The following is a 115,343-nucleotide window of genomic DNA, read 5'->3' as shown; positions in this document are numbered from 1 at the left end:
GTACCGCCGATTTCACCAATCATAATTACAGCATGTGTTTCTTCATCTTCATTAAATGCTTTTAACGCATCAATAAAGTCTGTACCGTTAACAGGGTCTCCGCCGATACCTACAGCAGTAGATTGGCCAATACCTTCTTGTGTTAACTGATGTACAGCTTCATAAGTTAATGTACCAGAGCGAGATACGATACCAACATGACCTTTTTTATGAATATATCCTGGCATAATACCAATCTTACATTCATCTGGTGTGATTACACCTGGGCAGTTTGGTCCAAGTAAACGTGTATGTTTACCCGCCATATATCTCTTTACGTTTACCATATCTAATACAGGAATCCCTTCAGTAATACATACTACTAAATCAATTTCTGCATCAACAGCTTCCATAATTGCATCTGCCGCAAAAGCGGGTGGAACGTATACAACTGAAGCGTTTGCGCCTGTTGCTTTCACTGCATCTTCTACTGTATCAAATACTGGTACACCTTCAATATCAGTGCCGCCCTTACCTGGTGTTACACCACCGACAATTTTCGTACCGTATTCAATCATTTGTTTTGTATGGAATAAACCTTGAGAACCTGTAATACCTTGAACAATAACTTTTGTATCTTTATTAACTAATACGCTCATTTTTCTCCCCCGCTTTCTATTAGCCCACTAGTGAAACAATTTTTTGTGCACCGTCTGCCATAGATTCTGCTGCAACAATATTTAAGCCAGACTCATTTAAAATTTTCTTACCTAGTTCTACGTTTGTGCCTTCAAGACGTACAACTAAAGGTAACTCAAGACCTACTTGTTTCGTTGCTTCAATAACACCTTCTGCAATAACATCACACTTCATAATGCCACCAAAAATGTTAACGAAGATACCTTTTACATTTTTGTCAGAAAGGATAATTTTGAATGCTTCTGTAACTTTTTCTGCAGTTGCACCGCCACCAACATCTAAGAAGTTAGCTGGGTCACCGTGGTAATGTTTAATGATATCCATTGTAGCCATCGCTAAACCTGCACCATTAACCATACAACCGATATTTCCATCTAAAGGAATGTAGTTTAAGTCGTATTTTGAAGCTTCAATTTCTTTTGAATCCTCTTCATCAAGATCACGAAGCTCTAAAATGTCTTTATGGCGATATAACGCATTAGAATCAAAGTTTAATTTTGCATCTAATGCCATAACTTTACCTTCGCCTGTTGTAACAAGTGGGTTAATCTCAGCGATAGAGCAATCTTTTTCGATAAACGCACGATATAAGCCCATCATAAACTTCACAGCTTGTCCTACAAGCTCTTTTGGAATATTGATGTTAAATGCAATTCGGCGCGCTTGGAAACCTTGCAAGCCTACTGCTGGATCAATATATTCTTTAAAGATTTTTTCAGGTGTTTTTTCTGCTACTTCTTCAATTTCTGTTCCGCCTTCTTCAGACGCCATTAAAACAACTTGAGAAGTTGCACGATCTAAAACTAGACCTACATAATATTCTTTTTTAATATCGCAACCTTCTTCGATAAGTAAGCGTTTTACTTCCTTACCTTCAGGACCTGTTTGATGTGTCACAAGTGTAGTTCCTAAAATGCTTTCTGCATATGTACGAACTTCATCTAAATTTTTTGCAACTTTTACTCCGCCAGCTTTGCCGCGTCCACCAGCGTGAATTTGTGCTTTCACTACACATACATCTGTTCCTAATTCTTTCGCTGCTTCTACAGCTTCTTCTACTGTAAATGCAACCTTCCCGTTCGGAACGCTAACCCCATAGCTTCTAAGGACTGCCTTACCTTGGTACTCATGGATATTCATGGTCCCATCCTCCCCTGTTTTCCTGTTTTACTCGAAAAGTTTTTTAATGTTTAAAAAACATTACATTGCCATTGTATAAGATGATTGGCACGCTGTCTACAATAAAGTGTCAGAAAACTGAAATCGCTTTATTCTTTTTCGAAAATAGTAATGTTTATATGCCAAAATAAAAAAATAAGCTGTATATTTACAGCTTATTTTTGAATCATATCTTTAATTGGTGCGAATGACTTGCGGTGTTCATCTAGTACTCCATGCACTTCAATTGCCTCTAAATGTTGCTTTGTGCCATATCCCATATGTTGCTCAAATCCATATTCAGGATACTTCTCTCCCAGTTCTTTCATCATACGATCTCTCGTTACTTTTGCTATAATGGATGCTGCTGAAATCGAAACACTTTTCGCATCACCTTTAATAATTGATGTTTGCGGAATTGGTGTAGGAAGCTTCATCGCATCAATTAATAAATGTTGGGGTGTACAAGATAAATTTGCAACTGCATCTAACATCGCTTGTTTCGTTGCTTGGTAAATATTAATATCATCAATAACTTGCGGTGATACAATTCCTACTCCAATTGCAATTGCTTGTACTTTTATTTCATCATAAAAACGCTCACGTTTCGCTTCACTCAACTTTTTCGAGTCATTTAACCCTGGAATATAAAAATCCTCAGGAAGAACGACAGCTGCCGTCACAACAGGCCCAGCCAATGGCCCACGCCCTACTTCATCAATACCCGCGATATATGTGACCCCTTTTTCACGCAAAGCATTTTCATACTTGGACATTTCAAAAAACTTCTCTTTTTCTTTCTGTTCTAACTCTTTTTGTTTATACCACTTCAAAACGAGCTTTTGAACACCTTTTCGATCATCTTTCATTAACAGTTGAAAGCGATCATCTTCTTCATTCATAATTTCTTTCAATACATTTTCCGCTTCTTTTATCGTCATAGTTTGCATTTATACAAGCTCCTTTTTAAACATATCCAAAAAGAAAAGACGCACAAACGCACGTCTTATACTTCTTCTATTTTTTCCACATCTTCCACTTGCTCTCCAAACTCTTCCGGTGTTTCAAACGTCATTTTTCCAAGTTTGCCACCACGAAGCTCACGAAGCACAAGCTCAGATGTCTTATCATAATCAATCATTCCGCCGCCCATTAAGCAGCCTCTATTTTTTCCAATTGCATCGAATAATTCCACAATATCTTCTGGAATCTCATTTAAATTATAGCGTTCTTTCAAGCGTTCTGGATAATGTTTCTCCATAAAACGTAATGCGTAAACAGCTACATCTTGTAAATTTAAAATTGAATCTTTAATTGCACCCGTTGTCGCTAAACGAAGACCCACTAATTGATCTTCAAATTTAGGCCACAGAATACCTGGTGTATCTAACAATTCCATTTCCTTCCCAACTTTAATCCATTGTTGAGCTGTTGTCACACCTGGACGATCTCCTGTTTTAGCAATATTTTTCTTTGCCAATTTATTAATCAATGTAGATTTACCAACATTTGGTATACCTACAATTAATGCACGAATCGCTCTCGGTCTAATACCTTTTGCAACCATTTTATCAAATTTTTCTTTAACAAGCACTTTACAAGCTGCTGCAATTTCCTTCATACCTTGTCCAGCTTGCGCGTTAATCGAAATTGCCATATGGCCTTTTTCTTTAAAATATGCGATCCATTGTTTTGTTAAACGATCATCCGCCATATCCGCTTTATTTAAAACAACAAGCCTTGGCTTATGTGTAATGATTTCATCAATCATTGGGTTTCGAGATGATAATGGTAATCGAGCATCTACAAGTTCAATTACAACATCAATTAATTTTAATTTCTCCGTTACTTGGCGTCTAGCCTTCGCCATATGCCCTGGAAACCATTGAATTACCATGTTGCCACCTTCTTTTTCATTTATTTCACAATACGTGCGTCTTCTAACGGCCAATATAACATATTAGCTTTACCAATTACTTGATCCATTGAAATCGTACCGATTGAACGGCTATCTTTACTAAAACGACGATTATCACCTAAAACAAATAATTGATCTTTTGGAACGGTTTTCTTGCCTGTCATTTCTTCAAGATTAAAATCATATGTAAGCGGTCCATCAGCAATTTGCTTTTTCTGCTTGTCTAAATACGGCTCCTCATAAGCCTTTCCGTTAACATACAGTTTATCATTACGATACTCTATTTCATCGCCTGGCAGGCCTATAATGCGCTTAATGTAATCTTTATCTTCTGTTGCTCGAAATACGATAATATCAAAGCGTTTTGGATCTCCAATGTGATAACCAATTTTATTCACAATCATTCGATCACGATCATGTAAAGTAGGTGCCATCGATACCCCATCTACGAGAATTGGCGCAAAGAAAAACTGTCTAATAACACCAGCTAATACAACAGCAATCAAAATTGCTTTAATCCATTCCCAAAGTGAACTCTTCTCTTTTTTCATGCATTTCCCCTCCACGGTTATGTAAACTGCTCGTATTATACCAAAATTTCATATAGATTGGAAAAAGGGAGCTTGTGCATTTACAAGCTCCCATACATGTCTTATCGAATTTCTTTAATACGTGCTTTTTTACCGCGAAGGTTACGTAAGTAGTATAACTTAGCACGACGTACTTTACCACGGCGAAGTACTTCGATTTTCGCGATTCTTGGCGTGTGAACTGGGAATGTACGCTCAACACCTACACCGTAAGAAATCTTACGAACTGTGAATGTTTCACTGATTCCGCCACCACGACGTTTAATTACAACACCTTCGAAAAGCTGAATTCTTTCACGAGTTCCCTCAACAACTTTTACGTGTACACGTAAAGTGTCACCAGGACGGAATGAAGGAAGGTCAGTTTTTAATTGGCCTTTTGTAATTTCTGCGATTAATTGTTGCATATTAAATTCTCTCCTTTAAACAGATGCTCTTATAAAGTCTTAATAAATTACAGCGGAACATCGTTAATACGGCTACTGATTTCAGTAGCACAAATGTTATAATAGCATATTACTAGGCCTGTTGCAATAGCAAATATATGAAGTTATTACTGCTCTCGCTTTATTTCCTCAAGCCATTTTTTCTCTTGTTTAGATAACTCTCTCTCATCTAACAAATCAGGTCTACGCGTATACGTTCGACGCAAAGATTCCTTATGTCGCCATTCATCAATGTTTTTATGATTCCCTGACATTAATACATCCGGTACCTTCATACCACGAAAATCAGCTGGACGTGTATAATGAGGATGCTCTAATAAACCTGTACTAAACGAATCCTCTACTTGTGAAGCATGATTTCCTAGCACACCTGGCAAGAGACGTACAACACTATCAGTAATAACCATAGAGGCTAATTCTCCGCCCGTTAATACATAGTCACCAATAGAAATCTCATCCGTTACGAGATGCTCACGAATTCGTTCGTCATACCCTTCATAATGCCCACATACGAAGATCAAATGTTCTTCCCCTGCAAGCTCTTCCGCTTTCTTCTGCGTAAATCTTTCGCCCTGCGGACACATTAAGACAACTCTAGGCTTACGCTCTGTCTCTTTCGTCAAATCTTCTACAGCATCAAAAATAGGCTGAGGAGTAAGGACCATACCAGCTCCTCCGCCGTAAGGATAATCGTCTACGCTATTATGCTTACTTGTTGTATAATCACGAAAGTTAACAACACGAAGGTTTACCGCTTCTTTTTCTTGCGCCTTCTTTAATATAGAAGATCCAAATACACCGGTAAACATGTCTGGGAACAACGTTAAAATATCAATTTTCATTATAGCAGCCCTTCCATTACATGAATGGTTACTAATTTATTTTCAATATTAACTTGAAGTACAACGTCATCGATATAAGGAATTAAGAGATCTTGACCCTTCGGGCGTTTAATTACCCAAACATCATTTGCACCAGGAGATAGAATCTCTTTGATTGTCCCTAGCGCTTCTCCTTCTTCCGTTACAACACTGCAACCAATAATTTCATGATAGTAGTATTCACCTTCAGCAAGTTCACCTAACTGCTCTTCTGGTACTTTTATTAAAGAACCTTTAAACTTCTCTACTTCATCTACATTGTTATATCCTTCAAATGTTAATAAATCGAATGTCTTATGTTGGCGATGAGAAGTTACCTTCACCGGAAGGTAGTCTGTGCCTTTCTCATTCGATATGTATAACGTGTTTCCTACTTTATATCGCTCTTCTGGAAAATCAGTACGAGAAATAACACGGATTTCCCCTCTTACGCCATGAGTATTTACAATCTTCCCTACGTTAAACCATTTTGTCATAAATAGTATGTCACCCCTGGTTTCTATATAAATTAAGCATCTCCATTTCACAGATGGAACATGCACTCTCTATTTAAATGTTAAAAAAGGGAGAGGAATAACTCCTCGCCCTTTTTTACGTTTATTGAATTTCCAGTGTTACTTTTTCATCATTATGATGTCCCACTGAATACAAGAGCATTCGAATCGCTTTCGCAACTCTCCCTTGCTTTCCAATGACTTTTCCAACATCCTCAGGATGTACAGTTAATCGATACTTTATCTCTCCGTTGCAAAGTTCCTGTGTAACTTTTACATCTTCAGGATAATCGACAAGAGGCTTGACAATCGTCTCGACTAACTTCTTCATAGTCATTGCCTCAATTACTTACCTTGTTTAGATAAGTGGAATTTCTCCATGATACCTTGGTTAGAGAATAAGTTACGAACTGTATCAGATGGTTTAGCACCATTTCCTAACCATTTTAATGCTGCTTCTTCGTTGATCTTAACTTCAGCTGGTTGAGCAACTGGATTGTAAGTTCCGATTTCCTCAATGAAACGTCCGTCACGAGGAGAACGAGAATCTGCAACAACTACACGATAGAAAGGAGTTTTTTTAGCTCCCATACGTTTTAAACGAATTTTAACTGCCATTTATAAAGCACCTCCGAATTTATTTCACACAGATAATTATATTAGCAAAAAGACTATTGCTTTGTAAAGTATTTTTTCTTAACAGAGCCATCTTTTTTTCCTTACATGAATGGAAACTTCAATCCACCTAGTCCTTTTTTCTTACCTTTTTGCATTCCCGTCATCGTCTTCATCATTTTTTTCATGTCATCGAATTGTTTAATTAGACGATTGATTTCTTGTACAGTTGTACCGCTACCTTTGGCAATGCGCTTTTTGCGACTAGCATTGATTATTTCCGGTTGTTCTCGTTCTAATTTAGTCATAGAACGAATAATTGCCTCAATATGCCCAATTTGTTTTTCATCAACTTGTGCATTTTTCAGCCCTTTAATTTTATTTGCACCAGGAAGCATTCCTAACAATTCATCAAGCGGCCCAAGTTGACGCACTTGTCCAAGTTGTTCTAGGAAATCGTCAAGCGTAAACGAAAGCGTACGCATTTTTTGCTCAAGTTCTTTCGCTTTCTCTTCATCAACTGTAGCTTGCGCTTTTTCAATCAATGTTAAGACATCGCCCATCCCTAAAATACGGGATGCCATACGCTCTGGATGGAACGCTTCAATTGCATCTAGTTTTTCACCCATACCAGCAAATTTAATCGGCGTGTTTGTTACAGCCTTAATAGATAATGCAGCACCACCGCGCGTATCACCATCTAACTTCGTTAATACAACACCTGTTAAACCTAACTGTTCATGGAAACTTTGTGCAACATTTACCGCGTCTTGTCCCGTCATCGCATCGACAACAAGGAAAATTTCATCCGGTTTCGCAACTTCTTTAACTTTCGCTAATTCATCCATTAGTTCTTCATCAATATGCAGGCGACCCGCTGTATCGATTAAAACATAATCGTGATGATCTTCTTTTGCTTTTGCAATCGCTTGTTTCGCAATTTCAACAGGACTTACTTGATCTCCTAAAGAGAATACAGGCATGTCCAATTGCTTCCCTAATGTTTCAAGCTGTTTAATCGCTGCTGGACGGTAAATATCCGCTGCAACAAGCATCGGTTTACGGTTATGCTTTTTACGAAGCAAATTCGCAAGCTTACCTGTCGTCGTTGTTTTACCCGCACCTTGCAGACCAACCATCATAATAACAGTCGGTGGCTTATTAGCAACAGCAATTTTGCTTTGCTCTCCGCCCATAAGTTCTGTAAGTTCTTCCTGTACAACTTTAATTACTTGTTGTCCAGGTGTCAAACTTTTCGTTACATCTTGTCCGACAGCACGTTCAGACACACGCTTCACAAAATCTTTTACTACTTTAAAGTTAACATCTGCTTCTAAAAGAGCTAGACGAACTTCTCTCATCATTTCTTTCACATCGGCTTCAGAAACTTTTCCTTTGCCGCGGATTTTTTGCATTGTCTGTTGAAGTCGGTCGGCTAATCCTTCAAATGCCATATTGCCGCCCTCCTAATCTAATTTTTCGATAGCTTCAACAACTTGTTTCATTTCTTCATTCACATGCTCTTCTTCGCTGATTAGCTGTTTTAGCTTTGCAACAAGTCGCTGTCGCTCTTGAAACTTTTGAAGTAATACTAATTTTTCTTCATATTCTTCAAGCATCGCTTCAGTCCGTTTAATGTTATCATACACGGCTTGGCGACTTACATCAAATTCTTCCGCAATTTCACCAAGAGATAAATCATCTAGATAATAAAGCGACATATAACTTCTTTGTTTTTGCGTTAACAACGATTGATAAAAATCAAATAAATAGTTCATTCTCGTTGTTTTTTCGAGCATGTTGGATCATCCTTTGTTAAGTGATTTCCCTTTACATGAATTAGTTTACATGTAGTCCAAAAGAGTGTCAAGTTTTTTTCTTAACATCATATATTTTTTATAGAAAAAGAAGCGGAAATACCGCTCCTTTCACTTATACTTCTTCTGTTTCTACTAAGTTCGCAAATAAACCATACACATATTGTTCTGGATCAAACTGTTGCAAGTCATCCATTTGCTCTCCTAATCCAACAAACTTCACTGGTACATCCATTTCGTTACGAATCGCTAATACAATACCACCTTTAGCAGTTCCATCTAACTTCGTTAAAACAATACCAGTTACATTCGTTGCTTCACGGAATGTTTTCGCTTGGCTTAAACCGTTTTGTCCTGTTGTTGCATCAATAACAAGTAATACTTCATGAGGAGCACCTGGTACTTCACGCTCAATTACACGCTTCACCTTCTCTAATTCTTTCATTAAATTTACTTTATTTTGCAAGCGTCCTGCTGTGTCACATAGTAATACATCTACCTTACGTGCTTTCGCAGCTTGTACAGCGTCATACATAACCGCCGCTGGATCAGATCCAGATCCTTGTTTAATCACTTCTACACCAACGCGATCGCCCCATACTTCTAATTGTTCAATCGCTCCAGCACGGAATGTGTCTCCTGCCGCTAATAGGACTGACTTACCTTCTGATTTAAACTTATGCGCCAGTTTACCAATTGTCGTCGTTTTTCCTACACCATTAACACCAACAAATAAAACAACCGTTAATTGGTCCTCTTGCATATTAATTTCGTTACTAAAATCGCTGTCGCCTTTGTAAATTCCTACTAGTTTTTCTGAAATAACAGCTTGTACTTCTTTTGGATCTTGAATGTTACGACGTTGTACTTCTTCTTTCAATTGGTCAATTAATTCCATTACCGTCGCAACGCCAACGTCTGCACCGATTAAGATTTCTTCTAACTCTTCGAAAAAATCTTCGTCCACTTTACGGTAACGATACACTAAATCATTCACTTTATCCGCAAATGAATTTCTCGTTTTTTCTAATCCTTGTTTAAATTTCTCTGTAACTGTATCCGTTTGTTTTGAAATTTTTTCTTTTAGTTTTTTAAAAAAACTCATACTTTCCCATCCTTCCTATTCACTTGCAACAAGTTCTTCTCCGGCGTCTAAACGAACCGAAACGAGTTTAGATACCCCTGATTCTTGCATTGTTACACCGTACAACACATCAGACTCTTCCATTGTACCTTTTCTATGTGTAATTACAATAAACTGCGTCTCATTACTGAATTTCTTTAAATACTGTGCAAAACGAGCTACATTCGCCTCATCAAGGGCTGCCTCTACCTCATCTAGTACACAGAATGGTACTGGGCGTACTTTTAAAATACCAAATAAAAGCGCAATTGCTGTTAAAGCACGCTCTCCACCTGAAAGTAAACCTAAGTTCTGCAGTTTCTTCCCTGGCGGTTGTGCTACAATATCAATACCCGTATTTAGTAAATCCTCTGGATTAGTCATTACTAAATCCGCTCTACCGCCTCCAAATAATTCAGAGAATACCGATTGAAACTCCATTCTAATGCCTTCAAACGTAGTAGAAAAGCGTTTTTTCATTTCTTCATCCATTTCGGTAATAAGCTGGTGCAATGTCGCTTTCGCTTCTTCTAGGTCGTCTCTCTGCTCTAGTAAGAATGTATGACGCTCCGCTACACGTTCATATTCATCAATTGCCCCTAGGTTCACTGTACCTAACTCTTCTATAGATAATTTGATTAATTTTACTTTCTTACGCGCATCTTCTGCAGGCATTGTCATTGTATATTTTAGTTTTGCCGCTTCAAATGAAATCGTATATGTTTCACGTAAATGTTGTAATCTATTTTCCAACTCTACATCAAGTCGATTTATTCTCACTTCTTGATCTTTCAACATTTCAAGAATATATTTATGTTTACCTGTCGTTTCTTTCAAATTGCGCTCTAAATGTTCTACCCTCTCTTGCAACGATACACGTTGTTCACGACGAGAGCGAATTAATTCTGAAGTTTGATTACGATCATATGCTTTCTTCTCAATCATATTCGTAATTTGCTCTTCACCACTTGAATTAGATGTCATTTCTTGTTTTAAGAACGCTAAATCCTCTTTCGTTTTTACAAGTGTCGCATCCGTTTCTTCTTTTTCCTTCGTCAATCGTTCAACTTTTTCTTTTTGATTAAATAAGCGTTGTTGCTTTTCAGCTACCAGAACTTTTAACTCCGTCATTTCTTTTTGAACTTTTTCTTTCGAAGAATGTTGCTCACTTTTTTGTTTTGTTAAAGCTACAATTTTACTATCTAACTTAGTGATATCAGCTTGAAGATTCGTTAAAATCCCTTCTAACTCCTCTTTACGCCCTTGCATTTTTACTCGATCTTGTAAAAACCCTTCAATCTCTAAATCATAAATAGACAATCGATCATTAATACGATGTTCTTCTAATTCTAGACGATTAATCTCTTCTCTTAATTTCTGCTCATCTACACGATCTACTTCTACAGTTTGCCTTAGTTCGCGTATTTTCACTTCTTTTTCTTGAATCTCTTGTTTTACTGCTTTAACAAAGTTTTCTAACTTCATTGTTTTTTCTTCCATATCAGTTAACTTGCGAGTCCACTCTTCCAGTTCACGTTGGCGTCCTAATAAAGAAGATTTCGCTTGCTTTACCGCCCCACCAGTCATAGAACCGCCAGGATTCACTACATCACCTTCGATTGTTACAATGCGATAACGGTATTGCAGTTGTTTCGCCAACTCATTTGCTCCGCGTAAATCTTTCGCAACAATAACCGTACCTAATAAATTTGAAACTACATTTTCATATTTATTGTTGTACTGCACAAGTTCTGCCGCCACACCTACAAACGATGGGTGTTGATTTGCAATGCGTAATTGCTCAAATGATAAAGACCTGCTTTTAATAACAGCTTGCGGTAAAAACGTTGCACGTCCATGTTTATTTTGCTTTAAAAATGCTATCGCATTACGAGCATGCTCCTCTGTTTGTACAACAATGTGCTGCATCGCTGCACCTAGAGCAATTTCCATTGCAACTTCGTATTCTTTCGGTACCGTTAACAGTTCCGCAACAGCACCCTCGATACCTTGCAACCTATTTTCTCTAGCTTTCAATACTTCACGTACACCTTGATAGAATCCAGAATAATCTTCTTGCATCTCTTCAAGCATTTCTTTTCGAGAACGTGCCTGTTGCACAAATTGATATGCTTGATACAGTTTTGTTTCATTTTCACTATACTGCGTCTTACATTTCCCAAGCGCCGCCTCTGTCTTCTGTATGTTTGAGAGAATGCCAGCTACTTTTTCTTTCGCTTGTTCGTAACTTTCTACAAGTTTCGTCTTTTTCGCTGTAATTTCCATACGCATTTCTACATATTTCGCATTCTCTTCATCTAGACGCTCGTTTTTAGACGTTTGCTGTTTAGATTGTTCTTCAATCATAGATAATTCATTACGATGACTAGCTTGTTGATTTAAAAGCTCAATATAGTCACCTTTTAAATTCTCAATCTGTTCCTCTAAATTGTCAGCAAAAGTAGCAAGCAGTTGCTCATTATCATGCAATTTTTGCTCCAACTCTTTTACTTCATTCACAAATTGCATTAAAGCTTCTGTACTTGACTCAATCTCACCATCGTAACTTTTAGCTTTCTCTGTTAATTCAACAATTAACTGCTCAAGTTGCGCACAATGCGTCGTAGCATTTTGCTTTCTCTCTTTTAACAACTCACGCTGCCCTTCAAGTTTTTCTAGCTCTTTACTAGAAAGAAGAAGTACTTCTTGCAACGAGTCTACAGACTCATCTACCGCTTGTAATTGTCCTCGTAATTCCTCAAGCTCTTCTTCACTTTTTTGTAAATTCGTTGACATTTTAGCTTCTTCGTTTTTATTATGCCCAAACTGATTTCGAAGCGCTTCCCATTTCTCGTGCAATTCTTCAATTTCATGGACAATAAGCGCGGCTTCTACTTTCTCTAATTCTTCTTTATTCTCAAGATAATCTTTCGCAATAGAAGCTTGTCTTTCTAAAGGTTCTACTTGACTACTTAATTCATGAATTATATCTTGTACACGATTTAAGTTTTCTTGTGTTTCTGCTAATTTCCCTTCAGCTTTCTTTTTGCGAAGTTTGTATTTTAGTACGCCTGCCGCTTCTTCAAATACACCTCGACGCTCTTCTGACTTACTACTTAAAATCTCTTCCACTTTCCCCTGGCTAATAATTGAAAAAGCTTCTCTTCCCATACCAGAGTCCATAAATAAATCGATAATATCTTTCAATCTACATGATTGTTTATTAATATAAAAATCACTATCACCTGAACGAGATACACGACGTGTTACACACACCTCATTGTATTCAATTGGTAAACGTTGATCTTCATTATTTAAAGTTATTGTTACTTCAGCAACATTAACCGCTCTCCTCGTATCACTGCCTGCAAAAATAATATCCTCCATCTTTGCACCACGTAATGATTTTGCAGATTGTTCACCAAGTACCCAGCGAATTGCATCAGTAATATTACTTTTCCCGCTTCCATTAGGTCCTACTACAGAAGTTACACCTGGGACAAAATCAACAGATACACGCTCAGCAAAAGACTTAAACCCTGCTATTTCTAATCTTTTTAAAAACACGAAAGGCCTTCCTCCTATTCTCCGTCGTTATAAATGTTCTCTATACAAAAACAAGTATTATACGGATTTACCTTCTTTTTCATTATAAACAAAAAGAAAGTTTCATTCTATGCACAAGGAATCCCCCTCATTCAAAGGGGGATTCCTTATAGTTGTTCTTTTAATTTTTTCAATGCTTCTGCAGCAGCTTGTTGCTCTGCTTCTTTTTTCGACTTACCACTACCAAGACCTAAAGCTACGTTATTTAACGTAACACGTGACACAAATTCTCGATTGTGAGCTGGTCCTTTTTCTTGCAAAATTTGATACTCAACATTGCCACTGCCATCACGCTGAATCAATTCTTGCAACTGACTCTTATAATCCATCACATGAGAAAAAGCACCCTCATTAATTTTCGGATATACAATTTCTTTTAAGAATTCCCAAACTGTTTCTAGCCCTTGATCAAGATAAAGGGCACCAATAAACGCTTCAAAGACATCCGCTAATAAAGCTGGTCGTTCACGTCCACCTGTCATTTCTTCACCTTTTCCTAATAAAACAAGGCTACCAAATGACAATTCGTTCGCAAAACGAACAAGAGATGGCTCACATACAATAGCTGCACGTAGTTTTGTTAACTCTCCTTCGCTCATTGTCGGATATTTTTGAAACAGATACTGCGATACAGTCAGTTCCAATACTGCATCTCCAAGAAATTCAAGACGCTCATTATCTTCATGCGGTTTTTTTCGATGCTCATTCACATACGATGAATGCGTAAATGCTTGAATCAATAATTTTTCATCTGTAAACGTAATACCTATCTTTTCTTGAAACACTTTAAATGCTTCACGATATTTTGTTTCGTATTTTTTTTCTCTATATTTTCGGTACGGCATAGGTCCCTCCAGATATAAGCCAGAAAGCCCCGCTAAAAAACGGGACTTCACTTAAGCATTATAGATGACTCTCTATGTAAGTCACAGCATCGCCAACAGTAGCAATCTTTTCAGCATCTTCATCAGAAATTTCCATTTCGAATTCATCTTCTAATTGCATTACAAGTTCTACTACATCTAGGGAGTCTGCTCCTAAATCTTCCTTGAAGCTTGCAGCTGGTACTACCTCAGTCTCTTCTACTCCTAAACGATCAACGATGATTTTTGTTACGCGCTCTAAAACATCTGCCATTCCATTCACCTCCCCTCAAATATTATATTAAATATTGACCAAAAAAACTAGGTGAAATCGATTCTTTTATTACATTACCATACCGCCATCAACATTTAACGTTTGACCTGTAACATATTTGCTTTGATCAGAAGCAAAAAACGTTACAGCATTCGCGATATCTTTCGCTTCACCAAATTGAGCAGCTGGAATAACTTTTAACATTTCGGCTTTAATATTCTCATCTAGTACATCCGTCATATCAGTCGCAATAAAGCCCGGCGCAATTGCATTCACTGTAATATTTCGACTTGCTAACTCTTTTGCAGATGTTTTTGTTAATCCAATAACACCCGCTTTAGCAGCAACATAGTTAGCTTGTCCTGGGTTTCCTATAACACCAACAACCGAAGCGATGTTTATAATTCTACCGTGACGTTGACGCATCATATAACGAGATACTGCTTTTGTACATAAGAATACACCTTTTAAGTTTGTATTAATAACTGTATCCCATTCTTCTTCTTTCATACGCATTAATAAATTATCTTTCGTTACACCAGCATTATTTACAAGAATATCAACTTGTCCAAATGTATCTACTGTTTGTTTCACCATATTTGTAACATCATCAGCATTTGCAACATCTGCTCTTACCGCAATTGCATCAGAACCTAATTTTTTAATTTCATCTACTACTTCATTTGCTTTTTGTTCATTACCAGCATAATTTACTACTACATTTGCCCCTTGTTTCGCTAAATCAATCGCAATCGCGCGACCAATTCCACGTGAAGCGCCAGTTACTAATGCTACCTTCCCTTTTAACATCAGTTTTCTCCTCTCAAATTTGAAATGGTATCTTTTAATGTCTCTTCATCGTATATCGCATATGCTTTTACTGATGAATCAATTGACTTCATAAGTCCAGCAAGTACTTTTCCAGGTCCAATTTCAATAAATGTATCTACTCCCTGGTTCACCATATATTCAATAGACGGGTACCATAATACAGGCGAATAAAGCTGTTCGATTAACTTTTCTTGAATGTCTGCACCACGTGTAATAACTTCCGCCGTAACATTTGCAATAACAGGAATATTCGTGTCATGAATTGTAATTTCATTTAAAACACTTTGGAACTTCTCAGCTGCCGGCTTCATAAGTGAAGAATGGAATGGCCCACTTACTTTTAGTGGAATCGCTCTCTTTGCACCATTTTCTTTCGCTCTTTGAGAAGCAACCTCTACGCCTTGCTTCGTTCCAGAAATCACAATTTGCTTGGTACTATTCATATTAGCGATTTGCACTGCATATCCTTCACTTGTTACTTCTTCTGTAACTTGTTTCAGCATATGTGGGTCAGCACCTAATATAGCTGCCATTGCGCCTTCCCCGCCCGGAACAGCTTCTTCCATATATTCGCCACGTTTCCTTACAGCATATACAGCATCTTCAAAAGTTAATGCACCAGCTGCTACAAGAGCACTATATTCACCTAAACTATGACCAGCGACAAAGTCAGGTGTAATGTCATACTCTTTCAAAGCTGTCAAAATAGCAAAACTCGTTGTTAATAATGCAGGCTGCGCATTTGTTGTTAATGTAAGCTTTTCCTGCGGTCCTTCAAAAATCACTTCTGAAAGTGAATCTTCCAACACCTCATCTGCTTTTGCAAACACTTTTGCAACCTCTTTATTATTCTCTGCTAATTGTTTACCCATTCCAACTGCCTGTGAACCTTGGCCCGGAAAAAGAAATGCTATTTTTCCCATTTCAAATCCTCCTCTTATTAGAGTGACTCTTTCTCCATTACGCTTGAAATCGTAGGAATTACTTCTTTCGCTACCATTTCTCTCGTTTGACGAATCGCACTAAATATCGACTGGTCATTAGAAGAACCATGAGCCTTAATGACAGGTGCTTTCAATCCAAATAATGCAGCTCCTCCATACTCCGAATAATCCATTTTATCTTTTAATACCATAAGTTTTGGCTTTAATACCGCCGCTGCTAATTTGCTCGTAAATGAACTCATTAACTGTTCTTTCAACATAGAGAATAGCGCAAGTGCTGTTCCCTCTAATGATTTCAACGCTACATTCCCTGTAAAACCATCACATACAACAACATCTGCTACACCTTGCAATAAATCTCTTGATTCAACGTTCCCAACGAAATTAATTGGCGCATCTTTAAGCATTGCAAATACTTGCTTTGAAAGCTCGTTTCCTTTTCCATCCTCTGTTCCAACGTTTAATAGTCCAACGCGAGGATTTTCAATTCCTCTTACCTTCTCAGCATAAACAGATCCCATTACTGCATATTGATATAAATGAATTGGTTTTGCATCAACATTTGCTCCAACATCTAACATAACAAAACCTTTTCCATCTACAGTTGGCATTGTAGGCGATAAAGCTGGTCGCTCAATTCCTTCCATACGACCGACTACAAATAATCCAGCTGCCATTAAAGCTCCCGTACTACCTGCGGATATACAAGCGTCTGCTTCTCCATCCTTTACTTGTTGTGCCGCAAGCACCATTGAAGCTTGTTTTTTTCGACGAACCGCTCTTACTGGTTCCTCCGTTGATTCTATTTTTTCGTCTGTATGAAGAATAGTAATTCGTTCATCACTCGTTAAGTATTGACGAATTTCCTCTTCTTTCCCTACTAACGTAATATGTAAATCAGAATATTCCTTAATAGCTTTCATTGCCCCTAATACTACAGCCTTTGGAGCGTGATCTCCGCCCATTGCATCTATTGCGATTTTCATAAGTTGTTACCTTCCTCACTATAATTACTAGATCGATACATTTCAAAAGTGCCTGTAAAAACAAGTTCTTCTCCAACGAAGCTACGCACTTTGACAACCGTCCGTCCTTTATCATTCTCTACATCTTCAACGCGCGCTTTTGCAACAACACGCTCTCCTAATTTTACAGGGCGAATGTATCGAATGGTAGACTTTGCAGTTAAAGCTAATTCTTCATCAATAACCGCAACAGCTAGTGAGTTTGCTTGCGCAAACAGATGATGCCCACGAGCAATTTGATTTCTTTTAAATACATGTTCTATCTTTACTTCAAAGATAGAGATTGCATGTCTATCTAATTCAATATCAATAATTTCTCCAACAACCTCTTCTAACGGTAAAGATTTCACATCTTCTTCATGTTGCTTTGTAGCTACATGTTTAATTCTCTCTCTTAATTCAGGAATAGACAATTCCATACGATCAAGTCGTACTGTTTGTATACTCACTTGAAATTTTTCCGCTAAATCTTCATCCGTAATAAAAGGATTTGATTCGATTGTTTGTTGTAATAACTCTTGTCTTTCTTTTTTACTTCTTCTTTTTTTCATACCGCACCATCCATTTTATGACTAGGTACTAACAGTAGTATATAATCATTAAAAGTAGAATGCAACAAAAACTTTTGTTGACTCCCTTTAATCGAGCTTCTCTCCTTGGAACACACCTGTCCCATCAAGATACGTACGCAAGGCAGCATACTGATCATTATGCCAAAACGCTTCTGAATCTACTAGTATCGCCGCATCTTGCCTTGCTGTTTCTAACGCTCGATAATCATGTACCATGTCAGCAACCTTAAATTCTGGTAAGCCACTTTGCTTACTCCCAAAGAAATCTCCAGGACCTCGTAATTCTAAATCTTTTTCTGACAATACAAATCCATCATTTGTTTCAGTCATTATGCGCATTCTTTCTTTCCCTGTTTCTGATTTAGGGTCTGCTATTAATAAACAATATGATTGTTCACTACCACGGCCGACACGCCCTCTAAGCTGATGAAGCTGCGATAAACCGAAACGTTCTGCATCATAAATAACCATTACAGTCGCATTCGGTACGTTCACACCTACTTCAACAACTGTTGTCGATACAAGAATTTGTACTTTATTTTCACTAAACTGTCCCATTATCTCTTCTTTTTCCTGAGACGATAATCTCCCATGCATCAATCCAACTTGGCATTTCCCTTGGTAATGATGCGTCAGCATACTATGTAAGTCGATAGCATTTTGCACATCAAGTTTCTCAGATTCTTCAATTAAAGGACAAATAACGTATGCCTGTCTTCCTTTTTTTATCTCCTTTTCAACGAAACCGAGAACGCGATCTAACATATCATGTTTTGCCCAGTATGTTTCAATCACCTTTCTACCTGCTGGCATCTCATCGATTATCGAAACATCCATCTCTCCAAATGCAGTAATTGCAAGCGTACGCGGAATTGGTGTCGCTGTCATAAATAATACATCTGGACTTTCACCTTTCTCCCGTAAAACTCGGCGCTGCGCTACACCAAATCGATGCTGTTCATCTGTAATAACGAGACCCAACCTATGAAATATAACTTCATCTTGAATTAAGGCATGCGTTCCAACAAGAATATCTATTTCTCCTTGTTCTAACTTCGCTAAAATTTCTCGACGTCTCGCCCCTTTAACAGAACTTGTTAACAGTTCCACCTTCATACCAAAATGCGAAAACGTTTCAGCAAGCGACTGATAATGTTGCTCAGCTAAAATTTCTGTAGGAACCATTAAAGCACCTTGATAATGGGCTAATTTCGATGCATAAAGGCCAATCGCAGCAACAACTGTTTTCCCAGAACCAACGTCACCTTGCAATAGTCGGTTCATCCGATAAGGAGATGTCATATCTTTCAAAATTTCATCTACAACTCGGCGCTGCGCACCCGTTAATGGAAACGGCAGTGCATCGATAAATTCTTGTAATTCTACTGACGGAATCTCTTTCTTCGTCCCTTTTGAATTTTCCCTCTCCATTTTCCGGAGCGTTTGCATTTTCAGCTGAAATAAGAAAAATTCTTCATATACAAAACGGCGACGCGCTTGCTTCAAATCTTCCTGTCCTACCGGAAAATGCAATGCCCTAAGCGCTTCATATCTTGGTAATAATTTATATCGCCCTAACAAACCATCCGGTAACACTTCGACTATAGAATCTCCATATTCCTTTAACGCTTGAGCAATAAAACGACGCATCTGTTTTACTGTAAGTTTCCCCTTTACTGAATAAACAGGTTCCACTTCTTGTTGACGTACAACCGGCCCAAAATGAAGTTCTGATACAGCAATTGTTTGACGATGTTGATCCCATTTACCAGTAATCGTTACCGTTTCATCTAACTTTAATTTTTGCTTATAGTAAGGCCTATTAAAACATACCGCCGTAATTAAATAACGACCGACGAGAACACGAACTGTTAAACGCGATTTCTTCTTACCATAATATTGCAGCAAAGGAGCACTATGAATCTTCCCTTCAACCGTTACACGTTCATCATGCTTTACTTCAGCAAGATCTTTCATCGCATAATCTTCATAACGGTATGGAAAATGTTCTAATAGATGAGAAACTGTATAAATACCCATCTCATGTAGTAACTCAGATGTTTCTCCTCCGATCCCCTTTACATCCGTAACAGGAACTTGTACAACATCATTCAAGATTCTCACACCCCGTCACATTATTTTCTTTATTGCATTTTATTTGAGTACCAATTAGCATCTGTAATCGCTCTCTTTCACCTTATATATTCTATCATAGGCATTCTAAGAGAAACTACTCAAATCCCTTATATAAAACAAGTAAAAAAGAGCCTCACTATTAGCAGCAAGGCTCTTTTCTCTCTTCAATATGCTAGCCTTTTGAATAAAAACTAGTAATAAACTTCATATTACTACTTCTTATCCATTAGCAAGTAAGTAATCCATTTATTTTCAAAACGAATCTTATCTTATTCTACAGAGAAGATGAAAGAATACACTGGTTGGTTTCCAGCATGCACTTCTACTTCTGCATCTTCAAATTTCTCTTCTACAAATTCAACTAACTCCGCTACTTCTTCGTCAGTTGCATCCTCACCTTGTAGAATCGTTACGATTTCAGAATCTTCATCAATAAGCGCTTCTAGTAATTGCTTCGCAGCTCCTACTTTTTCAGCATTTGTAGATACAATTTTCCCATCTGCAATACACATGAAGTCATCTTTTTGAATTGCTACACCATCAATTTCCGTATCACGTACAGCATACGTAATTTGACCTGTTTTCACATGAGATAAAGCTTCTTGCATGTTTTCTTCATTCTCTTCTAACGTTCCAACTGGGTTAAATGCTAACATTGCTGCCATACCTTGAGGAACTGTTTTCGAACGAACAACAATAACTTCTTGATCTACAACTGATGCCGCTTGTTCTGCTGCCATTACAATATTTCCGTTATTCGGTAAAATAATGATTTTTTCAGCATTTGCTTCTTCAATTGCCTTCACGATATCCTCCGTACTTGGATTCATCGTTTGACCACCTTCGATAACTTTCGTTGCGCCGATGCTCTCAAATAAAGTTTTAATACCAGACCCCATAGCTACAGTTACGATACCATATGGTTGTTTTTCTTTCGATTGAGCTGGTTGTTCAGGAACCATAGTAGGTTCATCTAATAAAGCAGTATGCTGTTCACGCATATTTTCTACTTTAATCTTAATTAAACTACCGTATTTTTGCCCGTAGTTCATAGCGTCTCCAGGATGTTCTGCATGGATATGAACTTTTACAATTTCATCATCAGACACAACTAGTAGAGAATCACCATATACACTAATATCTTCACGGAATTTTTGTTCAGAGAAATTATGCTCTTTCACCTTTTCAGCCTCTAATTTCACCATGAACTCCGTACAATATCCATACTTAATATCTTCTGTACTCAATTGGCTTTGTACACTACGGTGATGTTCTGCGCGTACCATTTCATTCATAGATGGTTGCGTCGGTGCATCAGAAGAAATCGTTTCTCCTTTTAAGTCAGCTAAAAATCCTTCGTATACCACTACAAGACCTTTACCACCGCTATCTACAACGCCAACTTGTTTTAATACAGGTAATAAATCTGGCGTACGATTTAACGATGCGTTTGCTTCTTTCACAACGTCTTCCATAAACAAAACAAAGTCGCGCTGTTTTTTCGCAACTGTTACTGCATATTTACCCGTTTCTCTTGCAACCGTTAAAATCGTTCCTTCAATCGGTTTCATAACCGCTTTATAAGCCGCCTCTACTCCAGCTTCTAGTGCTGCAGCAAAATCAACTGTTGTTAATTCTTCTTTTTGTTCAATGGATTTAGAGAAACCACGGAACAACTGAGATAAAATAACTCCAGAGTTACCACGAGCTCCCATTAATAATCCTTTGGCTAAACTTACGCCGACTTTACCAGCATGCTGTGAAGGGTTTGCTTTCACTTCACGCGCACCTGAAGTCATAGATAAGTTCATGTTTGTACCGGTATCGCCATCTGGAACTGGAAATACGTTTAATGCATCAACAAGCTGAACATTGTTTGTTAAATTATTCGCTCCTTGCATGATCATTTGTGATAAACGTTTTCCATCAATTTTTTGAATTGACACAGATTTTCCTCCTTAATGCACATTACAAGTTTATTACTTTAACTCCTTGTACGTAGATGTTTACAGAATCTACTGCTAGTCCTACAGTTTGATCTAATGTATATTTCACTTTCGTCTGCACATTATGTGCCACTTCTGAAATTTTCGTACCATAGCTCACAATAATATACATATCAATATGTACTTCATCTTCATCTTTACGAACAATAACACCTCTAGTGAAGTTTTCTTTTCGTAAAATGTCTGTTAATCCATCTTTTAACTGATTTTTTGATGCCATACCTACGATACCGTAGCAATCTACCGCGGCACCTCCAGCAATTGTTGCAATTACATCTGTACTAATATCAATTTGACCGTACTTCGTTTTAATTTCAATTGACATCTCGTTTCCCCCTTCATAAATGGTGAAAGTGAGCTAGACTACTTTAGTTACTATCATATAATCTTTTTAAAGAAAATTCCATCGTTCTTTCTTTTCACTCTCATATTTTATGTTTTAAATTACACTTTTTTATGATGAGCAAAATAGTCCATTGTTATTATACAACATGTACCACTATAATATGTCAAGCAATTTTTATGGATTTCAACTTTTCTTCATTAACATATAGTGTCAAGTAAATTTTCTTGATTTCTTTTTTCTACGGTGTTGCATTCTCTTTTTAGTTGTGTTAAATTATAGTAGTGTTTTTAGCATCGCATAAAAGACTAACATTGAAAAATTACGTATGGTAAGGTATCAAGGGAGGGAAATATAAATGGCTCGTGTTTGTGCTATTACTGGAAGAAAAGCTCGTTCTGGTAACTCTCGTTCTCACGCAATGAACGCTACAAAACGTAAGTGGGGCGCTAACCTTCAAAAAGTTCGCGTACGCATCGACGGAAAAGTTCAACGTGTTTACGTTTCTGCTAGAGCATTAAAATCTGGCAAAATCGAACGTGTTTAATAATAAAAAAAAGAGCCGATAGGCTCTTTTTTTACTATAACAATGGAAAAAGCACCGGTGATAGGTGCTTTTTTTAATCTTTTTTGAAGGTATTTAACATTGCACGAACAATTCCACCAAGAAATTTAGGTAACTTAATTGTATAAAATCTCATGGTTTCCCTCCTAATCCCCATTACTCCACTTGGTCACTATATGATGTAAGGAGCAAAATTGTTTCTTCAATCAGTGCTTCTTATCAACATTAATATGCCAGAAGTAAATGAAAAAGTACCTTTTTCCTTAACGAGTTCGTTACTAATACAAAGTGTTGATCCCCACTCTATTGTTTTATTAGTAAGCGGGTACTTAAAACCAAACAATGTAATCCCTTCCACTATTTCAGTAACTGGTACAAAAGATACATAAGGAAATTTTTTATTTTCTTCAATTATATGTGTACCCACTTTTTTAACTGTTATTTCATTTTTATTGTCCACAATACACATTTCTATCTCTACTTCTAACCCTTTTAAAAGCATCTGTATATTTGCCAAACCGTGATCAAGCCTGCCACCGGTAGCACCAAAAATACGAATTAGTGCCGGCTTCTGTTCTAATGCCCAGTTGATTGCAATTTCTAAATCCGTTTGATCTTTTTCCCGCGGAACAATATGTAATTCGTTCGTTTGCTGTCCCATCCATACTAATTCTTCTTCAGTAACTGAATCGTAATCTCCAAACGCAACAGCCGGGGTAATCCCTTTCTTTAATAGACGGTATACTCCCCTATCAACCGCTGCCCACACTACTTCCTCATTCTCGTATCGAGCAAAATCTGCGCAATATTCCGAAGGTCCTCCTGCCAAAATATGAATAATCATTTTTTCTTCTCCTTCCATTGTAAAAAGGCAATCTGCCATTCGGTAGATTGCCTTTTTACATATTTTTATCCTATCCTATAAATGCCTTACTAGGATAAAAGTTCATCACTACCCACGAATTACGCGAATTGCTTCACCGCGGTCTTTTTGATTGTATACTGCTGACCCAGCTACAAGTACATTTGCTCCTGCTTCCACACAAAGTCTTGCTGTTTCAGCATTTACACCACCATCAACTTCAATTTCCACTTCTAGATTGCGCTCTTTCACCATGTCTGCAACTTGTTTAATTTTCGGTAATACAGAATGGATAAACTTCTGTCCACCAAATCCAGGGTTTACTGTCATAAGTAATACCATATCTATATCTTCTAATACATGCTCAATCACTGAAACTGGCGTATGTGGATTTAATACAACGCCCGCTTTAATACCATGAGATTTAATTAACTGAATTGTACGATGTAGATGCGGACACGCCTCTACGTGAACAGTAATAATATCCGCTCCCGCTTGTGCGAAAGTCGGGATATAGTTATCAGGATTTTCAATCATTAAATGTACATCTAATGGTAATGATGTAATCGGACGGATTGCTTCTACAATTAACGGTCCAATCGTAATATTTGGTACGAAATGTCCATCCATTACGTCAACGTGAATGTAATCCGCTCCGCCCTTTTCTACATCTTTAATCTCTTCCCCTAATTTTGAAAAATCTGCTGATAAAATCGATGGTGCAATTTTAATCATAACTAATACCTCGGCTTTCTCTCTCTAATTTCTTCTACGAATTGTTTATAGTTCTTATAGCGATATTCTGTAATCTTCCCTTCTTCAACCGCAGCTTTCACCGCACATTTCGGTTCAGAAAGATGTGTACACCCTCTAAATTTACAGTATTGGCTCGCTTCTTTCAACTCTGGAAAACAATATGTAAGATCTTCTACTTCTATATCAATGAAATCTAGTGAACTAAAACCCGGTGTATCTGCTACTAGTCCACTCCCAATTGCAATTAATTCTACGTGTCTTGTCGTATGCTTCCCGCGTCCTAAATGGGAAGAAATATCATTTGTTTTCAGCTCTAATTCTGGACGTAGCACATTAAGCATTGAAGATTTCCCAACACCAGATTGGCCCGCAACGACAGAAACACAATTTTCTAAGTATGGTTTTAATATATCAATACTTTCTGACGTATTAATAGAAGTAAATAAAACATCATAACCCATCTCACGATAATCATTCGCATAAGCTTCAACAGTTGCTTTCATCTTTTCATCTACTAAATCCATCTTGCTAATACAAATAATTGGCTTAATGTTATGATATTCAATCAGCACTAAAAATCGATCTAACAGTCCAGGATTAAAATCTGGTTCTACTGCAGAGAACACAAGGATCGCTTGATCGACATTAGCAATAGGAGGTCTAACAAGTTCATTTTTTCGATCAAACACTTCAAGCACATAACCTTCAGTTGGATTATCTGCCTGAAAAACAACTTGGTCTCCTACAAGTGGTGTAATTTTATTTTTTCTAAATACACCTCGCCCACGACATTGCGTAACCCCTTCTTCATGCTGCACGTAATAAAACCCACTTAAAGCTTTTATAATTTTTCCTTCTGGCATAGAATTCTCCTTTTTTGTATAAGGTGATGCTGAATTTAAAAATGAATGGATTTAAATTTTCCAAATAACGATTTCAAAACCTACTATATATACTTTCGCTAATATACATTGAATTTCCCATTAAATGCAAAAAAATATTTACAGCTGCATCACTTTACTAGCTTTTTGAATCATATATTTTTGCCTGCTATACCGTCCACTTTGTAGACAGCATAACAGGCAATAATAATAAGTAGACTTTCACTATTATTGAGTTGGATATGGTACTTCTTTATCAATAATCGTTACTCCATCCCGTACAATTTTATAGTGTCCCTTTGAACCTTCTTGAATTACAAATTCTAAAGAAATAGTCGCTGATTCAGTAATTGTTCTCGTTTCAACCGGTCTATCCATTTTTTGCTGCATGTCTTCTTTATAAATTTCTATTGTTTGCGGCTTTTTTTCACCTGTTACAGCAGGCTCATATGGGATAGAGATATTGTCCACTTTTACCGTTTTAGTCACTTTAGGCTTTTGACCATCAGAGATAATAATAGTTACTTTATCTCCCTCTTTTAATGGTGTACCTGGTTTTGGAAATTGCGAAATTACAAGTCCTTTTTCGACTGTATCTGAATACTCTCGTTTTATATCTGACGTTAGTTTTCTCTCATTCAAATAACCAGTTACACTATTTTCAGTCCACCCCGAAAAGTCACCTGGTCTAATTTGATAAGGCCCTTTACTTACCCAGATTTTCAGTTCTTGCTCCGCTTCTATAACCATTTGATCAGGCGTCGGAATTTGCTCTACAATTTCACCTTTCGGCTTATCATTTTCAATATAATTTACTGTAACTTGTTTATATTTTTCTTCTAACTCAGCTTTTACACTCTCAAAGTTTTGCCCTGTGAAATTCGCCATCTTACTTTTCTTTTTTCCACCTGATTGATAGATAGTAATTTTAGCGTTTTCTTTTACGACTCTTCCTGCTACAGGGTCCGTTTTTATTACATCCCCAACTTCAACATCATCTGTATATACAATATTAGGCTCGGTCACCTCAAAGCCCTTTTCTACTAATGTATTTACAGCTGTCGTGTATTTCATACCAGCCACATCAGGAACTTTCACATCTTTCGGAATAAATAATCCTGGAATAACCGTAAGCGCTAATGTTATTCCTATTGCTAAAAATAAAAATGTTGAAATTAAAACTTTAAGCCACTTGTTACTCCGTTTTTTCTTCTTATCTAACTCAGCTGCTTCTGCTCTTATCGGTTCTTCCACCTTACTCCCTTTTAAAACAATCGTTTCATCACTTACATTTTCAAATAATTGTTCTTGTTGAATAATCGGAATCGCTTTCGTCGCTTCCATATCTTCTGGTATGTAAAACGGTTGCTCATTTATCCTCTCTGGATATAGCGCAGTTTCAATATCTCGCTTCATCGCATTGGCAGATTGATATCGATGGAACGGATCTTTTGCAGTTGCTTTTAATATAATATTTTCAACACTTTGCGGAATATTTTCATTCCATCTTTTTGGTGATGGGATTTCACTTTGTAAATGTTTTAAAGCTATAGCAACAGCAGATTCGCCAGAAAACGGTTGTCTTCCTGTTAACAATTCAAACATAACTATCCCAAGAGAATAGATATCTGATTGTTTATTTGCTATCCCGCCACGTGCCTGTTCTGGTGATAAATAATGGACTGAACCGAGCACTGAATTTGTATGTGTAATTGTTGTTGCACTTGTAGCTGTCGCAATTCCAAAATCTGTTACTTTTATTATTCCATCAGCTCGAATTAAAATATTGTGCGGCTTTATATCACGATGCACAATTTCAAAATGATGGGCGTGTGCCATAGCGGATGTTAACTGCTCCATAATATCAAGAGCTTCTCCTATAGGTAACATCCCTCGCTCAATTATGTATTGCTTCAATGTTTGCCCTGGTACATATTCCATGACAAGATAGTATATACCATCTTCTTCTCCGACATCATACATATTCACAATATTTGGATGCGACAACGTTGTAACAGACTGCGCTTCTCGATGGAAACGTTTAATAAACTCTTCGTTATTTGAGTAGTCGAGTCTTAATATTTTTACCGCTACATCCCGGCCAAGTATATCATCATGAGCTAAATATACATTGGCCATTCCGCCACCACCAATCATTTTCAGCAGCTTATAACGGTCATTTAAGCGTTTTCCAATCAGCACGTTGCACTTCACCTACTTTCGTTTGTCGAACCCGCATAATCAATAAGAACAAGTGTGATATTATCTTCTCCACCGCGATCATTTGCCAATTGAATGAGACACTGCCCTTTACCTTCAAGCTGTTCATTTAACTGTAAAATTTGTCGCATATCATCAATAGAAACTTTGTTTGATAACCCATCAGAGCAAAGAAGTAATTGATCATCTTCCTCAATCACCAACGTTTTAACATCTAACCCAACTTTTTCTTCTGTTCCTAATGCTCTTAATAACACATTCTTTTTCGGATGATACTCTGCGTCTTCCTTCGAAATTTCACCATGTTTCACAAGCTCATTTACAAGTGAATGATCTTCCGTTACTAGCGTCATTTCTCCTTCTGATACCATATAGCAACGACTATCTCCTATATGCCCTATTGTCACAAAGCTTGGTGTACAAACAGCTATTATAAGCGTTGTTCCCATACCATTACATTCTGCATTTTGCTGAGCATATTCATATATACGCTCATTAATAATCCCAACACTAGTATGTAACCATTGTTCTACTTTTTTCGGCTCATTCATATTATGTGTTTGCTTCCAATAATCATGGAATAATTGAATGGCCATCGAGCTAGCTACATCACCAGCTCGATGACCTCCCATTCCATCTGCTACTACCGCTAATACATTTCCATCTAAATTGTGAAAAACTCCTGCACTATCTTCATTATGTTGACGAACTTTTCCTTTATCCGATAGAAATACGGCTTTCATCTCGTCACCTCGTCTCTTCTTTGCGCTCCTTCGCACGCAACTGACCGCAGGCTGCATCAATATCATGACCTTGTTCACGGCGAATCGTTACATTCACTCCACGATCTTTTAACGTTTTCTCGAACAAGAAAATTTGTTCACGTGGCGTACGTACATAATCACGTTCAGGTACGTAGTTTACCGGAATCAAGTTCACATGACATTTTACACCTTTTAAGAGCGCAGCAAGCTCTTCAGCATGCTCTACTTGGTCATTTTCTCCTCCAAATAATCCATATTCAAAAGTAATACGACGCCCTGTTCTATTTACATAGTATTTAATAGCTTCCATTAAATCTGGTAATTTATAAGCACGGTTAATCGGCATTAATTTTGAACGTAATTCTGAGTTTGGAGCATGCAATGAAATCGCAAAATTAATTTGTAGATCTTCTTCAGCAAACTTATAAATTTTCGGGATAATTCCACTCGTCGAAACAGTCATATGTCTCGCACCAATATGAAGTCCTTTTTCATGGTTAATGATGCGTAAGAATCCCATTAAATTATCATAGTTATCAAATGGTTCTCCAATCCCCATAACAACAAGAGAACTTACACGTTCTTCTGTTTCATCAAGCGCACGCTGAACTTCTACTACTTGCGCTACGATTTCTCCAGCTTCTAGGTTTCGCTTTAATCCACCAAGTGTCGAAGCACAGAACGTACACCCAATACGACAACCAACTTGCGTTGTTACACAAATGGAATTTCCATATTCGTGTCGCATTAATACCGTTTCAATAGAATATCCGTCATATAATTGGAATAAGAATTTAATTGTTCCATCCGAAGACGTTTGTTTTACTAACGTTTTTAAAGTAGTAATATCAAAGGAATTCGACAATTTATCACGCAATCCTTTAGAAAGGTTTGACATATCCTCATAATTTTTTACACGTTTTTTATATAACCAATCAAAAATTTGTCCAGCACGGAACTTCGGTTCTCCTTGTTCCTTTAACCAATCTTGCATTTCATGAAGTTGTAAAGAGTAAATTGATGGTTTCTTCATTTCTAAATTTTTCTTTTGTTTTCTTACAGTCGTTTCCATGATGCTACACCTTCTTCCTTAAACAAGCAATATAAAAGCCATCCGTCGCAAAATAATGCGGTAAAATTTGCACTTGACCTTCATCAATATACGGAGTTAATTTTTCTGGCATACGCTCTTTAAGCGTAGTATCCCATTCAAATTCAGGATGTTCTTGTAAAAATTTCTCTATTACTTGTTCATTTTCTATTTTCTCAATTGTGCACGTACTATAAACAAGAAGACCGCCTTGTTTTAATAATGGTGCTATTTTTTCTAGTATTGCAATTTGAATCGTCGATAATCTTTCACTATCGCCTTTATCTTTTCCTAACTTAATATCAGGTTTACGTCTAATTACACCAAATCCAGAACACGGTGCATCTACCAATATTTTATCAAACGTTTCATTTGCAAAGTGCTCTTGCACTTTTCTAGCATCTAGCGCTTTAGTTTCGACATTTTCTAGACCAAGTCGCTCTGCTTGCTGTTTAATTAAACGTACTTTGTGTGCATGTAAATCAAGGGACATGACCTTACCAGTTCCCTTTAATCGTTCCGCGATATGCGTTGTTTTTCCGCCTGGAGCAGCACAACTATCAAGAACTGCATCTCCCGTATTCGGTTCTAAAGCGCGTGCTACAAGCATAGAACTTTCATCTTGAATAGAAAGAAATCCTTTTTTAAACGCTTCTGTATGCGCTACATTTCCTCTTTCAATCTGAATAGCATCATCTGATAAGTCACCACGTTTTGCTTCTATACCTTCACTTGCCAACAACTCAATCGCTTCTTCTACAGTTACCTTATCAACATTCACACGCGCTGTTGGTACAGGGGGTAACATGTTTACTTCGCACATTTTTTCTGCAGTTTCTAAACCGTATTCTGAAGTCCACTCTTGGACAAGCCAAACTGGATGACTTGTTGTAATTGCAAGACGTTCTACTGGATCCTTGATTTCATCTACAGAAGGTACACCTTCTCTCTGAATCGAACGTAATACACCGTTCACCATACCAGCAATTCCTTTATGCCCGCGACGCTTTGCAATCTCAACCGCTTCATGAATAGCCGCTCTTTCTGGCACTCGGTCTAAATAAATCATTTGATATAAAGATAAGCGAAGCAATACTCTTACCCACGCCTCAACCTTCTTTTTTAAAAAAGGCTGTAAATAATAATCTAATGTGTCACGACGTTGAATCGTTCCATATACAATTTCAGTTAATAAACCAATATCTTTTCTATCAATTGCACTTTTTTCAATTAGATTATTTAAAAGTAAGTTGCTATATGCACCACTTTTTTCCACTTGAATTAAACCATCAAGAGCTAATTCACGAACATTTTGTCTCATGCATTTTCTCCTAACTTCGTTCCAATTTCAGGTTTTGTTCCACGTAAAAATTGTGAACAACTCATACGCTTTTTACCAGATGGTTGCAATTCAGTAATTTTAACACCTGTTTCATTACTCGTTGCTACAACAAAACCATCTTCTTCGATTGCAACAATCGTACCTGCTTCAGCCGGTTCAGTTATAGGCACTTTTTCTCCCCACCATACTTTAACAACTTGTCCTGCTAAAGTTGTATAAGCAACTGGCCATGGATTCAATCCGCGAATGTGATTGTATACTTCTTCACCTGTTTTTGTCCAATCAATTTTCTCTTGCTCACGTTTTATATTGTACGCAAACGTTACTTCTTCTTCGTTTTGTTTAATCGGTTCTAACTTACCTTGGATTAATAAAGGTACTGTTTTAGATAGAAGGTGTGCTCCTGCTTCACTTAATTTATCAAATAATGAGCCTGTCGTTTCACGCTCTTCAATTTCAACTTCCACTTGCGTTAAGATATCACCAGCATCCAATTTTTCTACCATATACATAATTGTAATACCTGTTTTTTCTTTACCTTCCATAATTGCATAATGAATTGGTGCACCACCACGAAGTTCAGGAAGTAAAGAAGCGTGAACATTAATACATCCATACTTCGGTGCTTCTAAAATTTCATTTGGTACAATCTGCCCAAATGCAGCTGTTACAATTAAATCTGGCTCTAATGCCAATACTTTTTCATATTCATCTTTTTCACGAATTTTTAACGGCTGTAACACAGGGATACCATGTTTTTCCGCTTCAACTTTAACAGGTGTAGGTGTTAATACTTTTTTTCTACCTACTGGACGATCAGGTTGCGTCACAACACCTACTACCTCATAGCCATCTTCAATAAGACGACGAAGCACCGGCACTGAAAAGTCCGGTGTTCCCATAAACACTACTTTTATCATTTAAAAACCGCTCCTTTTAACACCTATTCTAGTTCGTTTTCTTCATAATATCTTGTCACTTTCGATGTAAATAAAACACCGTGTAAATGATCAATTTCATGTTGAATTGCACGCGCTAAAAATCCTTCCGCTTCTAATAAGAATACTTTCCCACGGCGATTTTGCGCTCTTACTTTAATATAATCGGCACGTTCTACTTCACCATAAAGTCCCGGGAAGCTTAAACAGCCTTCGGGACCTACTTGTTCACCACGTTTTTCTAATATTGATGGATTGATTAACTCGATTTTCCCAGTATCATCATCGACATCAACAACCGCTACTTGCAAGCTTACACCTACTTGAGGCGCAGCTAAACCGACTCCGTCCGCAATTAACATTGTTTCATGCATATCTTTCAACAATTTCACTAACTTTTTATCAAAGTTAATTACTCTTTCGCATGGTGTTTCTAACACTTCATTTGGATGCTTTATTATTTCTAAAACTGCCATATTTCCCTCCGCTACATTAACATTGTTGGATTAAAATCAATTGAGATTTGTAGCTCTTTTTGCATTTCTGCTTGATAATGTTCATTTACCATTTTGAGCACGTTCTTTAAGTTTGGTTCCCGTTTGTATTTTATCATGCATTGATAACGATATCTATCTTTTATCCTTGGAATCGCTGAAGCAACTGGTCCTAGCACCATTGTTTGCTGTGAGCAATGCGTTCGTAAATACCAGGCAATTTTTTCCGTCACTTGTACCGCTTTTAATAATTCTGGATGAGATACAGTTACGAGTACAACATAGTAATATGGGGGATATTGTCTTGTTCGTCTCATTTGCATTTCTTGGTCAAAAAACACATCATATTGTTGGTTCTTCGCTAACTCTATGCTGTAATGTTCTGGCGTATACGTTTGAATCACAACTTCCCCTGGCAATTCATGTCTACCCGCTCGTCCACTTACTTGCGTCAATAACTGATATGTCTTTTCACTTGCCCGAAAATCAGGTAAGTGAAGCATCGTATCTGCAGTTAAAACCCCAACGAGCGTTACTTTCGGAAAATCTAATCCTTTAGCAATCATTTGTGTTCCAAGTAATATATCTGCTTTTTCTTCCCCAAACGCCTTTAATAATTTTTCATGCATTCCTTTTCGACTTGTCGTATCTACATCCATTCGAATGACTCGCGCCTCTGGAAATAGTTTTGTAATTTCTTCTTCTACCTTTTGTGTACCTGTACCAAAGAAACGAATGTATGTACTTTGACAAGCTGGACACTCAGTTGGCATATTCTCTTCGTAACTACAATAATGACATTTTAAACGATGATTCATTTTATGATATGTCAATGAAATATCACAATGCGGACATTGTACAACATACCCACAATCACGGCACATAACAAATGTAGAATGACCTCTTCTATTTAAAAAGAGTACCATTTGTTCTTTCTTTTCTAATCGATCTGCTATTTTTTCATGCAGCGCCTTAGAAAACATTGATCGATTCCCGTCACGAAGTTCTTCTCGCATGTCAACAATCTCTACCGTTGGTAAAGCTTGTTCATTCATACGTTTTTCCATTGTTAGTAGTTTATAAACACCTTTTTTCGCCCTTGCAAACGATTCAAGTGTTGGCGTCGCACTACCAAGAACGATAGGACATTTATGATATTGTCCTCTCCAGACAGCTACATCTCTTGCATGATACCTCGGATTATCTTCTTGTTTGTAACTTGATTCATGCTCTTCATCAATAATAATAATCCCTAAATTCTCAAAAGGCGCAAAAACAGCTGAACGCGCACCAACTACAACTTTCACTTCTTTTCTTAAAATCTTACGCCACTCGTCATACTTTTCTCCAACAGACAACGCACTATGAAGAACTGCAACTTGCGAGCCAAACCTACCTTTAAAACGATCCACCATTTGGGGCGTTAGTGCAATTTCAGGGACAAGAACGATAGCTTCTTTTCCTTTCTTGAGCACTGCTGCTATAGATTGTAAATATACTTCTGTCTTTCCACTTCCTGTAACACCATATAGTAAAAATGGATTATAAGTTTCATTTGTAATTGATGATAAAATCGGTGTAATAACTTGTTTTTGTTCCTCCGTAAGTGGAAATGGTTTTGTTTGTTCAAAATCATCATCGTCATACGGATTTCGGTATACTTCCACATACTTTTCTGAAATGAATCCCTTTTTAACAAGTGCTTTTATTGGAGCATCTGTTATTTGTAACTCTTCTGTAATTACTTTCAACGGTGCACTTTTATAATTTTCCACAAAATAATAAAGTACATCTTGTTGTTTTTTACTTTTCAGTTCAAATGCCGCTAATTCCAATTTATCTTCTGGCAACTCCGGCTGAACCACTCTTTGCTTCTTCTTTTGTACTTTATCTTTCACTTGATAAACGACTTCAACCGTACCATTTTTAATTTCTTGTTGAATAGTTCGGTATAAATGTGGCTGTTGCTCGATTACTTCAAAATCAATTGCTTCTTTATCCTGAAATAAATATAGTATTTCTGGTGCTATTTCTTCCTGTTTACAAAGTTGTAGACGTTTTTTATACGTTGCTTTTATCGCAGTTGGAAGCATCACTTGAAAAGCTGAAATCATGTAGCATAACGTTTCACTTGTAAGCCAATATCCAAGCTTTAATAATTCATCATTTAAAACTGGTGTTACATCTAATATTTCATGGATTGTCTTTAACTTCTTACTTTCTACATCCACCGAATCTTTAATCCCAATAATAAAACCTTGCAATTTTCTTGGCCCAAACGGAACTACTACACGCATTCCTGTCTGTACAATATCTTCCCATTTTTTAGGGATAATGTAATCAAATGGTCGATCTGTCTGACGGGCAGGTACATCAACAATTACACTTGCAAATTTCATAAACGATCATCTTCTAACATCATTTCAATTTGCTTCAATATTTCACGAGCTACCTCTTTTTTCATTAAAAGTGGCAACTCAATAACTTTTCCATCTTTTCTATACATTGTTACAATATTCGTATCCGTGCCAAATCCAGCTCCTTGTGCTTTTACATCATTCGCGACAATCATATCTGCATTTTTCTCACGTAGTTTTTTCGTTGCATATTCCTCTACATTTGTCGTTTCAGCAGCAAAACCGATAAGTAACTGTTTATCCTTTTTCTGACCTAACGTTTTTAAAATATCCACCGTTCTTTCAAGTTCAATGACAGCATCACCATTTTGCTTTTTCATTTTATTCTCATGCACATATTTCGGACGATAATCTGCAACTGCTGCTGTTTTAATGACAACGTCTACGTTTTGATAATGTTGAAGAACTGCTTCTAACATATCTTGTGCAGATTCCACTTGTACTGTCGTTACATGTAACGGTGGATTTAATGCTGTCGGTCCTGAAACGAGTATAACATCAGCGCCTAAATTTGCTGCCACTTCCGCAATCGCATACCCCATTTTTCCAGAAGAAAAATTCGTCATAAAACGAACTGGATCAACCTTTTCACGTGTTGGGCCAGCAGTTATTAATATTCTTTTTCCCTGCAATGGTTTGTGTTCTGAGAAAGCTTCCTCTAACCGTGCAATAATTGCTTCTGGTTCTTCTAGTCGTCCCTTCGCTACATATCCACATGCTAAAAAGCCTTCCCCAGGCTCAATAAATGTATATCCTAGCGTTTTCAATGTCATCATATTTTTTTGAACTATTTTATTTTCATACATATGCACATTCATAGCAGGCGCAATCCATACCGGAGCTGTAGTAGCTAACAAAGTAGTTGTAATCATATCATCTGCAATACCACCAGCTAACTTTCCAATACAATTGGCAGTAGCAGGTGCGACAAGTACAACATCCGCCCAATCTGCTAAATCAATATGAGCAATAACAGCTGAGTCTTTCTCATCAAATGTATCCGTATATACATCATGGCGAGAAAGCGCTTGGAATGTAAGAGGCGTAACAAACTTCATTGCCGACTCACTCATCATTACTTTTACAATCGCGCCAGATTGTGTCAATTTACTCGTTAACGCAGCTGCTTTAAAAACCGCAATGCCTCCTGTTACACATAGAAGTATCTTTTTCCCTTTTAGCATATGACTCGTCCTCTTTCTTTTTCAAACTTATAATACTGAAATAGAATTCTCAGCTCGTCAGTACCGATATTTCATTCCTTTCGTAAAAAAATAACAACCTACTTGTAAATAGGTTGTTACCGTTACATAGAAAATTATAAAGTCTATGTTTTATTTTGTCGAAGGCAAAGGCTTATTCAGCTACTTTATCTTCACTTGGTACGTAGCTTAATGCTTCTGCATCGATTTCTTCTAATGCTTTACCTACACATTTATGAGAAACAGGTTTTTCTACAACACAGTTATTAGCAAGTTGCATTTCACGTGCGCGTTTTGCAGCCACTGTTACTAAAGTGTACTTAGAATCGATTTTTTGTAGTAATGAGTCAATTGATGGATTTAACATAATTATAGACCCTCCGTCATTTCTTTATAATATTTTGCTACCCTTTCGCGGCGGCAATGTTCGCCAACCACAATTGCTTTAATTCTATCACAAGCTAATTCAACTTGATCGTTTTCTACTACATAGTCGTAAGCGTCCATCATCTCGATTTCTTCTTTCGCTACAGTTAAACGATTTTCAATAACATCTTCAGTCTCTGTACCACGTCCGACAATACGGCTCTTTAGTTCAGATAAACTTGGAGGTGCTAAGAAAATAAATACACCTTCTGGGAAAGCTTTCTTAACTTGAATTGCTCCTTGCACTTCAATTTCTAAGAATACATCTTTTCCTTCTTGTAATGTTTTTTCAACATAGTCAATCGGTGTTCCGTAATAATTACCTACGAACTCAGCCCACTCAAGTAATTTTTCATTACGAATCATTTCCTCGAATTCTTCTCTTTCTTTAAAGAAATAATCCACACCATCTACTTCACCTTCACGCGGCTTACGTGTCGTTACTGAAATAGAGTATTGAAAACGTGTATCCTCATGGCTAAACAGCTCTTTACGAACCGTCCCTTTTCCAACCCCAGAAGGCCCTGAAAGAACGATGAGCAATCCTCTTCTACTTCTCATAAATATGTAAAACCTACCCTTCCTCACTTAAATCTTCTTTATTATTCAAACGATGTGCAATCGTCTCTGGTTGAATTGGACTTAATACAACATGCCCATCATCCATAACAATAACCGCCCTTGTTTTTCTCCCATAAGTAGCATCAAGCAAAGCATTATGTTCGCGTGCTTCCTGTACTGTTCGTTTAATAGGAGCTGACTCCGGACTTACAATAGCAATAATTCGATGAGCAGATACAATATTTCCGTATCCAATATTTAAAAACCGCATGGCCATAGTTTGCGCCTCCTAGTAAGTCTATCCGATTTCTCCACCACGTATAACTTTATATATTTTTTGAAAGCTACTCAATATTTTGTACTTGTTCACGAATTTTTTCAAGGTTATTTTTCATTTCTACAACATATTTTGAAATTGTTAAGTCATTTGCCTTAGAACCAATCGTATTAATTTCTCTATGCATCTCTTGCACGATGAAATCCATTTTCCTTCCAACAGGCTCTTCAATCTGCAATGTTTCACGAAATTGCTCTAAATGACTTTGCAAACGAACTAACTCTTCATGAATATCACAACGCTCTGCAAAGATTGCGACTTCTGTTAGCAATCTTTGTTCATCTAGATCTTGATTATGTAATTCTTTCAAGCGATTTTCTAATCGTTCACGATATTTTTGTGTAACAATCGGTGCATGTGGAATAATTGCATTTACACAATTGCTAATTTCTTGTAAACGATACGCTATATCTTTATGTAATCGTTCTCCTTCGCCATCTCTCATCGTTTTCAACATATGAGCAGCTTGACGAACAGCCTCATATAAACTGTTCTCAAAATGTTCATTTACATTTTCTATTTCTTCAATTGCTGTTACTTCTGGCATTGCCATTAATTGTTCGAGTGTAATAGAATCTTGTAATTGAAATTTCCCTTTTATATCTTCCATCATCGATTGGTACTGCTCAAGAAGTGACCAATTCACACTTAATTTTCTTTCAACAAGTCCTTCACCTGCTATACTAATAGACACTTCGATGCGTCCACGTCGAACTTGCTGTGCAATTATTTTACGAATTTTGTCCTCAAATACCATCATTTGCTTAGGAAGTCGAATACTCATCTCTAAAAAACGGTGGTTCACCGATTTCATTTCTACTGTAATTTGAAAAGTATCACTTTCTACTTTCGATCTTCCAAACCCTGTCATACTAGAAATCATTTTTATCACATCCAAGCCATAAAATAACTCAATGAAAAAGGTAATAGAGACAAGGCTCTACTACCTTCTGTAAATTATATCACATTTTCATAACATTGACTATTTCAAGTTTAATCCCTTCTTATATAACATCGGCTTTTTCTTCTTAGCCTTTTTCCCTGTTAATAAAGAACCTACTAGTAAGAAAGTCGGAATTGATGACAAACCTCCAATTAATAACCAATCTCTTGCTTGTATCGGCATTGTGCTAAAGATCGGTTGTAACGGTGGATAATATATAACCACTAGCATAAGTAGTAACGAAATAATAACCGCCCCTACTAAATACACGTTCCCAAATGGATTACGGTGAAAGACAGAATGCTCACTACGACAATCAAATACATGAATAAGCTGTGCAAGTACCAACGTCGCGAACGCTACAGTTTGTGCATATTTCAGTTCATTTGGATGTTGGTTATACGCAATAATAAACGCCACTAACGTCACTGCTCCAATTAAAAACCCTCGACTTATTATTTTCCACGCAAGCCCTCTAGCGAATACCCCTTCTTTCGGGTGACGCGGTGTTCTCTTCATCACATCTCCTTCAGCCTTATCCAAACCTAATGCCATCGCTGGTAAACCATCAGTAACTAAGTTCACCCATAAAATTTGAATAGGAACCATCGGCAGTGGTAATGCAAGTAACATCGCAAATAACATAACTAAAATTTCTCCAACATTTGACGCCAATAAGTAGCGAATGAACTTACGTATGTTCTCGTATATATTTCTTCCTTCTTTAATCGCTGACTTAATTGTAGCAAAATTATCATCTAGTAAAACAAGTGAAGAGGCTTCTTTTGCAACATCTGTCCCTGTAATCCCCATCGCTATCCCAATATCCGCTGTTTTTATAGCTGGAGCATCGTTCACTCCATCACCTGTCATCGCTACTATATGTCCTTGATTTTGCAATGCTTTAACAATTTTCAATTTATGCTCAGGTGATACACGAGCGAATACATACGTATCTTCTACAACATTTTCTAATTCCTCCACATCCATATTCGCGAGTTCTACTCCTTCAACAACGCGTCCATCTGGTGGTAAAACTCCTAATTGTTCAGCAATCGCCATTGCTGTCACTTTATGATCACCTGTAATCATTACTGTTCGAATACCAGCTTCTTTACACTCTTTTACCGCCTGCGCGACTTCTGGCCTTGGCGGGTCAATCATACCTTGTATCCCAACCAACATAAAATCTTTTTCAACGTCTCTTTCATGTTCAATAGAATCCGTGACTTTTAAAGGTTTAAACGCAACTGCAATTGTTCGAAGCGCTTGACTACCTAAGCTATGAATAGCCGCCTGTACTTCTTTTCTATATAGCTCACTTAACGGCTGCTGCTTATCCCCCCATAAGATTGTTTGGCTCATTTGCAAAAGAACATCCGGTGCTCCTTTCGTAACAATAAACTTTTTCCCCTCTCGATCTCGTACAATAACACTCATCATTTTTCGAGTTGAATCAAATGGAAATTCACGAATAATTTCAAATTTCCCTTTCAATGCCTCACGTGTTATCCCAGCTTTCATTGCTGCAGCTACAAGCGCTCCCTCTGTTGGATCTCCATCTAATACGTACGCCTTTTTCTTTTGCATAATATTTGCATTGTTACATAGTGAACCAAATGTAAGTAGCTGATAAAGTGATTTTGTCTTAGCTGGATTCACTTCTTTTTCACCTTTCATAAAAGAGCCATTAGGTTCATATCCTTGCCCTGTCACTTTCCACAATTCTCCGCCTGACCACATATGTGTTACCATCATTTTGTTTTGCGTCATTGTTCCCGTTTTATCAGAGCATATAACAGAAGCGCAGCCTAACGTTTCTACGGCCGGTAACTTCCTTACAATTGCTCTCTTTTTTATCATACGCTGTACACCAAGTGATAAAGCTACTGTAACAATTGCTGGCAATCCTTCTGGAATAGCCGCAACAGCTAGCGATACCCCAGCTAAAAACATATGATATACTTCATTCCCTTGATACACACCAGCCAATACAACGAGCGCTGTCAAAATAAGAGCTACAATAATTAATATTTTTCCGAGCTGTTCTAACCTTCTTTGCAGTGGCGTTTCCATTTGCTCTGCATTTTGCAACATATTTGCAATTTGCCCCATCGCTGTATTCATACCAGTTGCTACAACGACTCCTGTACCAGATCCTCGCGTAATCATTGTCCCCATAAAAGCCATATTTTTTTGATCACCAATTGCAACATCTTGCCCTTGCAATGCTTCTACCTTCTTTTGTACAGGTACGGACTCCCCTGTCAAAGCAGACTCTTCAATATATAAACTTGATGCCTCAACAAGACGCACATCAGCCCCAATACGATCACCACTGGAAAACTTAATAATATCACCTAAAACAAGTGCTTTAGATGGTGCTTTTACCCACTTTCCATTCCGCATTACAGTAACTTGCGGGGCGGCTAGTTCCTTTAAAGCTTCCAATGATTTTTCAGCTTTTCTTTCTTGAAAAAAGCCGAGAATACCATTGATAATAACAATGGCAACAATAGCAATAGAATCAATGTATTCACCTAAAAACGCAGAAACAATTGTTGCTCCAAACAAAACGAGTACCATGAAATCTTTAAACTGTGCTAAAAATACCATTAGTGCAGAAGGCCTTTTTGCTTCTTCTAATTCATTAGTACCAAATTTCTTTACTCGCCCTTCTGCTTCTTTCTCTGTAAGTCCAACCTTTACATTCGTATTCGTTCTTTCTTCCACTTCATGTGCTCGCATTCCATACCAGTTCATCCTGCTATCGACCTCCTGATTCCAGACATACTCTATTGAAAGCTTATTCAGCCTCGTCCAAAAAAATGCTATAATTAACATTTAGTTAGAAAGGAGTGTTCATTTATGGCATTCGATGGATTATTTACAAGAGCGATTACACATGAAATTGAAAATTCTCTTTACACAGGAAGAATTTCCAAAATATATCAACCTTCAAAATACGAGATTTTATTACATATTCGAGCGAATGGAAAGAACCAAAAACTAATTCTTTCATCTCATCCTACATATGCGCGTATGCACTTAACGAATCAAAACTACGATTCGCCAGCAATACCGCCGATGTTTTGTATGCTTCTTCGCAAACATTTAGAAGGTGGATTTATTGAAAAAATTGAACAAATCGACTTAGAACGCATTATTCAAATTACAGTTCGCAGTCGTAATGAGATCGGAGACGAATCATTAAAAACATTAGTAATTGAAATAATGGGACGACATAGTAACATTATCTTATTAGATACGAAAACAAACGTGATTTTAGATAGCTTAAAACACGTTTCATTAGCCGTAAACCGTCACCGAACTGTATATGCTGGTGCTGAGTACGTCGCGCCACCAGCCCAACATAAAATCAATCCTCTGCAAATTGAAACCGCAGATGATTTTATTAGACCGCTAGACTTTCTATCTGGAAATATGGATAAACAACTCGTCGGTGCTTTCATGGGAATATCCCCATTATTTGCAAAAGAAGTAGTAAAGAAAGCCGGTATGGTAAACGAGAAAGCATTATCAGAAGCATTTTTCTCTGTACAAACACCATTACTATCTCATGCATATACACCTACAATGATTACTGCAAATGGAAAAGAATTCTTTTATCTTTTCCCTCTTACACACTTGCAAGGAGAAGAAAAAACATTCTCATCAGTGAGCGAATTGTTAGATCGTTTCTTCTTTGGCAAAGCAGAACGTGATCGTGTAAAACAACAAGCTCATGATTTAGAACGCTTTATGCAAAACGAAAAAAATAAAAACGAGAAAAAACTCATTAAACTCGAAAAAACACTGCAAGATGCTGGAAAAGCAGATAAGTATCAACTATTTGGAGAGCTACTTACAGCCAATATGTACGCTTTAAAAAAGGGCGATAAAGATATTGAGGTCGTTAATTATTACGATGAGAATGGTGGAACTGTAAAAATCACATTAGATCCTTTAAAAACACCATCTGAAAATGCACAACGCTATTTCCAAAAGTATCAAAAAGCAAAAAATTCAGTTGTTGTTGTAGAAGAACAAATTGAAAAAACAAATGAAGAAATTCTTTATTTTGATAGCTTACTTCAACAAATGGAAGCTGCTTCTTCAAAAGACATTGAAGAAATTCGTGAGGAATTAGCTGAAGAAGGTTATGTGCGCAATCGCAAAACGAAAAACGCAAAGAAAAAGCCTACTAAACCAGTATTAGATAAATATGTAGCAAGTGATGGCACAGAGATTTTCGTTGGTAAAAACAATAAACAAAATGATTATTTAACAACGAAGTTTGCCCGCCGTGATGAAATTTGGTTACATACGAAAGATATACCTGGCTCTCACGTTGTCATTCGTTCTTTAGAGCCTGCTGAAGAAACTTTACTAGAAGCTGCCAAAATTGCTGCCTATTACAGTAAAGCGAAAGAGTCTAGCTCTGTACCTGTTGATTTCACCAAAATACGCCATGTCAAAAAACCGAGTGGTGCAAAACTTGGTTTTGTTACGTACGACAATCAGCAAACCGTATATGTAACACCAGATGCTGATATTGTAATGAAATTAAAAGCATAAATAAAAAAATGCGTTGCTTGTATGCAGCGCATTTTTTATATGTTTTCAATTTCGTTGCTATATCCATTCAATATTGTCAAAAAAATTGACAGTATCATTTCACATTTGTATAAATTTTTTTACAGCATGTAAATAAAGTACAAGTGTAACTCCAATCATTTTTCCCCATCCCCCTGCTATTCATTGAAGCAATCTAGATTTTATGAACAAACCGTCTCCCACAAATTACGGGCTATTTTTTTATCTCCCCTAAAATATATGTTGTCCCTACTATCCTTTCTTCAAATATACATTTTGGCACGCTATTTGCTTTATTCAATACTATGAATAGGAGGAATTAACATGACTTTAAAAATTAATAAAATCCAAAATCAACTACAAAACTATGAAATTGACGGGTTACTTATTACAAAAAAAGAAAATCGCCAATATGCAACAGGCTTTACAGGTAGCGCTGGCGTCGTCTTAATCTCTGCCGATCAAGCTGTTTTTATCACTGATTTCCGCTATGTAGATCAAGCGAAATCACAAATAAAAGATGCTGAAATTATTATGCATAAAGGAAATTTAGAAAAAGAAATTGCACATCAAGTATCGAAATTAAACATTCAAAAACTTGGAATTGAAGAAAACAACATGACATTGCAACAATATAAAAACTTGCAAAAATACGTACAGGCGGAAATGATTCAAGTGTGCGAAATTATCGAAAATATTCGTATCATTAAAGACACGCCTGAAATAGAAACAATGAAAATTGCAGCTAATATCGCGGACGAAGCATTTCACCACATTCTTACGTTTCTAAAACCAGGAATAAGTGAAAATGCTGTACGAGATGAATTAGAATTTTTCATGCGAAAAAAAGGTGCTGCATCTTCATCATTTCAAATTATTGTAGCTTCTGGTGTTCGTTCTTCTCTTCCACATGGAGTTGCATCAAATAAAATAATTGAACGAGGCGACATCGTTACATTAGATTTCGGTGCACTTTATGACGGATATTGTTCTGATATAACACGTACTGTAGCAATAGGGGAACCATCGGAAGAATTCAAAAAAATATACAATGTTGTACGAGAAGCGTTAAAACGTGGGACTGAAGCGATTAAGCCTGGAGAAACCGCGAAAAGTATCGATGATGTAACAAGAAACTACATTACAGATTGTGGATATGGTCAATATTTTGGTCATTCTACTGGTCATGGTCTTGGCTTAGAAATACATGAACCTCTTCGCTTATCCCAAGAAAGTAAAGCTACATTAAAAGAAGGTATGGTTGTTACAGTTGAACCAGGTATTTACATACCAAACTGGGGCGGTTGTAGAATTGAAGACGATATCGTCATTACAAAAGACGGATATGAAGTTATTACAAAATCAAATAGAGAACTAATTGTAATCCCTTGTTAAAATCATGGCCTTTTTAAAAGGAGTTTTTCTCTACACATAGAATTCCTTCTCTGGAGTATTCGTTTAAAGAGGAGGAATTTAAATTGAATTTTGTAATTGATAAAATAGAGGGTTTACAAGTAGAATTTTCAAATCTTGTTTCCATGATGAATTACGCTCGCTATACAACAATGCAAGCAGTGGAAGGTTTAACAATTGAAGAACTTGATTATTTATATGATAAGGACGCAAATTCAATTGGTATGTTATTGTACCATATGGCTGCTATTGAATTTTACTACCAAATTCATACCTTTGAAGACCGTGAACCGACGGAAGCTGAATTAGAACATTGGTTACCTGCTATTGAGTTAGGGAACCTTGGACGCGAGAAAATAAAAGGAAAATCTATAAAATTTTACATCAATACATTACAAGAAGTACGTTCCAAAACGATTGCAACATTTCAATCATTACCTGATGAATGGCTGTTTAAAACAACAGACTTTTGGTATGACAAACCAGCTAACAACTACTTTAAATGGTTTCACGTTTTTGAAGATGAAATCAATCATCGCGGACAAATTCGTTTAATTAAAAAAATGCAAAAAGCCCATTCAGTAAAATGAGAAAATGCCACCGAATAAGGTGGCATTTTCTTTTATTCATTAACGAATAACTTTTCGTTTAATTTTTTAGTGACTATCGCTACCAACATTAAAATGTAAATTAAATATAGTAATTTCGCAATAAACAACCATCCTTGAAACATTACAATTCCATCTATTATTTCATTTCCTTTTAATAACAAAAATGGGATCATACTAATTATAATGATAAACTCGATACTGAAAACCATGTTCTTTTTTCGACTATATGCTTTCCATTCATTCCAGCGATACATAGGAGCAAAAATCAATACGCCAATACATAATATAACTGGTACCCATCCACTGTTAAGAAATTGCCCTGAAATAACTGATAATAGTAAACAAACGAGCACACCATAATATCCTATTCTCTCTCTCATTCGTACTCCTCCATTCTACTTCTCCTCAAATTCCATTTTTAGGATTAATTGTATTGTAACATCCATTTATCGTCCTTACCATTACAGTACATGAAATTTTACTTTTTTCTTTTTCCTATACTCACATACTTTCACTGCTTTCATACAATAAACTACACGAATGCCTAAAGGATGTGAATGTTATGGGAGTTGAATTAACGCTATTACACGCTCTCTACATTATTTGTTTACTCACTATTATTACCTTTTTTATTCTCCGGAAAGATACGACGATTATTTGTATCGTTTTTATCTTTTTATTAGCATTAACTGCAACAAGTTCTATCCCTCTTGCCATTAGCGGGATTTTTCAAAGTTTCATTTACGCCATTACTGAGCTATTACCAACTATATTAATCATCTCCATTATTGTATCAATGAGCAATTTACTCGTTCATACTGGCATAAATGATACGATGATTTCACCATTTACAAAAATGATTCGTACACCTACACTCGCCTACTGGATTATCGGCCTTTTAATGATGACCATTTCTTTCTTCTTTTGGCCTTCTCCAGCTGTCGCCTTAATGGGAGCTATTTTATTGCCGGTTGCTGTACGTGTCGGTCTTCCTCCAATTGGGGTTGCAATTGCTATGAACTTATTCGGACACGGCATCGCCTTATCTGGCGACTTCGTTATTCAAGGTGCACCGAAATTAACTGCAGACGCGGCTGGTCTCCCTGTTTCCAGCGTCGTATCTGCAAGTGTTCCACTTGTTATCGTTATGGGCATTGTGACAACTTCCGTCGCTTTTTTCTTCTTACGAAAAGAGTTTCATACAGGCTTATCTATACAAGAATCTATTCCATTAACTGCGTCTTCTAAAACGCTCACTTCATTATCTCCTCGCACAAAGAAATGGCTCGCTATATGTCCCTACCGTATATATCATTGATATCCTTTGCATGATTCAATTTAAACTACAAGGAAGCGACGCAACTGCACTTATCGGCGGAACGACTGTTATTATGATTATCATCATTTCACTCATCGCCTACAAAGGTAATGGACTAAATAAAACAACCGATTATTTTATAGAAGGGCTCCAATTTGGATTTAAAATCTTTGGTCCAGTTATTCCAATTGCTGCACTCTTTTATTTAGGAGATAGCGGCTTTGTGAAAATTATCGGAGACTATTTACCGAAAGGTTCACATGGAATCATTAACGACTTAGGGATTGCCTTATCTCAAACGGTCCCTTTAAACCAATACGTATCGGCGGGAACATTAACTATCGTTGGTGTCATAACAGGCTTAGATGGATCTGGTTTTTCCGGTATATCGCTTGCTGGTTCCATTGCAAACCTTTTCGGAACAGCTTTAGGTCATGGAACAGCTACATTAACAGCACTCGGACAAATTGCGGCTATATGGACCGGGGGCGGGACGTTAATTCCTTGGGCGCTTATTCCTGCTGCTGCAATTTGCAAGGTAGATCCATTTGAACTGGCACGCCGAAACTTTTTACCGGTTGTTATCGGTTTAATTGTCACCACTATCTTTGCGATGTTTATTTTATAACGTAAGCAAGTGTTCTCTTGCTTACGTTTTTTCTTGTAAAATTCATCATGAATTACTGGTTTTCAACAGGGATTCGTTATCCCTTAGCGAAATTATATTAGGAGAGTAATTTTTTCAAAACGTTTACGAGAAACAGATTACTGCAATTAGAAAAGGGGACATAACTATGAATGAATTGATTTTCGTCTTATTAATTTGTCCGTTACTTATCTTTATCGTTTCTGTTATTGGAACGCGCAAGTCGAAAACGTATTACGTAATGCCGATTGTAACGTTTGCTAGTTTTTTAATAATAGGTGTTATCGCCTTTACTCCAAAATTTTTCTTTTGGGTCGGCATGTATAGCATTTTCTCATTTATTGTTTCTTATGTGACTCTATTGTTTGTAAGAGGATATAAGCTTGCAGAAAGCACTAAGTAGTTAAGGAGATTGTAATATGATTTTCTTTGATATTGATGGAACTTTACTTGAATTTTTAACAATGATATAAAAAAACGACCGCGTTCCCCCGCAGTCGTTTTTTTCGTGTTACGCTGTGATCCAAGCTTCGTTAGCTGGATTTTTACGCCACTCTTGTAATTTTTTCGTTTCAGCTTGTCCAATCATACCTTTTTCTGCTGCTACTTCAGTTAATGCACTGTAATCGCTTAAAGAGTATGATACTACGTTAGCTGCTTCTAGTTTTTCTTCTCCTGCTTCAAGCTCGTATGTGAAGATTGATACGATTCCTAATACTTCACATCCAGCTTCGCGAAGTGCTTCTACACATGTAATTGCACTACCGCCAGTTGAAATTAAGTCTTCTACTACTACGACTTTTTGACCTTTTTCAGCTTTTCCTTCGATTTGGTTCCCTTTACCGTGACCTTTTGCTTTACTACGTACGTAGCACATTGGTAAATCCATACGATCGCTTACCCATGCAGCGTGCGCAATACCAGCAGTTGCTGTTCCTGCAATAATTTCTACAGTTGGGAAGTGCTCTTTAATTAACTCTTCTAATCCAGCTGCAATCGCTTGACGTACTTTTGGATAAGATAAAGTTAAACGGTTATCACAATAAATTGGTGATTTCATACCTGAAGACCAAGTGAATGGATCATTCGGTTGTAAAAATACTGCTCCAATTTCTAATAAATGCGATGCGATTTCTTTTTTCATACTGTTACACCTTCCCACTGTTGTTTTACTGTTTTATACGCTTCAAGCGGATTTTCTGCTTTTGTAATACTACGTCCAACTACGATGTAGCTTGAGCCAAGTTCCCTCGCACGTTTCGGTGTTGCTACGCGCACTTGGTCATTTACATCATCGCTTGCAAGACGAATCCCCGGTGTTACTGTTACAAATTCATTTCCGCATACTTCACGTAATTTTGGAACTTCAAGTGTTGAACAAACAACGCCATCAAGTCCACTTTCTTTCGTTAATTTTGCATAATGAGCAACCGCTTCTTCTAACGTTTTCTCAATGCCGATCTCTTTTTTCATCATAGCTTCCGAAGTGCTTGTTAGTTGTGTAACTGCAATACAAATCGGTCTCTCTTTTCCTTCTTGCTTACCTTCCTCTAATCCCTCAATCGCAGCTTTCATCATGCTGCTTCCCCCAGCAGCATGAACATTTACCATATCAACATCTAGACTAGCTAGGCTACGCATAGCGCTTTTTACTGTATTCGGAATATCATGAAGTTTTAAATCTAAGAAGATCTTATGTCCCTTTTCTTTTAAGTACGTAATAATCGCAGGGCCTTCTTTGTAAAATAACTCCATACCTACTTTGACAAATAACTCTTCCCCTTCAAAGTGGCGTAAGAATTGTTCTACTTCTTGTTTCCCTGGAAAATCTAGTGCAACGATTAACGACTGTGACATGTTTGCTTCCAGCTCCTTCCTTGACATTCCGAAATGTGATCAAATCCTAATTCATCTAATAATGCTGGTAACTCTTCAATAATTGTCGGACATACGAACGGATCGATAAAGTTCGCTGTACCTACTGCAACTGCGCTTGCGCCAGCATAGAAGAATTCAATTACATCTTCAGCTGTTTCAATACCACCCATTCCGATAATTGGAATGTTAACCGCTTGGCTTACTTCATGTACCATGCGAATTGCTACTGGCTTAATCGCAGGACCTGATAATCCGCCTGTACGGTTTGCTAAAATTGGTTTAGCTGTTTTTAAATCTAGACGCATACCAAGCAATGTATTAATCATCGTTAAACCATCTGCACCTGCATTTTCAATCGCTTTTGCAATTTCTACTATGTTTGCCACGTTCGGTGACAATTTCACGTATACAGGTACTTCAGAAACCTCTTTTACTCGCTTCGTTAAATCAGCAGCAATTTCAGGATTTGTACCAAAGGCGATACCACCTGTTTTTACGTTCGGACAAGAAATGTTTAATTCTAGTGCATGGACATTAGGCGCTTTAGAAATTTCCTTCGCAACCGCTACGTAATCCTCAGCTTGTGAGCCTGCAACGTTTGCAATAATTGGAAGGTCAAATTGTTCTAACCATGGTAATTCCGAATTCATTACTTTGTCTAATCCCGGGTTTTGAAGTCCGATTGCATTTAGCATGCCGCCTGGTGTTTCAGCAACACGAGGCGTTGGATTTCCATAACGTGGTTGTTCTGTCGTCGCTTTAATCATGATTGATCCTAGTACACTTAAATCGTAAAACTGTGCATATTCACGACCAAACCCAAAGCATCCAGATGCCGGTATAATTGGATTTTTTAATGATAATCCTGGTAATTCAACTTGCAATCTGTTCATAGTACAACCTCCCCGATTGGAAATACTGGTCCGTCGCTACACACCTTCTTGTAAGAATGTCCACTTGGATCTTCTTGTAAGTGGCATACACATGCGAAACAAGCTCCAATACCACAGCCCATACGTTCTTCTAATGAAATATAGGCTTTTTTCTCTTTGTAACGTCCTTCTAATGCACGAAGCATCGCTAGCGGACCACATGAATAAAGAATATCAAAGTCAATTCCGTAATTATCAATTACATCTGTGACAAATCCTTTTGTACCGTGTGTACCGTCTACTGTCGCAACGTACGTATCACCAAGTTCTGCAAATTTTTCTTCATAGAAAACTACATCTTTCGTTTGAAAGCCTAAGATGTGAATAACACGTACACCTTTTGCAACGAGGCGCTGTGATAATTCATAAAGTGGTGGTACACCAATTCCCCCACCTACTAGTAAAGCTGTTTGACCAGCTTCTGCTTCTTCTACAGGAAAACCGTGTCCTAATGGTCCTAGTACATCTACCATTTCACCTTGTTTTCTAGTTGCTAATGTTTTTGTCCCTTGTCCTTCGGCACGATATAGCATTGTAAATTCGTTCTTCTCTTGATCTACATTACAAATACTAATTGGGCGGCGCAGAAGGGGCGCAATGCCCTCTGCTACCTTAATGTGTACAAACTGCCCTGGTTCGTTCATTTGCTGTACTAACGTTCCTTGAAGCACTAATTCGTAAATATTTTTTGCGATTTCTTTTTGGTTAACGACGATCATATTTTGCTTTTGCATCATGCATGTACCACCTCGTGACGCTTTGTTTGCGTAATTTCTTTCATTGAATGAGCTGAGAATGTCATAGATTCTAATACTCGTAAGATTGCTCTTGTTGTATCAAGTGATGTTAAGCAAGCCACACCATTTTCTACTGATTCACGGCGAATGCGGAAACCATCACGCGCTGGTTGTTTACCTTTTGTTAATGTGTTAATTACAAACTGTGCTTTTCCTTGACGGATAATATCTAGTAAGTTGTAGTCTTCAGAATCAATTTTGTTTACAACTTGTACTGGGATATTTTGCTCTTCTAATGATTGTGCTGTTCCAGCTGTTGCTAATAAGTTATAGCCGATTTCGTGGAAACGTTTTGCAATTTCCATCGCCTCTTCTTTATCTTTATCCGCTACAGTAATGATTACTGAGCCGTGCGTTGGGATGTTAATTCCAGAAGCAACTAATCCTTTATACAATGCTTTTTCAAGCGTTAAGTCTTTACCCATTACTTCCCCTGTTGATTTCATTTCAGGTCCTAATGTTGTATCAACTGAGCGTAGTTTCGCGAATGAGAATACCGGAGCTTTTACATATACTTCTTTCTCTTCTGGGTGATAGCCAGTTCCGTATCCTTGCTCTACTAGGTCTTGCCCTAAAATAACTTTCGTTGCAACATTCGCCATCGGTACGCCTGTAATTTTACTTAAGAACGGTACTGTACGGCTTGCACGTGGATTTACTTCAATTACGTACACTTGATCTTTGAATACTACAAACTGGATATTTAGTAATCCAACAATGTTTAATCCTTTTCCAAGTGCAATTGTATGTTCAATGATTTGTTCTTTTAGTTTTTCAGATAAACTTTGTGGTGGATATACTCCAATTGAGTCACCAGAGTGAACTCCAGCGCGTTCAATATGTTCCATAATACCTGGAATGAATACATTCTCACCATCGGAAATTGCATCTACTTCAATTTCTTTACCAACCATGTAACGGTCGATTAATACTGGGTGATCTGCATGAACTTTAACTGCATTTTTCATGTAGTGCAGTAGTTCTTCTTGGCGATATACGATTTCCATCGCACGTCCACCTAGTACGTAAGATGGTCTTACTAATACTGGGTAACCAATTTCTTCTGCGATTGCTACCGCTTGTTCTACAGTCGTTGCTGTTTTACCAACTGGTTGCGGGATGCCAAGTTTTGTTAAAGCAGCTTCGAATTTATCACGATCTTCTGCACGGTCTAAGTCTTCAAGTGATGTTCCTAAAATTTTCACACCATGTTCTTCTAGTTTCGCTGCTAAGTTAATTGCCGTTTGTCCACCGAACTGAACGATAACACCTTCTGGTTTTTCTAAATCGATAATATGCATTACATCTTCAATCGTTAATGGTTCAAAGTATAATTTGTCAGAAATACTGAAGTCTGTTGAAACTGTTTCTGGGTTGTTGTTAATGATAATTGCTTCATATCCAGCTTCTTTAATTGCCCATACTGAGTGAACTGTTGCGTAATCAAACTCAACACCTTGACCAATACGGATCGGACCAGATCCTAGAACTACTACACTCTTACGATCTGTTACAATCGATTCATTTTCGTCCGCATATGTGCTGTAGTAATATGGCGTTGCAGATTCAAACTCTGCCGCACAAGTATCTACCATTTTGAATACTGGCATCATATTATTTTCTTTACGCATATCGTAAATTTCGCGCTCCGTTTTGTTCCAAGCTGCTGCAATGTAGTGATCGCTGAAGCCCATTTCTTTTGCAGTTTGTAGTACTTCCATATTTCCTACATTCGCTTTTACTTCACGTTCCATATTTACGATGTTTTCAACTTTTTGTAAGAAGAAGAAGTCCATTTCACACCATTCATTGATTTCTTCTTTCGTTACACCTTGGCGAATTGCTTCTGCTACAATAAACAGTCGTTCATCATCCGCTTTAATGATACGTTTTTTCATCGTTTCTTTATCAAGTTCTTTTAAGTGGTCTAATTCTAAGTGATAAATGCCAAGCTCTAAAGAACGAACTGCTTTTAGTAATGATTCTTCTAAGTTACGTCCGATTGACATAACTTCACCAGTTGCTTTCATTTGTGTTCCAAGCGTTCTGTTCGCTGATTCAAACTTATCAAACGGCCAACGTGGAATTTTTGAAACAACATAGTCTAACGCTGGCTCGAAGCAAGCGTAAGTTTTTTGTGTTACTGGGTTTACGATTTCATCTAACGTTAAGCCGACTGCAATTTTTGCTGCTAATTTCGCAATTGGATATCCAGTTGCTTTAGATGCTAGTGCAGATGAACGACTTACACGTGGATTTACTTCGATTACATAGTATTGGAAGCTATATGGATCTAGTGCAAGCTGAACGTTACATCCACCTTCAATTCCTAGTGCACGAATAATTCGTAATGACGTGTTACGTAACATTTGGTATTCACGGTCGCTTAGCGTTTGGCTCGGTGCTACAACGATTGAATCACCTGTATGAACACCAACTGGATCGATGTTTTCCATGTTACACACTACAATTGCGTTATCATTTGAATCACGCATTACTTCGTATTCAATTTCTTTACAGCCAGCAATACTTTTCTCCAATAAACATTGTGTTACTGGGCTATGTTTTAAACCACTTGTTACGATTTCAATTAGCTCTTCTTCGTTATGACAAATTCCGCCGCCCGTTCCTCCTAATGTGAACGCTGGTCGAACGATTACTGGGTAACCAATTTCGTTTACAAATCCATATGCTTCATCAAGGTTATGAATAATTTCACTTGGTGGTGTTGGTTCATTTAAATCTTGCATTAATGTACGGAATAAATCACGATCTTCCGCTTGCTCGATTGCTGATAATTTTGTTCCTAAAATTTCAACTCCGCACTCGTCAAGTACGCCTGATTTTGCAAGTTCAACAGCCATGTTTAAACCTGTTTGACCACCTAATGTTGGTAGGATTGCATCAGGACGTTCTTTACGAATAATACGGCTTACGAATTCTAATGTTAATGGCTCGATGTATACTTTATCAGCTGTTGCAGTATCCGTCATAATTGTTGCTGGGTTAGAGTTAACAAGGATTACTTTGTAACCTTCCTCTTTAAGAGATTGACAAGCTTGTGTACCAGAGTAGTCAAACTCCGCTGCTTGCCCAATTACAATTGGTCCTGATCCGATTACTAAAATTGTGTTAATGTCTAGGCGTTTTGGCATAACTCTTCCCCTTCTTTCTTGAAGTTTTCAATCATTGTTAAGAAATCTTCGAATAAATCATTTGCATCTTCTGGTCCCGCTGAAGCTTCTGGATGGTATTGTACTGTAAATGCCGGGAACTTCTTATGACGAAGACCTTCTACCGTTCCATCGTTTAAAGCAACATGTGTAATTTCAAGATCTGTATTTTCAACTGATTCTTCTTCTACTGCGTATCCGTGGTTTTGAGATGTAATTGCTACTTTTCCAGTTGCAAGATTTTTTACTGGATGGTTTAAACCACGGTGACCAAATTTCAACTTACTTGTATTTGCACCTGATGCTAGAGCGAACAATTGATGTCCTAGGCAAATTCCGAATAAAGGAACTTTACCGATAATGTCTTTTAACATTTCAATTGCTTCTGGTACATCTTTCGGATCTCCAGGTCCATTACTTAACATAATTCCATCTGGGCTAAGGCGTAAAATTTCTTCCGCTGTTGTGTTGTAAGGAACTACAATTACATCACAGTCACGCTTATTTAATTCTCGTAAAATACCATGTTTCATGCCGAAGTCTACTAGTACAACTCGGTGACCACGACCTGGGCTTGGGTATGGATCTTTCGTTGATACGCGTTTTACATGATCTGTAAATACTGTCGCTTTTAATTGGCTTACAATGTACTCTACATCTGCATCCATGTTACAAAGGCGTCCACGTAATGTACCGTATTGACGAATTTTTCTCGTTAATTTTCTCGTATCAATCCCTGCTAATCCTGGGATATTTCTTTCTTTCAAGTAATCATTTAACGAAATTTCATTACGGAAGTTTGATGGGTGATCACAAATTTCGTTTACGATTAAACCATTTACAGATGGGTGAATGGATTCAAAATCGTCACGGTTAATGCCGTAGTTTCCGATTAATGGGTACGTGAATGTTACGATTTGACCGCAATATGATGGATCAGATAATGTTTCTTGATATCCAGTCATTCCTGTTGTAAATACAACCTCACCTGACTTTTCGATTTCGCCTCCGAAACCTGTTCCAATTAATACTGTTCCATCTTCTAAGATAAGTTGTCTTTTCATACTAATGCACTCTCCTTTTGCCATGCGATCTTACCACCAACGATTGTCATTACCGGCCATCCTTGGCATTTCCAACCTGCGAATGGTGTATTTTTTCCTTTTGATAAGAATGTTGTTGGGTCAATCTCTTCTTCTTGTTCTAAATCAATGATTGTAATATCAGCTGCTCTACCTTCTTTTAGGCGACCTGCTTCTAAGCCGAATGTATCAGCTGGCTTTTCTGTTAAGAATTGAATTAACTGTTCTAGCGTAATAACTCCCTTTTTCACAAGGTTTGTGTATAGAAGCGGGAATGCTGTTTCAAAACCAGTAATTCCAAACGGTGCTCTTTCAATTCCTTGTGCTTTCTCTTCCGCTGTATGCGGTGCATGGTCAGTTGCGATCATATCGATCGTTCCATCTAATAAACCTTCAATTAATGCTGCATGGTCTTCTTTTCCACGAAGCGGTGGGTTCATTTTAAAGTTAGGATCAGCTGATGGGATATCATCTTCACATAACACTAGGTGATGCGGTGTTACTTCTGCTGTTACTTTAATTCCAGCGCGTTTCGCATCACGGATTACACGTACAGAACCTTTCGTACTTACATGACATACGTGATAGTGGCAATCTGCTGCTTCAGCAAGCAGTATATCCCTTGCAATATGTACAGATTCACATACTGATGGGATACCGTTTAATCCGTGTTTCTCAGAAAACTTCCCTTCATGTACACAACCTTTATTAATAAGCGTATTCTCTTCACAGTGCGCAACTACTGCCATATCTAATTTTGCTGCACGTTTCATAGCCGCTAACATCATGCTCGCATCTTGTACGCCTACGCCGTCATCTGTGAAAGCAAATGCTCCAAGTTCTTTTAATGTTTCGAAATCTGTCATTTCAGAACCAGCTTGACGTACTGTAATTGCTCCGTATGGTAGTACGTTAACATGAGCTTTTTCTTCAATACGTTTTTGCAAGTCTTCCATATGTTCTCTGCAATCTGGTACCGGGCGTGTATTTGGCATTGCGCAAATTGTAGTGAATCCACCTTTTGCCGCTGCTAGTGTACCTGTTTCAATTGTTTCTTTATGTTCACCACCTGGTTCACGAAGATGTACGTGTACATCTACTAATCCAGGTGCGATTAACTTTCCGTTCACATCGATTACTTCAGCATTATCTGCCGTAATATTTTCTGCTACCTTAGCGATTTTACCGTCTTGTACGAGAAGATCCGTTGCTACGATTTTTCCTTCTTCATTCATATAACGACCATTTTTAAACAAATAATTCATGTTTCATTCCTCCTAATACATTTGGTAAGGCGCGTTTTAGTACAGCCATTCTTACGTAAACTCCATTTTCCATTTGTTTAAATATACGTGAACGCTCACACTCAACAAGTTCACTTGCAATTTCAACATCACGGTTTACAGGAGCTGGATGCATAATAATGCTTCCTTCTTTCATACGCTTTTCTCTTTCTACTGTTAATCCGTGTTTCTCATGATATTCTTTCATAATGTCTGTTTCATAATGATCATGACGCTCATGTTGTACACGGAGTAACATCATTACATCAACTTCTGGAACAAGTTCATCTAATGGTTTGTATGTTCCAAATGTGTTGTCTTCATCTTGCCACTCTTCTGGACTTGCAAAGTAAATTGTTGCACCAAGCTTCGTTAATGCTTCTGCATTAGAACGTGCTACTCGGCTATGACGAACATCTCCTACTATTGCAATCTTCAAACCTTCAAATCTTCCAAACTCTTGTTTAATTGTAAGAAGGTCCAGTAGGCACTGTGTTGGGTGGTTTCCGCATCCATCTCCAGCATTTAAGATTGGAATATTCACCTGATCTTTTAGTTCATCGAAGTAGCGATCTTGCTCGTGGCGGATGACCACTGCTTTTGTTCCGATTGATTCTAGTGTTCTTATCGTATCGTATAGAGTTTCTCCTTTTTGTACGCTAGATGCATCAGCTGAAAAGTTTAAAACATCCAGTCCTAATCTCTTCTCAGCAACTTCAAAGCTAAATCTCGTTCTCGTACTATTCTCAAAGAACAAGTTCGCAACAAAAGTTTGCTCTGTCGTTTTGCTCTCTTTTCCATTCGCGAAATCTTCTGCATTTTTTAGGATTTCTGAAATTTCTACTTCCGATAATTCACTCATCGTTAACAAATGGCTCATCGTCATCCCTCATCTTTCTGATTTTTATGTTACCACTTTTGAATTTTTATAACAACCTTTGCATAAAAATACCCTAATCGTGTGAGACTAGGGTGCAAGAAAGAAGCCACCCTTTCCGGTCTCACAGGACTGAATTAAAAGGTTATTATTATGAAGCAATCTGCTTAGATTGTTTTATTTGTTTCGTTTCCGGTAGTAGTAGATTTAACAGTACACCTACAATTGCTGCTAGTGCCATTCCTTCTACTTGGAATGATTCTCCTACATGAAGTACCGCTCCACCAATACCGATTACTAATATTACTGATGCAATCATTAAGTTTCGTTTGTCACTTAAATCTGTTTTATCATCTACCATCATGCGTAATCCGCTTGATGCGATTACACCGAATAGTAAGATTGATACACCACCCATAACTGGTGTTGGGATCGAATGAATCAGTGCAGAAATCTTACCGATAAATCCGAACATGATTGCGAATACTGCTGAACCGATGAATAAGTATACACTGTATGCTCTCGTAATTGCTAGCACACCGATGTTTTCACCATACGTTGTATTCGGTGGCCCACCGATTAGTGACGCGATTAATGTTGCTACTCCGTCACCGAAGATTGAACGGTGTAAACCTGGTTTTTCAATTAAATCTCTTTTAATAACATTTCCAAGAACAATTTGATGTCCGATATGTTCTGATATTGTTACTAGTGCAACTGGTACCATCAAGAGTACAATCTTCCATGAAAACTCTGGTGTGTATGTTACAAATGGTACTGTGAAATCTGGTACAACAAACCATTTTGCCTCAGCTACCGGCTTTAAGTCTACTAGCCCTTGGAAGTAAGCGAAGATATATCCGCCGATAATGCCAAGTAACACTGGTATGATACTGAAAAATCCTCTTCCAAATATCGAGCATATAATTGTAATTGCTAATGTTACTAACGCTACTGAAAAGTGTGTAAAGCTATATTTGCCATCCGCACCGTTCATCGCCATGTTAACTGCTGTATGTGCTAAAGCTAGACCGATTACCATTACTACTGGACCAACTACGATTGGTGGTAGTAATTTCATAATCCACTCTGATCCTGATTTCTTAATTCCGAGTGAGATTAAGATGTACACAAGTCCTGCTAGCAAACCACCAAGCATTGCCGCTCCCGGTCCACCTGCCGTTTTCGCTGTTATAATCGGTGCGATAAAGGCGAATGATGATCCTAGATAAGCAGGTACTTGACCTTTCGTTATAAGAAGAAACGCTAACGTTCCTAATCCACTTGATATTAATGCTACTGATGGATTCAATCCTGTTAAAAACGGAACAAGCACTGTTGATCCAAACATCGCGAACAAATGTTGTATACTTAAAAATAACCATTTTCCCGGTTTCGGTACTTCATTAACGTCTAACACTGGCTTTTGTTCCATTGTTACATCCTCCTTCAGTTTAAATCTTTGCAATAAAAAAACTCTTTGTGCCTGTGCACAAAGAGTCCTACACTTTCGTATGCCAAATTTGACATATGAAAGCCAAGACCCTTTGGCAGCCTCACAGGACTACATTTAAAAGGGCTTTACTTATCGTATATGCTTACTCGATCTTGTTGATCTGTCTCTTGCAAATCAACTTCGATACGCTCTTCACTTGATGTTGGAATATTCTTCCCTACATAATCAGCGCGAATTGGTAATTCGCGATGACCTCTATCAACAAGAACCGCCAATTGGATTTGAGATGGTCTACCTAAATCCATAAGAGCATCCATTGCTGCTCGAACTGTTCTTCCTGTATATAATACGTCATCCACAAGGATAACTTTTTTCTTCGTAATATCTACAGGGATATCAGAACCTTTTACAAGTGGTTCTTTATTTTTCGATTGTAGTGTTAAATCATCACGATATAACGTAATGTCTAACTCTCCAACTTCCATTTCTTTTCCTTCAATTTGACCAATTCGTTCTGCCAAACGTTGTGCAATAAAAATTCCACGAGTTTTAATTCCGACAAGAACACAATTATCGACACCTTTATTTCGTTCCACGATTTCATGACTAATTCGTGTTAAAGCGCGGCGAATCATTTGGTCATCTAAAACGACAGCTTTCTCTTGCATGCTCTACACCTCCAAGCTTTTTTCTTGCGTGAGAGTAATGGTATAAAAAAAGTCCTCTCAGCGTGTGCGAGAGGACTTTTGAAAAAAGGGTACAACATACCCTAAGTATTTCAAACCGTTACCTTCTCAACCTCACGGGGCTGTGTTAAAGGATCATTATTTAACTGTTGTCAGTATCTCAGTTTTCTTATGATTTGTCAATACTATTTTCGTAAAATATTTAATGCGTCTTCAAACACTTCTGGAATCGGTGCCTCAAACTGAATATATTCACCAGTACGAGGATGATCAAAGCCTAAAATACCCGCATGAAGTGCTTGTCCATTCATATTTAACGTTTTCTTCGGACCATACTTCGGATCTCCTGCAAGTGGATAGCCAATATATTTCATATGAACACGAATTTGGTGCGTACGTCCCGTTTCTAAGCGACATTCTACAAGTGTAAAGTCTTTAAAGCGTTCTAACACTTGGAAATGCGTAACAGCGTTCTTACCATTTTCATCAACTGTCATACTTTGACGCTCTTTCTTATCACGAGCAATCGGAGCATCAATCGTTCCCTTATCATGCGGAATCACACCGTGTACAATCGCTTTGTAACGTCTCGTTACTGTTTTTGCTACAAGCTGATTTACAAGCGATTCATGTGCCATATCATTTTTAGCAACCATTAATAGTCCAGATGTATCTTTATCGATACGATGCACGATACCTGGACGCATTACACCGTTAATGCCTGATAAGTCTGTACAATGGTGCATAAGGCCATTTACAAGTGTACCACTTGTATGCCCTGGTGCTGGATGTACAACCATACCACGTGGCTTATTTACAACAAGCACATCTGCATCTTCATAATAAATTTCTAAATTTAAATCCTCTGGTTGAATATCTAACTCTTCTGGTTCAGGAATTGTTACTGTAATTTCATCTTCTTCTTTTACTTTATAATTCCCTTTTACCGCTTTCCCGTTTACTGTCACAACTTCATCTTTAATCCATTGCTGCACTTGCGTACGTGACCATTCGTTATTTATCCCTGTAACGAATTTATCAATTCGCTCGTTTTTTTGCTCTGCTGCAACTGTTACTTGTACTACTTCACTCATTCAATTACTCCTTCGCTTTCTTGCCTTCTAATAATGTTTGAATAATAATTAATACAACACCAATACATAATGCTGAATCAGCTATATTGAATACTGGATAGTTGTACGAGAAAATATACACGTGAATGAAATCCACTACTTCTTGTCTAAATACACGATCAATAAAGTTACCAATTGCCCCGCCCAAAATTAGGCCTAACGAAATACCTAGAAGCTTGTCTGTTTTCGCATACTTTTTCATATAAAATACAATAAACACTACAAAAACAACTGTAATAATGTAGAAGAACCACATTTTATTTTCTAAAATACCCCAAGCAGCGCCTCTATTTCGATGTGATGTTATGTATAATACATTGTCGATAATCGGAATACTCGTACCCAATTCCATGTTCTTTACAATTAACCACTTCGATATTTGATCGATAGCAATGACGAATAACGCTATTACATAATATATCATTTTCATTTCCCCCACAAAGACAGTGTACCTCAAAATTTTAGCATAGCTGCTACCTTTTCACAATGAACCTTTATAGAAGAATAAAATAAATTAAAAAAAGGTAATATAATATCGTTGTGCGTATTCATACATTTACCTTTTCATAAAAGAATTCATGAATCGTACGGGCAGTCGGCATTGTCTTCATTTGCTTTGTCGAAATTAATCTCCCCGTATCTTCACAAATACCATACATGTCTATTTCCATTTTAAATAATGCGCGTTCTACATCCTTTAAATCCTCTTTTATATCATGTAATAGCAATTTTTTCTTTATCTCTTCCTTAATTTCATATCCAAGCTCTTGGCTGAACTCGACATCATATTTGTGCATTACTTCTTTAGCTAGTCTCTCTTGCAACTCTTTTCTCATCAATTGCAATTCTTCTTTTATTTCCATGTAAATTTCATTCACGTGTACATTCCTCCTAGCTGTAATGTACAGTTAGTGTGTCCGAAATTTATTTGCTTACCTCACACACATTTTTCCTTCACAGGAAAGAGTCTGAAAGTGATTTTGATATGCCATCAACAAAAAAACTGACTGCATCAATAGCAGTCAGCTTTTTTTATTATTTTACATAGTTTTCTTTAACAACTGTTGCACAACGCTCACATAATGTTTCATGTTCAGCATCTTTACCAATTGTTTCTGAAACTACCCAACAACGTTCACATGTTTCACCAGTTGCTTGAGCAACAACAACCGCTGTATGTTCATACTTCGGTGCATCTGCTGGCGCTTCATCCATCATACCACCAAGTTTATACTCAGAAACGATGAATAATTGCTTTAAGTCTTCGCTAATAGACTCTAACATAGCTTTCATTTCTGCAGTTGGATATAGCGTAATGCTTGCATTTAATGACTTACCGATTACTTTTTCATTACGAGCTACTTCTAGTGCTTTTAACACGTCATCACGTAATGTCATAAATGCATCCCATTTTGTTTTTAACGCTTCCGCGTCATCTAATTGTACAGCTTCTGGCATATCAGTTAATTGTACACTTTCTTCTGTTACGCCTGGAATGTATGGCCATACTTCATCAGCTGTATGCGGTAAGATTGGTGTTACAAGTTTCGTTAACGCAACAAGAACATCATATAATACAGTTTGAATCGCACGACGATCTTCGTGGTTTGCACCTTCAATATATAAAATGTCTTTTGCAAAGTCTAAATAGAATGAACTTAAATCAATTGTACAGAAGTTATGAATTGCATGATACACAGCAGCGAAGTCGTATGTCTCATATGCTTCTTTAACTTTTGTAATTAAGTCATTTAATTTCACTAACATGTAACGATCTACTTCACGAAGTTCAGCTACAGCTACTGCATTTTCACTTGGCTTAAAGTCGTCTAAGTTTCCTAATAAGAAACGGAATGTGTTACGGATTTTACGATACACTTCTGCTACTTGTTTTAAAATATCATCTGAAATACGTACGTCAGATTGATAGTCAACAGAAGATACCCATAAGCGTAAAATGTCTCCGCCTAATTGATCCATAATTTTCTTCGGTACGACGATGTTTCCAATCGACTTACTCATCTTACGTCCTTCACCATCTAGTACGAAACCGTGACTTAGTACGCCTTTATATGGAGCTTTACCTGTTACAGCAACTGCTGTTGATAATGAAGAGTTAAACCAACCACGATACTGGTCAGATCCTTCTAAATATAAATCAGCTGGACGCTGTAAATCTTCGCGCTCTTCTAATACCGCTTGGTGAGAAGAACCTGAATCGAACCATACATCCATGATGTCTGTTTCTTTACGGAATTCCCCATTTGGGCTACCTGGATGTGTAAATCCTTCTGGTAATAGATCTTTCGCTTCACGCTCGAACCATACGTTAGAACCGTGTTCACGGAATAAATCTGCTACATGGTTAATTGTTTCATCCGTAATAATTGGATCACCATTCTCAGCATAGAATACTGGAATTGGCACACCCCATGCACGCTGACGAGAAATACACCAGTCACCACGGTCACGAACCATATTATGAAGACGAGTTTCTCCCCATGCTGGTACCCATTTTGTTTCTGCTACAGCTTCTATTAATTCTTTACGGAATGCTTCAATAGATGCAAACCACTGTGCTGTCGCACGGAAAATAATTGGTTTTTTCGTTCTCCAATCATGTGGGTATGAATGTGTAATGAATGTTAGTTTCAGTAACGCGCCTACTTCTTCTAATTTTTCTGTAATTGGTTTGTTAGCTTTATCATAGAATAAGCCTTCAAATCCAGGTGCCTCATTTGTTAATACACCTTTATCATCGACTGGGCAAAGTACTTCTAATCCATACTTTTTACCAACAACGAAGTCATCTTCCCCGTGTCCTGGTGCTGTATGAACACAACCTGTACCTGCATCTGTTGTTACGTGGTCTCCTAGCATAACTAATGAATCACGATCGTAGAATGGATGTTTTGCAACTGTGTACTCAAGTTCGCTACCTTTTACTGTTTTCACAACTTCAGCATTTTCCCACTCTAACGTTTTTGCAACTGTCTCAAACAGCTCAGAAGCAATGATATATTTCTCATCGTTTACTTTTACAATGCTATATTCAAGCTCTGGGTGAACAGAAATACCTAAGTTTGCAGGTAATGTCCAAGGTGTCGTTGTCCAAATGATGTACTTTTCATCACCTTCTAATACGTTCTTTCCATCTTTTACAGGGAATGCTACGTAAATAGATGCTGATTTTTTATCTTGATATTCAATTTCAGCTTCCGCTAAAGCAGATTCACTCGTTGGAGACCAGTAAACTGGTTTTTGACCTTTATAGATATAACCTTTTTTCGCCATGTCACCAAACACTTTAATTTGTTGTGCTTCATAAGCTGGCTCTAAAGTAATATATGGATTATCCCAATCTGCACGTACACCTAGACGCTTAAATTGTTCACGTTGACGTTCTACTTGTTCATATGCATACTCTGCACATAACTTACGGAACTCAGCAACTGTCATTTCTTTACGTTTTACACCTTTATTTGTTAAAGCTTGTTCAATTGGTAAACCGTGCGTATCCCATCCTGGAACATATGGCGCACTAAAACCAGTCATTGATTTATAACGAACAATAAAGTCTTTTAATACTTTATTTAATGCATGTCCCATATGAATGTCACCATTCGCATATGGAGGTCCATCATGCAATACAAATAAAGGACGTCCTTTTGTATGTTCTTGTACTTTTTCGTAAATATTCATTTCAGCCCATTTTTCTTGCATTGCAGGCTCACGTTTTGGTAAATTCCCACGCATTGGGAACTCTGTTTTTGGCATCAGTAATGTATTTTTGTACTCCATGCTCAATTCCTCCTTACATGTATAAAAGAAACACTTAAAAAACGGAATAAAAAAGAGACCTTCTCATCCCAAAAAGGGACGAGAAAGTCTCCCGCGGTACCACCCTAGTAGATCATATACATGTGTATAGAATCCTCTTTATATTCTTAACGCGAATACACGCCTACGCTTACTCTATTTGTTCAGCGCGGAACTCCAGGGTGATATTCCCACTATCTCCTTATCCTGAGCTTACACCATCCTCAGTTCGCTATATAAGGTTTGAAAAGGTACTTATCCCTATCTTCGTTTTTCTTAATAAATATGTTGTTTAAAATTATATGTAATAATGAGAAAAACGTCAAGCTTACACTGTTTCTTCTTTTTTCAACAGTTCATCTACTTCGTCTTCTAATTCAATTAGTTTATCCCAATCATCGTTGTTTAACATCTCAAGCTGTGTTTCTAATAACATACGGAAACGAGTTCGGAATACTTTCGCTTGTTTCTTTAGCTCTTCAATATCAAAAGCAACTTTTCTTGATTTTACTAATGCTTCGTTAATAATACGATCAGCATTCTTTTCAGCTTCACGCACAATTAATTTCGCTTCTTTTTGCGCATTACGTTTTACTTCTTCCGCTGCTTCTTGTGCAACGACGATAGATTTGTTTAACGTATCTTCAATATTAGAGAAATGATCTAACTTCCCTTCTAACTGCGCAACTTTTTCTTCTAAAGCTTTTTTCTCACGAATGACCAATTCATAATCTTTGATAATTTGATCAAGAAACTCATTTACTTGATCTTCATCATAGCCACGGAATCCGCGACCAAATTCTTTGTTATGAATATCTAATGGTGTTAACGGCACAACGCCACCTCCAAGTAGTTATCTAAATTTCCTCTTTCAATTATATCTTTTCTTCGACAAAATAGGAGGATTTCCTTCTAAAAAACCAATCATTTTAGTATACCATACAAAATTCTCCATTTGTCGCGTTTTGTTCTACCTTCTACAGAAAATAATTTACTTCGGCCATATCCTCTAACAGAAAAAACATCTCCTGGATAGCATTCATAAGAAGTTTGCTCCACTGTTTTCCAATTGACTTTTACTAAACCATTTTTTATGAAAGGTTGTACTTTCTGTCTAGATAAATGTAACATTTCAGCTAACATAACATCTAAACGAAGTGAAGAAACCGTTCCAGATTTCTCTCCCCACGTTTCATCTATCTGTAGAATTTGTTCTCCTTGCACTGACGCTAAAGAGACTTTTACTTTCCCTATTGATTGTAAGTTCATCTCAATATACGATACAATTTCTTTCGCAACTACAATTTGGGCACGATTTTCTTGCAGCAAAATATCACCACATTTTTCTCTTGTTAAACCAAGAGACATAAATGTACCTAATATTTGCCTATGTTCTAGCGTATAAAACTTGGAAGGATAGTCAATTTCTAATACTTCTACTTGAAATTCTTCTTCATTTAATTCTAGATAGTCTGGATAAATAAGTGCTCTTTTACGCTCTGCATTAGGCGTTGCACCACCAAATTGCACAGCAACATCACCTTGTCCTATTACCATAGAAACAATTTGTTGTTGCCTAGGATCAAGAAAATCCGTTAACTTCACTTGATGGTATTCCGCCGCTCGCTTCCACTCTAGCACTTTATCCACAAAGACCTCCTCATCAGGCCTAAAATGTTCGTAGATGCTCATGTATTTACCTTCTTACTATAAGAAATAGCTTAATAAACTGAACAAACCAGTTTTAGCAAGTTTCAACGCAAAGATCGCAACGATTGGAGAAATATCAATCATTCCAAGCGGCGGAATAAAGCGGCGGAATGGTTCTAAATACGGTTCACAAATACGTGCCAGGAACTCTCCAAAAGCTGATTCCTTTGCACCAGGAAACCATGATAGGAGAATGTAAATAATAAGTGCCCACGAGTAAATCTCGATAGCATAACTTAACACTATAAAAACTGTTGTCATGGCGTATTACCACCTCTTTATATTTGTTTCTTCTTCTTCACCGAATAACTCTGAAATCGCACCAACAATATCTACATTTTCAGGTGTACACATAAATGTTTTCGGCCCTATTTTTTGAATGTCCCCGCCTATAGCGTATACAGTACCACTTAAAAAGTCAACGATACGTACCGCTTGATCAGTAGACATTCTCTGCAAATTAATTACAACAGCTCGTCTACCTTTTAAGTGGTCCGCAATCCCTTGTGCTTCCGAATATGTGCGTGGTTCTAATAAAACAACTTTTGAAGATTGTTTTGCTGTTTCAATACTCACAACATTTTGCTTCGGTTGCGCTTTCGGAAACGTAACGTCTTGTTGTTCTGGTGGATCTTGCTGCTTTTTCATGTCTGTTTGCTCCTTTTCATAACCATATTGAGCTGCTTCTTTTTCTTCCGGTGTATCAAAAAAGAAGTATTTTACTTTTGACCAACTCATAATAAGATTCTCCTTCCTTTTACGCTTTCCCTACTAAAATCGTTCCCAAACGAATATATGTAGCCCCTTCTTCAATTGCAATTGTGTAATCATTGGACATTCCCATTGATAATTCTTTACATGGCGCATGTAATAACTCTAGCTCCTGCACCTCTGTTTGCAGCATACGTAATTCCTTAAAACAGCGTCTGATTTCTTCCTCTTCTTCTGTAAATGGAGCCATCGTCATTAGTCCAACCACTTCAATTTTATCGAATTCTTGCAAACTTTGAATAAAAGAAACAACCTCTTCTATTGCCAATCCTTGCTTCGATTCTTCAGATGAGGTTTTCACTTGAATAAAGCATTTCACTTTCTTATCAGCACGTTTCTGAATTTCTTTCGCCAGCGAAAGACGATCTAACGAATGTAAATAATCAATTTCATTAATGATTTCTTTTACTTTTCTCGTTTGTAATGAGCCAATAAAGTGCCAATTAACTTTTGAACCGAAATGCTCGTATTTCTGTAAGAAACCTTCATTTCTATTTTCACCTAAATCGATAATTCCAGCTTCAATTACTTCGTTTGTTTTTTCAATCCCTACAGTTTTTGTAACTGCAACAAGTTTAATATCTTGCAACGAACGTCCAGCTCGAGCGCAAGATTCTTTAATAGCTTCGTCTACAATTACTAAATTTTCTTGTACTGTCACTTGCTTCCTTCCTCCTTAAAACCTATGAAACTCAACATTCTTCCTGTCTTACCTTGATCACGACGATGAGAGAAAAATAGTTGCTCTTCACAGCTTGTACAAAGAGATGACATTACAATATGCTCTTCTTTTATGCCTGCTTGTACACATAATATACGATTAATTTCTTTTAAATTAATTGCGTACTGCCCGTCAGAAATTTTTTGATGAGGAACAGCACCGCTAACTACTTCCTGTGCTGCTGTTAATACACGATCATCCACAACATAACAACAAGATCCGATCGACGGCCCAATTGCAACATGAATTTCATCACTTGAAATACCTTCTGCATTCCACTTTTGAATCATTTCCTTTGCAATCTCTTGTACAGTGCCTTTCCATCCAGCATGCGCAAGTCCTATCATACCATGTGATGGTGCATAAAAATAGAGCGGAACACAATCCGCGTAACAAGACGTTAACAGAACATCTTCATTACTCGTATAAATGCCATCTGTTTTTGAAATGCCGTCCTCATATGAATAGACACCACTTCCCTTTTCCTGTTGCCCTACTTTTTCAACATGATGAGCATGAACTTGTTCAGAGCAAATCCAGTTTTCTAATGGTTTTTGTAACTTATTTGCTAAAATGCGTCTGTTTTCATGAACGTTCTCCACGATATCATTCACATGTAATCCTAAATTCATCGCATGAAAGGAGCCCGTACTTATCCCACCATCTTTTGTCGTAAATCCAGCAGTAATGTTTCCAAGTTCTTTCCACGCTTGTAAATACAGTATACCGTCCACATATTTAAATGGTTCTCTCATAATAAAGCGGCTCCTTTTAATTAAAATAACAGAAAAAAGCATGGTACTTCCTGTCTATTTTACCATACTTTTATTTTTTCATAATCCTAACAGAAAAAAAAGAGGAATTTGTAATATTCTTTATGAAATTGTCGGTGTTTGTATTGATTCTGTTACAGAATTAACAGGATTTACTCTTACAAGTATGACATCCTCCCCAATTTTCACAATTTCCTTCCAAGGAATTACAATCTCAACATCTTTTCCAAAAATACCTAGCATACGTGTCTGTTTGGAAATAATAACAGAACAAACTTGCCCTGTGTTCATATCAATTTCAATATCTCCAATATTCCCAATCCTTTTTCCATCTGAAATATTTATAACATCCTTCATCTGTAACTCTGAAATTCGTATCACCATTTTTATCCTCTCCCTTATATGACAAATTGGAAACTGTTTCTCATATTTACAGGAAGCCATCTATACGAAACACCATGCTAGTTTCATTATATGAACACTAATCCCCTACTATGAGCACAAACCATATTACATATAAAAAGGTCTCACCATAATTGGTGAGACCTTATCCTTGAATCGTTTTATTCATTTGTTTAATAGCTGACTTCTCTAAACGTGATACTTGCGCTTGGGAAATCCCAATTTCTTCTGCAACTTCCATCTGTGTCTTTCCTTGGAAGAAACGTTTTCTAATAATCATTTTCTCTCTATCATTTAAACGCTTCATTCCTTCTTTCAATGCTAATTCTTCAACCCACTGCTCGTCCTTTTGTTTTTCATCACTTAACTGATCCATAACAAAGATAGGATCTCCCCCATCATTATAAATCGGTTCAAATAATGAAACTGGATCTTGAATCGCATCTAAAGCAAATACTATCTCTTCATGAGTTACTTCTAGCACTTTTGCAATATCCATTGCTGTTGGTTCTTTTGAATTTTCTGCAATCAATTTTTCTCTTACTTGCAAAGCTTTATACGCAATATCTCGCAATGAGCGCGATACGCGAATCGGATTATTATCACGCAAATATCTGCGTATTTCCCCAATAATCATCGGCACAGCATACGTTGAAAATTTTACATTTTGGCCTAAATCAAAATTATCAATTGATTTCATAAGTCCGATGCAACCAACTTGAAATAAATCGTCAACATATTCTCCTCTGTTATTAAATCTTTGGATGACGCTCAGTACAAGACGTAAGTTTCCATTCACTAATTTTTCTCTTGCGCTTATCTCTCCACTTTGCATTTCACGAAATAATTTACGCATTTCATCATTTTTTAATACTGGAAGTTTAGCTGTATCAACACCGCAAATTTCTACTTTGTTTCTCGTCAAAGTGTTCCCTCCTATCGGGAGTTGCTGTACAGTGTAAAGTATTTCCTTTGAAGGGGATTTTATGCATGTGGTTTTTTCACGATTTTTTATTTAAATTATCTTTCCTAATACAACTAAATAGAATAAGACCAGCCTACATAACGGCTGGTCTTATTCTTCACACCATTTTATTAAATTCTTTTCGTAATCTTTTTATAATTCTTTTTTCTAAACGCGAAATGTATGACTGTGAAATCCCAAGCATATCCGCCACATCTTTTTGCGTCTTTTCCTCTCCTCCAGCAAGCCCAAACCGAAGTTCCATAATTTGTTTTTCACGATCATTTAATTGGTGTAATGCTTTCATTAAAAGGTGACGATCTACAGTAGCTTCTAAATCTTTTGTAATAATATCATCATCTGTACCTAACACGTCAGACAATAACAGTTCATTCCCATCCCAATCAATGTTTAGTGGTTCATCAAAAGAAACTTCCGAACGATTTTTGTTATTTCGACGTAAATGCATTAAAATTTCATTTTCTATACAACGCGATGCATATGTTGCTAATTTTATTTTCTTTTCTGGATTAAATGTATTTACCGCTTTAATAAGGCCGATTGTTCCTATACTAATCAAATCTTCAATATTTATCCCTGTATTTTCAAACTTTCTTGCTATATATACAACGAGCCTTAAGTTACGTTCAATAAGTAATGACCTTGCTGCCTGATCTCCTTTTGGCAATTTATTCAAAAGAACTTCCTCTTCTTCTTTTGTTAACGGTGGTGGCAACGCTTCACTTCCACCAATATAATAAATTTCATCGGTCTTAATTCCTAATTTCAGCAATACTTTATACCAAAGGTATACTAAATAAAATTTTAATTTCATCATATTATCCCGCCTCTCATTTATTAAGCGATCACCATTTTTTGCGAAATCAACATTTTTGGATGCACAATACATTGATACTCCCCATTAGTAGACAGCTGTTGTGTATTTAATCCAATTAATACTTTGTTTACAACAATAGAACTACCTTCATGGTCAACTTGCACACTGTCAGGCTTAATTGCCCACAAAAATTGACTCTCTACTCCTACTGCACGGAAAGGAATTAAGCGTAATTTGGTCGCCCAACCAGAATCATTTTCTGGTATTTGAGGAATTTCTGTTTTGGAATAAATTTGTTCTGTTAACCAAGATGGTAAGCAATGTTCTAATGATGAAACATGCATAATCATAACAGGTGTTTTTGTTAATGGGTCATAAAGTTGGTTCCCACTGTCAATAAGACCTGCGAGTTCTAGTTCTTCTTCGGCTAATTGAATTTTTACTTTCACAATTTGATCATAGTGTATTTTCGTGACCTCTACGCTTTCAATACGCTTTTTAGAAAAATAATAAATTACTGGAAAACCAAAAATAACAAATAACCAACTAATTGGATCACCGTAAGAAATTGACTGAGATTGAACCAATCCATTTACCATTTCATTCGTTTGCAAAAAGAAATGAGTTCCAATTAATCCTCCGCCAACCATAAAGGTTACAAAGTAAAAAGTAAAAACAGTTTGTGCATAATTTCTAAATGTTGTAAACCCAAATGCTGTATACACAATAAGTAACGAGTACAGTAGTTTCATAATTGGATGTGTCATCATAGAAGCAAAAGGAGTAAAGGCAAAAATAACAATAGTTGAACCTATAAATGCCCCTAACACAAGCCTCCATCTTTTGATTTTCTTTTTTAACACGGTAGCTGTTAATAAAAGCAAAAGAAAATCAATGCAGGCGTTTAACAACCAAACAACGTCGGCGTAAACAACCAAACAATTCACCTCTTTTTTCAAGTTGAGACTAGTATAATGCATATCCAATAGGAAAGTGTGTCAATTTGCGGAGGTGTTTTTTTGTTATTTTGTGATTTCTAGACATAATCTGTCGGTAAAAAATAAAAGTACAAATTCATAGAATGATATACTCTTATTTTCACAAACAAAATATATTGAAATATACGAAATAAAAAAAAAGACCTGCTTAGCAGGTCTTTTCCATAAAAAACAAAAAGGAGCATGAAAGCTCCTTTTTTTATCGTCTACGACGGTTACGTAAAAATGCTGGAATATCGATATCATCTGAATCTGAATGACGCTCATGTACAACTGGCTCTTCACGCTTCATTTCACGTTTTACTTCACGCTGTTTTGAAGGTTGAGCTACTGGTTGTTGCTGTTGTTGCGTGTGGTTCGCATTCGGACGAATAATTGGTTTTGGTGGTTGAGTTGCAATGCTATCATCAAAACCAGTTGCAATTACAGTTACAACGATATCATCTTTTAATCCTTCGTTAATAACAGAACCGAAGATCATATTTACTTCTGGATCTGAAGCTGAAGCTACGATGTCTGCCGCTTCTTGTACTTCATATAAGCTTAAGTTAGCGCCACCCGTAATGTTCATGATAACACCTTGAGCTCCATCAATAGATGTTTCTAGTAATGGGCTAGAAATCGCTTTTTTCGCAGCTTCTGCAGCACGATTTTCCCCATTACCAGAACCAATACCCATTAAAGCAGAACCTCTATTAGACATAATTGTCTTTACGTCTGCAAAGTCTAAGTTAATTAAACCTGGCGTTGCAATTAAATCCGAAATACCTTGAACACCTTGACGTAATACGTTATCAGCTTCACGGAATGCTTCTAACATTGGCGTATTTTTATCAACAATCTCTAATAAGCGATCGTTTGGAATTACAATAAGAGTATCTACATTTTCTTTAAATGCTGCAATACCAGATGCTGCTTGCGTCGCACGCTTACGTCCTTCAAAAGTAAATGGACGTGTTACAACACCTACTGTTAAAGCACCTAATTCTTTTGCAACTTGAGCAACAACTGGAGCTGCACCAGTTCCAGTTCCACCGCCCATACCGGCAGTTACGAAGACCATATCCGCACCACGAAGTGCTTCTTGGATCTGTTCTTTACTTTCTTCTGCAGCTTTTTTCCCTACTTCAGGGTTTGCGCCTGCACCAAGTCCACGCGTTAATTTTCCACCAATTTGCATTTTTGTTTCAGCTTTTGATAGATTTAATGCTTGTGCATCAGTGTTCACAGCGATAAAGTCTACACCTTGTACACCGTGTTCAATCATACGGTTTACAGCATTGTTTCCGCCACCGCCGACACCGATAACTTTTATATTCGCTAATTGATCTTGAGTAGTATCAAACTCTAACATGTCGAAATCCCCCTAGAACCTCATTTTTCGTGTCCAATTTTAATCCCATAAATAACGGAATACACGTTTTACTTTTGACATCATGCGGTCATCATTTTGATTATTATTGTTTTGATTACGAGTTTTTTGTTTCGTGGGTTGCTGTTGTACCGGCGTTGGTGCTGGTGCTGGTACTGGTTCAAAATGCTCTTGCTTTTCCTGCACATTTTTCCCACGTAATTTAGCTTTTTGATAAGAATGTTTAATTAATCCAACTCCACTTGTATATTGGGGCTCACGCACACCAATATAATCAGGAGTTGCTACACGAACATTTTCATGTAAAATATCATATGCAAGATCAAGAACACCTGGCATAGAAGCAATTCCGCCAGTTAGTACATAACCAGAAGCCACTTGCTTTACTCCTAACTTACGCACTTCATCTTGAACAAACATTAAAATTTCCTCTACACGAGCCTCTATTATATCCGATAATTCCAACTGAGAATATTGTTCTGTTTGATCACTTCCCATAATAGGAACCGTAAACATCTCTTCTTCAGATGCTGTATCATAAAAAGCATGTCCATATTTCAACTTAATTTGATCTGCATTTTCTGTTGAAGTTTTCAACCCAATCGCAATATCTTTCGTTATATGGTCTCCACCTAATGGTAATACGCTCGTCGCTTGTAACTCTCCATCTTTAAAAATAGATAAAGTTGTAGATCCTCCCCCCATATCAACAAGGGCTACTCCTCTATTTTTTTCATCTGAAGATATTGCAACTGTTGCAGCCGCTAAAGGTTGAAGACAAATATCAACAATTTCAAGACCTGCTTTTTCTACACAACGAAGTAGGTTATGTAGTAAAGTTCTCGAGCCTGTAATAAGTGTACCTTCCATTTCTAATCTTACACCGATCATCCCGCGTGGATCGTTAATCTCGTCAAGACCGTCTACGATGAACTGTCGAGGTACCACATCAATAAACTCACGTTCTGGAGCAATTGACACAACTTGTGCTGCATCTAGAACGCGTAAGACATCTTCATTCCCGATTTCACGATCTTCATTTGAAACAGCGACTACTCCGTGACAAGGAAGTAGCTGTACCTGGTTTGCATTGACACCTACTACAACTTGCTCAATGTGGATTCCCACCATGCGCTCAGCTTGTTCAATTGCTTTTTTAATTGATCGAACAGTCTCGTCTATATCAACTATCGATCCCTTCTTTAAACCATTTGATTTTACATTTCCAACACCAATAATGTTTAAGCTGTCATTAACCATTTCACCAATGATGACTTTAACATTGGATGTACCGATGTCAAGACTAACATATATTTCATTGCTGTTCATTCTTTGGCACCTCCTTCTTTATTTATACCATACAACTCAATATATGGAACAACAATCGCAACTTTACTATTTATAAGAAAAATATTCAACGTCTTTATACGTTTCCCTTTTTTAACCCTATATTTTTCTTATTTTTATTTAGCATTCAATTAAGAATATCGCAGTAAACTATGAATAACTGCTTATCTTGAAATAATTCTATTTCGAGTGTAAAGTTTACCGCCAAGTATAAGTCTACACTAAGATGTACTCATAGAAAAGTGAAACTTGTACCAATACTAGTATGAATCTAAGAATTTTTACATATTTTTCATCAAATGAACCATTCTTCTAAATTCGTATACACATAATAGAACATTCGTTTCGTTTTTTCTGCTATAAGTAACGAAAACTACCATTCTATTCTTTTTTTTCTTCTGCACCTAATTCTTTCGTATATGCACCTACTTCTAAGTCAATTAATACCTTCTTACCTGGCTCAATTGTTTTTAAAATAAGCGGATAGGCTTCCATACGTTTTGCGAAATTTTGAATTGTAGTGCTCACTTCATAACCTTCATTCATATATAAAGTAAGATGATCTTCATTGGCATTCGTTGGTGAATAGCGAATCTCCGAAATAGATTTTAAAATAGCTGGTGTTAATTTTTCTAGTTCAGCGATTAACTCCTTCATTTTCTCTTCTTTAAAAGGTTCGAAAATCGGTGCTGCAACAGGAAGTTTTCCATTAGGTAGTACATCAAGTGTTTTTCCATTCTCTAATAACGGTTGTAATTTTCCCTCTTTATTTATATAACCAATCGTTACATATTCTTCGATATGAATATCAATATTGTTTGGAAAACGTTTTTTTACATTTACTGCTTTAATTTCTTTTCGCTTCGTTAAGTTTTCTTCAGCTTTATGTGCTGTCACTCGGAAATAACTTGTATCATATGTCACGCCTGAATCCTTCATTACTTGTTCATCCGTCATATAGTGATTTCCAAACACACTAATCTTTTTTATATTACTAAGCGGAGACCGAAAATAAATTAAAAAGAGCACTAATAAAAATAAAATTGATATGTATAAAATCAATCGATGATTAACATTTTTTTTGTTTTTTTTCTTTTGATTTTTCAATTTTGGTACACGATCTTGTAGTTTAATCACTTTACTATTATTCATGTACGATCCCCCTATGTAACATAAAGAACGGCATGTTCCTCATGCCGTTCTTATCTTCTTATTATAACATAAATGATAATGAGCGGAACGAATAACCGTTATCTTCCAATGATTTCTACTTCTGTGTGCATATCTACATCAAATTTATCCTTAATTGTATGTTTTATTAATTCAATTAAAGACAATACATCTTGCGCTGAAGCTCCCCCGGTATTAACAATAAAATTGCCATGCATTTCAGAAATTTGAGCTCCACCAATCCTATAACCACGAAGCCCTGCTTTTTCTACTAAATCTCCTGCAAAATGTGGGATTGGATTCCGAAATACACTTCCTGCACACGGGTGATTCCATGGTTGCGTTTCACGGCGGTAATCTTTATTATTTTGCATGCTACGTACAATTTCTTCACGTTTTCCCGCCTGTAATTGAAACACCGCCTCTAAAACAATACCAGGACGTTTCGTTTGCAATACAGATGCCCGATAAGAAAACTCCAGTTCTTTATTCGTTAACCAGTCAATTGTACCGTCTTCAAACAGAATGAGAGCCTTCGATAATACACTCGATATATCCGATTTATGTGCACCTGCATTCATATATACTGCACCACCGACACTTCCTGGAATACCGCTTGCAAACTCCAATCCAGCTAACCCTTGACGACTAAGTAAAGTTGACAATTTAATAAGAGGATATCCACTACCAACTCTTACCTTATGTTTTTCGACCTCTAAGTGATCTAATCCTTCTCCTAAACGAATAACAACACCTTCTATGCCTTGATCAGATACAAGAAGGTTTGAACCGCGACCAATTACAGTCCACTTCGTTTTGTATTGTTTTACTAACTGTAATGTTTTTTCAATACCGGCTACATGCTTTGGCACAATTAAAATATCCGCTGGTCCACCTATTTTCATAGTTGTATAACGTGCTAACGGCTCGTTAACTAAAACACGACCAACGTCTGCTTCTATAAGCTCATTTACTAATTGTTCCATAGACAATCTCCCCCATATTAAGTCTCCTTATGACAATAATATGCAGGGCATTCACCTAACGTTATCCCTCTATTTACGGGCAGTACAGCTCCTAAATCAAAATTAGGCGATAATAAAGAAATTAGGCGGAATGAGGATACCAGTAAACATCCGATTAGTGAAAGGTAATAATCAACGAGAGAGAATCACTCCCCGCTGATTAAAGCCTCACTTTATTTTTTTACAAGCTTATTCATTACTTCATACAGCTTATTTGCTGCATCTGGAATACCTAGTTGCTTAGCAGCTAGCTTCATATTTTGTAATGTTTGTGCATCTAATAAAATCTCATCAATATCACGAATAAGCGTTTCAGCTGTTAAATCTTTTTCTAGTAACATTTTTGCCGCTCCTTTATCAACAACTGAACGTGCATTCTTTTCCTGATGATTATTTGTTACATACGGACTCGGTATTAACACACTTGGTTTTCCTAACGCTGTTAATTCTGCAAGTGTTGTTGCCCCAGCCCTTGAAACAACAAGGTCTACACCAGTTAGTACCTCTGGCATATTATGAATGAACGGCTTAATAATAACATTGCTTGGGTTCCCTTTTTGCTTCACGGCTTCCATCACTTTGTCATAATGTACTTCACCTGTTACATATAGTATTTCGTAGCTTTTGTTCCCAAACTGTTCAATTGCTTCAACGAAGGCATCGTTAATCGGTCTAGCCCCACGACTTCCACCAAATATAAGTACAGACTTTTTAGGAAGAGAAAGCCCAACTGAACGTTTCCCCTTCATTCCATTTTGATCCATTACCTCTGATGCTCGTGGATTACCTGTCATTACCACTTTTGACTCTGGAAAATGCTCTATAGCTGCTTCAAAACAAACAGCAACTTTATCAACATAACGGCTTAAAAACTTGTTCGTTACACCTGGTACACTATTTTGTTCATGTACAATAGTTGGAATACCTAATTTGGCTGCAGCGTATACAACTGGTCCACATACATATCCACCCGTTCCAATTACGATATCCGGATTAAAACGACGAATATATCGTTTACTATCCTGTACACCTTTTAGAAAACGCATTACTGTTTTCACATTATCTAATGATATTTTTCGTTTAAATCCACTTATAACAATAGATTGAAATGGTATACCTGCTTTTGGAACGATTGTACTCTCTAGTCCATTTTCCGTACCAATATATAAAAATCTTGCTTCTGGATTTAACTTTTTTATTTCTCTAATTAAAGCAAGAGCTGGATAAATATGACCACCAGTACCCCCACCACTCACTAATACACGCACTACTAACTCCTCCGCTTCTCTTTTCTTATTTCCATTATATTTATTTCTATATACATATTGCATTTTTACACACATACGAAAAACCCTGTCTTATAAACAGGGTTTAGTAGCGAGAATGGCGACTTATATTTAATAATACACCTACTGCCATTAACATTAATGTCAAACTTGATCCACCATAACTTAAAAACGGCAAGGTAATACCCGTAACAGGCATCAGTCCTGTTACAACACCAACATTAATCATTACTTGAATCGCAATCATCGCCACAATACCTACTGCTAAAAACGTACCATATAAATCTGGCGCTCCTAATGCGATACGAATCCCGCGCCATAATAATAGACTAAATAATAATAACACAAATGAACCACCAATAAAACCTAATTCCTCGGATAAGATCGCAAATATAAAGTCAGTTTGTGGTTCAGGTAAATAAAGAAATTTTTGTCTACTTTGTCCAAGTCCAAGCCCAAATAATCCACCAGGTCCAATTGCAAGTAATGATTGGATAATTTGAAATCCACTCCCGAGCGGATCTGACCACGGATCTAAATATGATGTAATGCGTTTCATTCGATACGGTGCTGATGCAATTAACCCTACAAATCCTGCTACACCAATCAAACCAAACATTGCAAAGTGAAAGACCCTCGCTCCCGAAATGAATATCATAATGATACATGTCCCAACCATTACCGTTCCTGTCCCAAGGTCTGGCTGTAACATAATCATCCCAAAAGCAAGAAACACAAAACTAAGAGCCGGTAATAAACCACGTTTAAAAGATGTAATCAATTTTTGCCGTTCTGCTAAAAACTTTGCCAAGAAAATAATCATCGCAAACTTCATAAATTCTGACGGTTGAATCGAAAATGCTCCGATTCCAATCCAACTTCGTGCTCCTCCTCGAACAAGACCTACTCCAGGAATAAGAACGAGAATAAGAAGAATGAAGCAAACTAGCAAAATCACTTTTGAATACGTACGCCACACCCAATAATCAATTTTCATAATAAAAAACATAGCTACTACACCAAGACCCGCAAACAGTAATTGTCTTTTTGCAAAAAAGAATGAGTCCCCCATTTTATAAGAGGCCCAAACTGCACTCGCACTATAAACCATAATCATTCCGATTGTCAACAATGAAAGTGTTACGATGATGAGCATAAAATCAGGCGTTTTCTTCATTACCCACAAACACCACCTCTTTAGGCAGAACCTTTTGCCCTATGTAACAAAACATCAGTAGGTGTTAGCCTACTGATGTTTTGATTTACTTTATATAAGTTTATGCACAGCTTGTATAAAAATGTCTCCTCTTTCTTCAAATGTTTTAAATTGATCCCAGCTTGCACACGCTGGAGAAAGAAGAACGACATCACCATCTTTAGAATGAGCATAAGCTTTCACCACTGCTTCATCTAAAGTATCGACACTTTCAATTATATCTAATCCCGCTTTTTCTGCCGCTCTTACTAGTTTAGGAGCTGTTTGTCCAAATGTTACAATCGCTTTTACATTTTTGAAATACGGAATTAAATCATCGAATTCATTTCCGCGATCAAGCCCACCTGCTAGTAACACAATCGGTTGTGTAAACGCAGATAGTGCTTTCTCAGTCGCTAACATATTCGTTGCTTTCGAATCATTATAAAACTTACGGTTGTTAATCGTTGTTACATATTCTAAACGATGTTTTACACCCGTAAAACGTTTTAACACGACCGTAATTGCTTCATTAGAAGTACCTAATAATTTCGCAATACTCATCGCAGCTAAAATATTTTCTAGATTATGTTGACCAGGTAAAACGATATCGCTTACTTCAACAACTTTTTCACCTTTGAAATAAAGAGCGTTATCTTTTATACACGCACCATCTTCAATTTCTTTCGTTGTCGAAAACAGGATTTTTTGACCTTTAGAATACGCAGACAAAGCCATCACATCTGCATCATCCGCATTTATTACACTATAATCATTTTCTGTTTGGTTTTTAAAAATATTTGCTTTTGCTAAACCATATTCTTTCTTCGTCCCATGATAATCTAAGTGGGCCTCAAATAAATTTAAAAACGCAGCAATTTTAGGTTGGAACAATTCTACTCCCATCAATTGAAACGATGAAAGTTCTGTAACTACAACTTCATTTTCTTTTGCATCCTGTGCTACTTCACACGCTACAGTTCCAATGTTCCCTGCAATTACAGGATGCTTTTGTCCTTCTTTTAGCATTTCAAATGTCAGCATTGTCGTCGTCGTTTTACCGTTAGACCCCGTAATCCCAACAAATGGTGCTTCTGAAATACGATATGCTAATTCAACTTCCGTAACAATCGGAATTTGTTTTTCTTTCGCAGCAACTAATATTGGATTAGAATACGGGATTCCTGGATTTTTTACTACAAGAGAAATATTTCTCTCTAATAATTCTAAAGGATGACCACCGCATACAACGTCCATTCCTTTTGCTTGTAATTCTGCAGCAAGTACATTCTCTGCTAAAGGCTTTCCGTCATTTACAATAACATTTGCCCCTAGCTTTTGTAACAATGTAGCTGCTGCATAACCACTTTTTGCAATACCCAATACAAGAATATTCTTATTTTGAAATTCAGTTACAGTTTTCAATTACATCCACACCCCGATATAAATTCCTAACACAGCTAATAAAAATCCTGCAGACCAAAACGTCACAACAACACGCCACTCTGACCAACCGCATAATTCATAATGATGGTGTAATGGACTCATTTTAAAGACACGTTTTCCTGTTGTTTTAAATGAAATGACCTGAATGATAACCGATAAAGTTTCCATTACGAATACTCCGCCAATAATTACAAGTAGCAATTCTTGTTTTAATAAAATCGCTACAGCTGCAATGGCTCCACCTAAAGCTAATGAACCTGTATCTCCCATAAACACTTTTGCTGGATTCGCATTGAATACTAAAAATCCAAGTACAGCTCCTACAACTGCCATACAGAATATCGCTACTCCAAATTGCTCTTGTGCCACAGCAATAATACTAAATGCTCCAAATGCAATAGCAGCTGTTCCTGATAATAAACCATCTAAACCGTCAGTTAAGTTAACTGCATTTGATCCACCAATAAGCATAAATAGTACAAGTACGAAATACGCCCAACCTAATTCAAACTTAACATCCGTTCCCGGAATCATGATGTATGTGTGGAACGCTTGCCCTTTTCCAATTAAAAAGAATGCAATAGCAATAACAAGCTGACCTACTAATTTTTGCTTTGATGTTAAACCAAGATTTCTCTTCTTAACTACCTTTATGTAGTCATCTAAAAATCCAATCAATCCGTAACCAAACGTCACTAATAGTAATAACGAAACCTCTGCACCTAAATAATTAAACTTAATCGCCATAATAAGTGAAGTTACCATCATAGATACGTATATGACGATACCACCCATTGTCGGTGTCCCTGATTTTTTTTGATGTGACTTCGGTCCCTCATCACGAATACTCTGTCCGAACTTTAATTTTCTTAAAAATGGAATAAACAATGGCGAAAGGGCAACAGAAATTAAGAATGCTACCCCAGCCGTTACTAATAAACCTTGCTCAAGCACATGTAGTCCTCCTCTCACGTTGTTACTCTTCGTTGTTTAAACGCCCTGTAATTGCTTCTTTAGCAACTTCACGATCATCGAAATGATGAACTTCTTTACCAATAATTTGATACGTTTCATGCCCCTTACCAGCAATAATAATGATATCATCTGCTTTCGCTTTAGCGATTGCATGGTGTATTGCTTCTTTTCTATCAATGATCATTTCATAATTTTTCCCGCTTGCACCATGTACCATATCATCTAAAATAGCCGCTGGATCTTCACTTCTTGGATTATCTGATGTATAAATTGCATGAGTTGCATATTTTGTTGCAACACTTGCCATTATCGGTCTCTTCGTTCGGTCCCTATCGCCGCCACAACCAACGATACAATACACATCACCTTTTGCAAATTGTTTTGCAGTTTTTAATACATTTTCTAAACTATCTGGCGTATGTGCGTAATCAACAATAACTGTATAATTTTGCCCTCCATCAACAACTTCAAAACGTCCTGGAACCCCAGCTAAATCCTTTATAACAGCAATGATTGTTTCTAATTTCACACCCGAAACAAGTCCTGCTGCTGTTGCTGCAAGTACGTTATATACATTAAATTTACCTATTAATTTCATCGTAACATTTACACTTTCATATGGTGTGACAAGCGTAAATGTAGTCCCGCCACTCGTCATAACGATATTTTTTGCCATAATGTCACTTGTTGTATCAATACCATATGTTACAACTGTTGCTGCAGTACTTCTCATATACTCTTCTGTTACATTATCATCGCTATTCAGCACAGCGTACTTTTCACGATTATGATTATAACTATTGCCAAGCTGTGCAAATAGTAACCCTTTTGCATGTTTATATTCTTCCATCGTTTTATGATAGTCTAAATGATCTTGTGTTAAATTCGTAAACACCGCTACATCGTAATCACATCCGTGTACACGACCAAGATTTAACGCATGTGACGAAACTTCCATTACCGTGCTGTCCACACCTTGTTCAACCATTTTTGAAAACGTCTGTTGAAGTGTTAGTGCATCTGGTGTTGTATTTTTCACCTCAAATGTTTCATCACCGATTTTCATATTAATCGTTCCAATTAGCCCTGTTTTATGACCATGTGCTCGCATAATCTCATCCATAATATGCGATGTTGTTGTCTTTCCATTTGTACCTGTAATTCCGATTAAATGTAACTTGTGTGTCGGTTGACCATAAAAATAATCAGCTAAAACCGCTAACGAACGAAAAGTATTTTTCACAAGTACAACTGGAACGTCAACATCAATTGGTCTTTCCGCAACAATAGCAGCCGCTCCTTGTGCCGCTGCTTGCTTAGCAAAATCATGGCTATCAACCGTATATCCTTTCATACATACAAATAAGCTTCCCTCTTTCACTTTACGTGAATCAGCTTCTATAGATGTGATTTCTGGATTTTCTTTTGGAACAACTGGAAAATCATGCAAACATGATACAAGTGTATGCAACTTCATTTCACTAAACCCTCTCTACATTGTTTATTTATCTTTTTTTCAGTAAGCAACACATTACCTCCTATATAAGGAGGTAAGTGCTACTGACCTATTTATGAATGAGACACTTACTGTCTCAAATTAAGTAACTGTTCTATAAAGAACTCACTTCCACCAATTGTACCATAAAACGTACTATGTTACCTTTAATTCCCGAAGTAAATTCTAATTTTTGAGCCTTCTTTTACTTTAGCTCCCGCTTCTGGTGATTGTTTAATTACTTTCTCTCCATCTCCACTTATATCAAGCTTCAAATCGACGAGTTGTGTTTGTAAGTCTTTCTTTTTCATTCCAATTAAATTCGGAACTTCCACAGTTGGTGTATCGCCCCATTTATATTCTTTCTCAACTTGTTCTTTTCTCGGTTTCACTCCCATAACAGGAAGCGCATCTCGAAGGATATTCCCGACAATCGGAGCTGCTACCACTCCACCAAACTGTGTAACCCCTTTTGGATTATCAACAGCAACATACACAACAATCTCTGGATCATCCGCTGGAGCAAATCCGATAAAAGATACTATATAATTATTCTCTAAATATTTACCATCTTTCACCTTTTGAGCAGTACCCGTTTTTCCACCTACACGATATCCATCAATATAAGCACCTTTACCAGAACCTTTCGCTACAACATTCTCTAATGCATAACGAACTTTTTCTGAAGTTTCCTTGGAAATAACTTTTCTTTTCTCAACAGGTGTCTTTTTACTAACAACTTGATTATTTTTCGGATCAATAAACTCCTTAGCTATATACGGCTGATACAATGTTCCACCATTTACAGCCGCCGCTACAGCTGCTACTTGTTGAATTGGTGTAACAGAAACCCCTTGGCCGAATGAAGTTGTTGCTTGCTCTACTGGACCAACTTTATCTAAATTAAATAAAATCCCACTGCCTTCACCTTGCAAGTCAATTCCAGTCTTCTGCCCAAAACCAAAATTACGAATGTATTTAAATAATCGGTCTTTACCAAGGCGATCACCAAGTTCAATAAATCCCGGGTTACATGAGTTTTGAACGACTTCTAAAAACGTTTGACTGCCATGACCTCCTGCTTTCCAGCATTTCAATCTAGCTCCACCTACTTCAGCTGCTCCATCATCATAAAACGTATCCTTCTCTAAGTCTACTAAATTTTCATTCAATGCTGCAGCTAATGTAATGATCTTAAATGTTGAACCAGGCTCATACGTACTCCATACAGGTAGATTTCTGTTATACACTTCTGGAGAGACACTTTGAAAATCCGCTGGGTCAAAACTCGGTCGACTAGACATACCTAAAATTTCACCATTTTTAGGATTCATTGCAATCGCAATCATACCGTCAGGATTATAAGTTGACTCCGCAATATTCATTTCTCTTTCCATAATCCTTGTAATACGCGCATCGATTGTTAATCCTAAATTTAAACCAGCTTCTGGCTTTTTGAAATCATCACCAACATTAGGCATCCTTTGTCCTTTCGCATCTGCAAAAAAACGCACATGACCTTTGTCCCCATTTAGCTCTTTATCATAATATTTTTCTAGTCCCATAAGACCTTGGTTATCGCTACCTGCAAAACCTAATACATGTGATAAAAAGTTTCCAAATGGATAGTACCGGATAGAATCCTCTGCGATATACACGCCCTTCAAACTTAATCCTCGTACTTCTTTCGCTTTGTCATGTGATATTTTCCTTCCGCCTTTATCTAACCTTACAATCGATTCTTTTTTTGTAATCCTTTTATAAATCTCATCTTTTTCCACACCTAATACTGCAGCTAACTTCTCTGCAGTCTCTGCTGGTTTTTCAATTTGCCTCGGTACAACAAAGACAGTTGGAGCACTTTTATTCGTGGCAAGTTCCACACCATTTCGGTCTAAAATTTTCCCACGTTCGGGTTCAAAAGTAATATTACGACTCCATGAATCTTTCGCACGATCCGTTAACATATTCCCAAGAAAAAATTGCACATATCCAAGACGAATATCGATAATAGTGAAAATAAGTATACCTGATATAAGTATAAAAATAAGTCGTTTTCTAACTGTTACATTTGATACACGCATATCGGAACAAGCCTCCCTTACGCCTAGCTTGTTCCAATATATGCTTGTACTTATTTAATTAGAACTTATTCTCTTTTACCATTACGGCTTTTCTGCTTCTTGCTGTGGTTCGAGTGGCGGTACGAGTGTGACACCTAATTCTGTACCAGGTTGTAATAATGTTCCTTCCGCCACACTTTGTTCTGTTACGTATCCTGTACCAGAAGGTTTCAAGTTAAGCTGTAATGTCTTCGCTAAATTCATAACATCACGCAGTGCCCATCCTTGTATATTTGGCATTGTAGGCTTATCTCCTACCAAGAAGACTCGGTCGCCTTTTAATGTTTGTTCAGTCGCTTTTGGTACTTGTTGCTGTACTTTCCCTTCACCTAGTACGATTGGACGAAGTTTTGCTTTATCAATCGCTTTCCCCGCTTCAGCCATCGTTTTACCAGTTACATCTGGAACAGTAGTTTGTTGTTCTTTCAGATGTTTTTTCGGATCTTTCACTTCATTTGGCTTAATCTTTAAATACTCTAAACTATTTTTTGTTACATATTTAAAAATATCAGCTAAAGGTTGTGCGCCGTTCTCGTCATCTTTTAATTTCGGCTGTTTAACAGCTACATACACGACAAGTTGTGGATCGTCCATTGGTGCCATACCTAAGAATGAGAATATATAATTCTGTCTTCCTGTCATATAGCCGCCTTTTCCATCCGGAATTTGCGCTGTACCTGTTTTACCACCAACTGAATATCCATCAATTTTATAAGCTGTCCCTGTACCTTTCGGAGATGTAACAACACGTTCTAATAACTGTCTTACTTGCGCTGCTGTTTCCTTTGTAACAGGTTTTCCTACTTCTTCTGGCTTATGTTCTAATTTTACTTTGTCTGTTATCGGATCTACAATTTTATCAATTGCATAAGGTTTCATCATTTTCCCATCATTTGCAATGGCCGTTGCAGCTTGTACAAGCTGAATTGGTGTTACAGTGGAACCTTGTCCAAAAGCTGTTGTCACTTGTTGTATTTGCTGATCAAATAAAATTGTATTCGATCCTTCACCTGATAAATCAATGTTCGTTTTTTCATCTAATCCAAAACTATGAATATATTTTCGGAAACGTTCTGGACCAAGTTTTTGATCTCCTAAAATTGCAAACGCTACGTTTGAAGAACGCTCTACCCCTTCATCAAACGTGATAGAGCCCCAACCAGCACCGCCATTATGATCTTTTATTTTCCTATTTCCGACTTGATATGTCCCGGATTGATAATAATCTTGTCCTTTGTACACACCTTCATTAATAGCTGCCGCTAACGTAAAAATTTTCATTGTTGATCCAGGTTCAAATGCATTGGCAATCGCGTCATTGAAGAAATATTTAATTTGGCGATCATTAGGGTCATAACTAGGTTTAGTAGACATCGCTAATATTTTCCCAGTTTTCGGATCTGCAACAATCCCTATTAAACTTTCTGGCTCATATTGCTTACTTGCTGCTTTCATCGCGTCTTCTAAATAACTTTGGACACGTTGATCAATTGTTAAATAAGCGTTATCTCCATTTTTAGGTGCCTTTACATTAACTTTTCCCCCATCAAGGGACACACCCTTACGATCACCTGTATATGCTACTTCTCCGTTCGAAGCACTTAAGTATTTATCCAAGCTTTTCTCTATGCCAAATTGACCTACCGAGGTTCCATTCTCATTTGGTTTTGCATGACCTATAACGTAAGATGCAAAATCACCGTTTGGATACACCCTTGCATTTTCTGTAATAAAAGATATTCCCGGCAACTTCAACGCTTCTATTTGTTCCTTCTTTTCTTTCGTCAAATCCTTGCCTAACGTTCCAAATTCGACTTGACTTCTACCTTCCTTGTTTAAAGAAGCTAAAATATCCTCTTCGCCTTTTCCAAGTACTCCTGCAATTTTCTTTGCAGTATCTTCTTTATTCTCAACTGAGTTAGCACCTTTTAGTGCAGCTACCATTTTGTAAGAGTTTGCGTCTTGCGCTAACACATGACCGTTTTGATCATAAATGGTTCCTCGGTTCGCTTCAAGAACTCCTGTTTTACTATGCTTTTGTTTAGCAAGTGCATCTAAATCCTGATTATGAACTGTTCCTGTTGATTGTATGTAAAAAAATCGGGCTAATAACAGCAAAAAGAGCAGGAGGAAAAATATCATAAAATAACCTGCTCCCTTATTGGTATGAAATTTAGTCATATTCTTCTTCATCGTTCCTTCACACCTATTGCCTTATTTGAGGCCTTTCACATTATTCGCATTAATTTCTAGCCCGTGTTTTTTTGCAACTTCAGCGATCCGTTCATAGCGACTTAACTTCTCTACTTCAGCTTGTAATTCTTGATTTTCTTTTTGCTGCTGTACAATTTTTTCTTCTATCGTCGCTGCTTCTACATTAACTTGATAAAGGCCTGCTTTATTTCCAATAAACGCGACACAGGCATACAATAAAAAGCCAATAAACGCTACATACAACAGTTTTTCGATTCTTGTAATTTTCGCTTTAACCTTCGGCTTAGCCATCTGCTGTGGGGGCGTTTGAATTTGCACCTCTTCTTGCGCTTGTTGTTTGTACTTTACAGCTAAATTAGTCATACCTCTCTCTCCCTTTTATCGTTTTTCAGCGATTCTCAACTTCGCAGAACGCGCACGATTATTTTCTTCTAGCTCTATATCAGAAGGTAAAATCGGTTTTCTTGTAATAAGCTTTAATTTCGGCTTAAATTCATCAGGAATAATCGGTAATCCTGGCGGCAATTGTGGCGTTGTACTATTTCGCTTAAACGTTGTTTTACAAATACGATCTTCTAATGAATGGAATGTTATAACACTAACCCTTCCACCTGGCTTAACCATCTCAATAGCAGATTCCAATGCTTCTTCAAATACTTTTAATTCATCATTTACAGCTATACGAATTGCCTGAAACACTCGCTTAGCAGGATGCCCACCCGTTCTGCGAGCAGGAGCCGGAATACCTTCTTTAATTAGCTCTACTAATTCTCCTGTCGTTTCAATAGCTTTATTCTCACGATAAGCTTCAATTTTTCTTGCAATTTGTTTTGAAAATTTCTCTTCACCGTATTGGAAGAAAATCCTTACAAGTTGTTCATATGACCAGCTATTTACAACATCGTACGCTGTTAATGGGGCATCTTGATCCATCCGCATATCTAGCGGTGCATCATGATGATAACTAAAGCCTCGTTCTGGTGTATCTAATTGTGGGGATGAAACACCTAAATCAAATAAAATACCGTCTACTTCTGTTATACCTATTTCCTGCAGTTTTTCAGCTAAATAACGGAAGTTACTCTTTACTGTTATAAACTGTTCACCGTATGAAGAGAACTTTTCTTTCGCGTTTTGAATCGCTATCTCATCTTGATCAAACGCTATTAATTTTCCACCTTCAGTTAATTGGGATAATAAATAAGAACTATGTCCTCCTCCCCCCAGTGTACAATCTACATATGTACCATCTGGCTTTATATCTAAGCCGTCTACTGTTTCCTTTAAAAGCACTGTTACGTGTTTAAACATTGTTGCACCTACTCTTTTTCCAATTAATTATGTTGAATGTATCCCTTCCTCTAAACACATATTTCACGCTTAGAGAATGAAATAATACGAAAGAACGACTCATTTAACTTACCAACAAAGGCAACATACTATACAAATCGCTATTTTCTTTTATTATATACTAAATTTTATCATCTTTTGCGGGAATTTAAATAAAAAACTGTCGAAAAAGCGAATAATACGTTTACATTTTGTGCTATTTTGTCATATATTTAAGTATCCAACACAATTGCCATATTTAACACTTTTTTGATTGATAATTCAGAAAAAAATCACTTCACAGTAAATTCAACGGAATAAAAATAAAATCCTGCTCCAAAGAGCAAGATTTTATAGTTTTATAACATGATGTTTTCCGTCCCAAGAAAAAGGGTTTTCCATTACACGATCAACGAAATCCAAACCAAACTGATTTAAATAATAACATACATTCCACACACGTTCTTGCGGTGCACCTAATGGACGAAGTGCGAATTGTATACGGCGGAATTTATTTAGCTGAACCTCATACTTTTTCTCAACATTTCTTTTCAACATTCTTTCCAGCAGTTCAATTTGTTCATTAATTTTCAATTCGTTTTTCCCTGCAAACGCACCTAACCCTGGCTCTATTTTCTTTACAAATTGCTGTAAAGATGTATGAATATCGGCAATTTCTTTTTTCGCCTTTTCAAAATGATCATCAATCGGTTCCTCTATTTGATTAGACAACCAGTTTTCACGCAATTTATCGACATCATTTAAAAACGGATCACTTTCTCTCAATTGCAAATCAAATAAATCCGTCGCTATATCTCTCTCCACATAAGTAATTGTAAGACGAGGAACGACAGGTGGCATTTGAAAACCGACAGTATGGAATACTTGTTGTAATTCACTCCAATAAGCTAATTCTCCTGGACCTCCAATAAATGCGAGCGTAGGAAATACATACTCTTGCATAAGAGGACGTGTTACAACATTATTACTAAAACGTGCCGGATTTCTCTCCATCTCTTCAATCAACTCTTCGTATGAAAAGGAATGCGCCCTATCCTTTCCAACAAACTTACCTTGTTGATCTTCAAGCAATACTCGTTCATTATCTATTTCCATGAATATATGCACTGCATGAGACTTCGTTTCAATAATCGGTTTGTATCCTAGTTCTTTAATTACTTCTTGCTGATTACGAAGCCCCTCTTGTATCTCTTTATACTTACTTATAATTCGCTTGAAAAATGGAATTTCTAACTTTCTTAATTCAGGATGATGTGAATCAACAAGGATTAAACCAGAATTAGCAAAGATTTTCGTAATAAGATGAGCAAAGAAATCTACATACGTATTCGATTTTTTCAAAGCATCTTCAACAAATTTTAATACATCCTTTGTAAAATTTGTTTCTGGGTATGTTTTAAAAATCTCTTCAATCCAATTTCTACAATCTTCAACAGAAAGTTCAGACTCAGAAGCACTCGCCTTTTTCGGATTACGGTCATAAAAAATAGTTTTTTTCATCTTTTTATTTTTCGCTACAAAAGTATGGTTAATCTCATCCATATCATGGTCTTCACCCGCAATCCAGAAGACAGGGACAACTTTAACTCCTAAACTTTCTTCCTTTTCCTTTGCAAGCTGTAAAATTGAAATAACTTTATGAATTGTATAAAGCGGTCCAGTTAATAACCCTGCTTGTTGTCCAGCTATAACAACATATGTATTTTCATCTCCAAGCGCTTTTACATTTTGAAGTGTAGATTCTCCCGCTTGTAATTTTGTATTATATTCTAATAAATGCGCTACTAAATCTTGGCGGAAAAACTCCCTTTCACGCAAATCATGTAAACGTTGTTTAAAAGCATCTTCTGTTAACATATAATCAAAACATGACTGTATCTCTTTTTTACCGTTCATATAGTCCGCTACAACACCTTGTTGCGGAACAGAGATTTCTTTTATCTCCATATAATTCTTCCTTTCGTATCCAGTTCTCTCACCAATCCACATTGTAGTCAATGTTTCACGTAAAAGCAAAGAATAACACTTATACTCTTGTTTCTAACCCTTTTATTGCATCGAACAAAAATTGAAGTGTCGGAACTGGTAGTTGCTGTTTCTTAGCTTCTTCTAATACATATCCAACAATCGCATTAATTTCCGTCTGTCTATTCGCTCTTACATCCGCTAACATAGAGGATGTATTACGAGACGTTCCTTCACACACATTTCGTACCATTTGCCATACCATTTCTTTTTCTCCTCTAATAAGAAATGCGACCTCCTGAAACACTTGCTCCATCATTTGATAAAAAAAACGATTCGTGATTAATTCACCATTCTTAACTCCCAATAGTGCTGTCAATGGATTGATACATACATTTACTACTAATTTTTTGTGCATAATCTCTTCCCAATCCGTTTCTATTTGAACTGGAAAATAAGTAACAGGAAAATAACGGAATATTTTCTTGAAATGTATAGATTGACCACAAACCACTCCAAATTTTGTTACCCCTATCCCAGTATGATGAACGATATGCCCTCCCTCTTTTTTCGCACCATGTTCTACAATACCAACAGCTATATTTTCACTCCCTATTTTCAGCATCTTTTGAAGATGCGACATTCCGTTTTGCAAAAAGATTAATGATGATGCCCCTTCCACAAACGGTAGTACGTCATCTATATGATATTGCTTCACAGAAATAAATATATAATCTAAATTTTGTGCTACCATACTTTCTATCGGTAAAACAGATGGATATACTGTTTCACATCTTCCATCTCTAATACAAGTTACACCTGTTTCATTCAACTCTTCAGCCTGCTTAGCCGTTCTTGTAAACAACGTAACATCTTGGTTACTTTTTTGTAAATAAAATGTATACAATAGACCAATAGCACCTGGTCCGACAATTCCAATTTTCATTTTCACACAAGGGATTCACATTAAGCGCCCTTGCCTCCCCTCCTTTTTATATCTTTTTAAAGTACATGAGCACGCCCTATAATTTCGTTGTCCTCTGCCAAACAAATACACTCTCTTTTTTCGCTATGTATAATACTGCCTATTAATACACTTATACTCTTAGTTTAGCAAATCCTCAAAAAAATAATAAAAGAAATATACTATCTTCTTCATAAAAATAAAAAAATGAGTTATACTATTATTGTAAATATTTTTACTTTTCTGCATTCAACAAGATAACAAAAGGATGTGATGTAATGGGATTCCCAAAAGTTGAGCGCTTGCTCATCAATTATAAAACGTTAGATGAATTCAAAAAATTTAAAGGGTGCGGAGCCCAAGAACTATCTATGCTGGAAGAATTGCAAGCAAACATTATTGAAAACGACAGTGAATCTCCATTTTACGGCATTTATTATGGTGGATCACTAATCGCACGTATGAGTCTATATATGAAAAGAAACGGCGGAGAACCATTCGAAATTACAGGTCCTTACCTAGAACTTTATAAACTTGAAGTATTACCAACTTTTCAAAAACAAGGATTCGGGCAAATGCTTGTAAATCATGCGAAACAAATGCAATTTCCTATTAAAACAATAGCACGTATTCATTCAGCTGGTTTTTGGGATAAATTAAATTTCAACCCCGTATCAGTAACTGATGGTGATTTTTATATTTGGCATCCAGAAACAAATTTGAATGCGGTTACAAACGAAGAATCGGCTTAAGAAATAAAAAAACAGCTGTATAACAGCTGTTTTTTATTTCTTAAGCTTCTCTAACTTCTCATTCGAGCGAGCATTGTTTCTTTCCGCTACCATTACACTTCTTTTTTGATCGATATAATCAAGTAATGTTCTATACTCTTCTTCATATACTGATAATCGCTCCAGAAGGCGCTCTCTTTCTGTTTGTAATGATTCAACTTGTTGTTGCAACACCGTTAAAGAGTTTTCATCTTTATAATTTTGCAAGAAATCAATAACATCATTCAACGTAATTGACGTAGGTTCTAACACCTTTGTCTCTTTCACTTCATAATGTTCTACTTTACGAAGTTGCTTTGCTTCCTCAATACGTTCTTTATATTGCTTTCTTACGTAAGAATTCCACCTAAACCCACATGCTGCTGGTGTACGAGATAAATTTTTTCCCACTTCCTTAAAGGCAGAAAGTTGTGTTCCACCTTCTCGAATATGCCGGAGTACTACTTCTGCCAGAAGCAAATCTTCATCATCAGTCCAAGCATCTTGTCTTGTTGTCGCCATCTCTCTAGTCCTCCCTATGCATTTTTTATTAAGCATATGCAGTTACTAGAAAAGATAGAATACAACAACTAAAGATTAAGACAAAAAAAATAAACGCAGAAGATATCTTCTGCGTTTATTTTCCCGCAATTACTTGCTGATTACTTCTTTACCTTTGTAAGTACCGCATGCTTTACATACACGGTGAGCTAATTTCGCTTCACCACAGCTTGGGCACTCTACCATACCAGGTACTGATAATTTGAAATGCGTACGACGCTTTCTTTTTACTGTTTTAGAAGTTCTTCTAAAAGGTACAGCCATTCTTCCCACCTCCTTAAAAGAAATAGTTATTTTCATATGAAGGCCTGAACCAGTCTTCCGATTATTTGTCAAAAAACTTTGCAAGTCCTGCCAATCTTGGATCAACAGTCTTTTCTTTGTCTTCTTCCGAAATCACTTGCCAGTCTTGACCTTGCGTCGGTGCTCCACCAGAAACATCATCACTGAAAATTTGCATTGGAATCTCCAAAAGTATATTTTCCTTGATTACGGGCAGTAAGTCAAGTACTTCTCCTTCTAAAGAATGAATTTCAGCTTCAGTTTCAAATTCTTCTTGTGAAGTTTGGAACACCTCAGTTGTTTTAATGTCAAATGGTAATGTCACATCTACTAAAGAGCGAGAACATGGTAAAACCATGCTTCCAGTTATATGTAGATGAAACGTAAACTTACCGGAGCCAAAATCAACTCTTCCCGTTACATGAACAGGATTAATTTCACGAATATCTTTCTCGACCTCTTTTAGCTCACTTACATCTACCATCTCATCCAATGTCAATCCTTTATTTCTCAATTTATTCAATTGATGGATGGACCATTTCATATCATATCACCTCAAGGCAACAAACAAAATTATAGCTAGCCATTTTATATTTGTCAATGTTTTTTCTTTACACTATAATGAAGTCATCATAGTAAATAATATATAGAGTATCACGTTTTTCAAAAAGATGCTACATCGAAAGGAGAGATTACCATAAAAGCTGGTGGTATTGTTGTTGAATATAACCCTTTTCATAACGGTCATCTTTATCATGTGCAACAGACAAAAAAGTTAACACAATCCGATATAATAATTGCCGTTATGAGTGGTCCTTTTTTACAGCGTGGTGAGCCCGCACTCATTTCCAAATGGTATCGCACTAAAATGGCCTTAGCAAACGGCGTAGACCTTGTTGTAGAGCTTCCATACGTCTTTGCAACACAAAAGGCTGAAACCTTCGCAAATGGTGCTATTTCCATTTTAAATGCCCTACGTGTTTCCGAAATTTGTTTCGGTAGTGAGGATGGACAAATCGAAAATTTTTATAATACCATCTCCATACAAAAAAACGAAGAAGAGACTTTTAACTGCCTTGTAAAACAATTCATGGACGCTGGTAATAGTTATGCAAAAGCAACATCGGATGCTTTCTCACACATTTTAACATCTGAAAAAAACATAGATATGTCACAACCAAATAATATTTTAGGCTTCCAATATATGAAAGCAATTCTGTCACAAAATAGCTCTATACAAGCTCAAACTATAAAAAGATTTGCCTCTCATTATCACGATGAAACATTTAATGACCAACATATTGCAAGCGCGACAAGCATCCGAAAACAACTCTTTAGCGAAGAAGGATCATTTACAACAATTGAACCTTTTCTCCCACAGGCAACCACTTCGCTTTTAGCAAATTACAAACAAAACTACGGGATATTACATAATTGGGAACAATACTTTTCATTTTTTAAATATAGACTCATGACGATGTCTCCAGGGGACTTACGACATATATATGAAATAGAAGAAGGTTTAGAGCATCGTATTTTATCAAAAATACAAAACAGTTCCTCCTTCTATTCATTCATGGAAGCATTAAAAACAAAACGTTATACATGGACTAGATTACAAAGAGCTTGTACACACATTTTAACAAACACAACAAAAGAGGATATACGTAGCGCAAATATAGAACAACACGCACCATATATTCGCCTGCTAGGCATGTCACAAAAAGGACAAACTTACCTTTCAAAAAATAAGAAAAAAATCGAACTTCCAATCCTTACTCATACAAAAACATTCGACCATGCCGCTTTAGATATAGAGAAAAAAGCAAACTCTGTATATTTCTCCATCATGCACGAACCGTTACGCACACAACTATTAAAACAGGATATAACACACCATCCTATTCGCTATGATGAAACAACTACAAAATTCCTATAAAAAACCTCTCTATTTCAGAGAGGTTTTTTCCTTATCCATCTTTTCTAAATATGTTAACGCATCATCCAGCGTATCCACTGGTACAATTTTCATTTTTGTTTTAATATCCTTTGCAGTCTCAAGTGCATCTTTATAGTTCGATTTCTCCGCACCTTTTTCATTTGGCGCAAAGAACACTTCAGCCCCAGCATCGCTAGCAGCCACCACTTTTTGATTTATACCACCAATCGGGCCCACTTCTCCTTTTTCATTAATTGTACCTGTTCCAGCTATTTCATGTCCTTTCGTTAAGTCTTCTTCCACAAGTTGATTATATATTTCTAATGTGAACATTAAACCTGCGGATGGTCCACCAATTTCATGAGAATTAATTTTCACTTTCGGATCGACCACTAATTCTCTTTCCGTAACGATAGAAACACCTATACCGACACGTCCATTCCCATTAGGAATCGTCTTTACATTTAAATTCTCTTTCAATTGTTTTCCATTTCTCATGTACTCAATACTTACAGCATCATTTTCTTTTTTCCCTGTCATATATTCAATAAATTGCTCCGTCTTTTCAAACGTTTTTCCGTCAACAGCTATAATAACATCACCAAGCTTAAGCTTTCCTTCTGACGGCATTCCTTTTGCCACACCAGCAACTAATACACCTTTATTTTCAAAAGATACTGAGCGATTTGCACGTTTATATGCATTATAAATTGCTGCATTTTGTGAATCTTTCATCGCATAATTTTGGCGAAATTGATATTCTTCATCACTCTCACCTTTTTGCAATATTTCTTCCGCTTTCGAAATATGTGTATATTTATTAAACTGTGCCGCTATTAAATTCACCACATTTGCTGGTCCCATTGAAACCGTAACAAGCATAAAATCACCAGATTCTTTCGTTCCACCCTCAACTTGAACATAAGGCTCTAATTTGGCAGCCATTCCTGGTTTTGTTATATAATACGGTAAACGTACGTAAACAAGTAACATCGCCAATATAACCCCTATTAAGATTGCATATATAAACCGAAAACGCTTAAACATTATGTTTCTCCTTCCACTGCTCAATTAATAAATAAATATTTGAAATATGTTTTTCTGCTTCTACTTCTCCAACTCGAATAATGTCTTCAATGTTTGTAAAAGCACGTGAACTAAATTGCTCTACAGCTGGTCGCATCATTAAATCCGATGCAATTTGCCGATTCATTACAAGCTCATGCTGCATAATTTCAATACTTTGCATGATTACGTCATAAATGGACGTAACATCGCCATTTACCTTAATTGGAGATACATCAACAGCGATAACAATATCGGCCCCTAACTCTTTCACAACCGATACTGGGATGCGATCAATGACTCCACCATCCACTAATAATCTTCCATCTATTTTTTCTGGTACAAACACTCCAGGAACAGATATGCTAGCCCTCACCGCATCTGCAACTGGCCCACTTGTAAAAACCACTTTTTCCCCCTTCAATATGTCAGTAGCCACAACAGCCGTCGGGATATCTAACTCTTCTAAATTTTTATTATATGTAAACATTTTAATCATATCTTTGACACGTTTTCCAGCAATAAATCCCATTTTCGGTACCGTGAAATCTAAATAATACTTCCGCTTGAAAACAGATGCCAATTTATACAATCTTTCAACGTTGCTACTTGCCGCATAAAACGTACCTATTAGCGCCCCCATACTACTTCCTGCAATCATGTGAATAGGGATACCCGCTTCCCTTAAAACCTTTATTACACCAATATGAGCAAACCCTTTCGCTCCTCCAGACCCAAGTGCTAAACCAATCTTTGGTTCTTTCATTTTTCTCACCCTTTAATTTTTTTCATTCCTTTTTCATACTTATGGTCTAAATTCACTACGTATCCACGTATACTGAAATGAACGTTTTTTGGGACAAAGGGGGATTTACTTACATGTATGAAAAATGGAAAACCGCTTTCCTTACCATATCAACGCTATTTTTAACCTTTTCTCTTGTACTCCACCCCCAAGCCGCTTTGCAAGCTTCTATTCGCGGGTTAAATATATGGTGGGAAGTTGTATTCCCTTCACTACTACCGTTTTTCATCATTGCGGAACTTCTAATTAGTATCGGTGTTGTAAAATTTATTGGCGTTATATTAGAACCACTCATGCGCCCACTTTTTCGCGTTCCAGGGATAGGCGGATTTGTTTGGGCGATGGGAATGGCTTCTGGTTTCCCTGCAGGCGCCAAATTAAGCGCTAGACTACGAAAAAGCAATCTTTTAACTCAGATTGAAGCGGAGCGCCTCGTTTCTTTCACAAATTCTTCTAATCCACTTTTTATTTTCGGTGCTGTGTCTATCGGTTTTTTTAATAATCCGAAATTAGGAATTATATTAGCCGCTGCCCATTATTTCAGTAACTTTGCTGTCGGATTAATTATGCGTTTTTACGGCGATAATACCGCTTACAAAATTAATACACACACTACAAAAAAACGTCGCTTTCAAAACCCTTTTTTAATCCTTCACGAGACACGCTTACAAGAAAAAAGACCAATTGGTAAATTACTTGGGGATGCCATTGTTTCTTCTATTCAAACATTACTTATGATTGGCGGATTTATTATTTTATTCTCTGTGTTAAATAAAATGATTACTGTATTTCACATTACAGCAGCTCTTTCTTTTATTATGCAACATATTTTATCATTCTTCCAACTAAGTACAGATTTTAGTATACCTATATTATCAGGTATTTTCGAAATGACACTCGGAAGCCAAATGATTAGTCAAATAAATGAAACACCGCTCTTACAACAAGCTATGGTAACAAGCTTCATTTTAGCATTTAGTGGTCTTTCTATTCAGGCACAAGTTGCTAGCATATTAGCTGAAACAGATATCCGATTTAAACCCTATTTTTTCGCACGAATTATTCAAAGTATTCTTGCCCCTATTTTTACATTTGTATTTTGGACACCATTTTATGAGAAAGTGAGTTCTTTCTCGCCTATGCCAAAAGATATTCCTGTATTTTTATCCGAGCATCCTTCTATACTACATGAAATTTGGACATCTTTTATACATTATGGACCAATTTTCACATTATTTTGTCTATACTTATATGTTATTTTATTATTTTTGCGCACATATAAAGAAAAACCCCGTTCACTTTAACGGGGTTTGAAACTTTTCTTTTAAAGCACGTTCTACAATAGGAGGTACAAGATCTACTACACTTCCTCCATACCTCGCAACTTCTTTTACAATACTCGAGCTTAAAAATGAATATTGATTGTTTGTCATAATAAAAAATGTTTCAATATTTTCATCTAATTTTCGATTCATAGAAGTAATTTGCATCTCATATTCAAAATCAGAAACTGCTCGTAAACCACGTAATATTGCATTTGCATTACGCATTTTTGCATACTCTACTAATAGCCCACTATGCGAATCTACTTTTACATTCGGGATATCCTTTGTCGCTTCTCGAATTAATTCTAATCGCTCTTCAACTGAAAAGAATGGTTTTTTTGATGAATTGTTTAAAACGACTACGTACACCTCATCAAATACTTTTGCTCCCCTTTTAATAATATCCAGATGCCCAAGGGTAATTGGATCAAAACTTCCTGAAGAAATAGCTATACTTGTCATTCTGTCCCCTCACCTTCATACTTATAAATCGATATTGCAGTAATCCCATAATTCTCAGCTCGTACTTTTACAAGCCTTCCTATTGAATTAGGTAAAACTACATCATTACCATGCTCTGCCATAATTAATCCATCACTATGTAGCAATCCATGTTGATCCATTATACTAATTAAAGATACAATTTTTTGCTCTTTATATGGAGGATCTATCAATATAAGATCGAATGACATTTCACGTTTTATTAGCGCCTTTACTGCACGTTCAGCATCATTTCGATATACTTCAGCTTGTTCCTGTACTCTACAACTTTCTAAATTTTGATGAATTACTTTTATCGCTTTACTATCCCGATCAACAAAAATTGCTTTATCAATCCCTCTGCTCAAAGCCTCAATTCCAAGACCACCACTACCACCAAATAAATCAAGGGCGATACCACCATCAAAATAAGGACCTATCATATTAAAAATAGATTCTTTTACTTTATCTGTCGTTGGACGTGTTGTATTACCAGGAACCGCTTTAAGTGGGTGTCCTTTACATTTTCCTGAAACTACTCTCATCTGTTGTCACTACCTTTATTTCAATCTATCGAGCGATTATAGAAAGCCATTCCCACTTCGGTAACCGTTAACAAACCACATTCACCTAACTATAGGAAAACTCGGCCTCAAATAACCTCTCGTTATTTTTATGTATTCATCTCATCATTCACTAATATGAACCCAATATGTATATTAGTTCCACTTTATCTTTTTTATCCTATCACAAAATAAAAAAAAGAAAAATAAAAAGCCCAACATAAAATTTAATTTCATTATGTATATCTTCATTTAGATTGGACATAAATAATTATAACAACATCACCTTCGATGTTGTTGCCAACCGCGGAGAAGACTTACGTTTCCCCATAAGTTCTTCCTCCGGTTTCTCCTCTCCCTTTGCCTTCTTACTAGTACATGCTAGTATAAGAAGGGCCCTGCTATGCAGGGTTTTTTTTCTTTGTGTGCTTTTCATTTAAAAAGTGAAATGGTACAGTAAAAGAAAGAGGAGGAAAAGATATGATTCAACGCTTTATAGAACTTGGAGAAGGCTACTCTGATTTATATGAATTACTTGAAATTGCCAAAACAAATCAAGAACGTATAGCACATATGTTACAATTTGAAACGATAAAAAACGATAAAAAAGTATGTTCGCTTGTTGTAATATTAAAACCAACTACTACTGGTGATTTCCAACCATTATACATATGTCGTGAAGGCATTCCTGTATTTGAAAATAAAAAAAGTAAACGTGTCATTTTATTTGAAGAAACGGCGGAACAACTCGAAAAAAAAGTGGCTACCTTTACTGTAAAACCATCTACAACTTTCCCAGAAAAAGAACTATTTTTTAATCATTTAATTGGTATTTTACGAATGAACAATTTCATTCCTCCGATGAAATAACACGTTATTTCAAGTGAAAAATCCCCGGCTAAATTTAGCCGGGGATTTTTTCTATTAGCTATAATCGTATTCTTTTGCTCGATCAGGACGGGAATTTTCAAATTCCGTTTTTAAATACGGGCGATACGACTGTTCTATCTTTTTCACAAAAGGAAGTTTGTTCAACTTATGCATCATATGCTCAATTTGTTCCATATCACAATATACTACAGCATATTTTAATCGTTTTGATATGTAATGTATGTTACCATATTTCCTTAAAATCTTGGCATGTTTCAATGAATGTAAATAAACAATCATACTTTGTCGTTGCCCGAACATAATCTTCTCCATCTTCTCCTTTTAAAAACATATATTTTATATTCTATGAAAACCAATCAGAAATTTATAACATTACAGGACAAACTCTGTATACGTTTTCTTCCAACTTCTAAAAAACGGGGTACATCACCCCGTTTTTTTACAACCACAACCTCCGCCAGTACCACAACCTCCACCACAGCCACCAGCATCAAAGAATGGATTTCCTGTTGGCACTTTAATGGAAGAAGACACTTCCGAACCGATTGCTACACTAACTTCGTCTAATAACTTCTGCAAAGCAGTTTCTGCTCTTTTAAAAGCTGCAACCTTATCATGTAAGTCCACAGAACGCTTTAATTCTCTCATTTTCATTGACACGGTAGTATAGTCAGGATGGTATTTTCCAAAACGCTGTACTTCCTCATACCGTTCTTTCATCGCTGTAAATTGCTGAATGAGCGTCTGAAGTTCCATATCTTCATGTAATTCTCTATAATACTTACGATAATCTTCTGCTATATCTGAACAGATAATCGCTTTTGCAAGCTGCTCTGCCTTATCTAATATTAATACGCTTTCTAGCGTCGCTACAATCATGAGAGACACCTCCGAGTATCCATCATACCACATTTAGATTAGAACTACTAATTGAAGTGACTTACTCAAAAGAAAGATATAATGAAACTATTTTTACACTATATCCGTACACACTTATACATTAATATGTTCCGCTATATTATATTTAAGAACATCCCACTTTCCACTATTTTGTTTCACATAACTAATACACGCATTTTTTAATGGTGTCTTAAATGTAATTTCATCTGGTTCAATGGCATGTAAAATCGCTTTTATCGCGTGTGAGTGAGCAACAATAATAATACGTTTGCCAAAATGAGTTGTCGCAACATCTTCTAAAGCAGCAAAGCAACGAGCTACAATCTCTTCATCTCGCTCCATACCTTCTACTTTACCTTCAGCAATCAACTCTCTAACAGCCGCAACCGGCTTCCCTGAAGCTTCTCCAAAATTCCGTTCAACAAATCGCTCATCTAATAAAATCGATTGTAATCCAACTGTCTTTGCAATTTCATTAGCCGTTTCTTGCGCTCTAATTAACGGGCTACTTATAATGATATCCCACGTTTCTTCTTGTAAAGCAGCTGCACTCTGACTCGCTTGCTTCTTACCAACTTCATTAAGCGGAATATCTTCTCGCCCCTGAATAATTTCTTGAAAATTCCAATCAGTTTGTCCATGTCGTACTAAACAAATTTCCGTCATGCTGCAACTCCTTTTTAAATAATCAACCTCTATTGTAACAAAAGTTCTGCATGACGGACATATTTTTCACTTCCAATTAGGTTGCATTTTGTTGCTTCATATACTGAAACATATCAATCATGATCGAAGCAACGGCCAATTGATTTTGAAACTTTTCCACTTTATCTGGTATTGTTTTTTTGAAATGTTGCATCGCCGCTAACTCAAAAGCCTCTTTTTCTTCAGGATTTCGTGTTAATTTTCTATACCAGTACGGTTGCTCTCTAATATAGCGAGATAAATCCTCATCAACCTTTATAAACTCCATAATTTCTGCTCTCATCATCTTTCCCCCTAATCCTTTTGAAAGAAAAACGGGTTATTTTCTGAAGTACTTTGCTCTTGCTGCGTACGGTTACCTTGAAATTGCTGAATAACTTGTTGCACGCTCCCAATTGCACTCGTCACATTGGCTAAATGGTTCTGCATTTGTTCCACGTCCAACTTTTTAAAAAAAGAAAGCATTTGCCCCATCACATCAGCAGTTTTTTCCTCTTCAGTTCGATTATCTTTTTCTTTTTTATTTTCTTTTACCGAAGAAAACGCAGGCGCTCCATCCGGTCTATAAGTTGCCCATATTGGATCTTCTTCACCAAGTAAGTACCATTCTTCATAAAATTGTTGCCATGTTTTATGACCACTTCTAACCTCATGAACCATTTTAGGGTGATGGTTTACAAATTCTTTAAACTGTTGAACCGATGGATGTAACGGTCCTTTTGTTGTTGGCATAATCCTCACCTCTCCATGTATATCTACTATATAGTAAGAAAAAAAAGGCGCATGGTTCGCCTATTTTTAGACGATTCATGCACCTTTTTTTCTGCTATTTGCATACGGTCAGATTCCCACCTACAATTCAGTGAATACGAAGTAACTAATTTGGTGATGTTAACACCCCACCGCTTACAATTTCACTTTATTTTCGAATAAAGTTTTGTGTATAAAATTTATCGTATACACCAACACCTAATCCTGTAAATTGTTCATTTAATAAATTCTTTCTATGCCCCTCACTATTTAACCAACCTTGCACTGCCGCAATTCCATCACTATGTTGCGCCGCTATGTTCTCACCAGCAAGTTGAAATCCTACTTTCCCGCGCTGCAAACGATCTCCTAGTGTACCTAATGTAGGTGAGTCATGAGAAAAATAATTATTGTCTTTCATATCTTTACTGTGACCAACAGCAACATCTGCTGTTTCCTGATCCCATGTTAATAATGGTAATTTATGACGACTTCGAATGATATTTGTTAAATCAAAAATTTGTTGCATATTCCCATTTTCTACTTGTTTTATTTTTTCTGGAGTCAATGGTTGTTCTGCTATTAATTCACCTGAATAAACGAGCTGATACGGTCTTTGGCGTAATAAAGTTTCATCATCCATATAACGAACACCAACAAGCTCATGTGTAAATTGATCAAAATACAATTGCGCCCATCCATCTTCTACAGGTATTAACGGTTGTTCCATGACTTCGGTATCAGATAGCTCAAATTGATAACTATTTTTCCCTCTTTTTAATGAAATTTCATGCGAAAGCGGACTTTTTTTATATACTTCTTCATATTTTTCATTTATATAATAAGGTGGAACCTTAACTTGTTCACCAGCTGCGTATGCCGTTACAACTTTACGTTCAGAAACTCCAAATTGAACATACTGAGTTAAATCCTGGTTGTATACCCACCATTCATATCCGTATGCAGATGGCTCTATTCGAGAGGGTTCTCCCCACTTCGCTAATAAGTTTTCAGAGTCTTCACCAATCATATTTAAAACAGTGTCTGAGGAGTCTTCCTTAATTTGCTTTTTCTTTTTCACAATTTTATTTTCTTGCTTTGATTGAGATGGGGTTAATATATATTGTGAAACGAGTAATTTCCCGTATAAATCAACAGCTAAAATTAAAAATGTAATCATTACGATACGCAATAATTTCTTCAAACGATATACCTCCTGAACAAAACATAAAATTGAGATATACACAAATCCTTTTCTTTCTTTTTGTGTGTACCGTACTCTTTTCACTATATCATATTTTTGTGAAAAAAGTCTGGATTATCCCTTTTCTCTCAATATGAATTGCACTTTCTTATTATTCATACTATTATAAAAATAATGGTGTAACATTAAAAAAGGAGGTATTATATGCAATTTAAAAATACGAAATTTAATGGAGCCGTCGTTGAATTAACTCTTTTAACTGAAATCATGGAAAACAACCACTTCGTACTTGCCGGACAGTGGGATTATGAGCGAGTTACATACGATTATAAATTTGAAATATTAAAGGATGTTTATTATTTACGAGTGCAAGGAGTTGCTGTTGAAGGTGACATTGGCAGTAGACACGCTGAAGTAAAACTACTTCCCCCCTTATTAGGAAAACATTATTATCCTCACGGCGTTGAATATGGTGATGATGAGACTTTCCCAACGAATGTACTTCAAAAAAGCGAACAACTCCTACAAAATGTCGAAAAAGAGTTAAAAGAATTTCAAATTATTGATTAACAAAAACAAGCGCATCAATATGATGCGCTTGTTTTATTTCCCTTCCCTAAGAATGAATCGTTTTTTTTACTGGATATCCATAAATAGATCCATCTTTTACTTTAATCTCATCTTCCCAAGGAACCTTATATTTACCTTCAGCTAAATCTTTTACAAACGTATATGGATTTTCTTTCACCCCACCAGGAGTTGCTACATATCCTCTTGAACCTAGATTATATATATTATTTTCCAATCCCCATCCTAATCTAGCCTGATCTGCTAGTTCTGGATATACTTCAGCAGTAACAATCTCCCAAGGATTTCGATGTCCCTGTACTAAAGTAGTCCCATCAAAATTACATACTTGTCCTTCACCAAAGTAATAAAATACGCCATCATAACCCGCTAAGTTTACCGACAATGTATACATTAAATTCTGCCATGCATTTGAACGATTGGTTAGCATCCATTGTTCACTAACTTGTGTACTATATCCAGAAATACGAATTAAGACATTTGCACCTTTATAGGCCGCTTCACGAGCTACTTCAGGGAACATGCCATCATGACAAATACAAACAGCTAATTTACTTCCTCCAGGTCCATCACAAACAGGTAAGCCTAAATCTCCAGCTTTCCAAGGCTCGACTGGCACCCAAGGATTTAGCTTACGATACTTCAAAATCATTTCACCTTGTGGATCAATAATAACTGCTGTATTATATGGCTCTCCACCATCAGGATTTTTCTCCATTATTGAAAAAACACCATATACTTTAGATTCTTTACATGCCTCAGCAAATAAGTCTGTTTCTGGCCCAGGCACTGTGCATAAAAATTCTTCTGTAGTCCATTTTTTTGTATTGAGCCCTTGTGTACTATATTCAGGAAATACTATCAATTCTAAACCAGGGTAACCTGATTTGGTCGAATGAATTGTTTTTATGATTTGTTGAATTTGTTTATCAATGTCTGCACGCGATTCTACTACTGGTACTGGATATTGAATTAGTGCTGTCAAAAAACCACTAATCGGCTTTACCATACTTCCACTACTACCCATTTAAACTCCCCCTTAAAATAGTTCGTGTTTATTAAAGATAACAATATATATTTGTAACTCTCTAAAAAACTTGCACTACATATGGAATTATTACGCATGAAAGCTAGTAGTAAATTTTATCTCCACTTTTAGTACACGCCTACACTAACTTAACATAAAAAGTTAGAAAATTCAATCTTTTTAAGGTAGCTAAAAAGAAAAAGCGCATGGAATCCCATACACTTTTTTACTTAATCTGTAAATACGGCGGCAATTGTTGCAACTGCTCCTTATCCTTTTCACGTTCTCTACGTGCCCATCTAAAGAATACATAGCCTATAATTGTACCGTACACTATTTCCTGGACAATTTTCATTATGATACCACCAGTTTGCTGATCTTGTACGACTGGCATCCAGTGCAAAAATTCTGGTCCCGTTATATTTAAATCTGATAAAGTGCCCGCTGGTACACATAGTTCCATCGCTTTCATCCAAGCAGCCGGATCCGTATACGTTGCAAATAACGGGGCTGTCGCAAAAATGATTAACGCACATGCAGGCGTTAATAATATGCCGTTAGCAAACATATAACCAAGTTTCTTTATATCACTTAACGTTTGATATTCTGGTAATGGATTTAACATCGGCCACCACATCATGATTGCTGTAAAAAACAATATAGCGAGACAAATAGGATGAGCTATTTGACTTTGTTTTACCGTATCAAAAACAACTGGTAAATGATAAAAAGAAAACAGGCCGTTAAATACAAATAACGCAATAAGCGGTTTAGCAAATGCCTTTAATATAATTTGAACAAACTTAAAAGAAGTAATGTAACGATATAACCAAATTGGTATACCAAGCAACAGTAACGGTGGAACTGCAATATACATGACTGCCATTTCAAACATATGAGCACTAAATATAATATGGCCAATTAAATCAATAGGCCCTCCCTTTACAAAATACAAAAGAACAATACCAGTCGTAAAATAAAAAATTTGCTTCTTACTTACCTTCGTCGCATTTTCAAATCGCATTCTATATGGCCCAATAATTAAGAAGTACCCAATAAGAATCGAAAGCATAAATAATAAAAAGATTGGACTCCATAAAGCCTGAAAACCAAATATCCACAAGTTACTCATTTTCACACCTACCTTCGTAAGGTTATCTCATAATATGAAGAGGGAGCTGTGACAACACAAGCTCCCTTATTTTTCACTTTTCAAATCCACACGATTGTCATAAAAGCTAAAATTGTAATTAACCCTATTAGCAGACCAGAGTAAAGAAAGAAACTTGCTGCTTCATGTCCTTTATGACTCATATGCATAAAATAATACAATTGAAAAATTACTTGTACCACTGCTAATAGTAAAATAAACGGTACAGAGAAAATCGGACTAAAAGTTTTTGGATACGCCACCGCTACAAATGCAACTAATGTTAAAAAAATCATTAATGCAAACGTAATAACTTGATGCCTCATTTCCTCCGCACTTTTTCTCTTCCGATAAACAAGATCAACTTTAGGATTATTCGTTTGCTTTATCGCCATTGTTTATCCCACCATTCCCATTAAATATACTACAGTGAAAATAAACACCCAAACTACGTCAATAAAGTGCCAATAAATCGATGCAACATAAAACTTCGGTGCATTGTATAAATTTAGACCTCTCTTCGCATTTCTAAAGATTAATGTTAAAATCCAACATAACCCAAACAATACGTGGAGTCCATGTGTACCAACAAGAGCATAAAACGCAGAGCCAAACGCACTACTTCTCATAGTATGCTTAAATTCATGTGTATAATGATAAAACTCATATATCTCAAATCCTAAAAACCCTAAACCTAGCAATACTGTTACTAGTAACCAAAGCTGCATTTTCTTAAAGTTAAAGTTTTTCATGTGATACATCGCATATACACTCGTTAAGCTACTCGTTAATAAAAGCATCGTCATAATGAAAACGAGTGGCATTTGGAACATCTCTTGAGATGTTGGTCCACCATTTGTAGAATTCTTTAACGCTAAATATGTTCCGAATAAGGAAGCGAACAACACTGTTTCGCCTCCAAGAAATAACCAAAAACCGACAAACTTATTTTTCCCTTCAAGGGTTGCTTTTTCAGGCTCTGCTGGAAATGTTTCATTCGTTAATTTTTCATCTACATGCATTATGCCTTGCCCCCCTTATCCTCTAAATCTTCTTTATGAATATGATACCCATGATCATCAATTACTGAACGTAGGAACATTGTGCCAAATGTAATGATTAAACCAATAATTGCTACTAATAACCAGAACTTATCTTTTCCGCCCTGCATATACATCGCACCAAATGCCGCTATAAACAATCCGAAAGAAATGACAAATGGTGAAAACGAAGGATTTGGCATATGAATATCACCAACTGGTTCCGCTGCTGTCATTTCTTTATTACCTTCACGTTTTTCAATCCAAAACGGATCTAATCCGCGAACAAATGGTAATTGTTTAAAGTTATATTCTGGTGTCGGTGCTGGCATTGTCCATTCTAATGTACGTGCATCCCACGGATCACGACCAGCTTTTTCTTTTGATACTGTCGTTTTAATTACATTGAATAGAAGAACAATCGTTCCAAGAGCCATAAACACCGCTCCGATGGAACTAATCATATTCCCCATTTCCAACCCTTGCCCTTCAAGATATGTGTAGTAACGGCGTGGCATACCAATCAAGCCAAGGAAATGCTGAATAAAGAAAGTTAAATGGAAGCCGATAAAGAATAGCCAAAACGTTATCTTTCCTAATGTTTCATTTAATACTTTATTAAACATCAGTGGCCAATAATAATGAGCTCCTGCAAGTAAACCAAATACAACACCGCCAACGATTACATAATGAAAATGCGCTACTACGAAATAGTTATCATGAAATTGATAATCAGCTGGTGCAGATGCTAGCATAACCCCTGTAACTCCACCCATTACGAATGATGGAATGAAAGCTACTGCCCACATCATTGGTGTCGTAAAACGAATACTTCCGCCCCACATTGTAAAGAGCCAGTTGAATATTTTGATACCAGTCGGAACCGCAATCGCCATTGTTGCAACTGAGAAAATAGCATTAGCAACTGGACCAAGTCCAACAGTAAACATATGGTGCGCCCATACCATAAATCCTAAAAATCCAATTAATACAGTCGCAAACACCATCGATGAATAACCAAACAATCGTTTTTTCGAAAATGTTGCGAAGATTTCCGAGAATATTCCGAAAGCTGGGAGTATAAGAATGTATACTTCTGGATGACCGAAAATCCAGAATAAATGCTCCCATATAATTGTATTCCCGCCCAATGCCGGATTAAAGAAACTTGTTCCAAATAAACGATCTAACATTAAAAGTCCTAATCCTACAGTTAACGGCGGAAAAGCGAATAATATAAGCGAAGATGTTACAAATGTTGTCCATGTAAACATCGGCATACGCATATACGTCATTCCTGGAGCGCGCATATTAATAATGGTTACAAGGAAGTTAATTCCTCCAATTAGTGTACCAATACCTGAGATTTGCAAGCCGAGTACATAGAAATCAACACCATGACCTTTAGAGGCTAAAGCTAAAGATGCATAAGATGTCCATCCTGCATCAGGTGCTCCACCTAAAAACCAACTTAAATTTAAAAATACTCCACCAAAGAAAAATAACCAAAATCCGAGTGAATTCAAAAACGGGAACGCTACATCACGTGCACCAATTTGAAGTGGTACAGCGGCGTTCATAAATGCAAACACGAGTGGCATAGCTGCGAGGAAAATCATTGTTGTACCGTGCATCGTTAATACTTGATTATAAGCATCCCCAACAAGAAAAGCGTTGTTAGGAATCGCTAATTGAAGGCGAATAAATAGAGCTTCTATTCCGCCTATTACAAAAAACAATCCACCTGCAATTAAATAGAGAATGGCAATCTTTTTATGGTCTACTGTCGTTAAATAATCCCATATGACAGCACCCATCCCCTGTTTTTTTGCTACAGAACTCACGTTTTCAACCTCCCCTTCGCGAATAGTCCCTCTTTACTTTTCAACTTTTAACGTTTGTAAGTATGCATTTAATGCATCAATTTGATCATCCGTTAAGTTGCCATATTTGCCAGTCATTTTGTTTCCTGGCTTCATATTTTCAGGATCTTTCAGCCATTTTTTTAAGTTTTCTTCATTGTTTTCGGCAATACCGGCAACCATATCGCGATCCGCAAAGTTTGCTAAGTTTGGTGCGATACGAGCGGAAGGTGGTCTACTATCATTAGATCCAACTGCGTGACAACCAATACAGCTTTTATTAAATATTTCTTGGCCCTCTTGCGCCTTTGTTGAAGCTACTTCTTTCTTCCCATCAATCTTCTTCATATCAGCAAGCCATTTTTTGTACTCGCTTTCATCTAAAGCTTTCACTTTAAATTGCATTAAAGAATGTGATGGGCCGCAAAATTCTGTACAAAAACCATTATAAGTGCCCGATTTATCTGCCTTTAACCACATTTTGTTCACATTGTCTGTATTTGTATCCATTTTCCCTGCTAAAGATGGAACCCAAAATGAGTGTTTAATATCGGCACCCTTCAAATTTAAATACACTTTCTTACCTGTGGGGATGACCAAATCTTGCGAAGTTACTATCTTTTCTGATTTATAAGAAAATTCCCACCAATAAAGATTCGCTGTTACATCAACAACGATAGTATCTTTATCAATATTCTTTTTCTCCATCGCACTTACATCAGCAAGTTTGAATGTATATGTAACTGTTGGAACAGCTAAGATTAGTAAAAGAATAATCGGAATAACTGTCCATATAATTTCTAGCTTGTGATTCCCTTCAACTTGCTCTGGAATATAATCTTCCTGACCTTTCTTTTGTCGGAAACGCACAATTACATATAAGAAAATAATAGTAACTACTAGTACTACTCCTACCATGATTGCACTCGCCAGTAGAAGTAAATCATATTGCATTTTTGCTACTTCTCCTTGCGGAATTAAAGTAGATTGAAAGGCTTTACCGCATCCCCCTAACAGTAAAGCCAGCAGTGAAACGAACGAAAGCAGTCGCCACTGTTTCTTCATACAAACAACCCCCACTTTCCTTGTGAATTAGATTGTACTTTATAGTTAAGTAAAGTAAATCTCAACGTAAAGAAATCCAATTATGTCGTTGTCTTAGAAGAATGTAACTACAATCATTGATACAAATAAGATTGTTAAATAATTTAGGGAATAAACAAACATTTGCACGGACCATTTGATGTCATCTTTCTTACGGAAGCCATAAAATCCTAAAACGATCCATCCGATGTTAAGCAGTGTTGCAATTACCATAAATGTTATCCCTAGTCCACTCATATAAAATGGTAGTGGTAATAAACATACTGTCCAAATCATAATTTGGCGTTTCGTAATTTCAAATCCATGAACTACAGGAAGCATTGGAATTCCTGCATTTCGATATTCATCAACACGTTTCATTGCTAATGCAAGGAAATGTGGGATTTGCCAAATAAACATAATTAAAAATAACATCCAAGCAATTGGATGGCCTAAAGATGGATCGATTGCTGCCCATCCAATTAAAGGAGGAACTGCACCAGATATACTACCTACAACAGTATTTAGTGTATACTTTCTCTTTGTCCATAAACTATATAGAACAACATATGTGAAAGCACCAATAAATCCCATTAAGACTGCCATTGGTGTTGTTAATAATAAAAATACAAAACCAAGAAGTAATATGACTAGTCCAAATGTAAGTGCAAATCCTGGTTTATACTTTCCAGTAACCGTTGGACGGGTCTTTGTTCTTTCCATTAATGGATCGATGTCTCGATCAATGTAGTTGTTTAAACAACATACCCCTGCCATAACTAATCCAGAACCAACGATTGTAAAGAATAACTTATCCAGATTGTCCATTACACTTAATCCATTAAAGTGTAATGCCAACCAAAATCCTGTAAATACAGTAAGTGTATTTGAGTTTACAATCCCCATTTTAACGAGTGCTTTTAAATCTTGTAACCGAGTTGTTTCCGGTACACTTGTAACAGCGGACTCATCATGCAGCTCACTTGTTGCATGGTTCATCACTCTAACCCCCTCTTAAAACTTTCATCTTTCTTTTTGCGCATATTTCAAATGAAATAATTCGCTTCTATATAGCAATATTATTACAGTAGAAACATTGTTAACCCATTCTACTACTAATCTACGCTCATACTCCAATATATTAAATCATATTTCCCGAACATTTTGTGAAGAAAACATGAACTTTTTGTGTCGAATATAAAAAACTTCATTCTGACTTGTCCTTATCATAACATGATGTTACCTTCTATAATAAACTATTTTGTCCTATTTAACACGTATTCTCCCCATTTCTTTTCAAAATAGCCTATTTTTCACCCAAAATTTTCCTTAGGAACCCTGTTTTTACACCTGTTTTCTCCCCATTTCCTTCCTCCTCCATTTCTTTGCTATTTTATTATTTTTTATATATCATAGGAACTAGCGCGTTTTATTCTATACATAATGGAATGAAAATATTTCGCAATAACTTCATAGCAGAAAGATGGTGAAAGAGATTGCAACGCTTTATTAAATGGTTAGCAGTCATTACAAGCCTTGATTTATTAATAGTTTTATTAGGAGGCGCTTTAGTTACAAAAACAGGTTCTGGTCAAGGTTGTGGTAAATCATGGCCACTTTGTAACGGTGAATTTGTTCCATCTAATTTATCAATGGAAACTATTATTGAACTTAGCCACCGATTAACATCAGGATCAGCTGGAATTCTTGTCACTCTCCTTTGTATTTTGTCCTGGAAATATTATAAACATGTGCGTGAAACAAAAACGTTAGCAATTTTATCCTTCGTATTTTTAGTTGCACAAGCATTAATGGGAGCAGCAGCAGTTGTTTGGGGCCAAATGCCCGCTGTACTTGCTATCCACTTCGGTATTTCCTTAATTTCATTTGCTTCTGTCATTTTATTAACGTGTCTTATCTTTGAAATTGACCAAAAATTTGATGCACGTTCACTTATTATGGACAAAAAAATGAAATTTCATATTTATGGTGTAACAATTTACAGTTATATCGTCGTCTACACAGGCGCTTTAGTACGTCACGAACGAGCTAGCTTAGCCTGTCCAGACTTTCCTTTATGTAGCAAAAACAGACCTATGCCAACTCAACTACATGAATGGGTTCAAATGGGCCATAGAGTTGCAGCGATGTTAATTTTCGCTTGGATACTATACGCGATGATTCTCGCTATTCGCCATTACAAACAGCAACCTGTCGTATATTGGGGATGGATCATTTCATTTATCCTTGTTACACTTCAAGCTGTAGTAGGAGTTTTAGTTGTATTTACAAACGCTAGTTTAGCGATGGCATTGTTACATTCTCTATTTATTTCTTGCTTGTTTGCTGTACTATGCTATTTAGTTATGTTAGGAACAAGAAGTAAAGTGAATGCAAAAGAAGCTGCATCAACTTCTAAACAAACAAAATAATATAAAACTAAAATTCCTTGCCGAATTGGCAAGGGATTTTTTTGCAATAAAAAAAGAGCTGTATTTACACAGCCCTTTTTTTATTTTAGTGATCTAATTCAATAAGTAAATCACCCGTTTGAATTGCATCACCATCGTTAACATATACTTTCTTCACTTTACCATTGAACGGCGCTTGAACTGTCGTTTCCATTTTCATCGCTTCTGTAATTGCCATAGAATCGCCTTTTTTCACTTCGTCGCCTTCTTTTACAACTACTTTAATTACCGTTCCTGGCATCGTTGCACTAATATGATTTGGATTCTCACGGTTTCCTTTCACACGTTGTGCAACTGTTGCTTTTACACTCTCATCTTTCACGATAATTTCACGTGGTTGACCGTTGAATTCCAAGTAAAGAACACGGTTTCCATCCGGCTGAGGTTCTCCAATTGATACTAGTTTAACCATCAATGTTTTACCCTGTTCAATTTCTACATCAATTTCTTCACCTAGTCTCATACCATAGAAGAACGTCGGTGTATCAAGTACAGATACATTTCCATAAAGCTCAGCAACTTTTTCATAATCCATAAATACTTTTGGATATAAAGCATATGCCACTACATCAAAAATCGTTACTTCGCGTCCAAGTTTATGGAATAATTCTTCTTTTAACGCTTCGAAATCTACTGGCTCTAGTAATTCACCTGGTCTTACTGTTAATGGCTCTTTCCCTTTTAAAATAATCTTTTGTAATTCTTTCGGGAAACCACCGTACGGTTGACCTAAATCACCAGAGAACATTTCAACAACAGACCCTGGGAAGTCCATCGCATGTCCACGCTCTAAAACATCTTGTTCTGTCAGATGGTTCTGAACCATAAATAATGCCATATCACCAACAACTTTTGATGATGGCGTTACTTTTACAATATCTCCAAACATGTCATTCACACGGCGGTACATTACTTTCACTTCATCGAAGCGATCTCCTAAACCAACCGCCTTCGCTTGTTGCTGAAGATTACTATACTGCCCACCCGGCATTTCATGCATATATACCTCTGTATGCGGCGCATTCATACCACTTTCAAACGGTGCATAGTATTTGCGTACATCTTCCCAATAATGAGATAGTTTTTCTAAAGAATCTATATTAACATCTGGTTGTCTTTCGTTTCCACCTAATGCATAGTATAGCGTGTTCGCACTTGGTTGTGACGTTTGACCAGCCATAGAACTCACTGCTACATCGACGATATCAACACCCGCTTCAATTGCCTTCGTATACGTTAATATACCATTTCCACTCGTATCGTGCGTATGCAGATGAATTGGAATCGACACTGTCTCTTTTAATGCAGAAACTAAATCATATGCTGCATTTGGTTTTAGTAAGCCTGCCATATCTTTAATACCTAAAATGTGAGCTCCTGATGCTTCTAACTCTTTTGCTAAATTTTTATAGTAATTTAAATCATATTTACTACGCAGTGGATCATGAATATCCCCTGTGTAGCACATTGTTGCTTCTGCAATTTTACCAGTGTCTCGTACAGCGTCAATTGCAACTCTCATGCCTTCCACCCAGTTTAAGCTATCAAAAATACGGAATACATCAATGCCTGCTTGAGCAGAACATTCCACAAATTTTTGAATTAAATTATCTGGATAGTTTTTGTATCCAACTGCGTTTGAAGAACGAAGTAACATTTGGAATAACACGTTCGGCATTTTTTCACGAAGATCTAGTAATCGTTCCCATGGATCTTCTTTTAAGAAACGATACGCAACGTCAAATGTTGCACCGCCCCACATTTCCGCTGAGAATAGGTTCGGTAACATTCTCGCTGTTGGCTCCGCAATTTGATGTAAATCTTTTGTACGAATACGAGTTGCAAGTAATGACTGGTGTGCATCACGGAATGTTGTATCCGTTAAAAGTACACGCTTTTGATCCTGTACCCATTTTACTAATCCGTCCGCTCCACGCTCGTCCAAAATTTGTTTCGTTCCATTTTGGATTGGCTCTGAATGTTTTAAACATGGAATACGAGCATCTGGGAATATTGGTTTTTCTTTTTTACCTACCCCTGGGAAACCATTTACTGTTACTGTACCAATGTAATTTAACATTTTCGTTCCACGGTCTTTACGTTTCGGGAACAAGAACAATTCAGGTGACGCATCGATAAATGAAGTATCATATTCTCCTGATAAGAAGTTTTTATGTTTTACTACATTCTCTAGGAATGGAATATTTGTTTTAATACCACGAATACGGAATTCTTTTAAGTTACGTTCCATTTTTGCAGCAGCTTGCTCAAAAGTAAGTGCCCAAGTTGTAACTTTTACAAGTAAAGAATCGTAGTACGGTGTAATAACTGCACCTTGGAAGCTATTTCCTGTATCAAGACGTACACCAAAACCACCGCCTGATCGATACGCCATAATTTTTCCTGTATCCGGCATAAAATTATTTAGCGGATCTTCAGTTGTTACACGAGATTGAATTGCAAATCCATGTACAACTACTTCCTCTTGCTTCGGAACACCTACCATTTTGCTATGTAATGCATGTCCATCAGCTATTAAAATTTGTGATTGAACAATATCTACTCCCGTAATCATTTCTGTAATCGTATGTTCTACTTGAACACGTGGATTTACTTCAATAAAGTAAAACTCATCATCTTTTACAAGGAATTCTACTGTTCCTGCATTTAAATAATTTACATTTTTCGTTAACTTCACAGCAGCATCACAAATACGCTGACGCAGATCATCTGAAAGTGATACACTCGGTGCAATTTCTACAACTTTTTGATGACGACGTTGTACAGAACAGTCACGCTCGTATAAATGAACAACATTGCCTTCTTCATCTGCTAAAATTTGTACTTCTATATGTTTAGGTTTTTCAACGAATTTTTCGACGTAAACTTCATCATTACCAAAGGCTGCTTTCGCTTCTGATTTCGCTCGATTATATGATTCTCCTAATTCCTCACTAGTA

112 protein-coding genes, 1 pseudogene and 1 other annotated feature (2 of these 114 cut by a window edge) are annotated in these 115,343 nt (G+C 36.8%); of the genes and pseudogenes, 12 read left to right on the top strand and 101 right to left on the bottom strand.

What is annotated here, in order from left to right; genetic code table 11:
• From sucD to ACTFRU_RS16955, 23 genes are all read right to left on the bottom strand, one after another.
• Positions 1-638 carry the 5' portion of a succinate--CoA ligase subunit alpha gene (gene sucD, locus ACTFRU_RS17065; protein ID WP_000115178.1) on the bottom strand. The gene continues 265 nt to the left of window position 1, outside the view, so 638 of the gene's 903 nt are visible here — the first part of the coding sequence; the start codon lies at positions 636-638; its stop codon lies off the left edge, out of view.
• 19 nt (positions 639-657) lie between these two features.
• A complete protein-coding gene (gene sucC, locus ACTFRU_RS17060) occupies positions 658-1,818 on the bottom strand; it encodes an ADP-forming succinate--CoA ligase subunit beta (protein WP_001020791.1) in 1,161 nt (386 codons plus the stop codon).
• Positions 1,819-2,012: 194 nt separating this feature from the next.
• Positions 2,013-2,786: a ribonuclease HII gene (locus ACTFRU_RS17055; RefSeq protein WP_001194265.1), complete on the bottom strand. Its 774-nt coding sequence runs from the start codon at positions 2,784-2,786 to the stop codon at positions 2,013-2,015.
• A 56-nt stretch (positions 2,787-2,842) separates the two neighbouring features.
• The gene (gene ylqF, locus ACTFRU_RS17050) at positions 2,843-3,733 is read right to left on the bottom strand and encodes a ribosome biogenesis GTPase YlqF (protein WP_000236704.1); all 891 of its coding nucleotides are present in this window, start codon (positions 3,731-3,733) and stop codon (positions 2,843-2,845) included.
• A 20-nt stretch (positions 3,734-3,753) separates the two neighbouring features.
• Complete coding sequence (gene lepB / locus ACTFRU_RS17045; protein ID WP_000711853.1) at positions 3,754-4,305, bottom strand: signal peptidase I; 552 nt, start codon at positions 4,303-4,305, stop codon at positions 3,754-3,756.
• A gap of 101 nt (positions 4,306-4,406) precedes the next feature.
• On the bottom strand, positions 4,407-4,751 hold the full coding sequence (gene rplS, locus ACTFRU_RS17040) for a 50S ribosomal protein L19 (RefSeq protein ID WP_001186516.1): 345 nt from the start codon (positions 4,749-4,751) through the stop codon (positions 4,407-4,409).
• Positions 4,752-4,897: 146 nt separating this feature from the next.
• Positions 4,898-5,632 carry a tRNA (guanosine(37)-N1)-methyltransferase TrmD gene (gene trmD, locus ACTFRU_RS17035; protein WP_000686903.1) on the bottom strand — a complete coding sequence of 245 codons (735 nt, stop codon included), beginning with the start codon at positions 5,630-5,632 and terminating at the stop codon, positions 4,898-4,900.
• Complete coding sequence (rimM, locus tag ACTFRU_RS17030) at positions 5,632-6,147, bottom strand: ribosome maturation factor RimM (protein ID WP_000170278.1); 516 nt, start codon at positions 6,145-6,147, stop codon at positions 5,632-5,634. The genes trmD and rimM overlap by 1 nt, the downstream gene beginning before the upstream one ends.
• 121 nt (positions 6,148-6,268) lie before the next feature.
• Positions 6,269-6,496: a KH domain-containing protein gene (locus tag ACTFRU_RS17025; protein ID WP_000737401.1), complete on the bottom strand. Its 228-nt coding sequence runs from the start codon at positions 6,494-6,496 to the stop codon at positions 6,269-6,271.
• A 14-nt stretch (positions 6,497-6,510) separates the two neighbouring features.
• Entirely contained in the window at positions 6,511-6,783 is a 273-nt protein-coding gene (gene rpsP / locus ACTFRU_RS17020) for a 30S ribosomal protein S16 (protein WP_000268750.1), read from the bottom strand.
• Positions 6,784-6,884: 101 nt separating this feature from the next.
• Positions 6,885-8,234, bottom strand: coding sequence for a signal recognition particle protein (ffh, locus tag ACTFRU_RS17015; protein ID WP_440037719.1), 1,350 nt, complete (start codon positions 8,232-8,234; stop codon positions 6,885-6,887).
• A 12-nt stretch (positions 8,235-8,246) separates the two neighbouring features.
• Positions 8,247-8,579 carry a putative DNA-binding protein gene (locus ACTFRU_RS17010; protein WP_000891062.1) on the bottom strand — a complete coding sequence of 111 codons (333 nt, stop codon included), beginning with the start codon at positions 8,577-8,579 and terminating at the stop codon, positions 8,247-8,249.
• Between the two features lie 133 nt (positions 8,580-8,712).
• Positions 8,713-9,702, bottom strand: a complete 990-nt coding sequence (gene ftsY / locus ACTFRU_RS17005; protein ID WP_000007655.1) for a signal recognition particle-docking protein FtsY — start codon at positions 9,700-9,702, stop codon at positions 8,713-8,715.
• A gap of 15 nt (positions 9,703-9,717) precedes the next feature.
• Positions 9,718-13,287: a chromosome segregation protein SMC gene (smc, locus tag ACTFRU_RS17000; protein ID WP_000478974.1), complete on the bottom strand. Its 3,570-nt coding sequence runs from the start codon at positions 13,285-13,287 to the stop codon at positions 9,718-9,720.
• A gap of 146 nt (positions 13,288-13,433) precedes the next feature.
• Positions 13,434-14,171 carry a ribonuclease III gene (gene rncS, locus ACTFRU_RS16995; RefSeq protein WP_001146875.1) on the bottom strand — a complete coding sequence of 246 codons (738 nt, stop codon included), beginning with the start codon at positions 14,169-14,171 and terminating at the stop codon, positions 13,434-13,436.
• A gap of 58 nt (positions 14,172-14,229) precedes the next feature.
• A complete protein-coding gene (gene acpP / locus ACTFRU_RS16990; RefSeq protein ID WP_000786062.1) occupies positions 14,230-14,463 on the bottom strand; it encodes an acyl carrier protein in 234 nt (77 codons plus the stop codon).
• 69 nt (positions 14,464-14,532) lie between these two features.
• A complete protein-coding gene (gene fabG, locus ACTFRU_RS16985) occupies positions 14,533-15,273 on the bottom strand; it encodes a 3-oxoacyl-[acyl-carrier-protein] reductase (RefSeq protein ID WP_000911773.1) in 741 nt (246 codons plus the stop codon).
• Positions 15,273-16,217 carry an ACP S-malonyltransferase gene (fabD, locus tag ACTFRU_RS16980; RefSeq protein WP_000515899.1) on the bottom strand — a complete coding sequence of 315 codons (945 nt, stop codon included), beginning with the start codon at positions 16,215-16,217 and terminating at the stop codon, positions 15,273-15,275. Before fabD ends, fabG begins: the two co-directional genes overlap by 1 nt.
• A 17-nt stretch (positions 16,218-16,234) precedes the next feature.
• A complete protein-coding gene (gene plsX / locus ACTFRU_RS16975; protein ID WP_088361887.1) occupies positions 16,235-17,224 on the bottom strand; it encodes a phosphate acyltransferase PlsX in 990 nt (329 codons plus the stop codon).
• Positions 17,221-17,814 (bottom strand): transcription factor FapR, encoded by a 594-nt coding sequence (gene fapR, locus ACTFRU_RS16970; protein WP_000747348.1) that lies wholly within the window; start codon positions 17,812-17,814, stop codon positions 17,221-17,223. Before fapR ends, plsX begins: the two co-directional genes overlap by 4 nt.
• Before the next feature lie 87 nt (positions 17,815-17,901).
• Positions 17,902-19,950, bottom strand: coding sequence for an ATP-dependent DNA helicase RecG (gene recG / locus ACTFRU_RS16965; protein ID WP_001000813.1), 2,049 nt, complete (start codon positions 19,948-19,950; stop codon positions 17,902-17,904).
• 290 nt (positions 19,951-20,240) lie between these two features.
• Positions 20,241-21,917 carry a DAK2 domain-containing protein gene (locus ACTFRU_RS16960; RefSeq protein ID WP_000027129.1) on the bottom strand — a complete coding sequence of 559 codons (1,677 nt, stop codon included), beginning with the start codon at positions 21,915-21,917 and terminating at the stop codon, positions 20,241-20,243.
• A 22-nt stretch (positions 21,918-21,939) separates the two neighbouring features.
• Positions 21,940-22,302: an Asp23/Gls24 family envelope stress response protein gene (locus ACTFRU_RS16955; RefSeq protein WP_000021109.1), complete on the bottom strand. Its 363-nt coding sequence runs from the start codon at positions 22,300-22,302 to the stop codon at positions 21,940-21,942.
• 376 nt (positions 22,303-22,678) lie between these two features.
• Between ACTFRU_RS16955 and rpmB the strand changes: the two genes are divergently transcribed.
• Entirely contained in the window at positions 22,679-22,867 is a 189-nt protein-coding gene (gene rpmB, locus ACTFRU_RS16950) for a 50S ribosomal protein L28 (protein ID WP_000124776.1), read from the top strand.
• Between the two features lie 73 nt (positions 22,868-22,940).
• On the opposite strand, the gene spoVM is transcribed toward rpmB, so the two are convergent.
• From spoVM to ACTFRU_RS16865, 17 genes are all read right to left on the bottom strand, one after another.
• A complete protein-coding gene (spoVM, locus tag ACTFRU_RS16945; protein WP_001213599.1) occupies positions 22,941-23,021 on the bottom strand; it encodes a stage V sporulation protein SpoVM in 81 nt (26 codons plus the stop codon).
• 66 nt (positions 23,022-23,087) lie between these two features.
• Positions 23,088-23,768, bottom strand: a complete 681-nt coding sequence (locus ACTFRU_RS16940; RefSeq protein WP_140159354.1) for a thiamine diphosphokinase — start codon at positions 23,766-23,768, stop codon at positions 23,088-23,090.
• Positions 23,769-23,837: 69 nt separating this feature from the next.
• Positions 23,838-24,482: a ribulose-phosphate 3-epimerase gene (gene rpe / locus ACTFRU_RS16935; RefSeq protein WP_000589974.1), complete on the bottom strand. Its 645-nt coding sequence runs from the start codon at positions 24,480-24,482 to the stop codon at positions 23,838-23,840.
• 2 nt (positions 24,483-24,484) lie between these two features.
• Positions 24,485-25,366, bottom strand: coding sequence for a ribosome small subunit-dependent GTPase A (gene rsgA / locus ACTFRU_RS16930; protein ID WP_001113932.1), 882 nt, complete (start codon positions 25,364-25,366; stop codon positions 24,485-24,487).
• Positions 25,367-25,612: 246 nt separating this feature from the next.
• Entirely contained in the window at positions 25,613-27,586 is a 1,974-nt protein-coding gene (pknB, locus tag ACTFRU_RS16925) for a Stk1 family PASTA domain-containing Ser/Thr kinase (RefSeq protein ID WP_000904748.1), read from the bottom strand.
• A gap of 8 nt (positions 27,587-27,594) precedes the next feature.
• A complete protein-coding gene (locus ACTFRU_RS16920; protein ID WP_000648703.1) occupies positions 27,595-28,347 on the bottom strand; it encodes a Stp1/IreP family PP2C-type Ser/Thr phosphatase in 753 nt (250 codons plus the stop codon).
• 4 nt (positions 28,348-28,351) lie between these two features.
• Complete coding sequence (gene rlmN, locus ACTFRU_RS16915) at positions 28,352-29,440, bottom strand: 23S rRNA (adenine(2503)-C(2))-methyltransferase RlmN (RefSeq protein WP_006928333.1); 1,089 nt, start codon at positions 29,438-29,440, stop codon at positions 28,352-28,354.
• A 4-nt stretch (positions 29,441-29,444) separates the two neighbouring features.
• Positions 29,445-30,779, bottom strand: a complete 1,335-nt coding sequence (gene rsmB / locus ACTFRU_RS16910) for a 16S rRNA (cytosine(967)-C(5))-methyltransferase RsmB (protein WP_440037718.1) — start codon at positions 30,777-30,779, stop codon at positions 29,445-29,447.
• Positions 30,776-31,720 (bottom strand): methionyl-tRNA formyltransferase, encoded by a 945-nt coding sequence (fmt, locus tag ACTFRU_RS16905; RefSeq protein ID WP_000598804.1) that lies wholly within the window; start codon positions 31,718-31,720, stop codon positions 30,776-30,778. Before fmt ends, rsmB begins: the two co-directional genes overlap by 4 nt.
• Before the next feature lie 23 nt (positions 31,721-31,743).
• The gene (gene def, locus ACTFRU_RS16900; RefSeq protein WP_000279455.1) at positions 31,744-32,214 is read right to left on the bottom strand and encodes a peptide deformylase; all 471 of its coding nucleotides are present in this window, start codon (positions 32,212-32,214) and stop codon (positions 31,744-31,746) included.
• 11 nt (positions 32,215-32,225) lie between these two features.
• Positions 32,226-34,631: a primosomal protein N' gene (gene priA / locus ACTFRU_RS16895; protein WP_440037717.1), complete on the bottom strand. Its 2,406-nt coding sequence runs from the start codon at positions 34,629-34,631 to the stop codon at positions 32,226-32,228.
• Entirely contained in the window at positions 34,628-35,833 is a 1,206-nt protein-coding gene (gene coaBC / locus ACTFRU_RS16890; protein WP_000911750.1) for a bifunctional phosphopantothenoylcysteine decarboxylase/phosphopantothenate--cysteine ligase CoaBC, read from the bottom strand. The genes priA and coaBC overlap by 4 nt, the downstream gene beginning before the upstream one ends.
• A 172-nt stretch (positions 35,834-36,005) precedes the next feature.
• Positions 36,006-36,218 (bottom strand): DNA-directed RNA polymerase subunit omega, encoded by a 213-nt coding sequence (gene rpoZ / locus ACTFRU_RS16885; protein ID WP_000933960.1) that lies wholly within the window; start codon positions 36,216-36,218, stop codon positions 36,006-36,008.
• Positions 36,219-36,220: 2 nt separating this feature from the next.
• Positions 36,221-36,838 (bottom strand): guanylate kinase, encoded by a 618-nt coding sequence (gene gmk / locus ACTFRU_RS16880; RefSeq protein ID WP_001257741.1) that lies wholly within the window; start codon positions 36,836-36,838, stop codon positions 36,221-36,223.
• Between the two features lie 13 nt (positions 36,839-36,851).
• The gene (gene remA, locus ACTFRU_RS16875) at positions 36,852-37,115 is read right to left on the bottom strand and encodes an extracellular matrix/biofilm regulator RemA (RefSeq protein WP_001251456.1); all 264 of its coding nucleotides are present in this window, start codon (positions 37,113-37,115) and stop codon (positions 36,852-36,854) included.
• 67 nt (positions 37,116-37,182) lie between these two features.
• The gene (locus ACTFRU_RS16870; protein WP_000625866.1) at positions 37,183-38,058 is read right to left on the bottom strand and encodes a YicC/YloC family endoribonuclease; all 876 of its coding nucleotides are present in this window, start codon (positions 38,056-38,058) and stop codon (positions 37,183-37,185) included.
• 99 nt (positions 38,059-38,157) lie between these two features.
• Entirely contained in the window at positions 38,158-40,881 is a 2,724-nt protein-coding gene (locus ACTFRU_RS16865) for a calcium-translocating P-type ATPase, SERCA-type (RefSeq protein WP_006928320.1), read from the bottom strand.
• 105 nt (positions 40,882-40,986) lie between these two features.
• Here ACTFRU_RS16865 and ACTFRU_RS16860 point away from each other — a divergent pair, with 105 nt between their 5' ends.
• The 3 genes from ACTFRU_RS16860 to ACTFRU_RS16850 all read left to right on the top strand — a co-directional run bounded on the left by ACTFRU_RS16860 (position 40,987) and on the right by ACTFRU_RS16850 (position 44,717).
• Positions 40,987-42,696, top strand: a complete 1,710-nt coding sequence (locus tag ACTFRU_RS16860; RefSeq protein ID WP_000863286.1) for an Rqc2 family fibronectin-binding protein — start codon at positions 40,987-40,989, stop codon at positions 42,694-42,696.
• 342 nt (positions 42,697-43,038) lie between these two features.
• A complete protein-coding gene (locus ACTFRU_RS16855; protein WP_000172800.1) occupies positions 43,039-44,109 on the top strand; it encodes a M24 family metallopeptidase in 1,071 nt (356 codons plus the stop codon).
• 83 nt (positions 44,110-44,192) lie between these two features.
• The gene (locus ACTFRU_RS16850; RefSeq protein WP_001012051.1) at positions 44,193-44,717 is read left to right on the top strand and encodes a DinB family protein; all 525 of its coding nucleotides are present in this window, start codon (positions 44,193-44,195) and stop codon (positions 44,715-44,717) included.
• Between the two features lie 32 nt (positions 44,718-44,749).
• Here the strand turns inward: ACTFRU_RS16850 and ACTFRU_RS16845 are convergent, their stop codons facing one another.
• The gene (locus ACTFRU_RS16845) at positions 44,750-45,118 is read right to left on the bottom strand and encodes a YoqO family protein (protein ID WP_139848852.1); all 369 of its coding nucleotides are present in this window, start codon (positions 45,116-45,118) and stop codon (positions 44,750-44,752) included.
• Positions 45,119-45,300: 182 nt separating this feature from the next.
• On the opposite strand from ACTFRU_RS16845, the pseudogene ACTFRU_RS16840 reads away from it, so the two are divergent.
• Positions 45,301-46,684, top strand: a pseudogene (locus tag ACTFRU_RS16840) (hypothetical protein).
• A 166-nt stretch (positions 46,685-46,850) separates the two neighbouring features.
• Positions 46,851-47,105 (top strand): YbeF family protein, encoded by a 255-nt coding sequence (locus tag ACTFRU_RS16835; RefSeq protein ID WP_006928316.1) that lies wholly within the window; start codon positions 46,851-46,853, stop codon positions 47,103-47,105.
• A gap of 108 nt (positions 47,106-47,213) precedes the next feature.
• Here ACTFRU_RS16835 and pyrE read toward each other — a convergent pair whose 3' ends face one another.
• From pyrE to panE, 39 genes are all read right to left on the bottom strand, one after another.
• Entirely contained in the window at positions 47,214-47,846 is a 633-nt protein-coding gene (gene pyrE, locus ACTFRU_RS16830) for an orotate phosphoribosyltransferase (protein ID WP_440037716.1), read from the bottom strand.
• Positions 47,843-48,559: an orotidine-5'-phosphate decarboxylase gene (gene pyrF / locus ACTFRU_RS16825; RefSeq protein ID WP_006928308.1), complete on the bottom strand. Its 717-nt coding sequence runs from the start codon at positions 48,557-48,559 to the stop codon at positions 47,843-47,845. The genes pyrE and pyrF overlap by 4 nt, the downstream gene beginning before the upstream one ends.
• Entirely contained in the window at positions 48,544-49,473 is a 930-nt protein-coding gene (gene pyrD / locus ACTFRU_RS16820; RefSeq protein ID WP_001081049.1) for a dihydroorotate oxidase B catalytic subunit, read from the bottom strand. The genes pyrF and pyrD overlap by 16 nt, the downstream gene beginning before the upstream one ends.
• Entirely contained in the window at positions 49,470-50,249 is a 780-nt protein-coding gene (pyrK, locus tag ACTFRU_RS16815) for a dihydroorotate oxidase B electron transfer subunit (RefSeq protein WP_000983359.1), read from the bottom strand. The genes pyrD and pyrK overlap by 4 nt, the downstream gene beginning before the upstream one ends.
• On the bottom strand, positions 50,246-53,464 hold the full coding sequence (carB, locus tag ACTFRU_RS16810) for a carbamoyl-phosphate synthase large subunit (protein ID WP_001126101.1): 3,219 nt from the start codon (positions 53,462-53,464) through the stop codon (positions 50,246-50,248). The genes pyrK and carB overlap by 4 nt, the downstream gene beginning before the upstream one ends.
• Positions 53,449-54,546, bottom strand: coding sequence for a carbamoyl phosphate synthase small subunit (locus tag ACTFRU_RS16805; protein WP_000828680.1), 1,098 nt, complete (start codon positions 54,544-54,546; stop codon positions 53,449-53,451). The genes carB and ACTFRU_RS16805 overlap by 16 nt, the downstream gene beginning before the upstream one ends.
• Complete coding sequence (gene pyrC / locus ACTFRU_RS16800) at positions 54,543-55,829, bottom strand: dihydroorotase (RefSeq protein WP_001108367.1); 1,287 nt, start codon at positions 55,827-55,829, stop codon at positions 54,543-54,545. The genes ACTFRU_RS16805 and pyrC overlap by 4 nt, the downstream gene beginning before the upstream one ends.
• Positions 55,813-56,727, bottom strand: coding sequence for an aspartate carbamoyltransferase (gene pyrB / locus ACTFRU_RS16795; RefSeq protein ID WP_166694728.1), 915 nt, complete (start codon positions 56,725-56,727; stop codon positions 55,813-55,815). Before pyrB ends, pyrC begins: the two co-directional genes overlap by 17 nt.
• 148 nt (positions 56,728-56,875) lie before the next feature.
• A complete protein-coding gene (gene uraA, locus ACTFRU_RS16790; RefSeq protein WP_000435928.1) occupies positions 56,876-58,159 on the bottom strand; it encodes a uracil permease in 1,284 nt (427 codons plus the stop codon).
• Between the two features lie 146 nt (positions 58,160-58,305).
• Positions 58,306-58,848, bottom strand: coding sequence for a bifunctional pyrimidine operon transcriptional regulator/uracil phosphoribosyltransferase (gene pyrR / locus ACTFRU_RS16785; RefSeq protein ID WP_001156491.1), 543 nt, complete (start codon positions 58,846-58,848; stop codon positions 58,306-58,308).
• A gap of 203 nt (positions 58,849-59,051) precedes the next feature.
• A complete protein-coding gene (locus tag ACTFRU_RS16780; RefSeq protein ID WP_440037715.1) occupies positions 59,052-59,960 on the bottom strand; it encodes an RluA family pseudouridine synthase in 909 nt (302 codons plus the stop codon).
• 4 nt (positions 59,961-59,964) lie between these two features.
• On the bottom strand, positions 59,965-60,423 hold the full coding sequence (lspA, locus tag ACTFRU_RS16775; RefSeq protein ID WP_000642180.1) for a lipoprotein signal peptidase LspA: 459 nt from the start codon (positions 60,421-60,423) through the stop codon (positions 59,965-59,967).
• A gap of 124 nt (positions 60,424-60,547) precedes the next feature.
• The gene (locus tag ACTFRU_RS16770; protein WP_001002955.1) at positions 60,548-60,877 is read right to left on the bottom strand and encodes a molecular chaperone DnaK; all 330 of its coding nucleotides are present in this window, start codon (positions 60,875-60,877) and stop codon (positions 60,548-60,550) included.
• A 157-nt stretch (positions 60,878-61,034) separates the two neighbouring features.
• A complete protein-coding gene (ileS2, locus tag ACTFRU_RS16765; protein WP_000455951.1) occupies positions 61,035-63,800 on the bottom strand; it encodes an isoleucine--tRNA ligase in 2,766 nt (921 codons plus the stop codon).
• A gap of 71 nt (positions 63,801-63,871) precedes the next feature.
• Positions 63,872-64,095: a binding site (T-box leader), on the bottom strand.
• A 51-nt stretch (positions 64,096-64,146) separates the two neighbouring features.
• The gene (gene divIVA / locus ACTFRU_RS16760; RefSeq protein ID WP_001131611.1) at positions 64,147-64,653 is read right to left on the bottom strand and encodes a septum site-determining protein DivIVA; all 507 of its coding nucleotides are present in this window, start codon (positions 64,651-64,653) and stop codon (positions 64,147-64,149) included.
• Between the two features lie 89 nt (positions 64,654-64,742).
• Positions 64,743-65,510 carry an RNA-binding protein gene (locus tag ACTFRU_RS16755; protein ID WP_002164454.1) on the bottom strand — a complete coding sequence of 256 codons (768 nt, stop codon included), beginning with the start codon at positions 65,508-65,510 and terminating at the stop codon, positions 64,743-64,745.
• A gap of 15 nt (positions 65,511-65,525) precedes the next feature.
• Positions 65,526-65,789: a YggT family protein gene (locus tag ACTFRU_RS16750; RefSeq protein WP_000214232.1), complete on the bottom strand. Its 264-nt coding sequence runs from the start codon at positions 65,787-65,789 to the stop codon at positions 65,526-65,528.
• Between the two features lie 6 nt (positions 65,790-65,795).
• On the bottom strand, positions 65,796-66,266 hold the full coding sequence (locus ACTFRU_RS16745) for a cell division protein SepF (protein WP_000119129.1): 471 nt from the start codon (positions 66,264-66,266) through the stop codon (positions 65,796-65,798).
• A 19-nt stretch (positions 66,267-66,285) separates the two neighbouring features.
• Complete coding sequence (locus tag ACTFRU_RS16740; RefSeq protein ID WP_440037714.1) at positions 66,286-66,960, bottom strand: YggS family pyridoxal phosphate-dependent enzyme; 675 nt, start codon at positions 66,958-66,960, stop codon at positions 66,286-66,288.
• Positions 66,957-67,775: a peptidoglycan editing factor PgeF gene (pgeF, locus tag ACTFRU_RS16735; protein WP_001209008.1), complete on the bottom strand. Its 819-nt coding sequence runs from the start codon at positions 67,773-67,775 to the stop codon at positions 66,957-66,959. Before pgeF ends, ACTFRU_RS16740 begins: the two co-directional genes overlap by 4 nt.
• 120 nt (positions 67,776-67,895) lie before the next feature.
• Entirely contained in the window at positions 67,896-68,177 is a 282-nt protein-coding gene (locus ACTFRU_RS16730) for a YlmC/YmxH family sporulation protein (RefSeq protein WP_000236750.1), read from the bottom strand.
• 163 nt (positions 68,178-68,340) lie between these two features.
• Entirely contained in the window at positions 68,341-69,120 is a 780-nt protein-coding gene (gene sigG, locus ACTFRU_RS16725) for an RNA polymerase sporulation sigma factor SigG (RefSeq protein WP_000197753.1), read from the bottom strand.
• 157 nt (positions 69,121-69,277) lie between these two features.
• Positions 69,278-69,997: an RNA polymerase sporulation sigma factor SigE gene (gene sigE, locus ACTFRU_RS16720; RefSeq protein WP_000976948.1), complete on the bottom strand. Its 720-nt coding sequence runs from the start codon at positions 69,995-69,997 to the stop codon at positions 69,278-69,280.
• Between the two features lie 20 nt (positions 69,998-70,017).
• Positions 70,018-70,935, bottom strand: coding sequence for a sigma-E processing peptidase SpoIIGA (spoIIGA, locus tag ACTFRU_RS16715; RefSeq protein WP_000261975.1), 918 nt, complete (start codon positions 70,933-70,935; stop codon positions 70,018-70,020).
• A gap of 259 nt (positions 70,936-71,194) precedes the next feature.
• The gene (gene ftsZ / locus ACTFRU_RS16710) at positions 71,195-72,349 is read right to left on the bottom strand and encodes a cell division protein FtsZ (protein WP_000888984.1); all 1,155 of its coding nucleotides are present in this window, start codon (positions 72,347-72,349) and stop codon (positions 71,195-71,197) included.
• Between the two features lie 39 nt (positions 72,350-72,388).
• Positions 72,389-73,696 (bottom strand): cell division protein FtsA, encoded by a 1,308-nt coding sequence (ftsA, locus tag ACTFRU_RS16705; protein WP_001087558.1) that lies wholly within the window; start codon positions 73,694-73,696, stop codon positions 72,389-72,391.
• A 399-nt stretch (positions 73,697-74,095) separates the two neighbouring features.
• Positions 74,096-74,866, bottom strand: coding sequence for a cell division protein DivIB (gene divIB / locus ACTFRU_RS16700; RefSeq protein WP_001065794.1), 771 nt, complete (start codon positions 74,864-74,866; stop codon positions 74,096-74,098).
• Positions 74,867-74,964: 98 nt separating this feature from the next.
• A complete protein-coding gene (gene murB, locus ACTFRU_RS16695) occupies positions 74,965-75,870 on the bottom strand; it encodes a UDP-N-acetylmuramate dehydrogenase (RefSeq protein ID WP_000437024.1) in 906 nt (301 codons plus the stop codon).
• Positions 75,871-76,082: 212 nt separating this feature from the next.
• Positions 76,083-77,177 (bottom strand): undecaprenyldiphospho-muramoylpentapeptide beta-N-acetylglucosaminyltransferase, encoded by a 1,095-nt coding sequence (gene murG / locus ACTFRU_RS16690; RefSeq protein WP_025709060.1) that lies wholly within the window; start codon positions 77,175-77,177, stop codon positions 76,083-76,085.
• Between the two features lie 103 nt (positions 77,178-77,280).
• Positions 77,281-78,372, bottom strand: coding sequence for a stage V sporulation protein E (spoVE, locus tag ACTFRU_RS16685; RefSeq protein ID WP_000753524.1), 1,092 nt, complete (start codon positions 78,370-78,372; stop codon positions 77,281-77,283).
• Positions 78,373-78,462: 90 nt separating this feature from the next.
• Positions 78,463-79,815 (bottom strand): UDP-N-acetylmuramoyl-L-alanine--D-glutamate ligase, encoded by a 1,353-nt coding sequence (gene murD / locus ACTFRU_RS16680; protein ID WP_000860116.1) that lies wholly within the window; start codon positions 79,813-79,815, stop codon positions 78,463-78,465.
• Positions 79,816-80,790 (bottom strand): phospho-N-acetylmuramoyl-pentapeptide-transferase, encoded by a 975-nt coding sequence (gene mraY / locus ACTFRU_RS16675; RefSeq protein WP_000893060.1) that lies wholly within the window; start codon positions 80,788-80,790, stop codon positions 79,816-79,818.
• A 22-nt stretch (positions 80,791-80,812) separates the two neighbouring features.
• Entirely contained in the window at positions 80,813-82,288 is a 1,476-nt protein-coding gene (murE, locus tag ACTFRU_RS16670; RefSeq protein ID WP_000766320.1) for a UDP-N-acetylmuramoyl-L-alanyl-D-glutamate--2,6-diaminopimelate ligase, read from the bottom strand.
• A gap of 185 nt (positions 82,289-82,473) precedes the next feature.
• Positions 82,474-84,390 (bottom strand): stage V sporulation protein D, encoded by a 1,917-nt coding sequence (locus ACTFRU_RS16665; RefSeq protein ID WP_001266234.1) that lies wholly within the window; start codon positions 84,388-84,390, stop codon positions 82,474-82,476.
• Between the two features lie 81 nt (positions 84,391-84,471).
• Entirely contained in the window at positions 84,472-86,622 is a 2,151-nt protein-coding gene (locus ACTFRU_RS16660; protein WP_000739963.1) for a penicillin-binding protein, read from the bottom strand.
• Positions 86,623-86,643: 21 nt separating this feature from the next.
• Positions 86,644-87,006, bottom strand: a complete 363-nt coding sequence (gene ftsL / locus ACTFRU_RS16655; protein WP_000182804.1) for a cell division protein FtsL — start codon at positions 87,004-87,006, stop codon at positions 86,644-86,646.
• A gap of 15 nt (positions 87,007-87,021) precedes the next feature.
• The gene (rsmH, locus tag ACTFRU_RS16650) at positions 87,022-87,954 is read right to left on the bottom strand and encodes a 16S rRNA (cytosine(1402)-N(4))-methyltransferase RsmH (protein WP_000472508.1); all 933 of its coding nucleotides are present in this window, start codon (positions 87,952-87,954) and stop codon (positions 87,022-87,024) included.
• Positions 87,955-88,323: 369 nt separating this feature from the next.
• Entirely contained in the window at positions 88,324-89,940 is a 1,617-nt protein-coding gene (bshC, locus tag ACTFRU_RS16645; protein ID WP_025709063.1) for a bacillithiol biosynthesis cysteine-adding enzyme BshC, read from the bottom strand.
• 79 nt (positions 89,941-90,019) lie between these two features.
• Positions 90,020-90,904: a 2-dehydropantoate 2-reductase gene (panE, locus tag ACTFRU_RS16640; protein ID WP_002182931.1), complete on the bottom strand. Its 885-nt coding sequence runs from the start codon at positions 90,902-90,904 to the stop codon at positions 90,020-90,022.
• Positions 90,905-91,200: 296 nt separating this feature from the next.
• Between panE and ACTFRU_RS16635 the strand changes: the two genes are divergently transcribed.
• A complete protein-coding gene (locus ACTFRU_RS16635) occupies positions 91,201-91,674 on the top strand; it encodes an N-acetyltransferase (RefSeq protein ID WP_000506694.1) in 474 nt (157 codons plus the stop codon).
• Between the two features lie 33 nt (positions 91,675-91,707).
• Here ACTFRU_RS16635 and ACTFRU_RS16630 read toward each other — a convergent pair whose 3' ends face one another.
• From ACTFRU_RS16630 to ACTFRU_RS16620, 3 genes are all read right to left on the bottom strand, one after another.
• A complete protein-coding gene (locus ACTFRU_RS16630; RefSeq protein WP_000246467.1) occupies positions 91,708-92,214 on the bottom strand; it encodes an RsfA family transcriptional regulator in 507 nt (168 codons plus the stop codon).
• Between the two features lie 129 nt (positions 92,215-92,343).
• Positions 92,344-92,517 carry a 50S ribosomal protein L32 gene (rpmF, locus tag ACTFRU_RS16625; RefSeq protein WP_001984764.1) on the bottom strand — a complete coding sequence of 58 codons (174 nt, stop codon included), beginning with the start codon at positions 92,515-92,517 and terminating at the stop codon, positions 92,344-92,346.
• A 61-nt stretch (positions 92,518-92,578) separates the two neighbouring features.
• Positions 92,579-93,079: a YceD family protein gene (locus tag ACTFRU_RS16620; protein ID WP_000872149.1), complete on the bottom strand. Its 501-nt coding sequence runs from the start codon at positions 93,077-93,079 to the stop codon at positions 92,579-92,581.
• Between the two features lie 213 nt (positions 93,080-93,292).
• Here ACTFRU_RS16620 and ACTFRU_RS16615 point away from each other — a divergent pair, with 213 nt between their 5' ends.
• Positions 93,293-94,474, top strand: a complete 1,182-nt coding sequence (locus ACTFRU_RS16615; RefSeq protein ID WP_002182932.1) for a nucleotidyltransferase — start codon at positions 93,293-93,295, stop codon at positions 94,472-94,474.
• A gap of 9 nt (positions 94,475-94,483) precedes the next feature.
• Here ACTFRU_RS16615 and ACTFRU_RS16610 read toward each other — a convergent pair whose 3' ends face one another.
• Both ACTFRU_RS16610 and ACTFRU_RS16605 read right to left on the bottom strand, forming a co-directional pair.
• Positions 94,484-95,521: a SepM family pheromone-processing serine protease gene (locus ACTFRU_RS16610; RefSeq protein ID WP_000476280.1), complete on the bottom strand. Its 1,038-nt coding sequence runs from the start codon at positions 95,519-95,521 to the stop codon at positions 94,484-94,486.
• On the bottom strand, positions 95,514-96,305 hold the full coding sequence (locus ACTFRU_RS16605) for a patatin-like phospholipase family protein (protein ID WP_000662588.1): 792 nt from the start codon (positions 96,303-96,305) through the stop codon (positions 95,514-95,516). The genes ACTFRU_RS16610 and ACTFRU_RS16605 overlap by 8 nt, the downstream gene beginning before the upstream one ends.
• A 113-nt stretch (positions 96,306-96,418) precedes the next feature.
• On the opposite strand from ACTFRU_RS16605, the gene ylbJ reads away from it, so the two are divergent.
• Positions 96,419-97,648, top strand: coding sequence for a sporulation integral membrane protein YlbJ (gene ylbJ / locus ACTFRU_RS16600; RefSeq protein ID WP_000273082.1), 1,230 nt, complete (start codon positions 96,419-96,421; stop codon positions 97,646-97,648).
• On the opposite strand, the gene coaD is transcribed toward ylbJ, so the two are convergent.
• Together coaD and rsmD are read right to left on the bottom strand one after the other, a co-directional pair.
• Positions 97,640-98,131, bottom strand: coding sequence for a pantetheine-phosphate adenylyltransferase (coaD, locus tag ACTFRU_RS16595; protein ID WP_000200601.1), 492 nt, complete (start codon positions 98,129-98,131; stop codon positions 97,640-97,642). The genes ylbJ and coaD overlap by 9 nt on opposite strands.
• On the bottom strand, positions 98,128-98,694 hold the full coding sequence (gene rsmD / locus ACTFRU_RS16590) for a 16S rRNA (guanine(966)-N(2))-methyltransferase RsmD (protein WP_001266978.1): 567 nt from the start codon (positions 98,692-98,694) through the stop codon (positions 98,128-98,130). Before rsmD ends, coaD begins: the two co-directional genes overlap by 4 nt.
• A gap of 498 nt (positions 98,695-99,192) precedes the next feature.
• Between rsmD and ACTFRU_RS16585 the strand changes: the two genes are divergently transcribed.
• Positions 99,193-99,582 (top strand): DUF7147 family protein, encoded by a 390-nt coding sequence (locus ACTFRU_RS16585; RefSeq protein ID WP_000616016.1) that lies wholly within the window; start codon positions 99,193-99,195, stop codon positions 99,580-99,582.
• A gap of 54 nt (positions 99,583-99,636) precedes the next feature.
• On the opposite strand, the gene ACTFRU_RS16580 is transcribed toward ACTFRU_RS16585, so the two are convergent.
• From ACTFRU_RS16580 to ACTFRU_RS16555, 6 genes are all read right to left on the bottom strand, one after another.
• A complete protein-coding gene (locus ACTFRU_RS16580) occupies positions 99,637-99,903 on the bottom strand; it encodes a YlbG family protein (protein WP_002082261.1) in 267 nt (88 codons plus the stop codon).
• 126 nt (positions 99,904-100,029) lie between these two features.
• Positions 100,030-100,482 carry a YlbF family regulator gene (locus tag ACTFRU_RS16575; RefSeq protein ID WP_000634366.1) on the bottom strand — a complete coding sequence of 151 codons (453 nt, stop codon included), beginning with the start codon at positions 100,480-100,482 and terminating at the stop codon, positions 100,030-100,032.
• Positions 100,483-100,596: 114 nt separating this feature from the next.
• Positions 100,597-101,169, bottom strand: coding sequence for a histidine phosphatase family protein (locus ACTFRU_RS16570; protein ID WP_000134946.1), 573 nt, complete (start codon positions 101,167-101,169; stop codon positions 100,597-100,599).
• Between the two features lie 76 nt (positions 101,170-101,245).
• Entirely contained in the window at positions 101,246-101,491 is a 246-nt protein-coding gene (locus tag ACTFRU_RS16565; protein WP_264622622.1) for a YlbE-like family protein, read from the bottom strand.
• A gap of 11 nt (positions 101,492-101,502) precedes the next feature.
• Entirely contained in the window at positions 101,503-101,940 is a 438-nt protein-coding gene (locus ACTFRU_RS16560) for a YlbD family protein (RefSeq protein WP_001143346.1), read from the bottom strand.
• A 187-nt stretch (positions 101,941-102,127) separates the two neighbouring features.
• Positions 102,128-103,162, bottom strand: coding sequence for a CAP domain-containing protein (locus tag ACTFRU_RS16555; RefSeq protein ID WP_000735378.1), 1,035 nt, complete (start codon positions 103,160-103,162; stop codon positions 102,128-102,130).
• A gap of 204 nt (positions 103,163-103,366) precedes the next feature.
• On the opposite strand from ACTFRU_RS16555, the gene ACTFRU_RS16550 reads away from it, so the two are divergent.
• Positions 103,367-103,732 (top strand): YugN family protein, encoded by a 366-nt coding sequence (locus tag ACTFRU_RS16550; protein WP_025709069.1) that lies wholly within the window; start codon positions 103,367-103,369, stop codon positions 103,730-103,732.
• Positions 103,733-103,778: 46 nt separating this feature from the next.
• Here ACTFRU_RS16550 and ACTFRU_RS16545 read toward each other — a convergent pair whose 3' ends face one another.
• The 7 genes from ACTFRU_RS16545 to ctaB all read right to left on the bottom strand — a co-directional run bounded on the left by ACTFRU_RS16545 (position 103,779) and on the right by ctaB (position 110,911).
• Positions 103,779-104,777, bottom strand: a complete 999-nt coding sequence (locus ACTFRU_RS16545) for a formamidase (RefSeq protein WP_000535802.1) — start codon at positions 104,775-104,777, stop codon at positions 103,779-103,781.
• Positions 104,778-105,003: 226 nt separating this feature from the next.
• Positions 105,004-105,909, bottom strand: coding sequence for a cytochrome c oxidase assembly factor CtaG (gene ctaG, locus ACTFRU_RS16540; protein WP_000069022.1), 906 nt, complete (start codon positions 105,907-105,909; stop codon positions 105,004-105,006).
• An 80-nt stretch (positions 105,910-105,989) separates the two neighbouring features.
• Positions 105,990-106,322, bottom strand: coding sequence for a cytochrome c oxidase subunit IVB (gene ctaF, locus ACTFRU_RS16535; protein WP_000985706.1), 333 nt, complete (start codon positions 106,320-106,322; stop codon positions 105,990-105,992).
• A gap of 3 nt (positions 106,323-106,325) precedes the next feature.
• Positions 106,326-106,949: a cytochrome c oxidase subunit III gene (ctaE, locus tag ACTFRU_RS16530; RefSeq protein ID WP_000557861.1), complete on the bottom strand. Its 624-nt coding sequence runs from the start codon at positions 106,947-106,949 to the stop codon at positions 106,326-106,328.
• A complete protein-coding gene (gene ctaD / locus ACTFRU_RS16525; RefSeq protein ID WP_153578907.1) occupies positions 106,949-108,784 on the bottom strand; it encodes a cytochrome c oxidase subunit I in 1,836 nt (611 codons plus the stop codon). Before ctaD ends, ctaE begins: the two co-directional genes overlap by 1 nt.
• A gap of 60 nt (positions 108,785-108,844) precedes the next feature.
• Positions 108,845-109,894, bottom strand: coding sequence for a cytochrome c oxidase subunit II (coxB, locus tag ACTFRU_RS16520; RefSeq protein ID WP_000745268.1), 1,050 nt, complete (start codon positions 109,892-109,894; stop codon positions 108,845-108,847).
• A 93-nt stretch (positions 109,895-109,987) separates the two neighbouring features.
• On the bottom strand, positions 109,988-110,911 hold the full coding sequence (gene ctaB, locus ACTFRU_RS16515; protein ID WP_001015058.1) for a protoheme IX farnesyltransferase: 924 nt from the start codon (positions 110,909-110,911) through the stop codon (positions 109,988-109,990).
• 497 nt (positions 110,912-111,408) lie between these two features.
• Here ctaB and ctaA point away from each other — a divergent pair, with 497 nt between their 5' ends.
• Positions 111,409-112,344 (top strand): heme A synthase, encoded by a 936-nt coding sequence (gene ctaA, locus ACTFRU_RS16510; protein ID WP_001188742.1) that lies wholly within the window; start codon positions 111,409-111,411, stop codon positions 112,342-112,344.
• Positions 112,345-112,429: 85 nt separating this feature from the next.
• Here the strand turns inward: ctaA and pyc are convergent, their stop codons facing one another.
• Positions 112,430-115,343: the 3' portion of a pyruvate carboxylase gene (gene pyc / locus ACTFRU_RS16505; RefSeq protein ID WP_000164085.1), read on the bottom strand. It continues 533 nt past the right edge of the window; only the last 2,914 of its 3,447 coding nucleotides appear in the window; the start codon falls outside the window, past its right edge — the gene reads right to left on this strand; the stop codon is at positions 112,430-112,432.

Origin of the sequence: Bacillus cereus group sp. MYBK220-1, from assembly GCF_051916445.1 — a bacterium.
GTDB classification, from domain to species: Bacteria; Bacillota; Bacilli; order Bacillales; family Bacillaceae_G; genus Bacillus_A; species Bacillus_A cereus.
Note: the sequence above shows the minus strand (reverse complement) of the source record. Positions and strands in the feature narration are given on the sequence as shown.

What these genes read in the sequence shown, in the direction of transcription:
- rsgA (WP_001113932.1), bottom strand. Translation starts at nt 25,366, where the DNA reads ATGCCAGAAGGAAAAATTATAAAAGCTTTAAGTGGGTTTTATTACGTG.
- fabD (WP_000515899.1), bottom strand. Translation starts at nt 16,217, where the DNA reads ATGGGAAAAATAGCATTTCTTTTTCCGGGCCAAGGTTCACAGGCAGTT.
- murB (WP_000437024.1), bottom strand. Translation starts at nt 75,870, where the DNA reads ATGGAACAATTAGTAAATGAGCTTATAGAAGCAGACGTTGGTCGTGTT.
- rsmB (WP_440037718.1), bottom strand. Translation starts at nt 30,779, where the DNA reads ATGAGACAAAATGTTCGTGAATTAGCTCTTGATGGTTTAATTCAAGTG.
- ACTFRU_RS16805 (WP_000828680.1), bottom strand. Translation starts at nt 54,546, where the DNA reads ATGAAAAGACAACTTATCTTAGAAGATGGAACAGTATTAATTGGAACA.
- fabG (WP_000911773.1), bottom strand. Translation starts at nt 15,273, where the DNA reads ATGTTAAAAGGGAAGGTAGCATTAGTAACTGGCGCTTCACGTGGAATT.
- def (WP_000279455.1), bottom strand. Translation starts at nt 32,214, where the DNA reads ATGGCAGTTTTAGAAATAATAAAGCATCCAAATGAAGTGTTAGAAACA.
- fmt (WP_000598804.1), bottom strand. Translation starts at nt 31,720, where the DNA reads ATGATAAAAGTAGTGTTTATGGGAACACCGGACTTTTCAGTGCCGGTG.
- pgeF (WP_001209008.1), bottom strand. Translation starts at nt 67,775, where the DNA reads ATGAGAGAACCATTTAAATATGTGGACGGTATACTGTATTTACAAGCG.
- ctaG (WP_000069022.1), bottom strand. Translation starts at nt 105,909, where the DNA reads ATGAGTAACTTGTGGATATTTGGTTTTCAGGCTTTATGGAGTCCAATC.
- remA (WP_001251456.1), bottom strand. Translation starts at nt 37,115, where the DNA reads ATGGCCATGCGGTTTTTAAATATTGGATACGGAAATATTGTATCTGCT.
- trmD (WP_000686903.1), bottom strand. Translation starts at nt 5,632, where the DNA reads ATGAAAATTGATATTTTAACGTTGTTCCCAGACATGTTTACCGGTGTA.
- coaD (WP_000200601.1), bottom strand. Translation starts at nt 98,131, where the DNA reads ATGACAAGTATAGCTATTTCTTCAGGAAGTTTTGATCCAATTACCCTT.
- ACTFRU_RS16745 (WP_000119129.1), bottom strand. Translation starts at nt 66,266, where the DNA reads ATGAGTTGGTCAAAAGTAAAATACTTCTTTTTTGATACACCGGAAGAA.
- rsmH (WP_000472508.1), bottom strand. Translation starts at nt 87,954, where the DNA reads ATGTTTAAACACGTAACAGTGCTTTTAAAGGAAACAGTAGACGGCTTA.
- rpmF (WP_001984764.1), bottom strand. Translation starts at nt 92,517, where the DNA reads ATGGCTGTACCTTTTAGAAGAACTTCTAAAACAGTAAAAAGAAAGCGT.
- ylbJ (WP_000273082.1), top strand. Translation starts at nt 96,419, where the DNA reads ATGTATGAAAAATGGAAAACCGCTTTCCTTACCATATCAACGCTATTT.
- ACTFRU_RS16580 (WP_002082261.1), bottom strand. Translation starts at nt 99,903, where the DNA reads ATGTTCGGGCAACGACAAAGTATGATTGTTTATTTACATTCATTGAAA.
- pyrE (WP_440037716.1), bottom strand. Translation starts at nt 47,846, where the DNA reads ATGAAAAAAGAAATCGCATCGCATTTATTAGAAATTGGAGCAGTATTT.
- coxB (WP_000745268.1), bottom strand. Translation starts at nt 109,894, where the DNA reads ATGAAGAAACAGTGGCGACTGCTTTCGTTCGTTTCACTGCTGGCTTTA.
- ACTFRU_RS16855 (WP_000172800.1), top strand. Translation starts at nt 43,039, where the DNA reads ATGACTTTAAAAATTAATAAAATCCAAAATCAACTACAAAACTATGAA.
- ACTFRU_RS16940 (WP_140159354.1), bottom strand. Translation starts at nt 23,768, where the DNA reads ATGGCAGATTGCCTTTTTACAATGGAAGGAGAAGAAAAAATGATTATT.
- ACTFRU_RS16620 (WP_000872149.1), bottom strand. Translation starts at nt 93,079, where the DNA reads ATGAAATGGTCCATCCATCAATTGAATAAATTGAGAAATAAAGGATTG.
- ACTFRU_RS16835 (WP_006928316.1), top strand. Translation starts at nt 46,851, where the DNA reads ATGAATGAATTGATTTTCGTCTTATTAATTTGTCCGTTACTTATCTTT.
- ACTFRU_RS16865 (WP_006928320.1), bottom strand. Translation starts at nt 40,881, where the DNA reads ATGAACTGGTATGGAATGCGAGCACATGAAGTGGAAGAAAGAACGAAT.
- ctaB (WP_001015058.1), bottom strand. Translation starts at nt 110,911, where the DNA reads ATGAACCATGCAACAAGTGAGCTGCATGATGAGTCCGCTGTTACAAGT.
- acpP (WP_000786062.1), bottom strand. Translation starts at nt 14,463, where the DNA reads ATGGCAGATGTTTTAGAGCGCGTAACAAAAATCATCGTTGATCGTTTA.
- ftsY (WP_000007655.1), bottom strand. Translation starts at nt 9,702, where the DNA reads ATGAGTTTTTTTAAAAAACTAAAAGAAAAAATTTCAAAACAAACGGAT.
- pyrC (WP_001108367.1), bottom strand. Translation starts at nt 55,829, where the DNA reads ATGAATTATTTGTTTAAAAATGGTCGTTATATGAATGAAGAAGGAAAA.
- ACTFRU_RS16730 (WP_000236750.1), bottom strand. Translation starts at nt 68,177, where the DNA reads ATGGTGATACGAATTTCAGAGTTACAGATGAAGGATGTTATAAATATT.
- ctaD (WP_153578907.1), bottom strand. Translation starts at nt 108,784, where the DNA reads ATGGGTGCTGTCATATGGGATTATTTAACGACAGTAGACCATAAAAAG.
- rpe (WP_000589974.1), bottom strand. Translation starts at nt 24,482, where the DNA reads ATGATTAAAATTGCACCATCGATTTTATCAGCAGATTTTTCAAAATTA.
- rncS (WP_001146875.1), bottom strand. Translation starts at nt 14,171, where the DNA reads ATGCCGTACCGAAAATATAGAGAAAAAAAATACGAAACAAAATATCGT.
- ACTFRU_RS16630 (WP_000246467.1), bottom strand. Translation starts at nt 92,214, where the DNA reads ATGGCGACAACAAGACAAGATGCTTGGACTGATGATGAAGATTTGCTT.
- ACTFRU_RS16545 (WP_000535802.1), bottom strand. Translation starts at nt 104,777, where the DNA reads ATGGGTAGTAGTGGAAGTATGGTAAAGCCGATTAGTGGTTTTTTGACA.
- ACTFRU_RS17025 (WP_000737401.1), bottom strand. Translation starts at nt 6,496, where the DNA reads ATGAAGAAGTTAGTCGAGACGATTGTCAAGCCTCTTGTCGATTATCCT.
- ACTFRU_RS16610 (WP_000476280.1), bottom strand. Translation starts at nt 95,521, where the DNA reads ATGTTTAAGCGTTTTCGGTTTATATATGCAATCTTAATAGGGGTTATA.
- rsmD (WP_001266978.1), bottom strand. Translation starts at nt 98,694, where the DNA reads ATGAGAGTAGTTTCAGGAAAATGTAAAGGACACCCACTTAAAGCGGTT.
- ileS2 (WP_000455951.1), bottom strand. Translation starts at nt 63,800, where the DNA reads ATGGAGTACAAAAATACATTACTGATGCCAAAAACAGAGTTCCCAATG.
- fapR (WP_000747348.1), bottom strand. Translation starts at nt 17,814, where the DNA reads ATGAAAAAAAGAAGAAGTAAAAAAGAAAGACAAGAGTTATTACAACAA.
- ACTFRU_RS17055 (WP_001194265.1), bottom strand. Translation starts at nt 2,786, where the DNA reads ATGCAAACTATGACGATAAAAGAAGCGGAAAATGTATTGAAAGAAATT.
- ACTFRU_RS17010 (WP_000891062.1), bottom strand. Translation starts at nt 8,579, where the DNA reads ATGCTCGAAAAAACAACGAGAATGAACTATTTATTTGATTTTTATCAA.
- ACTFRU_RS16560 (WP_001143346.1), bottom strand. Translation starts at nt 101,940, where the DNA reads ATGCCAACAACAAAAGGACCGTTACATCCATCGGTTCAACAGTTTAAA.
- ACTFRU_RS16755 (WP_002164454.1), bottom strand. Translation starts at nt 65,510, where the DNA reads ATGAGCATCTACGAACATTTTAGGCCTGATGAGGAGGTCTTTGTGGAT.
- murE (WP_000766320.1), bottom strand. Translation starts at nt 82,288, where the DNA reads ATGAAGTTGCATACACTTGTATCATGTTTGCATGATTTTCCAGTTGTT.
- divIB (WP_001065794.1), bottom strand. Translation starts at nt 74,866, where the DNA reads ATGAATAATAGTAAAGTGATTAAACTACAAGATCGTGTACCAAAATTG.
- pyrD (WP_001081049.1), bottom strand. Translation starts at nt 49,473, where the DNA reads ATGAACAGATTGCAAGTTGAATTACCAGGATTATCATTAAAAAATCCA.
- ACTFRU_RS16665 (WP_001266234.1), bottom strand. Translation starts at nt 84,390, where the DNA reads ATGCGTGTATCAAATGTAACAGTTAGAAAACGACTTATTTTTATACTT.
- panE (WP_002182931.1), bottom strand. Translation starts at nt 90,904, where the DNA reads ATGAAAATTGGAATTGTCGGACCAGGTGCTATTGGTCTATTGTATACA.
- ACTFRU_RS16920 (WP_000648703.1), bottom strand. Translation starts at nt 28,347, where the DNA reads ATGAAAGCCGTATTTCTATCGGATAAAGGAAAAGTTCGTCAACATAAT.
- bshC (WP_025709063.1), bottom strand. Translation starts at nt 89,940, where the DNA reads ATGGAGATAAAAGAAATCTCTGTTCCGCAACAAGGTGTTGTAGCGGAC.
- rpoZ (WP_000933960.1), bottom strand. Translation starts at nt 36,218, where the DNA reads ATGTTAAATCCATCAATTGACTCATTACTACAAAAAATCGATTCTAAG.
- gmk (WP_001257741.1), bottom strand. Translation starts at nt 36,838, where the DNA reads ATGAGAAGTAGAAGAGGATTGCTCATCGTTCTTTCAGGGCCTTCTGGG.
- ftsL (WP_000182804.1), bottom strand. Translation starts at nt 87,006, where the DNA reads ATGACTAATTTAGCTGTAAAGTACAAACAACAAGCGCAAGAAGAGGTG.
- ACTFRU_RS16550 (WP_025709069.1), top strand. Translation starts at nt 103,367, where the DNA reads ATGCAATTTAAAAATACGAAATTTAATGGAGCCGTCGTTGAATTAACT.
- sucC (WP_001020791.1), bottom strand. Translation starts at nt 1,818, where the DNA reads ATGAATATCCATGAGTACCAAGGTAAGGCAGTCCTTAGAAGCTATGGG.
- ACTFRU_RS16845 (WP_139848852.1), bottom strand. Translation starts at nt 45,118, where the DNA reads ATGAGAGAGAGAATAGGATATTATGGTGTGCTCGTTTGTTTACTATTA.
- ACTFRU_RS16780 (WP_440037715.1), bottom strand. Translation starts at nt 59,960, where the DNA reads ATGAGTGAAGTAGTACAAGTAACAGTTGCAGCAGAGCAAAAAAACGAG.
- coaBC (WP_000911750.1), bottom strand. Translation starts at nt 35,833, where the DNA reads ATGCTAAAAGGGAAAAAGATACTTCTATGTGTAACAGGAGGCATTGCG.
- priA (WP_440037717.1), bottom strand. Translation starts at nt 34,631, where the DNA reads ATGAAATTTGCAAGTGTAATTGTTGATGTACCTGCCCGTCAGACAGAT.
- spoVE (WP_000753524.1), bottom strand. Translation starts at nt 78,372, where the DNA reads ATGAAGAAAACGCCTGATTTTATGCTCATCATCGTAACACTTTCATTG.
- ACTFRU_RS16660 (WP_000739963.1), bottom strand. Translation starts at nt 86,622, where the DNA reads ATGAAGAAGAATATGACTAAATTTCATACCAATAAGGGAGCAGGTTAT.
- ftsZ (WP_000888984.1), bottom strand. Translation starts at nt 72,349, where the DNA reads ATGTTAGAGTTTGATACTACTCAAGATCAATTAGCGAATATAAAAGTT.
- plsX (WP_088361887.1), bottom strand. Translation starts at nt 17,224, where the DNA reads ATGAAAATCGCAATAGATGCAATGGGCGGAGATCACGCTCCAAAGGCT.
- rpmB (WP_000124776.1), top strand. Translation starts at nt 22,679, where the DNA reads ATGGCTCGTGTTTGTGCTATTACTGGAAGAAAAGCTCGTTCTGGTAAC.
- ACTFRU_RS16585 (WP_000616016.1), top strand. Translation starts at nt 99,193, where the DNA reads ATGATTCAACGCTTTATAGAACTTGGAGAAGGCTACTCTGATTTATAT.
- ACTFRU_RS16570 (WP_000134946.1), bottom strand. Translation starts at nt 101,169, where the DNA reads ATGACGGAAATTTGTTTAGTACGACATGGACAAACTGATTGGAATTTT.
- pyrB (WP_166694728.1), bottom strand. Translation starts at nt 56,727, where the DNA reads ATGAGCCATTTGTTAACGATGAGTGAATTATCGGAAGTAGAAATTTCA.
- ACTFRU_RS16955 (WP_000021109.1), bottom strand. Translation starts at nt 22,302, where the DNA reads ATGTCAATTGAAATTAAAACGAAGTACGGTCAAATTGATATTAGTACA.
- ylqF (WP_000236704.1), bottom strand. Translation starts at nt 3,733, where the DNA reads ATGGTAATTCAATGGTTTCCAGGGCATATGGCGAAGGCTAGACGCCAA.
- pyrF (WP_006928308.1), bottom strand. Translation starts at nt 48,559, where the DNA reads ATGTCACAGTCGTTAATCGTTGCACTAGATTTTCCAGGGAAACAAGAA.
- ACTFRU_RS16870 (WP_000625866.1), bottom strand. Translation starts at nt 38,058, where the DNA reads ATGATTTCTAGTATGACAGGGTTTGGAAGATCGAAAGTAGAAAGTGAT.
- rplS (WP_001186516.1), bottom strand. Translation starts at nt 4,751, where the DNA reads ATGCAACAATTAATCGCAGAAATTACAAAAGGCCAATTAAAAACTGAC.
- ACTFRU_RS16635 (WP_000506694.1), top strand. Translation starts at nt 91,201, where the DNA reads ATGGGATTCCCAAAAGTTGAGCGCTTGCTCATCAATTATAAAACGTTA.
- ffh (WP_440037719.1), bottom strand. Translation starts at nt 8,234, where the DNA reads ATGGCATTTGAAGGATTAGCCGACCGACTTCAACAGACAATGCAAAAA.
- rimM (WP_000170278.1), bottom strand. Translation starts at nt 6,147, where the DNA reads ATGACAAAATGGTTTAACGTAGGGAAGATTGTAAATACTCATGGCGTA.
- ACTFRU_RS16750 (WP_000214232.1), bottom strand. Translation starts at nt 65,789, where the DNA reads ATGACAACAGTTTTTATAGTGTTAAGTTATGCTATCGAGATTTACTCG.
- ACTFRU_RS16565 (WP_264622622.1), bottom strand. Translation starts at nt 101,491, where the DNA reads ATGAGAGCAGAAATTATGGAGTTTATAAAGGTTGATGAGGATTTATCT.
- ACTFRU_RS16575 (WP_000634366.1), bottom strand. Translation starts at nt 100,482, where the DNA reads ATGATTGTAGCGACGCTAGAAAGCGTATTAATATTAGATAAGGCAGAG.
- ftsA (WP_001087558.1), bottom strand. Translation starts at nt 73,696, where the DNA reads ATGAACAGCAATGAAATATATGTTAGTCTTGACATCGGTACATCCAAT.
- ACTFRU_RS16605 (WP_000662588.1), bottom strand. Translation starts at nt 96,305, where the DNA reads ATGAAAGAACCAAAGATTGGTTTAGCACTTGGGTCTGGAGGAGCGAAA.
- uraA (WP_000435928.1), bottom strand. Translation starts at nt 58,159, where the DNA reads ATGGAACAAAAGCCAGTGTTAGACGTTAATGAAGTACCGAAACCGGGA.
- spoVM (WP_001213599.1), bottom strand. Translation starts at nt 23,021, where the DNA reads ATGAGATTTTATACAATTAAGTTACCTAAATTTCTTGGTGGAATTGTT.
- ctaE (WP_000557861.1), bottom strand. Translation starts at nt 106,949, where the DNA reads ATGCATGTAGATGAAAAATTAACGAATGAAACATTTCCAGCAGAGCCT.
- lspA (WP_000642180.1), bottom strand. Translation starts at nt 60,423, where the DNA reads ATGATATATTATGTAATAGCGTTATTCGTCATTGCTATCGATCAAATA.
- sigE (WP_000976948.1), bottom strand. Translation starts at nt 69,997, where the DNA reads ATGATGAAATTAAAATTTTATTTAGTATACCTTTGGTATAAAGTATTG.
- ctaF (WP_000985706.1), bottom strand. Translation starts at nt 106,322, where the DNA reads ATGGCGATAAAGCAAACGAATAATCCTAAAGTTGATCTTGTTTATCGG.
- lepB (WP_000711853.1), bottom strand. Translation starts at nt 4,305, where the DNA reads ATGAAAAAAGAGAAGAGTTCACTTTGGGAATGGATTAAAGCAATTTTG.
- carB (WP_001126101.1), bottom strand. Translation starts at nt 53,464, where the DNA reads ATGCCAAAACGCCTAGACATTAACACAATTTTAGTAATCGGATCAGGA.
- ACTFRU_RS16860 (WP_000863286.1), top strand. Translation starts at nt 40,987, where the DNA reads ATGGCATTCGATGGATTATTTACAAGAGCGATTACACATGAAATTGAA.
- pyrK (WP_000983359.1), bottom strand. Translation starts at nt 50,249, where the DNA reads ATGATGCAAAAGCAAAATATGATCGTCGTTAACCAAAAAGAAATCGCA.
- pyrR (WP_001156491.1), bottom strand. Translation starts at nt 58,848, where the DNA reads ATGCAAGAGAAAGCTGTCGTTTTAGATGACCAAATGATTCGCCGCGCT.
- rpsP (WP_000268750.1), bottom strand. Translation starts at nt 6,783, where the DNA reads ATGGCAGTTAAAATTCGTTTAAAACGTATGGGAGCTAAAAAAACTCCT.
- rlmN (WP_006928333.1), bottom strand. Translation starts at nt 29,440, where the DNA reads ATGGAAACGACTGTAAGAAAACAAAAGAAAAATTTAGAAATGAAGAAA.